Origin of the sequence: Microbacterium sp. RD1 (assembly GCF_052220165.1) — a bacterium.
Classification (GTDB): domain Bacteria; phylum Actinomycetota; class Actinomycetes; order Actinomycetales; family Microbacteriaceae; genus Microbacterium.
In genome coordinates, this window is sequence record NZ_JBQPOL010000001.1 from 1,566,212 (window position 1) to 1,678,160 (window position 111,949).

Annotated in this window: 112 protein-coding genes, 2 tRNA genes and 1 other RNA gene (2 of these 115 cut by a window edge); 68 read left to right on the top strand and 47 right to left on the bottom strand. The window is 71.2% G+C overall.

What is annotated here, in order from left to right; translation table 11 throughout:
* Positions 1-550, top strand: the 3' portion of a protein-coding gene (locus ACTU3I_RS07610) for a carbohydrate ABC transporter permease (RefSeq protein ID WP_442925056.1). 422 nt of this gene lie to the left of the window's left edge; 550 of the gene's 972 nt are visible here — the last part of the coding sequence; its start codon lies off the left edge, out of view; its stop codon occupies positions 548-550.
* Positions 551-611: 61 nt separating this feature from the next.
* Here the strand turns inward: ACTU3I_RS07610 and ACTU3I_RS07615 are convergent, their stop codons facing one another.
* A complete protein-coding gene (locus ACTU3I_RS07615) occupies positions 612-1,262 on the bottom strand; it encodes a DUF305 domain-containing protein (protein WP_442925057.1) in 651 nt (216 codons plus the stop codon).
* A gap of 4 nt (positions 1,263-1,266) precedes the next feature.
* On the bottom strand, positions 1,267-1,983 hold the full coding sequence (locus ACTU3I_RS07620; RefSeq protein ID WP_442925058.1) for a DUF3105 domain-containing protein: 717 nt from the start codon (positions 1,981-1,983) through the stop codon (positions 1,267-1,269).
* A 241-nt stretch (positions 1,984-2,224) separates the two neighbouring features.
* On the opposite strand from ACTU3I_RS07620, the gene ACTU3I_RS07625 reads away from it, so the two are divergent.
* Positions 2,225-3,562 carry a multidrug effflux MFS transporter gene (locus ACTU3I_RS07625; protein ID WP_442925059.1) on the top strand — a complete coding sequence of 446 codons (1,338 nt, stop codon included), beginning with the start codon at positions 2,225-2,227 and terminating at the stop codon, positions 3,560-3,562.
* A 1-nt stretch (position 3,563) separates the two neighbouring features.
* Here ACTU3I_RS07625 and ACTU3I_RS07630 read toward each other — a convergent pair whose 3' ends face one another.
* The gene (locus ACTU3I_RS07630; protein WP_442925060.1) at positions 3,564-4,058 is read right to left on the bottom strand and encodes a nitroreductase family deazaflavin-dependent oxidoreductase; all 495 of its coding nucleotides are present in this window, start codon (positions 4,056-4,058) and stop codon (positions 3,564-3,566) included.
* Between the two features lie 108 nt (positions 4,059-4,166).
* Here ACTU3I_RS07630 and ACTU3I_RS07635 point away from each other — a divergent pair, with 108 nt between their 5' ends.
* The 5 genes from ACTU3I_RS07635 (at position 4,167) to ACTU3I_RS07655 (ending at position 9,157) form a co-directional block, all read left to right on the top strand.
* Positions 4,167-4,856, top strand: a complete 690-nt coding sequence (locus ACTU3I_RS07635) for a phosphatase PAP2 family protein (RefSeq protein WP_442925061.1) — start codon at positions 4,167-4,169, stop codon at positions 4,854-4,856.
* Positions 4,853-6,649: a helicase HerA-like domain-containing protein gene (locus ACTU3I_RS07640; protein ID WP_442925062.1), complete on the top strand. Its 1,797-nt coding sequence runs from the start codon at positions 4,853-4,855 to the stop codon at positions 6,647-6,649. Before ACTU3I_RS07635 ends, ACTU3I_RS07640 begins: the two co-directional genes overlap by 4 nt.
* Before the next feature lie 61 nt (positions 6,650-6,710).
* Complete coding sequence (locus ACTU3I_RS07645) at positions 6,711-8,237, top strand: SDR family oxidoreductase (protein WP_442925063.1); 1,527 nt, start codon at positions 6,711-6,713, stop codon at positions 8,235-8,237.
* 9 nt (positions 8,238-8,246) lie between these two features.
* The gene (locus tag ACTU3I_RS07650) at positions 8,247-8,732 is read left to right on the top strand and encodes a MogA/MoaB family molybdenum cofactor biosynthesis protein (RefSeq protein WP_442925064.1); all 486 of its coding nucleotides are present in this window, start codon (positions 8,247-8,249) and stop codon (positions 8,730-8,732) included.
* Entirely contained in the window at positions 8,729-9,157 is a 429-nt protein-coding gene (locus tag ACTU3I_RS07655) for a molybdenum cofactor biosynthesis protein MoaE (protein ID WP_442925065.1), read from the top strand. Before ACTU3I_RS07650 ends, ACTU3I_RS07655 begins: the two co-directional genes overlap by 4 nt.
* A gap of 85 nt (positions 9,158-9,242) precedes the next feature.
* On the opposite strand, the gene ACTU3I_RS07660 is transcribed toward ACTU3I_RS07655, so the two are convergent.
* The 4 genes from ACTU3I_RS07660 to ACTU3I_RS07675 are packed head-to-tail and all read right to left on the bottom strand — an operon-like array spanning position 9,243 to position 11,960.
* The gene (locus ACTU3I_RS07660; protein WP_442925066.1) at positions 9,243-9,476 is read right to left on the bottom strand and encodes a MoaD/ThiS family protein; all 234 of its coding nucleotides are present in this window, start codon (positions 9,474-9,476) and stop codon (positions 9,243-9,245) included.
* Positions 9,473-9,958 (bottom strand): cyclic pyranopterin monophosphate synthase MoaC, encoded by a 486-nt coding sequence (gene moaC / locus ACTU3I_RS07665; protein WP_442925067.1) that lies wholly within the window; start codon positions 9,956-9,958, stop codon positions 9,473-9,475. The genes ACTU3I_RS07660 and moaC overlap by 4 nt, the downstream gene beginning before the upstream one ends.
* Positions 9,955-11,187 carry a molybdopterin molybdotransferase MoeA gene (locus ACTU3I_RS07670; RefSeq protein WP_442925068.1) on the bottom strand — a complete coding sequence of 411 codons (1,233 nt, stop codon included), beginning with the start codon at positions 11,185-11,187 and terminating at the stop codon, positions 9,955-9,957. Before ACTU3I_RS07670 ends, moaC begins: the two co-directional genes overlap by 4 nt.
* Positions 11,184-11,960 carry a HesA/MoeB/ThiF family protein gene (locus ACTU3I_RS07675; RefSeq protein ID WP_442925069.1) on the bottom strand — a complete coding sequence of 259 codons (777 nt, stop codon included), beginning with the start codon at positions 11,958-11,960 and terminating at the stop codon, positions 11,184-11,186. Before ACTU3I_RS07675 ends, ACTU3I_RS07670 begins: the two co-directional genes overlap by 4 nt.
* A 93-nt stretch (positions 11,961-12,053) precedes the next feature.
* Between ACTU3I_RS07675 and ACTU3I_RS07680 the strand changes: the two genes are divergently transcribed.
* Genes ACTU3I_RS07680 through ACTU3I_RS07700 form a run of 5 tightly spaced genes read left to right on the top strand, consistent with a single transcriptional unit; the run spans position 12,054 to position 15,664 of the window.
* A complete protein-coding gene (locus tag ACTU3I_RS07680; protein WP_442925070.1) occupies positions 12,054-12,443 on the top strand; it encodes a TOBE domain-containing protein in 390 nt (129 codons plus the stop codon).
* A gap of 1 nt (position 12,444) precedes the next feature.
* Positions 12,445-13,224: a molybdate ABC transporter substrate-binding protein gene (gene modA / locus ACTU3I_RS07685; RefSeq protein WP_442925071.1), complete on the top strand. Its 780-nt coding sequence runs from the start codon at positions 12,445-12,447 to the stop codon at positions 13,222-13,224.
* Positions 13,221-14,003, top strand: coding sequence for a molybdate ABC transporter permease subunit (modB, locus tag ACTU3I_RS07690; RefSeq protein WP_442925072.1), 783 nt, complete (start codon positions 13,221-13,223; stop codon positions 14,001-14,003). The genes modA and modB overlap by 4 nt, the downstream gene beginning before the upstream one ends.
* The gene (locus ACTU3I_RS07695; protein WP_442925073.1) at positions 14,000-15,061 is read left to right on the top strand and encodes a sulfate/molybdate ABC transporter ATP-binding protein; all 1,062 of its coding nucleotides are present in this window, start codon (positions 14,000-14,002) and stop codon (positions 15,059-15,061) included. The genes modB and ACTU3I_RS07695 overlap by 4 nt, the downstream gene beginning before the upstream one ends.
* Positions 15,062-15,070: 9 nt before the next feature.
* Positions 15,071-15,664 carry a GNAT family N-acetyltransferase gene (locus ACTU3I_RS07700; RefSeq protein ID WP_442925074.1) on the top strand — a complete coding sequence of 198 codons (594 nt, stop codon included), beginning with the start codon at positions 15,071-15,073 and terminating at the stop codon, positions 15,662-15,664.
* Between the two features lie 75 nt (positions 15,665-15,739).
* Here the strand turns inward: ACTU3I_RS07700 and cydC are convergent, their stop codons facing one another.
* From cydC to ACTU3I_RS07720, 4 genes are read right to left on the bottom strand one after another with little or no spacing between them, the layout of a single operon-like run.
* On the bottom strand, positions 15,740-17,410 hold the full coding sequence (gene cydC, locus ACTU3I_RS07705) for a thiol reductant ABC exporter subunit CydC (RefSeq protein WP_442925310.1): 1,671 nt from the start codon (positions 17,408-17,410) through the stop codon (positions 15,740-15,742).
* 8 nt (positions 17,411-17,418) lie between these two features.
* Positions 17,419-19,128: a thiol reductant ABC exporter subunit CydD gene (cydD, locus tag ACTU3I_RS07710; protein ID WP_442925075.1), complete on the bottom strand. Its 1,710-nt coding sequence runs from the start codon at positions 19,126-19,128 to the stop codon at positions 17,419-17,421.
* Between the two features lies 1 nt (position 19,129).
* The gene (cydB, locus tag ACTU3I_RS07715; RefSeq protein ID WP_442925076.1) at positions 19,130-20,140 is read right to left on the bottom strand and encodes a cytochrome d ubiquinol oxidase subunit II; all 1,011 of its coding nucleotides are present in this window, start codon (positions 20,138-20,140) and stop codon (positions 19,130-19,132) included.
* An 8-nt stretch (positions 20,141-20,148) separates the two neighbouring features.
* Complete coding sequence (locus ACTU3I_RS07720; RefSeq protein ID WP_442925077.1) at positions 20,149-21,570, bottom strand: cytochrome ubiquinol oxidase subunit I; 1,422 nt, start codon at positions 21,568-21,570, stop codon at positions 20,149-20,151.
* Positions 21,571-21,728: 158 nt separating this feature from the next.
* Between ACTU3I_RS07720 and moaA the strand changes: the two genes are divergently transcribed.
* Together moaA and ACTU3I_RS07730 are read left to right on the top strand one after the other, a co-directional pair.
* Positions 21,729-22,787 carry a GTP 3',8-cyclase MoaA gene (gene moaA, locus ACTU3I_RS07725; RefSeq protein ID WP_442925078.1) on the top strand — a complete coding sequence of 353 codons (1,059 nt, stop codon included), beginning with the start codon at positions 21,729-21,731 and terminating at the stop codon, positions 22,785-22,787.
* A 71-nt stretch (positions 22,788-22,858) separates the two neighbouring features.
* Positions 22,859-23,422 carry a PadR family transcriptional regulator gene (locus ACTU3I_RS07730; RefSeq protein ID WP_442925079.1) on the top strand — a complete coding sequence of 188 codons (564 nt, stop codon included), beginning with the start codon at positions 22,859-22,861 and terminating at the stop codon, positions 23,420-23,422.
* Here ACTU3I_RS07730 and ACTU3I_RS07735 read toward each other — a convergent pair.
* A complete protein-coding gene (locus ACTU3I_RS07735) occupies positions 23,410-24,009 on the bottom strand; it encodes a flavodoxin family protein (RefSeq protein ID WP_442925080.1) in 600 nt (199 codons plus the stop codon). The two genes, ACTU3I_RS07730 and ACTU3I_RS07735, sit on opposite strands and share 13 nt — an antisense overlap.
* A 198-nt stretch (positions 24,010-24,207) precedes the next feature.
* Here ACTU3I_RS07735 and ACTU3I_RS07740 point away from each other — a divergent pair, with 198 nt between their 5' ends.
* On the top strand, positions 24,208-24,453 hold the full coding sequence (locus ACTU3I_RS07740) for a hypothetical protein (RefSeq protein ID WP_442925081.1): 246 nt from the start codon (positions 24,208-24,210) through the stop codon (positions 24,451-24,453).
* Between the two features lie 21 nt (positions 24,454-24,474).
* On the opposite strand, the gene ACTU3I_RS07745 is transcribed toward ACTU3I_RS07740, so the two are convergent.
* Positions 24,475-24,801: a heavy-metal-associated domain-containing protein gene (locus tag ACTU3I_RS07745; protein WP_442925082.1), complete on the bottom strand. Its 327-nt coding sequence runs from the start codon at positions 24,799-24,801 to the stop codon at positions 24,475-24,477.
* Between the two features lie 14 nt (positions 24,802-24,815).
* The gene (locus ACTU3I_RS07750) at positions 24,816-25,097 is read right to left on the bottom strand and encodes a metal-sensitive transcriptional regulator (RefSeq protein ID WP_442925083.1); all 282 of its coding nucleotides are present in this window, start codon (positions 25,095-25,097) and stop codon (positions 24,816-24,818) included.
* A 78-nt stretch (positions 25,098-25,175) separates the two neighbouring features.
* Between ACTU3I_RS07750 and ACTU3I_RS07755 the strand changes: the two genes are divergently transcribed.
* The 5 genes from ACTU3I_RS07755 to ACTU3I_RS07775 are packed head-to-tail and all read left to right on the top strand — an operon-like array spanning position 25,176 to position 30,040.
* Positions 25,176-25,676, top strand: coding sequence for a MarR family winged helix-turn-helix transcriptional regulator (locus tag ACTU3I_RS07755; protein ID WP_442925084.1), 501 nt, complete (start codon positions 25,176-25,178; stop codon positions 25,674-25,676).
* Positions 25,673-26,032, top strand: coding sequence for a hypothetical protein (locus ACTU3I_RS07760; RefSeq protein ID WP_442925085.1), 360 nt, complete (start codon positions 25,673-25,675; stop codon positions 26,030-26,032). The genes ACTU3I_RS07755 and ACTU3I_RS07760 overlap by 4 nt, the downstream gene beginning before the upstream one ends.
* Before the next feature lie 23 nt (positions 26,033-26,055).
* On the top strand, positions 26,056-26,754 hold the full coding sequence (locus tag ACTU3I_RS07765) for a DUF1345 domain-containing protein (protein ID WP_442925086.1): 699 nt from the start codon (positions 26,056-26,058) through the stop codon (positions 26,752-26,754).
* Positions 26,751-27,509, top strand: coding sequence for a hypothetical protein (locus ACTU3I_RS07770; protein ID WP_442925087.1), 759 nt, complete (start codon positions 26,751-26,753; stop codon positions 27,507-27,509). Before ACTU3I_RS07765 ends, ACTU3I_RS07770 begins: the two co-directional genes overlap by 4 nt.
* 11 nt (positions 27,510-27,520) lie before the next feature.
* Positions 27,521-30,040 (top strand): DEAD/DEAH box helicase, encoded by a 2,520-nt coding sequence (locus tag ACTU3I_RS07775; RefSeq protein WP_442925088.1) that lies wholly within the window; start codon positions 27,521-27,523, stop codon positions 30,038-30,040.
* A 114-nt stretch (positions 30,041-30,154) separates the two neighbouring features.
* On the opposite strand, the gene ACTU3I_RS07780 is transcribed toward ACTU3I_RS07775, so the two are convergent.
* Positions 30,155-30,880, bottom strand: a complete 726-nt coding sequence (locus tag ACTU3I_RS07780; RefSeq protein WP_442925089.1) for a YidC/Oxa1 family membrane protein insertase — start codon at positions 30,878-30,880, stop codon at positions 30,155-30,157.
* Between the two features lie 94 nt (positions 30,881-30,974).
* Positions 30,975-31,253 (bottom strand): DUF6412 domain-containing protein, encoded by a 279-nt coding sequence (locus ACTU3I_RS07785; protein ID WP_442925090.1) that lies wholly within the window; start codon positions 31,251-31,253, stop codon positions 30,975-30,977.
* A 53-nt stretch (positions 31,254-31,306) separates the two neighbouring features.
* Here ACTU3I_RS07785 and ACTU3I_RS07790 point away from each other — a divergent pair, with 53 nt between their 5' ends.
* Positions 31,307-31,522 carry an SCO4848 family membrane protein gene (locus ACTU3I_RS07790; protein WP_442925091.1) on the top strand — a complete coding sequence of 72 codons (216 nt, stop codon included), beginning with the start codon at positions 31,307-31,309 and terminating at the stop codon, positions 31,520-31,522.
* A gap of 105 nt (positions 31,523-31,627) precedes the next feature.
* Here the strand turns inward: ACTU3I_RS07790 and ACTU3I_RS07795 are convergent, their stop codons facing one another.
* A complete protein-coding gene (locus tag ACTU3I_RS07795; RefSeq protein WP_442925092.1) occupies positions 31,628-32,956 on the bottom strand; it encodes a DUF222 domain-containing protein in 1,329 nt (442 codons plus the stop codon).
* 354 nt (positions 32,957-33,310) lie between these two features.
* Here ACTU3I_RS07795 and ACTU3I_RS07800 point away from each other — a divergent pair, with 354 nt between their 5' ends.
* From ACTU3I_RS07800 to ACTU3I_RS07815, 4 genes are all read left to right on the top strand, one after another.
* Positions 33,311-34,684 (top strand): CoA transferase, encoded by a 1,374-nt coding sequence (locus tag ACTU3I_RS07800; protein ID WP_442925093.1) that lies wholly within the window; start codon positions 33,311-33,313, stop codon positions 34,682-34,684.
* Positions 34,672-35,574, top strand: coding sequence for an NAD(P)-dependent oxidoreductase (locus ACTU3I_RS07805; RefSeq protein WP_442925094.1), 903 nt, complete (start codon positions 34,672-34,674; stop codon positions 35,572-35,574). The genes ACTU3I_RS07800 and ACTU3I_RS07805 overlap by 13 nt, the downstream gene beginning before the upstream one ends.
* A 51-nt stretch (positions 35,575-35,625) precedes the next feature.
* A complete protein-coding gene (gene gnd, locus ACTU3I_RS07810; RefSeq protein WP_442925095.1) occupies positions 35,626-36,687 on the top strand; it encodes a phosphogluconate dehydrogenase (NAD(+)-dependent, decarboxylating) in 1,062 nt (353 codons plus the stop codon).
* A 75-nt stretch (positions 36,688-36,762) separates the two neighbouring features.
* The gene (locus ACTU3I_RS07815) at positions 36,763-37,257 is read left to right on the top strand and encodes a bifunctional nuclease family protein (protein ID WP_442925096.1); all 495 of its coding nucleotides are present in this window, start codon (positions 36,763-36,765) and stop codon (positions 37,255-37,257) included.
* Between the two features lie 21 nt (positions 37,258-37,278).
* Here ACTU3I_RS07815 and ACTU3I_RS07820 read toward each other — a convergent pair whose 3' ends face one another.
* From ACTU3I_RS07820 to ACTU3I_RS07860, 9 genes are all read right to left on the bottom strand, one after another.
* Positions 37,279-38,307, bottom strand: coding sequence for an LLM class flavin-dependent oxidoreductase (locus ACTU3I_RS07820; RefSeq protein ID WP_442925097.1), 1,029 nt, complete (start codon positions 38,305-38,307; stop codon positions 37,279-37,281).
* A 66-nt stretch (positions 38,308-38,373) separates the two neighbouring features.
* A complete protein-coding gene (locus tag ACTU3I_RS07825) occupies positions 38,374-38,559 on the bottom strand; it encodes a hypothetical protein (RefSeq protein WP_442925098.1) in 186 nt (61 codons plus the stop codon).
* A 78-nt stretch (positions 38,560-38,637) separates the two neighbouring features.
* On the bottom strand, positions 38,638-40,065 hold the full coding sequence (locus ACTU3I_RS07830; protein ID WP_442925099.1) for an NAD-dependent succinate-semialdehyde dehydrogenase: 1,428 nt from the start codon (positions 40,063-40,065) through the stop codon (positions 38,638-38,640).
* Positions 40,066-40,073: 8 nt separating this feature from the next.
* Positions 40,074-41,297 carry an iron-containing alcohol dehydrogenase gene (locus ACTU3I_RS07835; RefSeq protein ID WP_442925100.1) on the bottom strand — a complete coding sequence of 408 codons (1,224 nt, stop codon included), beginning with the start codon at positions 41,295-41,297 and terminating at the stop codon, positions 40,074-40,076.
* Positions 41,294-42,067: an SDR family NAD(P)-dependent oxidoreductase gene (locus ACTU3I_RS07840; protein WP_442925101.1), complete on the bottom strand. Its 774-nt coding sequence runs from the start codon at positions 42,065-42,067 to the stop codon at positions 41,294-41,296. Before ACTU3I_RS07840 ends, ACTU3I_RS07835 begins: the two co-directional genes overlap by 4 nt.
* The gene (locus tag ACTU3I_RS07845; protein WP_442925102.1) at positions 42,054-42,863 is read right to left on the bottom strand and encodes an HpcH/HpaI aldolase family protein; all 810 of its coding nucleotides are present in this window, start codon (positions 42,861-42,863) and stop codon (positions 42,054-42,056) included. Before ACTU3I_RS07845 ends, ACTU3I_RS07840 begins: the two co-directional genes overlap by 14 nt.
* Positions 42,844-43,755, bottom strand: coding sequence for a hypothetical protein (locus tag ACTU3I_RS07850; protein WP_442925103.1), 912 nt, complete (start codon positions 43,753-43,755; stop codon positions 42,844-42,846). Before ACTU3I_RS07850 ends, ACTU3I_RS07845 begins: the two co-directional genes overlap by 20 nt.
* The gene (locus ACTU3I_RS07855; RefSeq protein WP_442925104.1) at positions 43,752-44,684 is read right to left on the bottom strand and encodes a 3-keto-5-aminohexanoate cleavage protein; all 933 of its coding nucleotides are present in this window, start codon (positions 44,682-44,684) and stop codon (positions 43,752-43,754) included. The genes ACTU3I_RS07850 and ACTU3I_RS07855 overlap by 4 nt, the downstream gene beginning before the upstream one ends.
* Positions 44,681-45,607 carry a DUF6282 family protein gene (locus tag ACTU3I_RS07860; protein ID WP_442925105.1) on the bottom strand — a complete coding sequence of 309 codons (927 nt, stop codon included), beginning with the start codon at positions 45,605-45,607 and terminating at the stop codon, positions 44,681-44,683. Before ACTU3I_RS07860 ends, ACTU3I_RS07855 begins: the two co-directional genes overlap by 4 nt.
* A gap of 202 nt (positions 45,608-45,809) precedes the next feature.
* Between ACTU3I_RS07860 and ACTU3I_RS07865 the strand changes: the two genes are divergently transcribed.
* The 8 genes from ACTU3I_RS07865 (at position 45,810) to ACTU3I_RS07900 (ending at position 54,026) form a co-directional block, all read left to right on the top strand.
* A complete protein-coding gene (locus ACTU3I_RS07865) occupies positions 45,810-46,580 on the top strand; it encodes an IclR family transcriptional regulator (RefSeq protein WP_442925106.1) in 771 nt (256 codons plus the stop codon).
* A gap of 5 nt (positions 46,581-46,585) precedes the next feature.
* Positions 46,586-47,479, top strand: coding sequence for an ABC transporter permease (locus tag ACTU3I_RS07870; protein ID WP_442925107.1), 894 nt, complete (start codon positions 46,586-46,588; stop codon positions 47,477-47,479).
* Entirely contained in the window at positions 47,476-48,342 is an 867-nt protein-coding gene (locus ACTU3I_RS07875; protein ID WP_442925108.1) for an ABC transporter permease, read from the top strand. Before ACTU3I_RS07870 ends, ACTU3I_RS07875 begins: the two co-directional genes overlap by 4 nt.
* A gap of 9 nt (positions 48,343-48,351) precedes the next feature.
* Entirely contained in the window at positions 48,352-49,485 is a 1,134-nt protein-coding gene (locus ACTU3I_RS07880) for an ABC transporter ATP-binding protein (protein ID WP_442925109.1), read from the top strand.
* A gap of 160 nt (positions 49,486-49,645) precedes the next feature.
* The gene (locus ACTU3I_RS07885) at positions 49,646-50,731 is read left to right on the top strand and encodes an extracellular solute-binding protein (RefSeq protein ID WP_442925110.1); all 1,086 of its coding nucleotides are present in this window, start codon (positions 49,646-49,648) and stop codon (positions 50,729-50,731) included.
* Positions 50,732-50,790: 59 nt separating this feature from the next.
* Positions 50,791-51,564, top strand: a complete 774-nt coding sequence (locus tag ACTU3I_RS07890) for an IclR family transcriptional regulator (RefSeq protein ID WP_442925111.1) — start codon at positions 50,791-50,793, stop codon at positions 51,562-51,564.
* Positions 51,542-52,528: a cyclase family protein gene (locus tag ACTU3I_RS07895; protein ID WP_442925112.1), complete on the top strand. Its 987-nt coding sequence runs from the start codon at positions 51,542-51,544 to the stop codon at positions 52,526-52,528. Before ACTU3I_RS07890 ends, ACTU3I_RS07895 begins: the two co-directional genes overlap by 23 nt.
* A gap of 322 nt (positions 52,529-52,850) precedes the next feature.
* On the top strand, positions 52,851-54,026 hold the full coding sequence (locus ACTU3I_RS07900; RefSeq protein ID WP_442925113.1) for an alcohol dehydrogenase catalytic domain-containing protein: 1,176 nt from the start codon (positions 52,851-52,853) through the stop codon (positions 54,024-54,026).
* On the opposite strand, the gene ACTU3I_RS07905 is transcribed toward ACTU3I_RS07900, so the two are convergent.
* The 3 genes from ACTU3I_RS07905 to ACTU3I_RS07915 are packed head-to-tail and all read right to left on the bottom strand — an operon-like array spanning position 54,001 to position 56,230.
* Positions 54,001-54,990 carry a glycosyltransferase gene (locus tag ACTU3I_RS07905; protein WP_442925114.1) on the bottom strand — a complete coding sequence of 330 codons (990 nt, stop codon included), beginning with the start codon at positions 54,988-54,990 and terminating at the stop codon, positions 54,001-54,003. The two genes, ACTU3I_RS07900 and ACTU3I_RS07905, sit on opposite strands and share 26 nt — an antisense overlap.
* The gene (locus ACTU3I_RS07910) at positions 54,987-55,187 is read right to left on the bottom strand and encodes a CDGSH iron-sulfur domain-containing protein (RefSeq protein WP_442925115.1); all 201 of its coding nucleotides are present in this window, start codon (positions 55,185-55,187) and stop codon (positions 54,987-54,989) included. The genes ACTU3I_RS07905 and ACTU3I_RS07910 overlap by 4 nt, the downstream gene beginning before the upstream one ends.
* On the bottom strand, positions 55,184-56,230 hold the full coding sequence (locus ACTU3I_RS07915; RefSeq protein ID WP_442925116.1) for an iron-containing redox enzyme family protein: 1,047 nt from the start codon (positions 56,228-56,230) through the stop codon (positions 55,184-55,186). The genes ACTU3I_RS07910 and ACTU3I_RS07915 overlap by 4 nt, the downstream gene beginning before the upstream one ends.
* A 238-nt stretch (positions 56,231-56,468) precedes the next feature.
* Between ACTU3I_RS07915 and ACTU3I_RS07920 the strand changes: the two genes are divergently transcribed.
* Together ACTU3I_RS07920 and ACTU3I_RS07925 are read left to right on the top strand one after the other, a co-directional pair.
* Positions 56,469-57,350, top strand: coding sequence for a manganese catalase family protein (locus ACTU3I_RS07920; protein ID WP_442925117.1), 882 nt, complete (start codon positions 56,469-56,471; stop codon positions 57,348-57,350).
* Positions 57,347-57,871, top strand: coding sequence for a DUF2231 domain-containing protein (locus ACTU3I_RS07925; protein WP_442925118.1), 525 nt, complete (start codon positions 57,347-57,349; stop codon positions 57,869-57,871). The genes ACTU3I_RS07920 and ACTU3I_RS07925 overlap by 4 nt, the downstream gene beginning before the upstream one ends.
* On the opposite strand, the gene ACTU3I_RS07930 is transcribed toward ACTU3I_RS07925, so the two are convergent.
* Positions 57,872-58,828: an SDR family NAD(P)-dependent oxidoreductase gene (locus tag ACTU3I_RS07930; RefSeq protein ID WP_442925119.1), complete on the bottom strand. Its 957-nt coding sequence runs from the start codon at positions 58,826-58,828 to the stop codon at positions 57,872-57,874. It lies immediately after the preceding gene.
* A 130-nt stretch (positions 58,829-58,958) separates the two neighbouring features.
* On the opposite strand from ACTU3I_RS07930, the gene ACTU3I_RS07935 reads away from it, so the two are divergent.
* A complete protein-coding gene (locus tag ACTU3I_RS07935) occupies positions 58,959-59,717 on the top strand; it encodes an MBL fold metallo-hydrolase (protein WP_442925120.1) in 759 nt (252 codons plus the stop codon).
* A gap of 5 nt (positions 59,718-59,722) precedes the next feature.
* Here ACTU3I_RS07935 and ACTU3I_RS07940 read toward each other — a convergent pair whose 3' ends face one another.
* Complete coding sequence (locus ACTU3I_RS07940) at positions 59,723-60,433, bottom strand: VIT1/CCC1 transporter family protein (RefSeq protein ID WP_442925121.1); 711 nt, start codon at positions 60,431-60,433, stop codon at positions 59,723-59,725.
* Positions 60,434-60,507: 74 nt separating this feature from the next.
* Between ACTU3I_RS07940 and ACTU3I_RS07945 the strand changes: the two genes are divergently transcribed.
* A complete protein-coding gene (locus ACTU3I_RS07945) occupies positions 60,508-61,527 on the top strand; it encodes an arsenic resistance protein (protein WP_442925122.1) in 1,020 nt (339 codons plus the stop codon).
* On the opposite strand, the gene chrA is transcribed toward ACTU3I_RS07945, so the two are convergent.
* Positions 61,445-62,638, bottom strand: a complete 1,194-nt coding sequence (chrA, locus tag ACTU3I_RS07950) for a chromate efflux transporter (protein ID WP_442925123.1) — start codon at positions 62,636-62,638, stop codon at positions 61,445-61,447. The two genes, ACTU3I_RS07945 and chrA, sit on opposite strands and share 83 nt — an antisense overlap.
* A 157-nt stretch (positions 62,639-62,795) precedes the next feature.
* Between chrA and ACTU3I_RS07955 the strand changes: the two genes are divergently transcribed.
* From ACTU3I_RS07955 to ACTU3I_RS07975, 5 genes are all read left to right on the top strand, one after another.
* Positions 62,796-64,313, top strand: coding sequence for a serine/threonine-protein kinase (locus tag ACTU3I_RS07955; RefSeq protein ID WP_442925124.1), 1,518 nt, complete (start codon positions 62,796-62,798; stop codon positions 64,311-64,313).
* A gap of 96 nt (positions 64,314-64,409) precedes the next feature.
* Positions 64,410-64,760: a hypothetical protein gene (locus ACTU3I_RS07960; protein ID WP_442925125.1), complete on the top strand. Its 351-nt coding sequence runs from the start codon at positions 64,410-64,412 to the stop codon at positions 64,758-64,760.
* 99 nt (positions 64,761-64,859) lie between these two features.
* The gene (locus tag ACTU3I_RS07965) at positions 64,860-65,171 is read left to right on the top strand and encodes a hypothetical protein (RefSeq protein ID WP_442925126.1); all 312 of its coding nucleotides are present in this window, start codon (positions 64,860-64,862) and stop codon (positions 65,169-65,171) included.
* A gap of 281 nt (positions 65,172-65,452) precedes the next feature.
* Positions 65,453-65,656 carry a cold-shock protein gene (locus ACTU3I_RS07970; protein ID WP_442925127.1) on the top strand — a complete coding sequence of 68 codons (204 nt, stop codon included), beginning with the start codon at positions 65,453-65,455 and terminating at the stop codon, positions 65,654-65,656.
* Positions 65,657-65,836: 180 nt separating this feature from the next.
* On the top strand, positions 65,837-66,952 hold the full coding sequence (locus ACTU3I_RS07975; protein ID WP_442925128.1) for a fatty acid desaturase family protein: 1,116 nt from the start codon (positions 65,837-65,839) through the stop codon (positions 66,950-66,952).
* 61 nt (positions 66,953-67,013) lie between these two features.
* Here ACTU3I_RS07975 and ACTU3I_RS07980 read toward each other — a convergent pair whose 3' ends face one another.
* From ACTU3I_RS07980 to ACTU3I_RS08005, 6 genes are all read right to left on the bottom strand, one after another.
* Positions 67,014-67,226 carry a hypothetical protein gene (locus tag ACTU3I_RS07980; RefSeq protein WP_442925129.1) on the bottom strand — a complete coding sequence of 71 codons (213 nt, stop codon included), beginning with the start codon at positions 67,224-67,226 and terminating at the stop codon, positions 67,014-67,016.
* Positions 67,227-67,273: 47 nt separating this feature from the next.
* The gene (locus ACTU3I_RS07985; protein ID WP_442925130.1) at positions 67,274-68,200 is read right to left on the bottom strand and encodes a helix-turn-helix domain-containing protein; all 927 of its coding nucleotides are present in this window, start codon (positions 68,198-68,200) and stop codon (positions 67,274-67,276) included.
* Positions 68,201-68,337: 137 nt separating this feature from the next.
* Positions 68,338-68,422 (bottom strand) — tRNA-Ser (locus ACTU3I_RS07990).
* A gap of 70 nt (positions 68,423-68,492) precedes the next feature.
* On the bottom strand, positions 68,493-70,802 hold the full coding sequence (locus tag ACTU3I_RS07995; RefSeq protein ID WP_442925131.1) for a transglutaminase family protein: 2,310 nt from the start codon (positions 70,800-70,802) through the stop codon (positions 68,493-68,495).
* Positions 70,792-72,033: a DUF58 domain-containing protein gene (locus tag ACTU3I_RS08000; RefSeq protein ID WP_442925132.1), complete on the bottom strand. Its 1,242-nt coding sequence runs from the start codon at positions 72,031-72,033 to the stop codon at positions 70,792-70,794. The genes ACTU3I_RS07995 and ACTU3I_RS08000 overlap by 11 nt, the downstream gene beginning before the upstream one ends.
* Before the next feature lie 6 nt (positions 72,034-72,039).
* Positions 72,040-73,056, bottom strand: coding sequence for an AAA family ATPase (locus ACTU3I_RS08005; protein ID WP_442925133.1), 1,017 nt, complete (start codon positions 73,054-73,056; stop codon positions 72,040-72,042).
* Positions 73,057-73,189: 133 nt separating this feature from the next.
* Between ACTU3I_RS08005 and ffs the strand changes: the two genes are divergently transcribed.
* An RNA gene (ffs, locus tag ACTU3I_RS08010) (signal recognition particle sRNA small type) lies at positions 73,190-73,286 on the top strand.
* Between the two features lie 17 nt (positions 73,287-73,303).
* Here ffs and ACTU3I_RS08015 read toward each other — a convergent pair.
* The gene (locus ACTU3I_RS08015; protein ID WP_442925134.1) at positions 73,304-73,981 is read right to left on the bottom strand and encodes an NUDIX domain-containing protein; all 678 of its coding nucleotides are present in this window, start codon (positions 73,979-73,981) and stop codon (positions 73,304-73,306) included.
* A gap of 22 nt (positions 73,982-74,003) precedes the next feature.
* Between ACTU3I_RS08015 and pta the strand changes: the two genes are divergently transcribed.
* The 7 genes from pta (at position 74,004) to ACTU3I_RS08050 (ending at position 84,508) form a co-directional block, all read left to right on the top strand.
* On the top strand, positions 74,004-76,160 hold the full coding sequence (pta, locus tag ACTU3I_RS08020; RefSeq protein WP_442925135.1) for a phosphate acetyltransferase: 2,157 nt from the start codon (positions 74,004-74,006) through the stop codon (positions 76,158-76,160).
* Positions 76,157-77,395, top strand: coding sequence for an acetate/propionate family kinase (locus ACTU3I_RS08025; protein ID WP_442925136.1), 1,239 nt, complete (start codon positions 76,157-76,159; stop codon positions 77,393-77,395). The genes pta and ACTU3I_RS08025 overlap by 4 nt, the downstream gene beginning before the upstream one ends.
* Before the next feature lie 38 nt (positions 77,396-77,433).
* The gene (locus tag ACTU3I_RS08030) at positions 77,434-78,177 is read left to right on the top strand and encodes an HAD family hydrolase (protein ID WP_442925137.1); all 744 of its coding nucleotides are present in this window, start codon (positions 77,434-77,436) and stop codon (positions 78,175-78,177) included.
* A 43-nt stretch (positions 78,178-78,220) separates the two neighbouring features.
* Positions 78,221-80,767, top strand: coding sequence for a glycoside hydrolase family 65 protein (locus ACTU3I_RS08035; protein ID WP_442925138.1), 2,547 nt, complete (start codon positions 78,221-78,223; stop codon positions 80,765-80,767).
* An 82-nt stretch (positions 80,768-80,849) separates the two neighbouring features.
* Positions 80,850-82,979 (top strand): DNA polymerase III subunit gamma and tau, encoded by a 2,130-nt coding sequence (locus tag ACTU3I_RS08040; RefSeq protein WP_442925139.1) that lies wholly within the window; start codon positions 80,850-80,852, stop codon positions 82,977-82,979.
* 3 nt (positions 82,980-82,982) lie between these two features.
* Positions 82,983-83,576 carry a recombination mediator RecR gene (gene recR, locus ACTU3I_RS08045; protein WP_442925140.1) on the top strand — a complete coding sequence of 198 codons (594 nt, stop codon included), beginning with the start codon at positions 82,983-82,985 and terminating at the stop codon, positions 83,574-83,576.
* Positions 83,573-84,508: a DMT family transporter gene (locus ACTU3I_RS08050; protein WP_442925141.1), complete on the top strand. Its 936-nt coding sequence runs from the start codon at positions 83,573-83,575 to the stop codon at positions 84,506-84,508. Before recR ends, ACTU3I_RS08050 begins: the two co-directional genes overlap by 4 nt.
* Here the strand turns inward: ACTU3I_RS08050 and ACTU3I_RS08055 are convergent, their stop codons facing one another.
* A complete protein-coding gene (locus ACTU3I_RS08055) occupies positions 84,509-85,000 on the bottom strand; it encodes a hypothetical protein (RefSeq protein ID WP_442925142.1) in 492 nt (163 codons plus the stop codon).
* 150 nt (positions 85,001-85,150) lie between these two features.
* Here ACTU3I_RS08055 and ACTU3I_RS08060 point away from each other — a divergent pair, with 150 nt between their 5' ends.
* From ACTU3I_RS08060 to galE, 5 genes are all read left to right on the top strand, one after another.
* Entirely contained in the window at positions 85,151-86,437 is a 1,287-nt protein-coding gene (locus ACTU3I_RS08060) for an aspartate kinase (protein ID WP_442925143.1), read from the top strand.
* Positions 86,438-86,650: 213 nt separating this feature from the next.
* A complete protein-coding gene (locus ACTU3I_RS08065) occupies positions 86,651-87,721 on the top strand; it encodes an aspartate-semialdehyde dehydrogenase (protein ID WP_442925144.1) in 1,071 nt (356 codons plus the stop codon).
* A gap of 83 nt (positions 87,722-87,804) precedes the next feature.
* On the top strand, positions 87,805-89,280 hold the full coding sequence (locus tag ACTU3I_RS08070) for a malate:quinone oxidoreductase (RefSeq protein WP_442925145.1): 1,476 nt from the start codon (positions 87,805-87,807) through the stop codon (positions 89,278-89,280).
* Positions 89,281-89,286: 6 nt separating this feature from the next.
* Entirely contained in the window at positions 89,287-89,892 is a 606-nt protein-coding gene (locus ACTU3I_RS08075; protein WP_442925146.1) for a thymidine kinase, read from the top strand.
* Between the two features lie 71 nt (positions 89,893-89,963).
* On the top strand, positions 89,964-90,986 hold the full coding sequence (gene galE / locus ACTU3I_RS08080) for a UDP-glucose 4-epimerase GalE (protein WP_442925147.1): 1,023 nt from the start codon (positions 89,964-89,966) through the stop codon (positions 90,984-90,986).
* Between the two features lies 1 nt (position 90,987).
* Here galE and ACTU3I_RS08085 read toward each other — a convergent pair whose 3' ends face one another.
* Positions 90,988-91,830 carry a DUF1295 domain-containing protein gene (locus ACTU3I_RS08085; RefSeq protein ID WP_442925148.1) on the bottom strand — a complete coding sequence of 281 codons (843 nt, stop codon included), beginning with the start codon at positions 91,828-91,830 and terminating at the stop codon, positions 90,988-90,990.
* Positions 91,831-91,899: 69 nt separating this feature from the next.
* On the opposite strand from ACTU3I_RS08085, the gene ACTU3I_RS08090 reads away from it, so the two are divergent.
* Both ACTU3I_RS08090 and ACTU3I_RS08095 read left to right on the top strand, forming a co-directional pair.
* Positions 91,900-92,634 carry a FadR/GntR family transcriptional regulator gene (locus ACTU3I_RS08090; protein WP_442925149.1) on the top strand — a complete coding sequence of 245 codons (735 nt, stop codon included), beginning with the start codon at positions 91,900-91,902 and terminating at the stop codon, positions 92,632-92,634.
* Positions 92,628-93,887, top strand: coding sequence for an alpha-hydroxy acid oxidase (locus ACTU3I_RS08095; RefSeq protein WP_442925150.1), 1,260 nt, complete (start codon positions 92,628-92,630; stop codon positions 93,885-93,887). Before ACTU3I_RS08090 ends, ACTU3I_RS08095 begins: the two co-directional genes overlap by 7 nt.
* A 10-nt stretch (positions 93,888-93,897) precedes the next feature.
* Here ACTU3I_RS08095 and ACTU3I_RS08100 read toward each other — a convergent pair whose 3' ends face one another.
* The 5 genes from ACTU3I_RS08100 to ACTU3I_RS08120 all read right to left on the bottom strand — a co-directional run bounded on the left by ACTU3I_RS08100 (position 93,898) and on the right by ACTU3I_RS08120 (position 100,173).
* Positions 93,898-94,668 (bottom strand): HAD-IIB family hydrolase, encoded by a 771-nt coding sequence (locus tag ACTU3I_RS08100; RefSeq protein ID WP_442925151.1) that lies wholly within the window; start codon positions 94,666-94,668, stop codon positions 93,898-93,900.
* A 126-nt stretch (positions 94,669-94,794) separates the two neighbouring features.
* Positions 94,795-94,868 (bottom strand) — tRNA-Pro (locus ACTU3I_RS08105).
* A 51-nt stretch (positions 94,869-94,919) separates the two neighbouring features.
* Entirely contained in the window at positions 94,920-96,392 is a 1,473-nt protein-coding gene (locus tag ACTU3I_RS08110) for a hypothetical protein (RefSeq protein ID WP_442925152.1), read from the bottom strand.
* A gap of 127 nt (positions 96,393-96,519) precedes the next feature.
* Positions 96,520-97,446 carry a metallophosphoesterase gene (locus ACTU3I_RS08115; protein ID WP_442925153.1) on the bottom strand — a complete coding sequence of 309 codons (927 nt, stop codon included), beginning with the start codon at positions 97,444-97,446 and terminating at the stop codon, positions 96,520-96,522.
* Positions 97,447-100,173, bottom strand: a complete 2,727-nt coding sequence (locus ACTU3I_RS08120; RefSeq protein WP_442925154.1) for a transglycosylase domain-containing protein — start codon at positions 100,171-100,173, stop codon at positions 97,447-97,449.
* A gap of 95 nt (positions 100,174-100,268) precedes the next feature.
* On the opposite strand from ACTU3I_RS08120, the gene ACTU3I_RS08125 reads away from it, so the two are divergent.
* A complete protein-coding gene (locus ACTU3I_RS08125) occupies positions 100,269-100,487 on the top strand; it encodes a DUF4177 domain-containing protein (RefSeq protein WP_442925155.1) in 219 nt (72 codons plus the stop codon).
* Positions 100,484-100,951, top strand: coding sequence for a RidA family protein (locus ACTU3I_RS08130; protein WP_442925156.1), 468 nt, complete (start codon positions 100,484-100,486; stop codon positions 100,949-100,951). The genes ACTU3I_RS08125 and ACTU3I_RS08130 overlap by 4 nt, the downstream gene beginning before the upstream one ends.
* Positions 100,952-100,991: 40 nt before the next feature.
* Here ACTU3I_RS08130 and acs read toward each other — a convergent pair whose 3' ends face one another.
* Positions 100,992-102,962 carry an acetate--CoA ligase gene (gene acs, locus ACTU3I_RS08135; RefSeq protein ID WP_442925157.1) on the bottom strand — a complete coding sequence of 657 codons (1,971 nt, stop codon included), beginning with the start codon at positions 102,960-102,962 and terminating at the stop codon, positions 100,992-100,994.
* A 376-nt stretch (positions 102,963-103,338) separates the two neighbouring features.
* Here acs and ACTU3I_RS08140 point away from each other — a divergent pair, with 376 nt between their 5' ends.
* The 9 genes from ACTU3I_RS08140 to ACTU3I_RS08180 form a co-directional block, all read left to right on the top strand.
* On the top strand, positions 103,339-104,346 hold the full coding sequence (locus ACTU3I_RS08140) for a TadA family conjugal transfer-associated ATPase (protein ID WP_442925158.1): 1,008 nt from the start codon (positions 103,339-103,341) through the stop codon (positions 104,344-104,346).
* Positions 104,343-105,224 (top strand): type II secretion system F family protein, encoded by an 882-nt coding sequence (locus ACTU3I_RS08145; protein WP_442925159.1) that lies wholly within the window; start codon positions 104,343-104,345, stop codon positions 105,222-105,224. Before ACTU3I_RS08140 ends, ACTU3I_RS08145 begins: the two co-directional genes overlap by 4 nt.
* 58 nt (positions 105,225-105,282) lie before the next feature.
* Complete coding sequence (locus ACTU3I_RS08150; RefSeq protein WP_442925160.1) at positions 105,283-105,513, top strand: DUF4244 domain-containing protein; 231 nt, start codon at positions 105,283-105,285, stop codon at positions 105,511-105,513.
* Positions 105,514-105,548: 35 nt separating this feature from the next.
* A complete protein-coding gene (locus ACTU3I_RS08155) occupies positions 105,549-105,848 on the top strand; it encodes a TadE family type IV pilus minor pilin (RefSeq protein WP_442925161.1) in 300 nt (99 codons plus the stop codon).
* Complete coding sequence (locus ACTU3I_RS08160; RefSeq protein WP_442925162.1) at positions 105,848-106,180, top strand: helicase; 333 nt, start codon at positions 105,848-105,850, stop codon at positions 106,178-106,180. The genes ACTU3I_RS08155 and ACTU3I_RS08160 overlap by 1 nt, the downstream gene beginning before the upstream one ends.
* Before the next feature lie 61 nt (positions 106,181-106,241).
* Positions 106,242-109,004, top strand: coding sequence for a type I DNA topoisomerase (gene topA / locus ACTU3I_RS08165; protein ID WP_442925163.1), 2,763 nt, complete (start codon positions 106,242-106,244; stop codon positions 109,002-109,004).
* Complete coding sequence (gene tmk, locus ACTU3I_RS08170) at positions 109,001-109,633, top strand: dTMP kinase (protein ID WP_442925164.1); 633 nt, start codon at positions 109,001-109,003, stop codon at positions 109,631-109,633. Before topA ends, tmk begins: the two co-directional genes overlap by 4 nt.
* A gap of 121 nt (positions 109,634-109,754) precedes the next feature.
* Entirely contained in the window at positions 109,755-110,921 is a 1,167-nt protein-coding gene (locus ACTU3I_RS08175; RefSeq protein ID WP_442925165.1) for a DNA polymerase III subunit delta', read from the top strand.
* Positions 110,918-111,949, top strand: partial view of an alpha/beta hydrolase gene (locus ACTU3I_RS08180; protein WP_442925166.1) — the 5' portion only. It continues 492 nt past the right edge of the window; the window shows 1,032 of its 1,524 coding nt (coding positions 1-1,032); it begins with the start codon at positions 110,918-110,920; its stop codon lies off the right edge, out of view. The genes ACTU3I_RS08175 and ACTU3I_RS08180 overlap by 4 nt, the downstream gene beginning before the upstream one ends.

Consider the following 111,949-nt stretch of genomic DNA (forward strand, 5'->3'; position numbering starts at 1 on the left):
GAACATCCTCTTCGTCGGCGTGTTCGCTCTGCAGATCGTGCCGATCCAGATGGCGCTCATCCCGCTCCTGCAGCTCTTCTCCGGCGGCAAGGTGTTCGGGGTCGACGTGATCGTCGGCATCGGGCAGGCCGGATACGCCCAGGTGTGGATCGCGCACACGATCTTCGCCCTTCCGCTGGTGATCTTCCTGCTGCACAACTTCATGTCGGAGATCCCGCGAGACGTGGTCGAAGCCGCCCGCGTCGACGGTGCCGGGCACGGGCAGATCTTCTTCCGCATCATGCTGCCGCTGACGATGCCCGCCATCGCGTCGGTGGCCATCTTCCAGTTCCTGTGGGTGTGGAACGACCTGCTCGTCGCCCTCATCTTCGCGGACGGCAAGGTCGCGCCGATCACCAAGCTGCTGGCGGAGATGACCGGCAGCCGCGGTCAGGACTGGTACCTGCTGACGGCCGGCGCGTTCATCGCGATCATCGTGCCGCTGGCGGTGTTCCTGGCGCTGCAGCGCTTCTTCGTCCGCGGACTTCTGGCCGGGTCGACCAAGGGCTGACGCGCCCGGACATCGTCGGGCGGGGCATCCGGATGCGGGTGCCCCGCCCGTTCGCGTGCGCTCAGCTGCACCCCAGGCGGGCGGACGATGCCGTCATGGCGTCGATCTCGGCGCTCTGGTTCGCGATCATGCTCTTCGCGACCGCGACGACCCGCGGGACGGACCCCCGCTCGATGATCGCCTCCGCCATGGGGATCGCCCCGCGGTGGTGGCGGGTCATGAGCTCGAGGAACAGGCAGTCCGCCTCGGTGCCGTCCGCCCGGGCGAGGCGATCGAGCTCGGCCGGCGTGGCCATGCCCATCTCGGCGAGCATCTCGTCCTCCGTCGCCGTCGCGTCGTGACCGTGCTCGGGCGCGTCGGCCATCCAGGACATCAACGGACCGCCGCGCTGCGGCAGGCCCCACTCCACGAGCCAGCCGAACATCTCGCCGCGCTGACCGGCCTGCGTCGTGGCGATGTCGTACGCGAGCGTGCGGACGGTGTCGTCCTCGGTGGTGCGGTAGATCTCCATCGCCATCTCGATGGCCTGCGTGTGGTGCACCTGCATGTCACGGGCGAACCCGGCGTCGGCGGATGCCGAAGTCGGCGTGGCCGGCACGGCGGTGGCGCCGAAGGCGCTGAACCGGCCGATCGCGAAGGCGACGGCCGCCGCCGCCACGACGGCGACCAGGACGAGGAGCCACGCGCGCGGTGCGACGCGCTGCGCGCTCATGGGGTCACTGCTTGCCCGGTCCGTCGATGGCGCCCGAGCATGCGGCGTTGGGCTCGGGGGCGTCCTGGCTGCGCCAGAACTCCTCGAAGAACTCCGGGATGCGCTCGTCGTCGACCGCATCGAGCTTGAGCTGATGGTTCCACGCGCTCAGCACCACGGGGGAGTCGAGCCCCTCGTACGGCGAGAGGATGACGTACGAGGAGGGGAGGAAGGAGCGGAGCGTCGCGAGCTCGTCATCCGACACCGCCGCCGGGTCGTAGGTGACCCACACGGCGCCGTGCTCGAGCGCGTGCACGGCGTTCTCGTTCGCCTGCGGCTCGGTGTAGATGCCGCAGTTGAGCCACACCGCGTTGTGCGGTCCGCCGGCGGGCGGAGACTGGGGGTAATCGACCGGGCCCTCCACGTGCGAGGTGCCGTTCTCGAACGTCTCCACCCCGTCGATCTCGGCGCCGGTGCTGTCGAGCGCACCGTAACTCGGCGGACCCTTCGGCGCGAAGACGAAGGAGGCCACCACCACGGCGATGACCGCGACCGCCGCGACCCCGCCCACGACCCACCACACGATCTTGCCGCGCCGCCGCTTCGCCAACTGCCGCTGGTACTCCGCCAGCTTCTCCTGACGCTTCTGCTCGCGCTGCTGCTTGACGGTCTGGTTGATCTGCGCCTGCGTCGCCGGGTTGCCGCTGGATCGGCGGTCGGCGGGGCCGGAGGAAGGGGTCATGTGCGCGGAGGTTTCGGTGCGGGGAAGGTGGGCATGTCGGGCGGATGCGACCTGACCAGCCTATTCGGACGAATGCGTCCGCGCCTGGGAGGGTCCCGATTTCCGTCCGGTGCGACGGTGGCGGCTGCCGGGAGCTATCATCGGAGGGGGCCTCGAATCGATTCGGGACTTCCCCACCTCCCTCTCCCCCCGACCCGGCACACCCGCCGGGTCTTTTGCTGCTTCCTCGAACGAAGGCTCCGTGCTCGACACCGCTGAACTCCGCACCGCAGGCGCGCCCGCGCCGCGAACGACCTCGCCGACCGGCGCCATCCGCGTGCTCGGGAGCAATCCGACCACCGCCCCCGTCGTGCTGCACCCGGGTGATTCGCTCACGGCGGGTCGCCGCGTGGTCTACATCATCCTGCTCGGTGCGCTGACGGCTCTCGGCCCCTTCACGATCGACCTGTACCTCCCGGCCTTCCCGGTACTGGAGAGCGACTTCCACACGACAGCGGCCGCCATCCAGCTGACCCTCACCGGCACCATGGCCGGCTTCGCGCTCGGCCAGCTGATCGTCGGTCCGCTGAGCGACAAGGTGGGCCGGCGCATCCCCCTTCTCGCCGTCACGGCGCTCCACGTCATCGCGAGCACGGCCGCGGCCCTCGCTCCGACCCTCGACCTGCTCGGGGTCGCGCGCGTCTTGATGGGTGCCGGCGCGGCCGCCGGCGGTGTGGTCGCGGCCGCGATCGTGCGCGACCTCTTCGGCGGGCGGCGGCTCGTCGTGATGCTCTCGCGTCTGGCCCTGGTGTCGGGCGTCGCCCCGGTGCTCGCCCCGCTCGTGGGGTCGGCGCTCCTTCTCGTCGTGCCGTGGCGCGGCATCTTCGTCGTCCTCGCCCTGTACGGCGCGGTGATGCTGGTCTCCGCGATCGTGCTCGTGCCCGAGACGCTTCCGCGCGAGCGGCGGCGCGAGCAGGGATCGACCACAGTGTGGCAGCGGTATGCGAGCGTCTTCCGCGACCGCGTCTTCCTCGGGGTGCTCGTCATCGGCGGGATGACCTTCAGCGGGCTGTTCTCCTACCTGTCGGCGTCGTCCTTCCTCTTTCAAGGCTCCTACGGCCTCGACGCGCAGCAGTACGGACTGCTGTTCGCGGTCAACTCCGTGGGCGTCGTCGTCGGGGTGCAGGCGGCGTCCCGGCTCGCCGCGCGATTCGGCCCGCAGTGGGTGCTGGCCGGCTCCACCACCGTCCTGGTTCTCGCGGCGATCGCCATCATCGGCACCGACCAGCTCGGCCTCGGGATGTGGGGGACCATCGTGCCCCTGTTCGTCTTCATGACCGCCTGCGGCTTCACCTTCCCCTGCGTCCAGGTGCTCGCACTCGACCGTCACGGCAAGGCGGCCGGCACCGCCCAGTCGGTCATCGGAGCCACGAACTTCGGCGTCGCCGGCGTGATCTCGCCGGTCGTCGGCTGGGTTTCGGGCAGCACCGGCATCACCGCCACCACGATGGCGCTGGTGATGGTCGGCTGCTCGGTGCTGGGCGTCGTCGCCCTGTGGGCGCTCGTCCGGCCGCGCTCCGTGGGGCTCCTCGCCCCCTGAGTCAGCCGCCGCGGCGCACCGGTTGCAGGCGGAACAGCCGCACCACGCGCCCCGACTCCCTCTCATAGCCCCGGTAGCCGGGCCACTGCCGCTCGATGCGGGCCCACACCGCATCGCGTTCGTCATCGCCGATCAGCGTCGCGTGCACCGGGATCCGGCGGCCGCGGACGGTGATCTCGGCGTCGGGGGAGGCGAGGAGGTTCGCCGTCCATGCCGGGTGCCGGTCGCCGGCGAAGTTCGAGCCCGCCACGATCGCGCGCCCCGAGCCGTCCGGCGTGTACATCAGCGCTGCATCCCGCGGTTCTCCCGACCGGGCACCGACGGTGTGGAGCACCAGCGAGGGTACGAGGAGCGCGCTCAGCTGCACGCGACCGCGCGTCGACCGCGCGAGAGCCCGCTCGACCGGCGGCAGGAGGCGGGGCCCGTACCGCCGGAAGGCGCGCGTACGGCTGAGCGGGGCGACGACGGCACGCACGACATCCACGACACGGGTCATCTCGCCATTGTGCCGACCTCCCGCCGGCGACGCGACCCGCCGGTGCCATGTCAGCCCGTCGATCGCAAGCCACCGGCGCGGATCCCCCGGGTCGGTCAGACTTGCCTCATGGAGTCCCACCTCGTCCGATCATGGCGCGTGCAGCTTCTCACCGGCCTCGTGCTCCTGGCGCTCGCGTGCGCACTCGGCGCCTGGGTCCTCGCTCGCGGCAACGACCCCTTCGCGATCGACGCGTGGTGGAACGGCCTCCTCCCGCACACCGAGACAGACTCCGTGCTGTTCGACTTCTCCCTGGTCATGAACAGCGTCGGCGGAACGTGGGTCGCCATCTACGTGATCCCCCTCGGCGGGGCGCTCGCGCTCGTCCTCCTGCGGCGACCGTGGGCGGCGGTGTACTTCGTGGCCGCCTCCGCCCTCAGCGCGGCGGCCGTGCAGGTCCTCAAGCACGCGTTCGGCCGAGCGCGGCCGGATGAGATCCTCATCGTCAGCGACTACGGGTCGTTCCCCTCCGGACACACCGCGAACGCGGCGACGATCGCCGTCATCGCCGCGCTGCTGTTCCCCCGCGTCTGGGTCGTGATCGTCGGCGCGGTGTGGATCGTGCTGATGGCGTTCAGCCGCACCTACCTGCACGCGCACTGGCTGAGCGACACCCTCGGCGGAGCGCTGGCGGGAGCCGGCGTCGCCTTCACCCTCGCCGCGGTGTTCTCCGCCCTGCTGGCGCAGGATCGCGTGCGCATCCAGGCGCGTCGGCAGGGCGCGCGCGAGGCGTCGCTGGCCGACGAGAACCCGTCGTGACCGATCGCGCCGCCGAGCTCGCGCGACTGCGCGCCGAGGCCGATCTCGCCGAGGCGGAGCTGCGCGCTGCTCGTGCACGCGCGGCGCTCGCCGCCGCGGAGGCAGCATCCGGTGCCCCCGGCCCTCCGCCCCCGGATGCCGCCGCGCTCGTCCCGGCCGCAGGCCCCTTGGACGCGGCAGAAGTGGCCGCCGTCCGTGCCGGCTACGCCGTGGCGGACGAGGCGCTTGAGATCGGCGCCCTCGTCAACGGGGACGTCGACGCAGCCACGCCGGTGCGCATCCCGTTCGCGATGACGAACCGCCACGGGTTGGTCGCCGGTGCCACCGGGACCGGGAAGACCCGCACACTCCAGCTGCTCGCCGAGCAGCTGTCTGCGCACGGCGTCGCCGTCTTCGCCGCCGACATCAAGGGCGACCTGTCCGGGATGGCGACGCCCGGGGAGGGGAGCGACGCCCTCCTCGCGCGCACGTCCGCGATCGGGCAGGACTGGTCACCCCGCGCCTTCCCCGCCGAGTACTTCGCTCTCGGCGGCAGGGGGTCGGGCATCCCGGTGCGAGCGACCGTGTCGGGCTTCGGGCCACTCCTTCTCAGTCGGGTGCTGGGTCTGAATGCCACCCAGGAGTCGAGCTTGACCCTGGTGTTCCACTACGCCGACCGCAATGGGCTCGCTCTCGTCGACCTGTCGGATCTGCGGTCGGTCCTCACCTTCCTCGTCAGCGACGAGGGCAAGGGCGAGCTCAAGGACCTCGGAGGGCTCTCCGCGGCGACGGTCGGCGTCATCCTTCGGGAGCTGATCGGGTTCGCCGATGCCGGCGCCGATGTGTTCTTCGGGGAGCCGGAGTTCGACGTCGCCGAGTTCGTGCGCACCGCGCCCGACGGGTCGGGGATGATCAGTTTGCTCGAAGTGCCCGGCGTGGCCGACCGGCCCGAACTGTTCTCGACCTTTCTGATGTACCTCCTCGCGGAGTTGTTCGAGCTCCTCCCGGAGGTGGGAGACCTCGAGCGTCCGAAGCTGGTGTTCTTCTTCGACGAGGCGCACCTGCTCTTCCGCGGCGCGTCGAAGGACTTCGTGGCCGCGATCGTGCAGACGGTCCGCCTCATCCGGTCGAAGGGCGTCGGCGTGTTCTTCGTCACGCAGACGCCGAAGGACGTCCCCGCCGATGTGCTGGCGCAGCTGGGTTCGCGCATCCAGCATGCGCTCAGGGCATACACACCCGACGACGCTGCGGCGCTGCGTGCGAGCGTGCGCACCTTCCCGTCGTCGGGGTACGACCTCGAGCGCGTGCTGCAAGAGCTCGGCACCGGCGAGGCGATCGTCACGGTGCTGAGCGAGCGGGGCGCGCCGACGCCGGTGGCCTGGACCCGCCTGCGCGCACCCGCGGGATCCATGTCGCCGACACCGCGCGAGCGCATCGACGCGACGGTCGCCGCCTCCCCCCTGATGGCGAGGTACGGCACTCCCGTCGATCGGGAGTCGGCGCGAGAGATCCTGACGGCCCGGATGAACGCCGCGCAGGAGGCGTTCGAGGCTGAGCAAGCGGCGCGCGAGAAGGCCGAGGCCGAGGCCGAGTACGCCCGGCAGAAGGCGGCGATCGACAAGGCCGCCGCGGCGGCGGAGAAGAAGGCCCGCGCGGAGGAGGAGCGGCTGCGGCGCTCCACATCCCGCGTCACGCGCACCCGGTCGCGGCGGTCGGAGGCGAGTCCGCTCGAAGAGATCCTCTCGGCCCCGGCGACGCAGACGATCCTGCGCGGTGTCATCCGCGGCATGTTCGGGACCGCGCGACGGCGCTGAAGCAGAGCGCTCCGCCGTCAAGCCCTGGGTCGGAACGCCCCGGCGCCGTAGCGTCGAGCGGGTGACGGATGTGAGCGCGCCCTCGGGCGACGAAGCGGCGCTGCGCGCGCGACCCCGGGCCGACGGGTCGGCGCCGCGCGCCCTCGTCATCGGCGCGACCGGGTACCTCGGCGGCCGGCTCGTGCCGCGCCTCCTCCGCGCGGGCTACCGCGTGCGCGTGCTCGCGCGCAGCCCCGAACGCGCGAAGTCGTTCGCGTGGGGCGCGGAGGTGGAGGTCGTCGGCGGCGACGCGTCCGACGCCCAGGCCGTGGCATCCGCGGTCGCGGACGTCGACGTGCTGTACTACCTCGTGCATTCGATGTCGGCCGGTCCCGCGTTCGAGGAGGCGGACCGCACCGCCGCCCGCACCGTCGCTGCGGCGGCATCACGGGCGGGAGTGTCGCGCATCGTGTACCTCGGCGGCCTGCACCCCGACGACGCGCCGCTGTCGCCGCATCTGCGCTCTCGCGTGGAGGTGGGACGGATCCTCCTCGACAGCGGCGTTCCGACCCTCGTGCTGCAGGCAGGCGTCGTCATCGGGTCGGGATCGGCCTCGTTCGAGATGGTGCGCCACCTCACCGAGGTGCTGCCGTACATGCCGGCGCCGCGGTGGGTGCGCAACCGCATCCAGCCGATCGCCGTCCGCGACGTGCTCTACTACCTCCTCGGTGCGGCGCACGTCCCCGCCTCCGCGAACCGCACGGTCGACATCGGCGGGCCCGACGTGCTCCGCTACGGGCAGATGATGAACGGATACGCCGTCGAGGCGGGTCTGCGACAGCGCGCGATCGCCGCCCTGCCGGTGCTCACCCCGCGACTCGCCTCGCACTGGGTGAACCTCGTGACCCCGATACCCCGCGCGATCGCGCGGCCGCTCGTGGAGTCGCTCCAGAACGACTGCGTCGTCAAGGACGGCGACATCGACGCGCTCATCCCGCCGCCGGCGGGCGGGCTGACGCCCTATCGACGCGCCGTCGCCCTGGCCCTCGGCCGCGTGCGGGATGACGACGTGGAGACGAGCTGGCGGGATGCCGAGGTCTCGGCGGTGCCGAGCGACCCGCTTCCCAGCGACCCCGACTGGTCGGGGCGGACAGTGTTCGTCGATGCGAGGACGGCGTTCACAGCCGCATCGCCCGAGCGACTGTGGGACGTCGTCGAAGGGATCGGCGGCGAGAACGGGTGGTACTCCTCGCCGGTGCTGTGGGCGGTGCGCGGGTGGATGGACCGCCTCGTCGGCGGTGTGGGGCTCGCGCGCGGACGCCGCAGCCGCCGCCGCGTCGCCGTGGGAGACGCCTTGGATTTCTGGCGCGTCGAGGCTCTCGAGCCGGGGCGGCTCCTGCGGCTGCGCGCCGAGATGAAGGTGCCCGGGCTCGCGTGGCTCGAGCTGCGCGTCACCCCCGACGACGGCGGTGCGCGGTACGACCAGCGTGCCGTCTTCTTTCCCCGAGGCCTGGCGGGGCGGCTGTACTGGCTCGCCGTCCTCCCCTTCCACGGCTTCATCTTCCGGGGCATGGCCAACCGCATCACGGCGGCCGCGCGCGCCTCGTAGGCTGGGCGGATGCGACGAAACGCCCGGGTGATCACGGTGTCGGACCGGTCGGCGGCGGGTGAGCGCGAGGACCGCGGCGGGCCGCTGGCCGTGCGGCTGCTGCGCGAGGCGGGGTGGGACTGCGCCGAACCCGACGTGGTCCCGGACGGCGCCGACAGCGTCGAGGTGGCCCTCCGCGGCGCCATCGCCGCGGGTGCCGCCCTGGTCGTGACGACGGGCGGGACCGGGGTCTCCCCGCGCGACCTGACCCCCGAGGGCACGGCGCGCGTGCTGACGCGCGATGTTCCGGGGGTGGCGGAGGAGCTCCGGCGGCGGGGAGCGGACGATACCCCGCTCGCGGCGTTGTCCCGCGGCCGCGCGGGCGTCGTCGATCCTGGCGGCGTGTTCGTCGTGAACCTTCCCGGCTCGCCGCGCGCGGTGGAGGGCGGCATCGCGTTCGTCGTCTCGGTGGCCGCGCACGTCGTCGACCAGCTCGCGGGCGGAGACCACGCGTGAGCGTCGTGCGCCGCGCCGCGATCTCCGCCGAGCCGCTCGACGTGGCGGCGCACCTCGCTGCCGTGGACGATCCCGCCCTCGGCGCGAGCACGGTCTTTCTCGGACGGGTGCGTGACAACGATCCGGATGCATCCGGCGAGGTGGTGGCGCTGGAGTACAGTGCTCACCCCGACGCGGAGGCGACGCTCGCGGGCCTCGCCGCCCGGGCCGCGACCGGCACCGACGCGGTCGTCGCGGTCAGCCATCGCGTCGGGCGGCTGGGAGTGGGAGAGGCCGCCGTCGTCATCGCCGTGGCATCCGGCCACCGCGCAGCGGCATTCGACGTCTGCCGCGCCCTCATCGAGGCGATCAAGGTCGACCTGCCGGTGTGGAAGCGCCAGGTCGAGGCCGACGGGACGACGGCGTGGAAGGGCCTCGGCGGCTAGCCACCCCCGCGCGCCACGAGACCGCATCCGCGCCACCAGGCTGCGTCCCTCGACGGCAGTCTCGGAGCGGAGGTGGAGTCTCGCTTCAGCCGCCCGCGAAGGGTGGCAGCACGTCGACGACGGCGCCGTCGGGAAGGGCGACGTCGGAGTCTGCTCGGGCTCCGTCGACGAGCACGGCGCAGCGCGGAAGGATGTCGCCGAGGGCCGGATGCTCCGCGGTCAGGGCCGCACGAAGCGCCACGAGCGAAGCCTCGCCGCGCTCCTCGGCGTCGGTGCCGGCGCGCTCGGCCGCTGCGGCGAAGTAGCGGATGCGGATCACGGGAGGTCGGGCTCCCCGGGCCTGGTCCACTCGCCCGATCTTCCGCCCGACTTCGCGACGATGCGGACGTCCTCGATCACGGTGCCACGGTCCATCCCCTTGACCATGTCGACGACCGCGAGGGCTGCGACCGAGACGGCGGTGAGGGCTTCCATCTCCACCCCGGTGCGGTCGGCGGTGCCCACCCGCGCCTCGATCTCGACACCCTCCGCGGTGATCTCGAGCTCGACAGCGGCAGAGTGCACGCCGATGACGTGGGCCAGCGGCAGAAGCGACGACGCCGACTTGGCGGCCTGGATGCCGGCGATCCGGGCGACCGCGAGCACGTCGCCCTTCGGCGCGGTGCCGCTGCGCAGGGCCGCGACGACCTCGGCGGAGCACCGCACGAACCCGCGCGCGGTCGCGAAGCGCACGGTCGGCTGCTTGCCGGTGACGTCGACCATGTGCGCACGCCCGGCGGCGTCGAGGTGGGGGAAGCTCATGTCACCAGCATGACATCGACCGCGTCGCCGGCGCTCACGGCCTCGACCTCGGCGGGGACGACCGCGAACGCCTCCGCCCGTGCCAGGCCGCCGGCCAGGTGCGATCCCGACCCGCCCGTCGTCGCCGGGCGCACGGTGCCGGCCTCGAGGTCCACGACGGCCGGGAGGTACTGTCGGCGCCCCGGCGGCGTCCGCCATCCGGCGGCGGCGGTGAGCCGTGCGCGGCGGCGGAAGAGAGAGGAGCGGCCCTGCAGGGCCAGAAGTGCCGGGCGCACGAACACCTCGAACGACACCGCCACGCTCACGGGGTTGCCCGGAAGGCCGAAGACGAGCGTGCCCGACGGCAGCACGCCGAAGGCCTGGGGCTTTCCCGGTTGCATCGCGACCGGGACGAACTCGATGTGACCGCCGCCCTCGAAGGCGCCGCGCACGGGCTCGTACGCTCCCGCGCTCACGCCCCCCGTGAAGACGACGACATCCGCGCCGGCGGCAACGGCGTCCGTCACCGCGAGGGTCACCGCCTCGGCCTCGTCGATCACGCGGGCCGTGAAGACGATCTCGCTCTCGGCGCCCGCCACGAGCGCGCGAAGGAGCGGGCCGTTGGAGTCGGGGATGCGCCCCCGGGCGGGGGGCGTCCCGGCGTCGACGAGCTCGCTGCCGGTGGAGACCACGGCCAGACGGGGACGCCGCGCCACCTCGACCTCCGCCACGCCCGCCGCGATCGCGCCGGCGATCTGGAAGGCGCCCAGCCGCACGCCCGCCGCGATCACCACGTCGCCGGCGCGGAGATCGGAGCCGCGGCGACGGATGTGCGCGCCCACCGACGGCGGCCGGAGCACCTGCACCTCGCCGAGCGAATCGGCCAGACCTCCGGCCGTCTGCTCGAAGGGCACGACGGCGTCCGCGGCGGCGGGGACGGGGGAGCCGGTCATGATCCGCGCCGCTTCACCGGCACCGAGCGACGGGTCGGCGTCGGTCCCGGCCGGAAGGTCTGCCACGACGCGGAGGACTGCCGGATGCGCCGCATCCGCGTCGGTCGTGTCAGCGGTGCGCACGGCGAACCCGTCCATCGCCGAGTTGTCGAAGAGGGGAAGGTCGTGGGCTGCGCAGACAGGGGTCGACAGAGTGCGCCCCGCGGCGCGCTCGATCGGAAGCGTCTCGGCGGGGAGCATCCGTACGGCCGAGAGGACAATTCGCAGCTGCTCCTCGACCGACCGGGGGGCGCTCACGCGTGCGCCCCGATCGCCGGCCGGATCGGGATCTCGGTCACCCGTGCGCGCAGGGCGTCGACGGCGGCCAGGCGGCCCAGCAGCGGATCACCCGCACCCGTCACGAGCTTGACGGCCTCGGTCGCCATCATCCCGCCCACCTGGACGCACAGTGCTCCGAGGACGCCCACCTGCTCGCACGTGGGCGGATCGCCCTCTGTGCCCTCGGGGAACAGGTCGCCGAGGCGGATCGCCGGCGCGCCGCCGGGCGGGTCCGACCAGAACACCGTCACCTGGCCGTGCCACTCCTGCACGGCGCCCCACACCAGCGGAATCCCCGCCGCCTCCGCCGCCGCGGCGACGTGCCGCCGGGTCTGGAAGGTATCGCTGCCGTCGACGACGACGTGCACGCCCGCCAGCAGCTCGCTCGCATTGGCGGCGGTGAGGCGCACGGAGTGGGCGAGGATGCGTACCGCGGGGGCGAGGTCGGCGGCGGCCCGCACCACCGAGGCGGTCTTCGGCGCCCCGATGTCGGCCACGCGGTGAAGGATCTGGCGCTGCAGATTCGTCAGTTCCACGACGTCGTCATCGACGACGACGATCTCTCCGACACCCGCCGCCGTCAGCGCCAGGATCGCGGGTGAGCCGAGGCCACCGGCCCCGATCACGGCGACGCGCGCAGCGGCCAACCGGCGCTGCCCCTCTTCCCCGATGCCGGCCAGGACCGCGGAGCGGGCGGTGCGGACGAGCTCCTCGGGGGCGAGGGCGTCGATCGGATCGACCAGCGGCTTCATCCTCCCAGGCTACGGCTCCGACGCATGAGCGAGTCGCCCCGCATGTGCGGATTAATACGGAACGATCTCCCGTGGATGCGGTAATCTGCGTCGGTGAACAGCTTCCGCATCGCGCAGGCGGCGCGCCTTCTCGGGGTCAGTGACGACACGGTGCGGCGGTGGGTCGACGCGGGCACCCTCCCGGCAGCCGGGAGCCCCGCGGAGATCCCCGGAGAGGCGCTCGCCGCCCACGCCGCCTCCTCCGCCGGCGACGCGGGAGACCCCACCGACGTCCTCTCCAGCGCTCGTAACCGCTTCGTCGGCATCGTCACCCGCGTCCAGGTGGATGGCGTCATGGCCCAGGTCGATCTGCAGAGCGGCCCGCACCGCGTGGTGTCGCTGTTGTCGGCCGAAGCGGTCCGTGAGCTGGGACTGGAGGTCGGTTCTCTCGCCGTCGCCTCGATCAAGGCCACCAACGTCGTCCTCGAGACGCCGAGGGACTGATATGCACCGCACCGCTCGCCGACCGCTCGCGGCCGCCCTCCTCGCCGGCATCCTCGCGGTGGCGGGGTGCGCGACAGCGGCACCGGCGACGGCACCGTCGCCCTCCGGGACTGCCGGCGCCCTCGACGGGACGCTCTCGGTCTACGCCGCGGCCTCCTTGGCAGCCGCCTTCGACGAGATCGCCGTCGCGTTCGAGGAGGCTCATCCCGCCGTCGATGTGACGGCCGTGTACGACGGGTCCGCGACGCTGGCGATCCAGATCGGCGAGGGTGCCCCGGCTGACGTGTTCGCCTCGGCCGACGAGGCGACCATGGCCAAGATCGGCGATGCGGCCCTCGGCCCGGAGCTGTTCGCCACCAACACGCTCGTGATCGCCGTGCCGGCCGGCAATCCCGCCGGAATCGACTCCCTCGCCGACCTCCCCGCCGCGACGGTCGTCCTGTGCGCACCGGAGGTCCCGTGCGGAGCAGCATCCGCGGTGCTCCTGGCGAGGGCGGGCGTGGCGGTGGAGGCGGCCAGCCTCGAGCAGAACGTGACGGCCGTGCGGACGAAGGTCGCCGCCGGCGTGGCCGACGCCGGTCTCGTCTACGCCACGGATGTGCGCGGCGTAGACGAGGTCGAGGCGATCGTGCCCGCCCGGGCCGACGAGGTCGTGAACGCATACCCGATCACGGCGCTCGAACGGGCCCGCAATCCCGCGGCGGCCGCCGCCTTCGTGGCGTTCGTCCTGTCGCCGGCGGGGCAGGGCATCCTCGCGGAATCCGGATTCGGGCGGCCGTGAGCTCGCGCGCGGGTTACGCGCCCGGATGGCTCGCCGTCCCGGCCATGCTGGCCGTGGCCTTCCTCACCCTCCCGCTCCTCGCTCTCGTCTCACGAGTGTCGTGGGGGACGCTGTGGGCCGACGTCACCGCCCCGGCGGCCGTCTCCGCCCTCCTGCTGTCCGTGCAGACCGGCATCGCGGCCACGATGATCTGCATCGCGGTCGGTGTGCCGCTGGCCGTGCTCATCGCGCGCGCCGACGGACGCCTCGCCGCGATCCTCCGCGCGATCGTGACAGTGCCGCTGGTCCTTCCGCCGATGGTCGGCGGCGTCGCGCTCCTCTACCTGTTCGGCCGGACGGGGTGGCTGGCGGCATCCGGTCTGCCGTTCACCACCGCCGCTGTCGTGGTGGCGCAGACCTTCGTCGCGCTTCCCTTCCTCGTGCTCGCCGTCGAGGGCGCGGTGCGTACCTCCGGAGTCGACTTCGAGCGCACCGCCGCGGCGCTCGGCGCCGGCCGATGGACGATCTTCCGCCGCGTCACGCTGCCCCTCGCCGCCCCGGGCCTCGTCGCCGGCGTCGTCCTGTGCTTCGCGCGCGCGATCGGTGAGTTCGGCGCGACGGCGCTGTTCGCCGGCAACGCCCCCGGTGTGACGCAGACGATGCCACTGGCGATCTACACCGCCTTTAACGGCGCCGGCGTCACGCCGGGAACGGCCGTCGCGCTCTCGCTGCTGCTTCTCCTCACCGCCGTCGCGGTGCTTCTCCTCGTGCGCGGCTGGCGGCCCGGGAGCGCGCGGTGAGCGGTCTCTCCGCCCGCATCCGGGTGCCGCGCGAGCACTTCGACGTGTCGCTCTCGCTTGAGGTCGCCGCGGGGGAGACCGTGGCGATCATGGGCCCGAGCGGTGCGGGGAAGTCGACGGTGCTCAATGCCCTCGCGGGGCTCGTGCCGCTCGGGGAGGGAGAGATCCGCGTCGGCGATCGCGTGGTCGAGCGCGCGCCCGTTCGAGGGCGCCTGCGCGTGCCGCCGATGCGCCGCGGCGTCGTGCTCCTCGGACAGGATGCCCGTCTCTTCCCGCATCTGAACGCGCGCGACAACGTCGCGTTCGGCCCGCGGGCGACGGGAACCCCGCGCGCGCAGGCAGCGGCCGACGCCGACGTGTGGCTGGCGCGCGTCGGGCTCGACGGCGCGGGAGGCCGGCGTCCCGCCGAGCTGTCGGGCGGTGAACAGCAACGGGTCGCGGTGGCACGGGCGCTCGCCGCCTCGCCGCGGGCCGTGCTGCTCGACGAACCGCTCGTCGCGCTCGACCCGGTGACGGCGGCGGAGATCCGGGCGATGCTCCGTGAGCAGCTGAGCGGGGTTACCACCGTCGCCGTCACCCACGACGCCGTGGACGCGGCCGCCCTCGCCGATCGGCTTCTCGTGCTCGAGGCCGGGTCGGTCACCCAGAGCGGGCTCGTCCGGACGGTGCTCGCCGAACCGGCGACCCCGTTCGTGGCGGCGCTGGCCGGGCTCAACCGGGTGGACGGGGAGGCGGGAGCGGGCCGGTGGGTGCGCGGCGACGTGCGGCTGCGGTCGGCGGACGCGGCCTCGCACGCGCGGGCGGACGGCTCCGGCCGGCCGCTGGCCGCCGTGTTCCGCCCGGCCGCCGTCCGCCTCGTGCCCACGGATGCGGTCGAGAACGCGTGGACGACGACGGTCGACCGTCTGGAGTCCACTCCCACGGGCGTGCGGATGCACGCGCAATGGTGCGCGGTCGACCTCGATGCGGCATCCGCGACGGCGCTCGCTCCGGGCACCTCGGTGCGGCTTTCGGTCGCCCCCGCCGACGTGCGGTTCCTGCCCTGCCCGGCTGGCTAGGATTCCGGGATGCGGATGCGGCCCTATCGACCCGGCGACGAGCGCGCGCTCGCCGAGGTGTGCCTGCGCACCGCCGATGCGGGCGGCGACGCGACGGGGGTGCTCGATGACGACGGTCTCTGGGCGGAGATCTTCGTGCTGCCGTACGTGGCGCGGCATCCGGAATTCGCGTTCGTCGTGGCCGATGACGACGACCGGGTCGTCGGGTATCTCGTCGCGACCCCCGACACGCGGGCGTTCGAACGGTGGTTCCGCGAGGAGTGGTGGCCCCGGTTCGCCGCTCGGTGGCCGGAGCCGACCGGCGACCGCACGCGTCAGGACGGCATCCTCCGCTATGCCTACGCCCGCGGGCCCGGTGCCGAGCCCTACGGCGACGAGTTTCCCGCGCACCTCCACATCGATCTGCTTCCCGAGGCGCAGGGGCGCGGGTGGGGGCGCCGGCTCATCGACGCGCTCATCGAGGCGCTCCGGGAGGCCGGGGTCTCCGGCCTCCACCTGGTCGCAACGGCCGACAACACCGGCGCGCTGGCGTTCTATCGCCGTCTCGGGTTCGCCGCGCTGCCCTCACCCGCCGGCGTGCAGGCGTTCGGCCGCGCCGTCTGACTCGCCGAGTGCGCATCGCCCGGCCGGGAGTGCATCGAATTCGATGCCGGTGCGCCGAGACGATCCGCTCTCGCGTCAGGCGACGAGGCTCCCACCGGCCAGACGCACGGTGCGGTCGACGAGGGGGGCCGGCACGTCGACGTGCGAGATGAGCACGACCGCCTGGTCCGGACGCACGGCGCCCAGGAGGTCCTGCAGCAGGGCGGCGGAGGCCTCGGGGTCGACCCCGGCGGTCGGCTCGTCGAGCACGAGCACCGGGAAGCCGCGCAGCAGCGCACGGGCCAGGGCGATCCGCTGCGCCTGTCCACCGCTGACGAGCGCGCCGCGGTCGCCGACACGAGCGTCGAGCCCACCGCGCTCGCGCACCCAGGCGCCGAGGCCCACGCGCTCCAGGGTTGCCTCGAGCTCGACGTCGGTCGCGGTGTCGCGGGCGAACAGCAGGTTCTGCCGCACCGACTCGTCGAAGAGGAAGGGCACCTGCTCGCACAATCCGACGGTGCGGCGGAGGTCCTCGCCGGCGAGGTCCCGCGCTTCCACGCCCCCGATCGTGTACGACCCGGTGTAGTCGAGGAACCGGACGAGCGTGTGCGCGAGAGTCGTCTTGCCCGCACCGCTCGGTCCCGTCACCCGCACGCGCTCGCCCGGCCGCACGTGCAGGTCGACGCCGCTGAGTCGCCCGGTGTCGGTGCCGGCGGGCGAGAGCGCGGGCCACGTGGCGCCCAGACCGCGCAGCTCGATACCGGAGCCCAGGGCGGGGGCACGGCCGGTCGCGGCGGGCTCGCCGGAGGGCAGCGCCGCGGGGATCCGATCGGGAACCGTGTCGGCGATACGCGCCGCCGCGGCGCGCACCTGCCGCCAGGAGGCGAGGGCGAGGGGCACGGGGCCGAAGACCTCGAACACCGCCATCGGGAGGAGCACCACGATCGCGAGCCCCGGGCCGCTCAGCGTGCCGCTGGCCACCTGCGGCGCGGCGACGACGAGGGAGAGGAGCGATGCGAGTCCGGCCAGGAGCGAGACGGCAGCCGCCGTCGCCCCCTGCGCGACCCCGCGGCGGACGACGGCCCGGCGGAGCTCTTCATCGGCCGTGCGCACGCGCGCGTGCGCTGCATCCGCCGCGTCGAACGCGGTCAGCACGTCGAGGGAGACGAGCAGGTCGTAAACCGCATCGGCGAGCCGGGCCCGCAGCGGCGCGACGGCGCGCTCGGCGCGGGCCCCCGCCGCCCATCCGACACCGACCGACAGCGCGAACGCTGCCGCCAGGCACGCGAGCAGCATGAGGGCCGCGGGCCACGACACGAACGCGGCGAAAGCGACGCTCGCGAGTGCGGCGACGACGGCGACGGCGAGCGGCTGCACGACACGCAGCGGCAGGTGCTGCAGCTCTCCGACGTCGTCGATGAGGCTCGACAGCATCGCCCCATGGCGGGCGGTGCCGAGCCCATCGGGCGCAAGGGGCACGAGATCGCGCACGAGGCCGGCGCGCACCTCCGCGAGCTGTGTGAGTGCCGCCCGATGACCGGTCAGTCGCTCGAGATAGCGGAAGACGCCGCGTCCCAGGGCGAACGCTCGCACCGCCACCACGGCAGCGGACAGGTACATCAGGAGCGGCTGCTCGGCGGCGCGGGTGATGAGCCAGGCGCTCGCCGCGAGAAGGGCGATGGCGCTCACGGCGGTCCCCGCTCCCGCGAGCACGGCCGGGAAGAAGCGCCGCGCCGGCGGCTGGGCCGAGCGCAGCACCCGCTGCATCCGCGTGTTCACGTCCTCACCCCGTTCCTCTTGCGTGAATCGGCTGCCATTTCGCGCGGCGAGGCAGCCGATTCACGCAAGTGAGTGGTGGTGTCGGCGATCGATGCCGCCGACTCCCGGTGCGATACGAGCAGCACGCCGGTCCCGGTATCAGCAAGATGACGGATGCGGTGCCACAGCGCCGCTTCGGTGTCGGCATCCAGCGCACTCGAGGGCTCGTCGAGCACGAGGACGCCCGCCCGGCCGGTCCCGAGCCGGTACAGCGCCCGGGCGATCGCCACCCGCTGCGCCTGCCCGCCGGACAGGCCCGATCCGCCGACCCCGAGTTCGCGCGCCGGGTCGATGTCGGGCGCCTGTGCCTCGGCGAGGCACGCGCGCACGCGCGCGAGGTCGGGCGCATTGTCGCCGAGCGCGACGTTCGCGGCAACGGAGCCTGAGACGAGCCCGGGCCGTTGGCCGGCCCACGCGACCGCGCCGCGCGCGTGCGGGACGGCGACCCCGTCGACCAGCACCTCGCCGTCGAACTCGGCGAACCCCATGAGCGCGGCGACGATGCTGGACTTGCCCGCTCCGCTCGGGCCGCGCAGCCACGTGATCCGCCCGCGCTCGATGGTCAGATCCACCGGCGGCAGCAGGCGGTCGCCGCGCTGCACGCGCAGCCGCCGAGCCTCCAGTCGCCGGGCCCTTCCGCCGCCGCGGGCCGCCGTCGTGCCGGAGCGCTCGGAGGCGCCGACGGATGCGGTGCCGAAGGATGCCGCGGCGTCGAGGACGTCGAAGATGTCGGCCGTCGCGGCGACACCCTCGGCTGCGGCGTGGAACTGCGCCCCCACCTGCCGCAACGGCAGATACGCCTCGGGAGCCAGGAGCAGCACGAACAGGCCGACGAGCAGGTCCATCTCGCCGGCGAGCAGCCGGAAGCCGATCGTCACCGCGAGGATCGCCACCGAGATGGACGCGAGGAATTCCAGCGCGAATCCCGACAGGAACGACACCCGCAGCACCGCCATCGTCTCGCGCGCGTAGCGGCGCGTCACGCCGCCGATCGCGTCGGCCGCCCGGTGCTCCCTCCCGAACGCCTTCAGGGTGCCCAGACCTGCGACGGTGTCGGCGAAGCGTGCGGCGAGGGAGCCCAGTGTGTCGTACTGCCGGCGCTGGGCCGCGCGCGTGGCAAGGCCGATGAGGACCATGAACACGGGGATGAGGGGAATCGTCAGCAGCACGATCAGGCCCGACAGCGGATCGGCGAGGAACATCGCGCCGAGAAGGATCGGCGTGACGATCCCGGTCGCGACGAGTTGCGGCAGGTAGCGGGCGAAGTAGGCGTCGAGGCTCTCCAGGCCATGCCCGGCGGTCACCGACAGTGCCGCCGCGTTCCGGCTGCTCAGCCACCCCGGCCCGAGTCGCCGCACCGCGCTCACGAGAGCATCCCGCAGTTGCAGCGCCGCCGCCGCGCCGCCCCGGGCGCTGACGTGCTCCGAGGCGACGGCCAGGAGCGAGCGCAGCACCACCAGGCCGGCGCCGGCGCCGAGGAGCGGCCAGAGGTCGTCGGCGGGCGCACCCGCCACGGCTCGCACGAGCGTCGTGGTGAGGACCAGGGCGAAGGCGACGACGACGCCGGTCTGGGCGAGGACGATCGCAGCCGTGACGGCGAGGAACCCGCGCGATGCCCGCGCGTACGTGAGGAGCCGCGGATCGACCGGGCCGGTGCGTCGAGTCATGTCAGTGCGTGAGCGCGGCCTGCTCGATGCGCGCGCGTGTGACCCGCTTGCGGAACACCCAGTAGGTCCAGCCCTGGTAGACGATCGCGAGCGGGAGGAAGATCAGCGCCGCCCAGCTCATGATCGTCAGCGTGTAGTCGCTGCTGGAGGCGTTCTCGATCGTCAGGCTGTGAGCGGCATCCGTCGTGGACGGCATCACGTTCGGGAAGAGCGCGCACCAGAGCATCAGCACCGCCGCCAGGATCGTTCCGGCGCCGAAGCCGAACGCCCACCCCTCGCGGTCGCGGAGGTTCGCCACGAGAGATGAGAGGAGGAGGACCGCGGCGAGTGCGCCGAGCGCCACCACGGGGAGGGACAGATGAGCGAGCACCGTCCATGCGACGAACACCGACGCCACCGCGACGGTGGCGACGCCGGCGCGGGTGGCGAGCCGGCGCGCGTCGTCGTGCACGCGGCCGTCGGTCTTGAGCGCGACGAAGTAGACCCCGTGTACGAAGAACAGCAGCAGCGTCGTGAGGCCGCCGAGCAGTCCGTAGGGGTTGAGCAGCGTCAGAAACGAGCCGGTGAACTCATGGTCGCCGTCCAGCGGCACGCCCTGCACGATGTTCGCCACCGCGACGCCCCAGAGGAACGCCGGCAGCGCCGAGCCGATCACGATCATGCGGTCGAAGGCGCGCTTCCACCGCAGCGACTCGCGCTGATGGCGGTACTCGAACGACACCCCGCGGGCGATGAGGGCGAGGAGGATCAGCAAGAGCGGCAGGTAGAACCCGCTGAACATCGTCGCGTACCACTCGGGGAACGCCGCGAACAAGCAGGCTCCGGCGACGATCACCCAGGTCTCGTTGAGGTCCCACACCGGTCCGATGGTGTTGATGATCTGACGGCGGGAGACGTCGTCGCGCCCCAGGAAGGGGAGGGACATACCCACGCCGAAGTCGAATCCGTCGAGCACGAAGTAGCCGACGAAGAGCACTCCGACGATCCAGAACCAGAGATAGGCGAGGTCCATGTCCGCTCCTAGTAGACCGTTGTGGGAGTGTTCTCGAGGGCGTCGGGTTCGTCCGCCGCATCCGGATCGGGAAGGGGATCGGGGCCCTTCTGCCCGTAGGTGATCAGGAGACGGATCTCGACGATCGCGAGCGTGGCGTAGATGGCCGTGAAGGCCAGCAGCGAGATGAGCACGTTCCAGCCGGGAACGCTCGGGGATACCCCGTCTTCGGTGAGCATGAGCCCGAAGACGATCCAGGGCTGGCGCCCCATCTCGGTGAAGACCCATCCGACGAGGCTGCCGAGGAGGGGGAGGGGCGCGGTCCACACCAGCACGCGCCACATCCAGGGGCGCATCACGAAGCGCGACTTCGTGCGGGTGAGCCAGAGGCCCGCGACCGAGAGTGCCGCTGCCGCGCCGCCCAGCGCCATCATCCAGCGGAACGCCCAGTACGTGATCCAGATGACGGGGGTGTAATCGCCGGGGCCGAACTGCTCGGTGTACAGCGCCTGCAGGTCGTTGATGCCCTCCACGCAGCCGTCGAGCGAGTGGGTCGACAGCACCGACAGCAGATACGGCACGCGCAGCGACCAGATCTCCTCCGATCCGTCGGGTGTGCCGATGGAGAAGAGCGAGAACGACGCGTCGGCACCGCAGGAGGTGTTGTACATCGCCTCGGCCGCTGCCATCTTCATCGGCTGCGTCGCGACCATCTGCAGGCTCAGCTGGTCGCCGGAGACCGCGACGCCGGCGAAGGAGATCACGAGGAACCACATGCCGAAACGCAGCGCGGGACGCATCGTCTCGACGTTGCGGGCACGGGCGAGATGCCACGCGGCGATCGCGATCACGACAGCCGCAGCGAACATCCACGCCGAGGTCAGCGTGTGAGGGAACGCGGCCAGCACGACGCGGTTCGTCAGCAGCGCCCAGAAGTCGACGAGTTCCGCACGAGAGCCGTCGGCGGCCATCTCGAACCCCACCGGGTTCTGCATGAACGCGTTGGCGGCGAGGATGAAGTACGCCGAGAGGGTGGAGCCGATCACGACCATCCAGATGGTGCCCAGGTGCACGAGGCGGGGCAGTCGGTCCCATCCGAAGATCCACAGTCCGATGAACGTCGCCTCGAGGAAGAAGGCGAGCAGCCCCTCGAAGGCGAGCGGTGCGCCGAAGACGTCGCCGACGAACCGGGAGTACGCCGACCAGTTCATCCCGAACTGGAACTCCTGCACGATGCCGGTCACGACGCCCATGGCGAAGTTGATGAGGAAGATCCTGCCGAAGAAGCGCGTGAGGTGCAGCCACTTGACGTTCGCGGTGCGATACCAGACGGTCTGGAAGATCGCGACGACCAGCGACATGCCCAGCGTCAGCGGGACGAACAGATAGTGGTACAGCGTCGTGAGGCCGAACTGCCAGCGTGCCAGCAGAAGCGGATCGAGCAGCTCCACGGGTACCTCCGGATGCGGGAATCATCTGTGGTCTGACCACACGGTAACACCGCCGGATCGGCGCTGCGGCACCGATCTCTCGTCATCGAAACACCGGGGACGGAGCCGTAGGTCGGCGGGACCCCGTAGCCTCGGAGGATGCGATGCGGGAACTCAGGATGACGGCCGTTCCGGTCGCGCTCGGCCTGCCGGTTCGGCGGGACGCCGCGCCCGCCGACGGTCTCGTCGACACCCACGGCCGCGTTCACCGCGACCTGCGGATCTCGCTGACCGATCGCTGCTCGCTGCGGTGCACGTACTGCATGCCCGAGCAGGGCAACGAGTGGCTGGCGCGCACGAGCATCCTCACCGTCGACGAGATCGTCGATGTCGCGCTCGTGGCCGCGAGCCTGGGCGTGACGACGTTCCGACTCACCGGCGGCGAACCCCTTCTGCGCCCGGACCTCCCCGAGATCGTGCGCCGCCTGTCGTCGATCGAGGGCGCCGAGGGCCGCGTGCAGGTGGCTCTGACGACGAACGGGATCCGCCTCCCCGAGATGCTGCCGGCGCTCGTGGATGCGGGACTGACCCGCATGAACATCAGCATCGACACCATCCGGCGCGACCGCTTCGCCGCGCTCACCCGCAGGGACCGCCTCGACGACGTGCTCGCGGGGATCGCCGCGGCCGCGGCATCCGGTCTTCGCCCCCTCAAGCTCAACGCCGTCGCGATGCGCGGGGTCAACGACGACGAGCTCGTCGACCTCGTCGATTTCGCCGTCGGCGTGGGCGCGCAGATGCGGTTCATCGAGCAGATGCCCCTGGACGCGGGCCACACCTGGGACCGCGCGACGATGGTTCCACGGGAGGAGATCCTCGCCGCCCTGCGCACCCGGTGGGACCTCACTCCCCTCCCGGGTCGCGGCGGCGCGCCGGCCGAGACGTGGCTCCTCGACGGGGGTCCGGCCCGCGTCGGGGTCATCGCCTCGGTCACGGCGCCGTTCTGCGGCGCGTGCGACCGGTTGCGTCTGACGGCGGACGGGCAACTGCGCAACTGCCTCTTCTCGATCGCCGAGTACGACCTGGTGCCGACGCTCCGCGGGGCGAGCGAGGAGGGACGGGCGGAGGCGATCGCGGCGCAGCTGGCGGCGTGCGTCCGCGGCAAGCTCCCCGGCCATGCGATCGACGACCCCGGCTTCCTTCAGCCGCCGCGGGGGATGAACGCGATCGGCGGCTGACGTCCGCCCGCCGTCCGCCGAGGCGCACCCCTATACTGCGTAGATACATACTCGATATGCCGAGGAGAGTCATGACGGTGCGCAGCGGCCTGTTGGCGATCCTCGATCAGGGTCGCTGCTACGGCTACCAGCTGCGCACGGAGTACGCCCGTCGCACCGGGCAATCGCTCAACGTCGGTCAGATCTACACCACCCTCGACCGCCTCGAGCGCGACGGGCTCGTGGCCAAGCAGGGGACGGATGACCGCGGTCACACCTCGTGGGGCATCACCCCCGAGGGGCGACGCGAGGCGCAGCTGTGGCTCTCGGAAGCCGACGCCCCGGTCGGCCGGAACGAGCGGGCCGTGAAGATCGCGCTCGCGAGCACCCTTCCCGGCGTGGACACGTCAGCCCTCATCGCCGCGGAGCGAGCTGCCGCGACGGCGCGACTGAGCGCCCTGGAGGACGAGGACCGACCGGAAGACGTGCCGAGCGCCGTGCTCCGTGAGGCCGAGCGCGCCCGGCTGGTGGGCGAGATCGCCTGGCTCGACGCCGTGGGCGATCTGGTCCGCGCCGACGGTCCTCCCGCGGCCTTCGCCCTCTCCGATGAGCGACCCAGGCGGGGGCGCCCGGCTCGCGCGGGTCAGACGGGGTAGTTCGCCCCGGACAGGAGGGCCGCCAGGTGCGCGGCGTTGGCGGCGACCGTGGCCGTCGTCTCCGCCGTGCTTCCGGGAGTCTCGGGAAGGTCCTGATAGTCGACCGAACCCATCGCCTCGCCGTTCCAATAGGTCACGCCCTGCGCGGGGATCGTGTAACCCACGTCGTTGAGCGCCTGGAACAGGTCGGCGGCGATCTTGTGCGCGCCGTCCTCGTTCCCGACCACGGCGACCACGGCCACCTTGCCGAAGAGGATCGGCCGGCCCTCGGGGTCGGTCTCGCTCAACTCGGCATCGAGCCGCTCGAGAACCCGGGAGGCCACCGATGACGGATGACCCATCCACGTCGGCGTGCCGAGCACCAGGATGTCGGCGGCGAGCACCTTCTCACGGATCGGCGGCCACTCGTCACCGGCGCCCATGTCCTTCTCGACGCCGGGCCGCACATCGACGTCCACGACCCGCACCAGCTCCGACTCCACTCCGAGCCCGTCGAGCTCCGACAGCACCTCACGCAGGAGCTTCTCGGTGCTGGAGGGGGCAGGCCCCGGCTTGAGGGTGCAATTGAGTGCGAGCGCGCGGACCATGGCGTTCCTTTCGTCGAAGCGGGATGCCTGCGAACCTACGACGGCGAGGGTTTCGGTGTACGGCCTTGACAAGGTGGTGCCGAACCGCCCCTCGATCCACGCGCGAACGCCTACCGTGGCGGCCGCGATCCGTCAACCCCGAATTTCGAAAACGAGGCGACAGGGCACTCTGTGGAGAAAGGCAGAAGGAGTCGCCGCATGGTGATGGAAGCACGTCACATCGAGTCGACTCCGCTCGCCGCCCCTCAGCCCTGGACCCGGGTCGACCTCGATCTGTACGAGATCGCGTGGGACGGCGAGGTCGCCGGGTACGTCGAAGTCGTCGGTCATGTGTTCGTGGCGCTCGCCGGCACCCGGTACGACCGCGCCGTCGAGGTGCAGCAGGCGCTCACCTTTCCCGACGCCGTCGGCGCGTTGCGTCGCTTCGCCGTCGTGGCGGCCTGAGAGCCGGGCCCGGCTCCGGGCTCAGCCGACGAGGGAGTAACCGGCCTCGGTGACGGCCGCGCGGAGTTCGTCGTCGGAGGCGTCGCCGTCGACGCGCACGCGCGACGTCCCGCCGGCCACCAGCTCGACACGCACCGCCGTGACGCCGTCGAGGGCGGAGATCTCCTCTGTGACCGCGCGGACGCAGTGATCGCACGTCATGCCCACGACGCCGATCTCCCGGCCGGATGCCGCGCGACCGGCGGCGTCCCCGTACGCCGCGTCCGTCGGGGCGGCGCACGCGCACGAGTCGCCGCCGCATCCGTCCGCCGGTGCGGCAAGTCCGAGGTTGAGCTTGTGAACGGCCATGCGTTCTCCCGTTGTCAGGAACGGACGAGGCGGGCGATCGCCTCGTTCGCTTCGCGGATCTTCTCTTCGGCGACAGGCCCGCCTTCGGCGGTCGCCTCGGCCACGCAGTGGCTGAGGTGATCGCTCAGCAGCGAGAGGGCGACGTTCTCGAGCGCCTTCGTCGCGGCGGACACCTGCGTGAGGATGTCGATGCAGTACTTGTCCTCCTCCACCATGCGCGCGATGCCGCGCACCTGGCCCTCCGCGCGCCGGAGGCGCTTGAGAAGGTCGTCCTTGCTGCCCTCGTACCCGTGCACGCGGCAATGATACCCCCGGGGAGTATGTCCGGCGCCGTGTCGCTCCCGCGACCCGGCGCGACGCGTTACGGTCGGATCATGGTGTCCGACGATCGCGACGACGAGGTCGATCTGCTCATCGACGCGTGGTCGGAGCGTCTTCCCGATGTCGATCTCACTCCGCTGGACGTCATGTCGCGCCTGCGGCGGGCGGCACGGCGGCTCACCAAGCTCCGCGCGGCGTCATTCGCCAGCGCCGGTCTCGCGGCGTGGGAGTTCGACGTCCTCGCCGCCCTTCGCCGTGCCGACGAGCCGCACGAGATGAGTCCCGCGCAGCTGATCGAGGCCACGATGATCGGCTCGGCGGCGATGACCAATCGGCTGGAGAAGCTCACCGCGCGAGGATTCATCGAGCGGCGCCCCCACGAGTACGACCGGCGGAGCATCCTGGTGCGGCTGACGCCGGAGGGGGCGGAGCGCGTGGATGCCGCCATGACAGAGCTCGCCCGCCGCGAGGGGGAGGAGCTGCAGGTGCTCAGTCGTGCCGATCAAGCGGCGCTCTCGCGCATCCTGCGCCTGCTCGTCGACGACCCGTCGTGAGCGCGGCACGGCCGATCCCTGCCGGTGCGGCCCGCCGATTGTGCCTGAGCCGGAGATCGGGGGAGATCTGCACACGCGAGGCCGGCCATCCGGGTCTTCATTCCCGGCGCGACACCGGCCTCATGTGGAGCGAACGCGGGGCCGACCCGCCGCGCTGCCCCGGAAGCGGAGCGCCCGGATCTCCCGCCGAGCCGCTTCCCGACGGATTCCCCGGCGGGCGCGCCCTGTGCCCGGTCTGCGACGGTTTCGTCCCGCTCCGCGACGGCACGCTCATCGAACACGACTCCTGGCGGGGCGACGCCACGCGGGAGGAGGCGGATCGACGGCGCGAGTGGTTCAACACCCACGGATGGTGAGAATCCGCGCGTAGGCTCGCATCGTGACCGGTGTGCGATCCGTCTTCCCCCGCGGGCGTCGCCGCCGTCTGGCCGTGGGCGGATTCATCGTCAGCCTCGCCGCCCAGGTCGTGCTCGTCGTCGTCGGGATCGGCTTCATCCTGACACCCGCGATCAAGCCGGCCCTGGTGCTCCTCGTGGTGTGGTGCATCATCGGGACGCTCTACGTGATCACCGTGTGGACGCTGCTGACGGCAGCCGCCCGCTGGGCCGAGACCGACGAACCTCCCCTCGTGCTCGAGCTGAGCCGACCGACGCGTGTCATCTCGGTGACGTCGACGGCGCTCGTCAGCCTCGTCGGTGTCGCCGCGGCGGTCCAGCACATCTTCTTCCTCGATCCGTTCGCTGATCACGACAGCTTCCTGCTCAATGCCGCCGGGATCTGGGCGATGGTGCTGGCGTGGATGCTGTTGCACTGGGGGTTCTCGCAGCTGTATCTGCAGGACTTCTACCGCGACGGCGACCGGCCCCTGCGTTTCCCCGGCACCGACTCTCCCGGCTTCCTGGAGTTCGCCTACTTCGCCTACACCGTGGCCGTGAGCCTCGCCGTCTCGGACGTCCAGGTGGTCGATCGGCGCATGCGGGGGCGGGTGCTCGGGCACGCGGTGCTGTCGTTCTTCTTCAACGGACTCATCATCGTGACGGCGCTGGGCGCGATCGCCGAAGCGGGGGGACGGCGGTGACCTCGCGCGAATCGGAGCTGCGTTCCCTCCGGGCCCGCGCATACGGCCCCGACGCCGACATCCATACCGACCCCGCCGCGCTCGCCCGGCTGGCGGAGCTGGAGGATGCGCTGCGCCCCGCGCCGTCGCCTCCGACCGACCCGCCGGCCCTCGCGAGCACGCCGACGGCAGGGCCGCCCGCATCCCCGCCGGCCGCGAACGAGGCCGCGCCGACGGAATCGGGGACGCCTCCGCCGGCGGGCTCCCCGGCCCCTGCACCGACGAAGCCGCCCCGCGGGCGCCGGCGCCTGGCGATCGCGTGGGCGGTGTCGCTGGTGGCCGCGCTCGTGATCGGCGCGGTCGCCGCGTCGACGACCGTCCGGCTCGTCTCGCGGGATGCCGGCGCGGCCCAGGTCGCCGCACTGGAGCTGTCGGAGCCGACGGCGTGGCCCGGATTCCTCGGTCCTCAGGCCGATGACGCACGCGTGTCGCAGGACTTCTTCGGAATGACCGCCGTCACGACCACGGAGGGCTCGTGGTTCGGCGGCGAGGATCCGTGCCTGGTCGTGATGCCCACCGAGCAGTTCGAGTCGGACTCGGACTCCTTCAGCGGACCGCAGTACTTCGGCTGCGGCGCCGGAGCGTTCGCCGCGACCGTCCAGTTCACCGTGGACACCGAGCAGCCGCTGCCGCTGCGGTCGCGCTTCGCGGTTGGGTCGTCGCTGCAGTTCGTCTTCGACGGCGACCGCGTGGGAGTGTTCTCCGACGCAGGGTGAGAGGGTGGAGTGTGCCCCCGACCCTGCTCGATCTCATCCCGTCCGGCTCGGATGACGACGCCGTCTACACCGGCTTCGTGGCGTGGGCCGAGGAGCGCGGCGTCACGCTGTACCCGGCGCAGGACGAGGCCGTCATCGAGCTCGTCTCCGGCTCTCACGTGATCCTGTCCACGCCGACGGGGACCGGCAAGTCCCTCGTCGCCGTCGCCGCGCACGCGGCGTGCCTTGCTCGCGGCGGACGCACCTATTACACCGCGCCGATCAAGGCTCTCGTGAGTGAGAAGTTCTTCGCGCTCGTGGAGATCTTCGGCGCCGGGAACGTCGGCATGGTCACCGGCGACTCCTCCGTCAACCCGGATGCTCCCATCGTGTGCTGTACGGCGGAGATCCTCGCGAACCTGGCGCTGCGCCAGGGCGCCGACGCCCGGGTCGACTCCGTCGTGATGGACGAGTTCCACTACTACGGCGACCCCGATCGCGGCTGGGCGTGGCAGGTGCCGCTTCTCCTCCTCCCGCGCGCGCAGTTCCTGTTGATGTCGGCGACCCTCGGCGATGTCGCGTCGATCGCCGACGACCTGACCCGCCGGACGGGACGGCCGACCGCACGGGTGACGGGGGTCGAGCGCCCCGTCCCGCTGCACTTCTCCTACGCGCGGCGGCCCGTGCACGAGGTGCTCGAGCTTCTGGTGCGCGACGGCGAGACGCCGGTGTACATCGTGCACTTCTCCCAGGCCGCGGCGCTGGAGCGCGCGCAGGCGCTCGCGAGCGTCAAGCTCATCACGCGCGAGCAGCGAGACGCGATCGCGGAGGCGATCGGCGGATTCCGCTTCACGACCGGGTTCGGCAAGACCCTCTCCCGGCTGGTCCGATCGGGGATCGGCGTGCACCACGCCGGGATGCTCCCGCGATACCGGCGTCTGGTCGAGACGCTCGCCCAGCGCGGGCTCCTCCGGGTGGTGTGCGGGACCGACACGCTCGGCGTCGGCATCAACGTCCCCATCCGCACGGTGGTGATCACCGCGCTGTCGAAGTTCGACGGCACGAAGATGCGGCAGTTGACCGCGCGCGAGTTCCAGCAGGTCGCCGGCCGGGCGGGGCGCGCGGGATTCGACCCGTACGGCAACGTCATCGTCATGGCGCCGGAGTGGGAGATCGAGAACGCCGTCGCGCTCGCCAAGGCCGGTGACGACGCGGCCAAGCGCAAGAAGATCGTGCGGAAGAAGGCGCCGAGCGGGGTCGTGAACTGGGGGGAGGGGTCGTTCCAGCGACTCGTGGATGCGACGCCCGAACCCCTCGTACCGCAGCTGCAGCTGACCGCGGCCATGATGATCAACGTCCTCGCGCGCGGCGGCGACGCGTTCGCGCACATCCGCTCGCTCGTCTTCGACAACCACGAGCCCCGAGCGCGGCAGTTCGCGCTGGCACGGCGGGCGATCGCGATCTTCCGGACGCTGCGCGACGCCGGAATCGTGCAGGTCGTCGCGGATGAGGCCGGCGTCATCCGCGTGCGCCTGACCGTGGATCTGCAGCCGAACTTCGCCCTCAACCAGCCGCTGTCGCCGTTCGCCCTCGCCGCGATCGAACTCCTGGACCCTTCCGATGCGCCGCGGGCAGCGGGCACCGGGCACTATGCGCTGGACGTCGTGAGCGTCATCGAGGCGACTCTCGACGACCCGCGCGCGATCTTGTCGCAGCAGGAATACGCCGCGCGCGGCGAGGCCGTCGCCGCCATGAAGCAGGACGGCCTCGACTACGACGAGCGCATGGCCGCTCTCGAGGACATCACCTACCCGAAGCCGCTCGCCGAGCTGCTCGCCCAGGCCTTCGAGGTGTTCGCGTCGAGCCAGCCCTGGGTGCGCGACTTCGAGCTGTCGCCCAAGTCGGTGGTCCGCGACATGTTCGAGCGGGCGCTGTCGTTCGGGGAGTTCGTCTCCCTCTACGCGCTGACCCGCAGCGAAGGCCTCGTCTTGCGCTACCTGTCCGACGCGTACCGCGCGATCCGGCAGACCGTTCCCGCCGATGCCCAGACGCCCGACCTCGCCGATGTGATCGCCTGGCTCGGTGAGCTCGTGCGGCAGGTCGATTCGAGCCTGGTCGACGAATGGGAGGCGCTGATCGCCCCCGCTGACGCGCCCGATGCGCCCGTCGTCCCGCCTGCGCCGCCGTCGGTGCTCACCAACCGGCGGGCGTTCGGGGTGCTCGTGCGCAACGAGCTGTTCCGCCGCGTGCAGCTCGCCGCGCTGCAGCGCGACGACGAGCTCGAGGCCCTCGATCCCGACGTCGACTGGCCCGCGGCGCTCGATGCCTACTTCGCCGAGCACGATCAGATCCTCACCGGCGGACCGGCCCGTTCGGCGGCGCTCGTCTCGATCGACGAGGCCGACACCGCATCCGGGTTCTGGCGCGTGGAGCAGACCCTCGACGACCCGGCCGGCGATCACGACTGGCGCATCCGCGGCGTGGTCGACCTCCCCGCATCCGAGGAGGCAGGCTCCGCCGTCGTGCGCATCGCCGAGGTCATCCGCCTGTAGCCCGGGGTCGTCTGCCCGTGGCCCGGTGCCCTGCCCCGGGTTCGGGGCGCTCGATGTGGTTCGGGGCGCTCGTCGGTCGCCCCGAACCACATTCGGCGCCCCAAGGTGGCGCGGTCACTCCGGGATCACCCGTCGGAGGAGGAGGCGCTGACCGAGGGTCCACGCCACGGTCACGAGCAGGTACAGGCCGGCGGCCAGCGGCACGAACGCCGCGACGGCCGCGGTCACGAACTGCGCGACACCGAGCATGCGCACCGCGAACGCCGGGGCCGACGTCGCCGGGTCGGGGCGGAACGCCCGTCGCGTCAGCTCGCCCACGACCGCGATGGCGAGGATCAGGCCGCCGAACACGAGCGCGGTGGCGAGGCCGGCGGTGCCCGTCAGCACCGTGGTGACCAGGGCGGATCCGAGCGGCACGCCCCACAGGGTGTCGGTCAGCAGCGCGTTGGCATGACCGGCGATGACCGGGTGGAGGAAGACCGCGTAGAGGAGGCCCACGAGAGGTGCTTGCGCGAGCACGGGAAGGCAGCCGGCGAACGGCGAGGCGTTCTCGTCGCGATAAAGCCTCATGGTCTCGCGCTGGAGCCGCTCGCGATCGGTGCGGTGCTTCTTCTGCAGCTCGGCGAGGCGAGGGGCGAGGCGGGCGCGGACGCGCTCGGCGCGCGCTTGTGCGACGCCGACGGGGATCAGCGCCATGCGGACGAGGAGCGTGACGACGACGATCGCGGCGGCGGATGCGGCGGATCCGGCCACGGGAGCGAGGACGCCGGACAGCGCAGTGAGGCCGCCGTAGGCGAGGTCGAGGAGGAGGGCGAGCGGGGGAAGGTCGAATAGATTCATGGTTCTCCGTTCTGCGGGAGCGATCAGGGCATGATCGGCCGCGAACGGACGCCTTCGCACCGCCGTCGGTGCGACGGGTGCGGGTCGGCGGGGGCTACGCGGCCGGAGCCGCGATGCCCGGTGCCCTCGGGCGCGGGTGGCCCGAGGCATCCGGATCGCTCTGCGCGAGAGGAGAGGAGAGGTCGATGGCACGACGCGGATGCGCGCCGGACCGACGGGGTGCGACACCCGTCGCCAGCGCGACGGCGACGGCCGCCGCGACAGCGACGGCGAGGATTACCAGCGCCAGACCCAGCGCGCCGGATTCGGCGGCGGCGGTCAGTCCGACGGCGAAGAGGAGCACGTGCAGCGGAGAGAGCAGCGCCTCGATCACGCGTCACCTCCTCTCGGTCGGAACCACCGTAACAGCCCGCCTAGGCTCGGACCGTGGAGACCCTTCTCGCCGTCCTGTTGCTGGTCAACGCCGCATTCAACGTCGTCGTGTGGCCGCGCTTCTTCGGGCGCATCGCGAAAGACCCGCGCGCCCGCGACGCCGCCGGAAAGCCCACGCGCTTTCTCATCGTGCATGCGGTGCTCATCGGCCTCGCGCTCGTGCTCGCACTCGTGTCGGCGGTGGCCGGGGTGTGGGCGCTCATCGCCTGACGACGCTCGCCCGCGTCGCTCCCGGTCGCTGAGCGAGCCCGGAGGGCGAGACGAAGCGTGCGGCGCGCACCCCCGGTCGCTGAGCGAGCGGAGCGAGACGAAGCGTCAGAAGGGTGGGGGTTCGTTGTCGGGCACGAAGACCACGCGACGGGGTGGTTCGTCGATGTAGGCGTGGCCTAACGGACTTCGGAACTCGAGGACCCCGTCGCGGTGTTGGGTGACGGTCCACGTGGTTTCGGTCTTGAGGGTGTGGTGGCGGACGCAGAGATGCGCCAGGTTGGCGCCGGTCGTCTCGCCCCCGTCGTGGTGTTCGTGATTGTGGTCGATCTGACATCGGTGGGCGGGCTGGCGGCATCCAAATCCGCGGCAATGCCGGTCGCGAGCGCGGAGGAACCGCGCCTGCGACGCGGCGGGCGTGTACCTGTCGACCGCGATCACGACCCCGGTGAGCGGGTGGGTGAACACGCGGTCCCATCCGGGCGCGTTCCCCGCGAGGCGACGGGCGGCGTCGGCGTCGACGGGGATCCGGCCGTTGAGCATCGCTCCCTTGTCGGTGGCTCCGGTGAGCAGGGGTGCCGGGATGGTGACCTGCACGTGTCCTGCGATCCGGTCCAACGCGCCATCTCCGATGGGATCGACCGTCGGCGGGGCACACAGCAGCATGTCGGCGACGAGGTCCGCGCTGATCTGAGCGGTCGTGCGCACGTCGTCCACGACCGTGTCGTCGGTGGTCGAAGCCGCGTCGCGGGCCTCCTGGTTGCGACGAGCTCGTTCGGCGTTCGCGGCATTCCGGATGGTCTTCGCCATCTGCCGGACCCGGTCCCTGATCCCGTAGGCCAGCGTCGACGGCAATCTCACCTGCAGCAGCGACATTCCGTCGTCCAGGTCCACGATGTTCACAGATCGGGCGAGCCGGGCCCCCGCGTGGCGCTCTTCCATCGAAACCGGACTCACCACCTCCGCGAGCTCGCGGGCGTAGGACTCGGTGCGCCCGGGTGTCTCCTTCACCGCAAAATCGAGGACGGTCTCTTCCCAGGCGGCGCGGACGTCGTCATTGTGCAGGGCGATCCCGGTCTTGAGGATCACCGCGGTGTGCGTGAGCGAGATCCGACCCTCTTCGAGCACGTCGACGGTGCGGGCGAACCGGGTCACGAGCGTGTAGGCGTCATCGAGCTCCCGCTGCGCGGTGCGGTCGGGCACGTGTGCGGCGAACGCGATCTCCGCCGCGATCGACCGCACGGGCATCTCCCGGATCGCCGACCCTGACTCCTTCATCTGCGCCAACGCCTCGGTCATCAACGCGCCCATGTGCCGGACCCTGCTGGCCTGCGCCTTCGCGATGACCACATCATCGGACAGCAACCCGGCCAGCGACGCACGCATCCGCGTCGCCTGCTCCGGGTCCACCTGGCCCGGGATCGGGAACCTGTCCATACCCCGAAACTACCCAGGGCCACCGACATCGAGCGTGCCCATCCGGAACACCGGAAAGAACCTGTGGACTGGTCTTTTCCCGGGAAGGCTGGGGAGGAACAGTCACCCCCTGTGGGCGCTTCGTCTCGTCGCTGCGCTCCTCGCTCAGCGACCGGTTCGACACCTCCCGCGCGCTTCGTCTCGTCGCTGGGCTCCTCGCTCAGCGGCCGGTCCCGGCGCCGTCCCGGTCGCTGAGCGAGCGGAGCGAGACGAAGCGTCACGGCCCGGGGGATTCTCGCTGCCAATTCGCGCGCGGAAGCGGACAGATGAGCGCTTCGGCCGCGCCGGCTGACGCGGAGGGTGTGGAATGGGCCGATGGGCAAGCTCGGGCGGTTCGGAACCACCGCGGCACGCGATCTCGGGGTGGATCCGGGAGAGGTCGATGTCGAGATCGTCGCGGGCGAGCGTCTTCCGTGGCGCTCACGCCTCCCCGTCGGAGAGCTCGCGATCGACAGTGTCGCGCTCGCCTCCGCGGCTTTGAACCGGGTCAGCACTGCGCGCAGCGCCGCGCCGCGATCTCCGGTCGTCGTCGACGCGGCGCGCGTGGCGGCGTCTTTCGGAAGCGAGCGCGTCCTGCGGATCGGCGGCGTCGCGCCGTCGGTCTGGGCGCCCCTTTCGGGCTTCTGGCCGGCGCGGGACGGATGGGTGCGGACGCACGCGAACTATCCCCACCACGCCGACCGGCTCCGCATGATCGTTGGGCTCGGTCCGGATGCCGACGCCGAGGCCGCGGCCGCGGCGATCGCCGACCGCGACCCGGACGAGCTGGAACGCACGGCGATCGCGGCGGGGGCGATCGTCGCCGCCGTTCGCACCCCGCGCCAGTGGGTGGAGGATCCGCAGGCCGCCATCTTGAACGGCCTCCCTCTCGTCTCCCTGGTCCGCAGCGGAAACGCCCCGGCGCGCGCGTGGGCGGGGGAGGCGGACCTGCCGCTCGGCGGCATCCGCGTGCTCGACCTCACGCGGGTGATCGCGGGGCCGGTCGCCACCCGAGATCTCGCGCTGGCCGGAGCCGATGTGCTGCGCGTGGACTCCCCGCGCCTTCCCGAGCCGTCGTGGCAGATGCGCGACACGGGCCAGCACAAGCGCGCGACCCTGCTTGATCTCGAAGCCCCGGGCGATCGCGAGCGATTCGCGCAGCTGCTGGCAGAAGCCGACGTCGTCGTGACGGGCTACCGTCCCGGCGCGCTGGCGCGCTACGGCCTCGCCCCAGCGGATCTCGCGCGAACGCACCCGGGCCTGGTCGTGGCGACGCTCAGCGCGTGGGGCACCGCCGGCCCGTGGGGGTCGCGCCGTGGGTTCGACAGCATCGTGCAGGCGACGATCGGCATCGCCCAGCGGGAATCGGCGGGCGGTGAACGCCCCGGCGCCCTCCCGGTGCAGGCCCTCGACCACGCCTCCGGGCACCTGCTGGCGGCCGCGGTCGCCACCGCGCTGCTGCGTCAGCGCACGGAAGGCGGCTCGTGGCACGCGTCGGTCGCGCTCGCGAGGACCGGCATGACGCTTCTGACGACTCCGGGCGAGACGGTGCCGGGGGCAGACCCCGGCGACCTGCCGTCGCAGACGCGGGGCGATGCGTCGGACGCGCTCACCTGCGCGCCGCCGGTGCTCGGCTTCGCGGGCGCACCGCCCGCCTACTCCGGCCCGGTCGCCGACTGGGGCTCCGACGAGCCGGTGTGGCGCACGTGACGGGGCCGGTCGGATTCCTCGGCCTCGGCGTGATGGGGCAGCCGATGGCGCGCAACCTGGTGCGCGCGGGGGTTCCGCTCGTGGTGTGGAACCGCACGCGCGAGCGCACCGAGGCGCTGCGTCGGGAGGGCGCCGAGGCGGCGGAGCATCCGGCGGAGGTCTTCGCGCGCTGTGCCGTGGTCATCCTGATGCTCGCGGATGAGGCGGCTGTCGACGCGGTGCTGGAGCAGCTGCCCGCCGGAGCCCTGCGGGAGCGCACGGTCGTCTTCATGGGGACCATCGCTCCCCGGGCCTCGCGAGCGATCGCCCGGCGCGTCGAACGAGCGGGCGGCCGCTACGTCGAGGCGCCGGTCTCGGGTTCGCGGGTGCCCGCCGAGAACGCCACGCTCGTGGGGATGCTCGCGGGCGAGGATGCCGCGTGCGACGAGGTGGAGCCGCTGCTGCAGCCGCTGTGCTCTCAGGTCTTCCGCTGCGGTGCGGTGCCGGCGGCGCTGGAGATGAAGCTCGCGGTGAACGTCACCCTCATCACTCTCGTGACGGGCCTCGCGGAGTCGTTCCATTTCGCGGAGCGGGCCGGGATCGACGCGGCGCTCCTGCGCGACGTGCTCGCTGCCAGCCCCATGGCGTCGCCGGTCGCACGGATCAAGGCCGACAAGCTCGTCGCCGAGGACTGGAGCGTGCAGGCGGCGATTCCCGACGTGGGGAAGAACGCGCGTCTGATCGCCGACGCCGCACGCGACGGCGGCACCGCCACGCCGCTGATCGACGTGTGCGTCGCGCTCTACGACGAGACGAGCGGGCTGGGCCACGCGGATGCGGATATGGCGGCGGTCATCGCGGCCCTCCGTGCGCGCACGAAATCCGCCGCGGAACCCCCTCCCCGCACCTAGACTCGCGGAGGGGAGCCGCCCGGCTTCGATGACCCTCTGAGGAGGCAGCACATGCAACTGGCCATGGTGGGACTCGGACGGATGGGTGCGAACATCGTGCGTCGCCTCATGAAGGACGGGCACGAGTGCGTCGTCTACGACGTGAACCCCGACTCCGTCGCGACCCTGGCCGGGGAGGGCGCCGTCGGCTCCACCGACTTCGCCGACATGGCAGCGAAGATGTCGACGCCGCGCGCGATCTGGCTCATGATCCCCGCCGGCCTCACGGGTCAGGTCGTCGAGCAGATCGCCGCCGTGCTGGAGCCGGGCGACATCATCATCGACGGCGGCAACTCGAACTACCGCGACGACGTGCGGCGCGCGGCGGCGCTGAAGGACCGCGGCATCCACTACGTCGACATCGGCACGAGCGGCGGAGTCTTCGGGCTCGACCGCGGCTACTGCCTCATGGTCGGCGGCCCCGACGCCGCTTTCGATCACATCGAGCCCGTGCTGAAGACCATCGCCCCTGGGCCCGGCGACATTCCGCGCACTCCGGGACGCACGGGCGATTACGCACCCGAAGAGCAGGGGTATCTGCACTGCGGACCGTCGGGCTCGGGGCACTTCGTGAAGATGGTGCACAACGGCATCGAGTACGGCATCATGGCCGCGCTCGCCGAGGGATTGAACATCCTCCACAACGCGGATGCCGGCACCCGCGAGACGACCCACTCTGCCGAGGTCGCGCCGCTGGAGGAGCCCGAGTTCTACCAGTTCGACATCTCCACGCCCCAGGTCGCCGAGCTGTGGCGGCGCGGATCGGTCATCTCGTCGTGGCTCCTCGACCTCACCGCTGCTGCGCTCGAGGAGAACCCCACGCTCGACGGCCTCGCCGGCCGGGTGTCCGACTCGGGAGAGGGTCGCTGGACGGTCAAGGCGGCCGTGGACGTCGGCGTTCCCGCGCCGGTTCTGGCGGCATCCCTCTTCGAGCGGTTCGCCTCCCGCGGCGAGGACCACTTCGCCAATCAGGTGCTGTCGGCGATGCGCCTGCAGTTCGGAGGGCACCAGGAGCTCCCCGCGGGCGACGTGCTCGAAGCCGGCGGGGCGAAGTCCGACAGCCACGGGTCGTGACCCGGCGCCACCCCGGTGACGAACGGCATCGCCCGACGTAGGCTGTCGTGCATCCCGCGGGCGGAAGGGGACACCATGGTGCAAGTACGCGTGGCCGGCGTCGCCCTCGACGCGGCGCAGCAGCACGTCATCCTGCTCAAGCCCGTCGACGCCGCCGCAGCATCCGGAACGATCCTTCCGGTGTGGATCGGCGCCCAGGAGGCCACGTCGATCCTCGTGGCCGTGGAGGGCGTGACGCCGCCTCGGCCCCTTGCTCACGACCTGATGGCGCGATTGGTGGAGGCGCTGGAGGGCGCGGTCGAGCGGGTGGAGGTCACGCGCGTCGAGGACGGCACGTTCTTCGCCGAGGTGACGCTGTTCACCCCGCACGGCCTCCGCGTGATCGACGCGCGGCCGTCGGACGCTATCGCCCTCGCCTCGCGGATGGGAGCGCCCATCTGGGTCGCCGATCGCGTGCTCGCCGAGGCCGGTGTGCCCGACGACGTCACGGAGGAAGCTGACGAGTCCGAGAAGCTCGACGAGTTCCGCCGGTTCCTCGACGACGTCGAGCCCGACGACTTCCAGCCCTGATCGCGCCTGCACCCTCGGCGATCAGGACGTCGTGGGCTCCCACCCGAGCGCCGGGGCGACATGGCGGGCGAAGGCCTCGATGAGGCGGAGGTTCCATGCCGCGCCGAGCTGGCTCGGGATCGTGAGCATGAGCGTGTCGGCGCTGCGGATCGCCGCGTCGTCCAGCAGCTGCTCGACGAGCACGTCGGGCTCGGCGGCGTAGGTACGGCCGAACGTGGACCGCACGCCGTCGATGATGCCGACCTGATCGGCGTCCTGGCCGCCGCGCAGCAGCATCGCGTCCTGCTCGGAGGTGATGGGGAAGATGCTGCGGCTCACCGACACCCGCGGCTCCCCGACGTGCCCGGCCGCATGCCAGGCGGCGCGGAACGCGTCGATCTGCCGCGCCTGCAGCTCGTCGAAGGGGATGCCGAGGTCTTCGCTCACGAGCGTCGACGACATCAGGTTGAGGCCGAGCCGGCCGGTCCACTCGGCGGTGGCGATGGTGCCGGCGCCCCACCACACGCGCGAACGGAGCCCGGGGGAGTGCGGCTCGACCCGCTGCGCCCCCGTGCCGGAGCCGAAGGGGCTCATCGGATCGGGCTCGGCGAGGCCCTCGCCCTCGATGGCGCGCAGGAAGAGGTCGAAGTGCTCGCGGGCGATGTCGGCGCCGCGGGGGTCCTGGCTCCCGGTGTAGCCGAACGCCTCGTATCCGCGAACGACGGTCTCGGGTGAGCCGCGGCTCACTCCGAGCGCGAGCCTCCCCCCGCTGAGGAGATCGACGGCGGCGGCCTCCTCGGCGAGGTACAGCGGATTCTCGTACCGCATGTCGATGACGCCCGTGCCGAGTTCGATGCGCCTCGTGCGCGCCGCGATGGCCGCCAGGAGGGGCAGAGGGGAGGACTGCTGCCGCGCGAAGTGGTGCACCCGGAAGTACACGCCGTTGACGCCCAGCTCGTCCAGGCCCTCGGCGAGCTCCACCGCCTGCAGCATCGAGTCGGCCGCGGTCAGCTGCCGGCCGCCGCCGAGGGGGCCGTAGTGACCGAAAGACAGGGTGCCGAATCGCCGCATACCCGCCTCAACCCCCGGTCATCCGGATGCATTCCCGCGCATACACATCCGCCAGCGGCGGTCGGCCTACTGCGCGGCCGTCGGGTCGTCGTGCTCGGTCTCGTCGTCGACGCCGGATGCGGCGTGCTCGGCGATCGCGTCATCGTCCGCCTGCACGGGAGCGAGGTCGGCGAGGTCTTCGCGGTCCTGGTTGGGCTGGCCGGTCTCACCGGTGACGTCTTCGGAGTCGGAAAGCGGGGCGGTGTCGGACATGGGTCTCCTCTCGGGGCGGATGCGATTCCCATCCGACCGCGCGGGAGCACGCGGCGGGACGGGGTTGACACCGACCGCTCACGCCGACAGGGCGATGTACTTCTCCTCGAGGTACTCGTGGATGCCCTCGAAGCCGCCCTCGCGTCCCAGTCCGCTCTGCTTCACGCCGCCGAACGGCGCGGCCGGGTCGCTGACCACGCCGCGGTTGACGGCGACCATGCCCGACTCCAGGCGTCGCGCCACGGCCACGGCCTCCCGCTCGGGCCCGAACACGTAGGCCATGAGTCCGAAGATCGTGTCGTTGGCCATCCGTACCGCGTCATCGACGTCGGTGTAGCGCACGACGGCGGTGACGGGCCCGAAGATCTCCACGGCGTTGATGGACGAGCCGTGCGCGACGCCGGTGAGGAGGGTGGGCGGGTAGAACGCGCCAGTCTCACTGCGCGTACCGCCGCGCACGAGCGTCGCACCCTCCGCGACGGCGCCGTCGACGAGGTCGGCGACCTTGTCGCGCTCGCCGACCGACACGAGCGCCCCGAGCGTGTTGTCCCGGTCCAGCCCGCTCCCGGTACGGATTCCCGCGAGCGCCTCATCCATCCGCGCGACGAAGGCGTCGTGGAGGGACTCGTGCACGTAGAAGCGGTTCGCCGCGGTGCAGGCCGATCCGCCGTTGCGCATCTTGGCCACCAGCGCGCCGTCGACGGCGGTGTCGAGGTCGGCGCCGGGGAGCACGATCACCGGTGCGTTCCCGCCGAGTTCCATCGACGCGCTCACGACGCTGTCGGCGCTGGCGTGCAGGAGGTCGCGGCCCACCTCCGTCGAGCCCGTGAACGAGAGCTTGCGCACTTCGGGGCGGTCGAGCATCGTCTTCACGAGCGGACCGGTGGGCACCGGGGTGACGAGGTTCACGACACCGTCGGGCACTCCCACGCGCTGGAGCACCTCGACGATGTACGCCGCGGTCAGCGGCGTCTCGCGCGCGGGCTTGAGGATGGTGGTGCATCCGGCCGCCAGCGCCGGAGCGAGCTTGCGCGTGGCCATGGCCGCGGGGAAGTTCCACGGCGTGATCAGCAGAGACACCCCGATCGGCTGACGGTCCACGACGATGCGCTTGTCGCCGGCCGGCGAGAGGCGGTAGTCGCCGCCGATGCGTACAGCCTCCTCGGCGAACCAGCGGAAGAACTCCGTCGCGTACGCCGCTTCGCCCGCGGCATCCGCCCATGCCTTGCCGTTCTCACGGACGATCGTCTCGGTGAGAGTATCCGCCTCCGCCCGCAGCGTCTCGAAGGCCGCGCGCAGGAGCTCGGATCGTTCGCGCGGCGCGGTCGCCGCCCACGCCTCCTGCGCCGCCGCGGCGGCGTCGACGGCGTCGGCGCAGTCCTGCTCGGTCGCCGCCGCGAAGCGCGCGAGGACCGATCCGTCAGCGGGATCGAGAACGTCGAAGCGCTCACCGGATGCACCGGCCCGCCAACGGCCGTCGATGAAGAGGTCGGAGAAGAAGGTCATGGGAGTCCCTATGCGTCCAGGGCGCCGGTGTCGGCGCGATCGAGGATGTCCAGAAGAAGCGCCCGGTCGGCGCGCACGGGAGACATCGTGACGAGCCGCGCCGACTGCAGCGCCCGCTCCGCGATGTCGCCGTGCTGGTCCCGGGTCACACCGATCTCGGCGAGCGTCGCCGGCACGCCGATGCGCGCGTTCAACCCGGCGATCGCGTGCACCACCGCGGCAGCGTCGTCGTCGGTGCTGAGCGATGATCCCAGGAGTGCGATGCGTGCGGAGGCGGCGGGGTCCTGCCGCAGCCGGTCCAGCACGAACGGGAGCAGGAGACCGGTGCCGAGGCCGTGCGGCGTGTGGGTGAGGGCTCCGATCGGATACTGCAGCGCATGGGAGAGGTGGGTGCCGGTCGGACCGAACGCGATCCCCGCCTGCAGGGATCCGAGCGCGGTCTGCAGGCGCGCTTCCCGATCGCCGGGGGAGTGCACGGCGACGGGAAGCCACGTGGACAGGCGTGCAGCCGCCTCGCGCGCCATCGCCTCCGCGAGGGCGTTGCGTCCCGTGAACAGCGGCAGCTCCCCGCCGAACTCGAGCGGGATCGCCGCTGCCGTGAACGACTCGACGGCGTGGACGAGCGCGTCGATCCCGGAGAACGCGGTGACGGAGGCTGGGGCGCCCATGCCGAGCTCCGGGTCGACGAGCGCGGCAGCGGGGATGAGGAAGGGGCTGGAGATCCCCACCTTCATCGCCCGCTCCGGGTCGGAGACCACGGCGACCGGCGTCACCTCCGACCCCGTCCCGGCCGTCGTCGGCATCGCCACGATCGGGGTCACGGGACCGGGAACGAGATTCTCGCCGTAGAACCGCGAGAGCGCGCCGGGATGGGCGATCGCCAGCGCGACGACCTTGGCCGCGTCCAGCACGCTCCCGCCGCCGAGGGCGAGGATGCTGTCGGCTCCGGCGTCGGCGGCCACCGATGCCGCCGCTTCGAGCGAGGCGAGCGGGAGCTCGGGGGCGATCTCGGTGTAGATCGTCGCCTCCAATCCGGCGCCGGCGAGATCGGCGAGGATCCCGTCGAACAGCGCGGTGCCGACGAGGAACGGATCGGCGAGGACCAGCACACGGGTGCCGAAGGAGGCGAGCAGGCGGGGCGCCTGCGCGCGGACGCCGAACCCGACGTGCACGCGGGCGGGCAACCGGAGGGTGCCGATGGCCCCGTCGCCCCCGGGGAGCGGAATCGTCATGCCACGAAACCGCCGTCGACGGGCAGGATGGCGCCGCTGATGTGCCCGGCGCGGTCGCTCAGCAGCCACGCCACAGCGTTCGCGACGTCGGCTCCGCGCCCGGCCCTGCGCAGCGGTGTGGCGGCGATCCGCGCCTCGACGCCGCCCGGGATGGCCTCCCGCGTGCGGTCGAGCATCGGGGATTCCGTCGGCCCCGGGGCCACGACGTTCACCCGGATGCCGGCGGGACCGACGTCGTGCGCGGCTGTCCGGGTGAGCCCGATGACCGCGTGCTTGGTCGCCTGGTACGCCCCCATGCCGCTGCTGCCGCGGAGCCCGCCGATGCTGCTGACGTTGACGATCGCTCCGGCCCCCCGCGGGCGCATCGCGCGGATCTCCTCCCGCAGGCACAACCACGTTCCCTTGACGTTGACGTCCAGGATGCGATCGAAGTCCTCCTCGGACACATCCTCGAGAAGTCCGGCCTGCGTCATCGCGGCGTTGTTGAACGCACCGTCCAGTCGCCCGTGGCGCTCCAGCGCGGCCTGCACCATGCGCGAGACGTCCTCCGCGGAGGCGATGTCGCCGGTGACGGCGGAGACCTCCGCGCCCGTCTCGCGGAGCTCCGCGGAAAGATCGTCCAGCGGTTCGCGGCGACGCGCCGCGAGCACGAGCGTGGCGCCCTCGGCGGCGAAGACGCGCGCAGCGTCGGTGCCGATCCCCCCGCTGGCGCCGACCAGCAGCACGACCTTGTCCGCGAGAAGCCCCGCGGTTGCCTCAGTGTTCGTCATCGAAACCCACCGTCCTGCCTGCCGTGACGGCGGCGCGCGCGGCCGCCCCCAGCAGACTCGCATCATTGCTCATCATCGTGAAGGTGAACCCCAGCGCGACGGCCGAGCGCACCGCATCCGCCGTCGCCCCACCGGCGTTGCCGACCGGGGTTCCCGTCGGGGCGATACGGGCGACCGCCTCGCGGATCAGCTCCGTCACGCGCGGGTCGCCGTCGGCCAGTCCCTCGCTCATCGCGAGGTCCGCCGCGCCGACGAGCACGGTGTCGACGCCCTCGGTCGCAGCGATCTCCCCGGCGTTGCGCACCGCCTCGGCGCTTTCGAGCTGGGCGATGAGGACGACCTCCTCCTGCCCGAAGCGGACGTATTCCTCACGCGGGAGGGCGCCCCACGCACCCGCCCGACTCGTGCCGCCGACACCGCGCGTTCCCACCGGCGGGAAGCGCATCATGCGCACCACTCGAGCGGCCTGGTCTGCCGTGTCGACGTGGGGCACCATGATCCCTTCCGCGCCGGCGTCGAGCACCCGCTGGATGAGGCCGGCGTCGGCTGCCGGAATGCGCACGATGGGCGCGACCCCCGACAGCCGCGCGACGCCGATCTGCGCATACATCGTCTGCAGGTCCAGGGGAGAGTGCTCCAGATCGATCACGACGAAGTCGAAGCCGGCGAGCGCGGCGAGCTCCACGCTCTCCACGGCGGGGAGCTTGACCCATGTCCCGATCGCCGGACCCGACGTGCGCTGCAGCGCCGCGCGGAACAGGCTCCGCCGCCGCGGGTCAGCGGGCGGGGTAGTCATCGGCGTTCAGCACCCATCCCGACTCGGAGAAATCCACGCGCGGCGGCGCGAAGATGTCGATCAACTGCTGGTGCGCGCCGACGCCCTGCGTCGTGTGCACCGTCGGCGGGGGGATGACGCAGATCGACGGGGTGCCGATCTCGCGGTGTTCGTCCTCTCGCCACTGCGTGGCATCCGGGCCCCAGGGGTAGCGGATGTGATGCACGAACCGGCCCTTCACCCCGAGGGAGATCTGCTCGAAGTCGTCGTGATGATGCGGGGAGAGCTTGCGCTCGTCGCGTGGCTGAGGCTCCTCGGCGAGGAAGTTGACCATCACCGTCGTCGTGCGGAAGATCCGGCCGAACCGGCCCTCGGCGATCGGGGTGTCCGCGAGACGGTACACGCGCAGGCGGAACCCGCCCACCGGGTCGGGCCAGGGCTCCAGGGGCGCCGCACGCAGGTCGGGCTCGGCATACGCCGGGGCATTGAGGGCGGCGGAGCGCAGGTCGTCGGCCACCGTGGAGAACAGGCGGATGACAACGCCGTCGCTCTCCGCACGGACGACGCTGTCGCCCGGGGGGACGACGATGAGCGCCTCTTCGGAGACCCCGGCCGTCTCGGTGCCCGCGCGGACGGTCACGGCCGCGCTGTCGGAGTACTGCAGCACGGTGTACTCATCGGGCTGACCCGTGCGGGCGAATTCGTCCCCGGCGCGCGCGTCGGTGTAGGCGATCACGAGGTTGGCCGCGCGCGCGATCCACGTGCGGCTGCCACGCGCGCTCGTGTCCGTCGGCTCGTGCGAGAGGAACTCGATCCACTGCGACGGCTTGATCGGCGTGCGGGGGTCCACCGTCCGCACCGGGGCGGCGGCGGCCAGGGTGGAGCGGATGTCGTCCGCGGCATACGTGCTCATGCGTTGCTTCCTGTCTTTCGTCCGCGAAGCGCCAGGATCGCGCGCGCGTCATCCGGGGTGGCGATCTCCTTGCCGAGGTCTTCGACGACGGCACGGATCTTCGTCACCTGCTGGGCGTTGGATTCCGCGAGCGTGCCCTTCGAGATCCACAGACTGTCTTCCAGCCCTACGCGCACGTGGCCGCCCAGCCACGCGCTGTGCGTTGCGAACTGCAGCTGGTCGCGCCCGGCGGCGAACGCGGAGAACGAATAGTCCGCGCCGAAGAGCTTGTCCGCGATGCGGACCATATGCTCGAGGTTGGCGTGGTCGGCGCCGATCCCGCCCAGGATGCCGAACACGCCCTGGATCATCAGCGGCGGCTCGGCGAGGCCCTTGTCGACGAAGTACGCCAGCGAATACAGGTGCCCGATGTCGTAGCACTCGTACTCGAATCGTGTCCCGCGCTCGCCGAGGTCGCGCAGCGTCCTCTCGATGCGGTCGAAGGTGTTGATGAAGGGGTGGGCGTACGTGTTCTGGACGTAGGGCTTCTCCCAGTCGTGCCGCCAATCGGTGACCTTGTCGGCGATCCCCGAGTAGACGAAGTTCATCGACCCCATGTTCATCGACGCCAACTCGGGCTCGAAGGTCACGGCCGCGGCCAGGCGCTCGTCCATCGTCATCTGCGACGAGCCGCCCGTGGTGATGTTGATCACGGCGTCGGTCTCGGCCATGATGCGCGGGACGATCTCGGCGAAGATCTCCGGTTCGAAGGCCGGGCGTCCGTCGGGATGCCGGGCGTGCAGGTGGACGATCGCCGATCCCGCTTCGACCGCTTCGATCGCCGCCGTGACGATCTCGTTCGGGGTGATGGGAAGGTGCGGGCTCTGGGACGGCACGTTCACCGACCCGGTGACGGCTGTCGTGATGATGACCTTCTCGGCTCGCCTCACTTGTTCGACTCCTCGAGACCCAGCAGGTAGGCGGTGTTGTGGCAGATCATCTGACGCATGTCCTTCTCGGAGATGCCGTGATCGAGCAGCTGCTGCACGATGTAGATGTAGCCGTCCACCGGGAGGGGGTTGCCCTTCTGTCCGAGGTCGGAGTCGATGACGGTGCGCTCGGGCCCGATCTTGCGGATCCAGTCCACCAGCTGCGTGATCGGCCACCGCGGGGCGGGAACGCCGGGGTGGTACATCGCCAGCTCGTGCTCGACGAACGCGCCGTATCCGAGCAGCTCCTCGATGACGTTGTCGGGCGTGTTCACGATGAAGTCGGGGTGGTGAAGCAGCATCCGGCGCACGCCGTTGCGATGTGCGGTCTGGATGAACGCCCGGAGCGAATCGCCGTCGAGGTGCCCGCCGGTGAGGAGGACGTCGGCCTCCGCGACGAGCTTCGTGACCAGCTCGGTCTCGGCCGAGACGTCCCCGGACTCGTCGAAGACGCTCTCGGCGTGCTCGTACAGCTCGCCACCGGGGCTCGGGAAGCCGTCGTCGTGCGTGTGCGCGGCGATGTGCTGTGCCGCTGACACCGTCGGCCCCCACACGCAGCGACCCCCCATGTTGATCGCCAGCGCCACCGCTGAAGGGTTCACGCCGCCGACCTCGGTGTTCAGCGCCACGCCGCCGTAGACGGGCGTGGGGGCGTCGGCGAGCAGCTTCTGCATCGCCAGGACGTCCATCGCCGTGTTGTGGTGGTGGCTCTTCACGAGGATGGCCCGCATTCCGATGCGCGCGCCGTCATAGGAGGCGTCGACGTGGTCCATCCGGCGAGGGAACGGCGAGGGGCCGGAGTGGCAGTGCAGGTCGACGGTGCCGTCCAGGACCTTTCGCAGCGCGGGGGAGGGGGTGAGTGCATCCTCAGCGATGAACGTCACGATAGGAGTCCTTTGTTCGGAATGTGCAATGTCCGTTCAGAATATGGACTTCCGAGTCGTCTGTCCAGTCGACCGTCGGAGCGCTGTGGTCGCGCCGTGTTCGGATTCTGAAAATGCAGATTGCATTATGAACGCGATATTGCTTTACTGAGCACGGCTCCCGGCGACTGCTGCCGGGTGCGATCCTCGAGGAGGCGGACGCGTGAGCGTGGATGATGTGGTCGGTACCGAGCCGGCTGAGACGCGCCTCGACGTCGATCGCGGCGGCATCCAGTCGATCGACCGGGCCGCCAACGTCCTCGCGCTCCTGGACCAGCACACGATGACCCTGACGCCCGCGATCGTCGCCGAGCGCCTCGGCCTCAATCGCACCACCGCGCACCGCTATCTGCAGTCACTGCAGGGCGCGGGATTCTTGAGCGCGTCCTACGGGCCGGGTCCGCTGCTCGACCAGCTTTCGGCCCTGGTCTCCGTGCGCCAGCAGATCCTCGGGCTGGCGCCGGCGATCCTGCGGCGCCTGGCGGATCAGACGAAGCTCACCTGCGTGCTGAGCTTCCTGGGCCGCTCCGGCGCCGTCGTCACCCTCGTCGAAGAGGCGAGCGAAGGGGCAGTGGTCCTCACTGTGCGTGTCGGAACCGTCCTGGAGCCTCGCGCCGCGCAGACTCGCGTGCTGTTGGCCTTTTCCTCCGACCCCCAGGCCGTCACCCGCATGCACGCATCCCTGTCGCCGTCCCGCACGCGCGAGGAGGAGCTCGCCCTGGCGCACGCGCGGCGGGATCGCATCGCGTGGGCCGACCTCGGCCAGGTCGGCCTGTCCTCGGTCGCCGTGCCGATCTTCGGCCGTCACGACGTCGAAGCGGCCATGGCGATGCTGGGCACCACCGCGATGCTCGAACCCGGCGACTCCCGCGCTGAGCGCGTGCGGGCCCTGCAGTCGGCGGCCACCACCCTGTCCTCTCTCCTGGCGAAGTGAGCACCATGACGACAACCGCGATAGACACTCCTGACGCGCCGGCGCGCCGGCGGCGCCTCGACCCCGGCTGGCTCCTGCTGATCCCGGCGCTCGGGCTGCTGGCGGTCGTGCTGCTCTACCCGCTCATCCAGAGCATCGTGCGCAGCTTCGGCAGCGCCGAAGGCTTCACGCTCGAGCACTACGCGAACCTGTTCACCGACGGCGTCACGATCACGATCCTGATGCGGACGGCACTGACGGCGGTGGTGGTGACGGTGGTCGCGTTCCTCCTCGGGTATCCGTACGCGTACCTGATGACGCGGGTCGGCCCGCGAACGCGGGGAATCCTCCTCGTGATCGTGCTCATCCCGTTCTGGACGTCGGTCATGGCGCGCAACTTCGCCTGGATCGTGATCCTGCAGCGCGACGGCCCGGTGTACCAGTTCTTCTCGTTCTTCGGATTGGACGTGGTGCTCTACGGCGACGTGGGCGGAGTGATCGTGGCGATGAGCCAGGTGCTCCTGCCGTTCATGGTGCTGCCGCTGTTCAGTGCCCTCAGCGGCATCGACCGCCGTCTGCTGCTGGCCGCGCGCGGGCTGGGCTCGCATCCGCTGGTCGCCTTCTGGAAGATCTACTGGCCGCTGTCGCGGGGCGGGGTCGTCTCCGGCCTCATCCTCGTGTTCACGCTGAGCCTCGGGTTCTACGTCACCCCGGCACTCCTCGGCTCCCCGCAGCAGTCGCTCGTCGCGCAGTTGCTGGCGCAGCGCACCACGCAACTGCTCGATTTCGCCGGTGCCGGCGCGCTCGGGATGCTCGTGCTCGTCGTGACCATCGCGCTCGTCGCCTGGGCCAACCGCCTCGGCGGGACCATCTCGGCCCTGGGGGTCGTCGCCACCACTCGGACGGGGGAGCGTTCATGACCGCCACGACAACGCCGTCGATCGACGACCGGACCGGCTCGCTGGGGGTGCCCGCCCCTCGACGACGCCGTCGCGACCGCGGCGTCGACCCGATCCCGTGGTGGCTCGTCGCGGTCGGCGCGATCGTCGCGCTCTACTTCATCCTCCCGACCCTCTTCGTCATCCCGATGAGCTTCAGCGAGGCCACGACGTTCCAGTTCCCGCCGCGCGGGTTCTCGTTCCATCTCTACGAGAACTTCTTCACCAACCCGGCGTGGCTGACGTCGCTGGGCAACTCCTTCCTCGTCGGCATCCTGGCCGCGATCCTGGCGACGGTGGTCGGCACCGCCGCCGCACTCGGTCTGCACCGTCTCAGCGGACGGCTCGCCGGCTTCGCGCGGACGCTCCTGATGATCTCGCTCGTCTCGCCCGCGATCGTCATCGCGGTGGCGATCTACATCACCTTCCTGCAGTGGCGACTCACGGGGAGCCTCGTCGGCTACGTCCTCGCGCACGCCGCCATCGGTATGCCCTTCGTCCTCGTCGCCGTGACGAGCGCCCTGGGAGGACTCGACCCGAAACTGTCCCTGGCCTCCGCGTCCCTGGGTGCGCCGCCGTTGCGGACTTTCCTGCGCATCACGATGCCGCTCATCAGCCGAGGCATCTTCACCGGGGCGATCTTCGCCTTCGTGACCTCGTTCGACGAGGTGGTCATCGCCCTGTTCCTCCGATCGCCGACATTCCAGACGCTCCCGGTGCAGATGTACAACAGCGTCACCGTCGAGATCGACCCCACCATCGCCGCGTCATCGAGCCTCGTCGTCGTGGCCGTCACCGCCGTCTTCCTGCTGCCGCTCGTCGTGCGGCGCAAGAAGAAGAGTTAGGAGATCCCCGTGTCCACCTCCACCGTTGCCTCCCCGCAGTCGCCGGCGTCGGCGCCGACGCAGGGAACCCAGATCCGACTACGCGGCGTCACGAAAGACTACGGTCTGGCCGCCCCCGCCGTCGACGACGTCACCCTCACGATCGAGCCCGGAGAGTTCATGACGCTCCTCGGACCGAGCGGTTCGGGTAAGACCACGACGCTGAACCTCATCGCCGGGTTCGAGACCCTCACGGCAGGAACCATCGCGTTCAACGGAGCCGATGTCGGCATCCTCCCGCCGCACAAGCGCAATCTCGGGATGCTCTTCCAGAACTATGCGCTGTTCCCGCACATGACCGTCGCGCAGAACATCGCCTACCCGCTGCGCGAACGCCGGATGCCTCGGGCAGAGATCGAGCGCAAGGTCGCGGATGTGCTCGAGCTGGTGCAGCTGCAGGGCAGAGACGGCCACTACCCCCGTCAACTGTCGGGCGGCCAGCAGCAGCGCGTCGCCCTCGCGCGGGCGATCGTCTTCCACCCGAGCGCACTGCTCCTCGACGAGCCGCTGGGAGCCCTCGACCGCAACCTCCGGGCCGCGCTGCAGCTGGAGATCCGGCGCATCCATCGCGAGGTGGGATCGACGTTCGTCTTCGTGACGCACGACCAGGAGGAGGCCATGAACCTCTCCGATCGCATCGCCCTGTTCAACACCGGCCGCATCGAGCAGCTGGGGACGCCCGAACAGCTGTACCACGCCCCCGAGACGCTCTTCACGGCGCGCTTCCTGGGCGACTCGAATGTTTTCGCCATCGACGGCCCGGGTACGGGCTCGACCCTGGCGTGGGAAGGCGCGGTGTGGCGGGTCGATCCTCGGACCGTCTCCCCGCATCCGGGAGTCGCGCAGAGATGCGCCGTGGTGGTCAGGCCGGAGGACCTGCACCTCGCGCCGTCGACGGCCGATGTGCCGCCGGATGCCAACTCCCTCCCGGCCCGTGTGCGCGACATCGAGTACATGGGCTCGTACCGCACCGTGGTCCTGGCGTACGGCTCGGCGGGCACCCCCGGCCGCGTGCGGGTCGAGGCGTTCGACGCCGGCTTCGCCATCGACGACCAGGTGGTGGCGTGGTGGCGGCCCGAGAGGCAGCGCGTCGTGGCCGCGTGACGTTCGCATTGTGGGACGGCGAGCCCACAATGTGCCGATCAGGTAACGATCACCGTCCATCGACACTCGGACGAACTCTGCGACCTAATGTTCACATGACGAAGTCACAGATTACATCACGAACAGTTCTCACAACTCACACCCGAGAAAAGGAAGAGAAATGACCAAGACGAAGATGTCTCTGGCGGTCCTCGCGGCGCTGGCCACGACGGTCGCCCTGTCCGCCTGCGCGGGAGGCGGCGCGAGCGCGCCCGAGGAGTCCGGCGACGGCGACCAGGCGGCCTCGGTCACCCTGACGTACGTCGGCTACGGCGGCGACGGACAGGCGGCGCAGATCGAGGCGTGGCAGAAGCCGTACACCGCAGCGAACCCGAATGTGACCTTCATCAACACCTCGCCGCCGGACGTCGCCCAGGTGAAGGCCCAGGTCGAAAGCGGCGCCATCCAGTGGGACGTCATGGCGATCGCCCCCTACGCGGCCGAGCAGAACTGCGACACCCTCTTCGAGCCTCTCGAGTTCGACGACCTCGACGAGACGGATCTCGTCGAGGGCGCGGTGGGCGAGTGCTACATCGGCAACTGGATCAACACGACCCCGTTCGCGTACCGCACCGACGCCTTCCCCGAGGGCAAGGGCCCCAAGACGATCGAGGACTTCTTCGACCTCGAGAAGTTCCCCGGCCAGCGCGGCATCGTCACCAACCTGCAGAACGGCATCCTCGAGTACCCGCTGCTTGCTGACGGCGTCGCGCCCGACGAGCTGTACCCGCTGGATGTCGACCGGGCGCTGGACAAGCTCGACGAGATCCGCGACAACACGCTGTTCGCCCCGAACGTCGGCGCCCTCCAGCAGGCCGTCGCCTCCAACCAGGTCGACATGTTCTTCCTGCCCGACTCGCGGCTTGTCCCCCTGATGAAGGACGGCACCGACATCACGATCGTGTGGGACGGCGCAGTGGCCTCGATCAACGGGTTCGCTGTGCCGAAGGGGTCGACGAAGCTCGAGGCCGCGGAGGCCTTCATGGCGTCGGTCACCGCACCCGAGCAGGTCGCAAAGATCACCGAGCTCCTGGGCGTGGCGCCGATCAACCTGGCCTCCGAGCCGAAGCTCGACGAGTACACCGAGAAGCTGGATGTCTTCAACCCCGAGGTGAACCCGGGCGAGACCGTCATTCAGGACATCGACTGGTACGCCGAGAACTTCAACGAGGTCACCACACAGGTCACCAACTGGCTGGCGGGATGACGATGACCCTCCTGGACGCGCCGCCCTGCCCGGTTCCTCATGTGAACTACCATTCGGGCATGGCGAACACCGAGCAGGGCGACGCGTCCACCTCCGACATCCAGGCCGTCGCCCGCGTCGGTCAGATCTGCGCCCTCTTCGGCCCCGGAACCGTGGAGCTGTCGGCCGCGGACGTGGCCGAGCTGACGAGCCTGAACCGCACGACCGCCTACCGGTACTGCTCGTCGATGGTGGCGGCCGGCATCCTCCAGCGGGGCGAGCGGCGCGGAACCTTCGCCCTCGGTCGCCTGATGCTGGAGCTCGGCATCCACGCACTCGGGCGTCAGCGTGTGCTGGAGGTGGCGCCCCCTCACCTGCGGGAGCTGCGCACCCAGGCGCGGATGACGGCGATCCTGAGCCTGTGGGGAGCAGCCGGGCCGGTCGTCGCCCTGGTCGAAGACGATGTCAGCCGCGCGGTCGTCGTGACCGTGCGCGCCGGCACGCGTCTGGACACCACCGCGGCGCAGACCCACGTCTTCCTGGCCTACGCGGGGGCGGACGTGTTCGAGGAGGCCGCATCCGGCCTCAGTGCCGCGGAGAACGAGCGGCTTCGAGCGGATGTCGCGCGCGTGCGCGAGCACGGCTACAGCGTGCTCCCGCAGTCCGGTGGCCTCGTGGCCGCGGCCGCGCCGGTCTTCGATGACGAGGGCATCCGGGCATCCGTCGCCCTGCTGGGCGCGCAGCCGCGCGAGTACTTCGCGGAAGGGTCGGAGCCCTTGCGCCTGCTCCGCGAGACGGCGGACGCGATCGGACGAGAACTGGGAGGCGGCCGTGGGCGGACATCCGGACTATGACGCCCTTCTGCGAGCGGATCCGCCCGGCTCCAGCTGGGACGTGTTCGGGCGCACGGACGAACGGGGGACGATCAACTTCCTCACGCCCGAGCGGGTGGCAGCGGCGGCGCACGCGGTGCGGACGGGGTCGCGGTTCAACCTCGACTATCCAGTGAACGCCTTCGAGCCCTACCCCACCGGGACGCGGCCGGCCACGCAGCACCACGTCTTCGCCAACAACGAGTTCCACCGCGACGACTGGCTGGACTCCTTCTATCTCCAGTCGACGTCGCAACTCGATTCGCTCCGGCACATCGGTCATCCGGAGCACGGGTTCTACAACGGCCTGCCGGCCGCGGAGAACACCGACGATTCCACGGCCCTCGGCATCCACACCTGGGCGGAGTCGGGGATCGCGGGGAGGGGTGTGCTGCTGGACGTGCCGGCGCATTTCGCCCGCACCGGTCGCGACTACGACGTCGAGACGACAGTGGTCCTCGACGTCGAGGACCTCGACGCGATGGCGCAGGCGCAGGGTGTCACGTGGCTCGGCGGCGACATGCTGCTGCTGCGCACCGGGTGGGCGGAGAACTACGTCGCGAAGACGCCCGAGGAGCGCGTGGAGTTCAACACCCGCAACCGCTCGCCGGGCCTGGCACAGCGCGAGCGGATCCTGCGCTGGTTGTGGGACCGCGAGATCGCGCTCGTGGCGAGTGACACCCCCGCGGTGGAAGCCGACCCCGTCGTGGAGTCCGACTTCCGTGTGCCGGGGGAGCGCGCGCCCGAGCGCGGCGTCAATCACAGCGGGATGCTCCATCGTCCGCTCATCGCGCTGCTGGGCATGGCGATGGGCGAACTGTGGAAGCTCGACGAGCTCGCCGCCGCCTCCGCCGCCGACGGACGCTACGACTTTTTCCTGACGTGCAAGCCGCTCAACATCCCTGGTGGGGTGGGGTCACCCCCGAACGCCCTCGCCATCCGCTGACGTGGCCGGCACGAGGAGGGGTCGGGGTGCCCCAGGGTGCGCGCGGCGTCCACAGGCCAGTTCGGATGGTGAAGGAGTTCGCGACCGAGCGCGACCAGGTCGGCGACTCCATGACAGGTGTCGGGCGTCAGCCTGCTGGCGTACGATCTGGCGGCGTCCGTCCGCGCGGGCGACCGCCCGAAGGATCGGCTCATCGCCTGCTGCATCTCGGCGCCGTGGGTACGCCCGCCCCGGACCCCTGTCAATCCCCGCGCCGTAAGAACCGGATCGCGACAGGCTCGACCGGCGGAAGCGATGCGCGCTCCGCGGGACGGAGCGGACGATGAAGGCGTTGACGTGGCAGGGCAAGCGGTCGGTGGACGTGCGGGAGGTGGCCGATCCGACGGTGCAGCTGCCGACCGACGCGATCGTCCGCATCACGTCGACGGCGATCTGCGGGTCGGACCTGCATCTGTATGAACTCTTCGGGCCGTTCCTGGACCCGGGCGACATCCTGGGGCACGAGGCGATGGGAGTCGTCGAAGAGGTGGGCGACGGCGTGTCGACGCTTCGTCCGGGCGACCGCGTCGTCGTGCCGTTCAACATCGCGTGCGGGCACTGCTTCATGTGCCGGCACGGCTTGCAGTCGCAGTGCGAGACCACGCAGGTGACCGAGTACGGCTCCGGCGCATCGCTCTTCGGCTATACGAAGCTCTACGGGCAGGTTCCGGGCGGGCAGGCGGGCATGCTGCGGGTGCCGCTCGCGGACTACAACACAATTCTCGTGGGAAAGGACCTCCCGGAAGATCGCTACCTCTTCCTCAGCGACATCCTCCCCACCGCGTGGCAGGGTGTGCAGTACGCCAACCTGCAGGAGAACGGCACTCTGGTCGTCCTGGGACTCGGCCCCGTCGGGCAGTTCGCCGCCCGCATCGGGGTGCACCTGGGTCACCGGGTGATCGGGATCGACCCCGTGCCCGAGCGACGTGAGCTCGCGGCGCGTTTCGGCGTCGAGGCGTGGGAGGACGAAGACACCCTCGCGCGGGTGCGCGACGTGACGGAGGGCCGCGGCGCCGACGCAGTCCTGGATGCGGTGGGGCTCGAGGCGCACGGCAACCCGGGGGTGCAGTTCGCGCATCAGGCGATCGGGCTCCTCCCCGACGCTGTCGCGAAGCCGCTCATGGAGAACGCCGGCATCGACCGGCTGGCTGCCCTCCACTCCGCCATCGACCTCGTGCGCCGCGGCGGCACCGTGTCGATCAGCGGCGTCTACGCCGGCGATGCCGACGTCCTCCCGATGAAGACGATGTTCGACAAGCAACTGTCGCTGCGGATGGGCCAGTGCAACGTCAAACGGTGGATCGACGACCTGCTTCCCCTGGTGGAGGACCCGTCCGATCCGCTCGGGACGGAGCAGCTCGTCACCCATCGGGCTCCGCTGGAGGACGCTCCCGGCCTCTACGAGAAGTTCCAGAAGAAGCAGGACGGGTGCATCAAGGTCGTTCTCGAACCCCGCTGAGGCCGGGCCGGCACCGCCCGTGCCGTGCGCGCAGAGTGCGCATGGGCGTGGCTGCGCGTGCGATGCGGCGACCCCCGTACCGTACCCCGCCGCGGATGCGGAGGACGAGGGCTGCCCACACCGTGACGCTGCGCTCGGCCACCCACGCGGGCGCCCAGAGAGCGCTCGTCGGGGGGAAGACCGCGCGACCCCCCGCGCGGCGCCTTCCGATCTCCGCGAGCGCGACGGCGCCGGCGAGGACGATCGGGACGGATCGGCGGCGGAATGTCGCGACGACGAGCGGCAGGAGCGACGCCTCGACAGCGAGGCGCACCGGCTGAGCAAAGTCGTCGTACGCCTGTCGCACGCGCTGCGACAGGAAGTGCCGCGCGCTGGGCGGACGGCGCGCGATGAGGATGTCGCGGCGGATCGCCACGCGCGCGCCGGCGGCGCGGAGGGTCCGCTCCATCTCGAGGTTCTCGAAGAGGACGTCGGCGTCATACCCGCCGGTGCGCTCCAGCGCCGATCGGCGGACTCCGTATGTGCCGGGATAGTCCGCCGCGAGCGCGCGATTGAGCAGCATCCGGCCGGTGTCCCATCGCGCATGCCAGGGGAGGGGGACGAAATGATTCTGTGGCCTGACCATGTCGGCATCCGTCAGGGCGTCCACGACCGCGCGCAGGGAGGCCTCGTCGTACCGCACGTCGTCGTCGGCGAGAATGACGCGCTCGTGCCGCGCGATGGCCAGACCGGTGAGGACGCCGCGCACCTTGCCGTTCGCGCCCGCGGTGACGGCGACCGGCACGTGACGCACGAAGCGCCCCCATGCCCGCGCGTGGGCGTTGAAGCGTGCGAGTGACGATCCGTCGACGATCGTCACGTCGACCCAGGTCGACAGCTGCGCGAGGTATTCGGTGACGTCGGCGAGGGCGGCGTCATCGCTCCATTTCAGCGGCAGGATGTACTCCGCCTCGATCGCGGTCACTCCTCGGTGCGGAATCCCGCGGGCTTGTGGGTGCCGTCGCAGAAGGGCTTGATGGCAGACAACCCGCAACGGCAGAGAGCCACCGTACGGCGCCGCCGAGGGATCGGCGCCCCGTCGGCGTCGAGCAGTTCGACGTCGCCGCGCACGAGGAGTGGACCGTCGGCGTAGGCCGTGATGGTGACCGGCGGGCCGTTCACGGGCGCGCTCCTTCTCGCAGCGACGTCTCGCCGCGCGACCAGCAGTCGAGCATATGGGAGCCCACCCGCCCATCCACGACGAGGCATGCGGCCGCGCCGAAGACGATGTCCGGGAGGAGATCGGGGCGGTCCTCCGCGAGACTTCCGGCCAGGTCCCTTCCTGCGATCTGCTCGTGCACCGCATCCGCCTCGACGTGCTCGTCGAAGTACTCCGTCACGTCCTCGCTGTATCCCAGCCGGCGAAGACCGTCGGCGTAAAACTTGTTCGGTATAGAGGACGTCATCTCGAACGCGGCGAGGTGCCCGACGATAGCGCCGAGCAGGCGACGATTCATGCCGAACATCGACATGGTGTTCAGCGACGCCAGCGTGACGGCCGGCACGGCGTCGACATAGGCACCGTACGAGTCATCGAGTCCGGCACCGCGCATCGCGGCAGCGAAGATCGTCGCGTGCATCCGCTCGGGCCGGCCGCCGCCGTACTCGTCGGACTGGATCTCCACGAGGGCCGCCTTGGCCCGTCCACGCAGCCGCGGGATCGCCCAGGAGTGCGGATCTGCCTCGCGGAGCGTGTAGACGGAGCGTTGGATGAAGAACTCCCGCGCCTCGCCTGCGCTCGCCTTGCGGGCCATATACCGCGACAGACTCGGACCGCTGTCGGCGGATGTGAGCGCGAAGAGTGCGCGGGCGACCGCATCGGCCGTGGGTTCGGGAAGCGGGGGCAGCGGCACGGTGGACCGCAGTTCGTCCTCGAACGCCGTCTCCAGCACGCGCCGCACCTCGACGAGCTCGGGGTCCCATTCGAGGTCGGCGGAGAATCCGTCTATCGAGCCGTACGCCGAGGCATACAGGGCGAACAGGGCGAGCTGGACGTCGTCGTCGTCGCTGACCGCGGCGGTCGCCGCGACGGCGGCGGCGGCGAGGTCGGCGAGCTCCGAGGGGGCGGCGGCGAGGGTGAGGCGGCGCAGCACGGCGTCGCTCAGGGGCCCGCGGGGCGAGAAGGGCACGCCGACGGCGGAGGGGACCAGATCGAGCACGGTCACGGAGGGCTCCGTTCTTCCTGGGGAGATACCTGCACTCTCCCGCACGAGCGGAGGTCGGCCGGTGCCCTTGACAAGCACAGCGGCGGGCGTCCGCCCCGCGGGCTCTCGCGCGGATTGTGCACCCGTCGCGTCCGCAGGACAACCCCCGTGGCGGATCGGCCCCGACACGCCTTGGGTGGGACGCACGCGCCACCCCGGTCGACCGACCATCCCCCCGACGGCGCGAAGGAGAGATGCGATGTTCTTCCATCGGCAGGAGCTGCAGCACAAAGCGAGCCCGGACAAGCCCGACGCGGTCTACGCCCGCAAGCTCCAGGAGGTGCTCGGCGGGCAGTACGGCGAGATCACCGTCGCCCTGCAGTACCAGTTCCAGGCGTGGAATATGCACATCCCCGGAAAGTACCGCGACCTCGTGTTCGGGATCGGTGCCGAGGAGATGGGGCACGTGGAGATGCTCGCGGTCATGATCGCGCAGCTGCTGGAGAAGTCGCCGCTGGGCATCACCGACGAGGCGGTCCAGAGCGACCCCACCGTGGCCGCGGTCGTCGGCGGTACCGACATCCAGCACGGGATCGTCGCCGGCGCCGGGGCGCGGGCGGTGGACAGCATGGGCAATCCCTGGCAGGGAAGCTACATCACCGCCAGCGGCAACCTCCTGGCCGACTTCACCGCCAATGCGAACGCGGAGATGCAGGGGCGCGTGCAGGTCGCGCGGCTGTACCACATGACCGACGACCACGGCGTGCGCGACCTGCTGGCCTTCCTGTTGGCTCGCGACACGATGCACCAGAACCAGTGGCTCGCCGCCGCCGCGGAGCTGCAGGAGGAGGGTGTCGAGTCGCTCCCGGTGCCGAGCAACTTCCCCCTCGAGAAGGAGGACCGCGACGTGTCGTACCAGTACATCAACTTCTCGGACGGACAGGCGGCCGCGGAGGGACGCTGGGCGGCGGGACCCACGCCCGACGGCAAGGGCGAATTCACCTACGTACCCGAGCCGCAGTCCCAGGTGCCCCTGCCGCCTCCCACGCACCCCGACGTGCGCTTCTACGGCACCACCGAGCTGCCGAACACGGTGGAGAAGCTGGCCGGCCGGGCCCAGGACGCCCTGAAGAAGGAATGAGCGCCTCTCCGGGCACCGGGCTGCCGGCGATGCGGAGTGCGAAGGTGCCGCGCACTCCGCTCGCCGGTCCGTACGGCCATCCCTTCCACCCCATCGCGGTGACGATTCCGATCGGCGCGTGGACAGCGTCGATCGTCTTCGACGTCCTCGGACTGGCGTCCGAGGACGCGGAACCGTCTGCGGTGGGAGCCCGTGTCTTGATCGTGATCGGCCTTATCGGCGCGGTCGTGGCCGCTTTCTGGGGACTGCTGGATCTGTCCCGCATCGCCCCGCAAACCCCGGCTCGCCGGACCGGGCTCATCCACCTCGCCCTCAACACCGCGGCCGCGCTGCTGTTCGCCGTCGGTGCTGTCGTGCGATTCGCCGACGATGACCACATCCCGGGAGGTGCCGTCGTCCTCAGCGTCATCGCGTTGGCGGTGCTGGGAGCATCCGGATGGCTCGGCGGAAAGCTGTCGTACCGCTGGGGCGTGCGCGTGGCCGATGAGGCGACGCAACGAGAAGGATTCGAGCGCTCCTGATCAGTGCCGGCGTCGCGGACGGAGGAGCACGAACGCGGCGCCGGCACCGATCATGGCGGCGGACGCGCGGGCCCGCCGCGAGCGCCATCCGCCCGTGCGTGCACCCGCATCCGCGTGCGGGACCACGAGGACGCCGGGAGTCGGCGCGGTGGGGGGCCGTCGTAGGCCGAGCGTCTGCACCAGAACCGAGATGACGCGGTCGTACACCCGCGGAGCCGCGGCGGAGAGCACCGTCATGGCCGATTGCAGCGTACCGACCTGCACGCTGTGCCGTCCGCGACCGGATGACGCGCGCATGATCGCCCGCGCCACCCGATCCGGGGAGGACACCGGCGGCAGGGGATGGGGCGTGAGCCGCGTGAAGTTGGCGGCGCGCTGGTAGATCTCGGTGTCGATGGTCGCGGGCAGCACGATGCGCACGTCGATTCCCGGACTGTCCAGGAGCTCCTGGCGAAGTGCCCGAGCGAACCCGCGCAGGGCGTACTTGCTGGCCACGTAGGCCGACGCATAGGGCGCGGTGAGGCGGGAGAACAGCGACCCGATGAGAACGATGCGCCCCGTGCCCTGCGAACGCAGCTGCGGGAGCACCGCGCGGACGGCGTCGACGTGAGCGAGCAGGTTCGTCTCGATCACGCGCCGGAAGACGTCGGTGGGAAGCTGCTCGACCGACCCGTACGCGAAGACCCCCGCCGCGCCCACCCAGACGTCGATGCGGCCGAACCGGTCGATCGCGGCGCGGACGAGGCGAGCGACGTCGGCCGGCTCGGTCAAGTCGGCCGTCACCGTGACGACCTCGGCGCCGTGGCGTCGGCATTCCGCGGCGGCCGCCTCGAGCGCCTGCGAGCCTCGCGCGGCGAGAACGAGCCGTGCCCCGCGACGCGCGAACGCGATCGCGGTGGCGCGGCCGATGCCGCGGGAGCCGCCGGGGATGACCACGACGCGATCGGGGAGGCGCATGACCCCAGCCAAGAGGCCGCATCCGTCGGCGGGCAGCGGGTTGACAGCGGCGCGCCTCGGCGGATACCAGGCGCGTCCTGGCGGCACAACCCCGTCGGAGGGTCACCCGGCCGGCCGCAGGGTGTGCTCCATGGCTCGTAACCCAGACGGCGTGTTCCCCGTTGCGGAGGGTGTTCTGCGCATCACCCGCGCCGCGGTGAACTGCTATCTCGTCCGTTCGACGGATGGGCCCGTGCTCGTCGATGCCGGGCTCCCGCGCTCGTGGCCCCTGCTGACCGCAGCACTCCAGTCGTGGGGCCTCTCCGCCGACGACCTCGTGTCGGTGTACCTCACGCACGGCCATTTCGATCACGTCGGGATGTGCGAGCGGCTGTGGCGGGATCATCACATCCCGCTCCACATCCATGAGAAGGATGTGGAGCTCGCGGCGCATCCCTATTCCTACGATCACGAACGGCCGCGCCTGGCCTACCCGTTCCGGCATCCCCGTGCGCTGGGGCCCCTCGGCCGCATGGTCGCGGCCGGAGCTCTCGCGGTGCACGGCGTGCGCGCGCACGGGGACGTGCGGCCCGGCCCGGGTGCGGTCCTGCTCGGCGGGCTCGTTCCGGTGGCCTCACCCGGTCACACCTACGGTCACTGCGGGTTTGTGCTCCCCGGACAGGGCGTGCTCTTCAGCGGCGACGCGCTGGTGACCTACGACCCCTACACCGGCGCCACCGGGCCACGCATCGTGGCACGCGCCGCGACGGCGGATGCGGCGACCGCCCTGGCCGCGCTGGGAAACCTCGCCGCCACAGGGGCCCGGATCGTCGCGCCGGGGCACGGGGACCCGTTCACCGCGGGTGCGCGACGCGCGGTGAGGTCGGCTGTCGAGGCCGGCGTCGCCTGAGGCCGTCAGGCGACGAGCCCGGAGCTGTCCAGCAGCGCACCGAGGGCGAAGGTCGCCGCCAGCGCCAACGCGCCTCCGACCACCACGCGCAGCGTGCCGCGCGTGACACGACTGCCGCCGATGCGGGCGCCGACCGCGCCGGTGAGCGCGAGGGCTGCGAGGACGACGAGGAACGTGACGGGGATCCGGATGCCGGCGGGAAGCAGAATCGTCAGGAACGGGAGGATCCCGCCCACGAGGAACGCCGCTGCCGAAGCCGCTGCCGCCCGCCACGGGCTGACGAGGTCGTCGGGGTCGATGTGGAGCTCGGCCGACAAGTGGGCCCGCAGCGCGTCCCGTGCGGTGAGCTCCTCTGCGACGCGACGCGCCGTATCGGCGGTGAGCCCCTGTGCCCGATATAGACCGGCCAGCTCTTCGAGTTCGGCCTCGGGCATCGTCTGCAGTTCGTGGCGCTCCTTCGCGATCAGCGCGCGCTCGCTGTCGCTCTGGCTGCTGACCGAGACGTACTCCCCGAGCGCCATCGAGAACGCGCCGCCGATGAGCGCCGCCAGCGCTGCCGGCACGATCGCGGCCGTCTCGGTCGTCGCCGCGGCCACGCCCACGGCGATGGCGGCGACGGAGACGATGCCGTCGTTGGCTCCGAGCACCCCCGCGCGCAGCCAGTTCAGCTTTCCCGCGATGCCCGCGCCGTGCGGTTCGTCTCCATGCGCGCTCATGCCTCCACGCTACGGCGGGCTACGTCGGGGTCGGCGGATTCGCGCGGCGCGGACCGGTGCTCCAGGATGAGCGCATGCAGGGCGCAGCGCAATGGCTGGAACGACACCAGGTAGTGCTGTGCGTCCTCGCCGTCGCCGGGGCGGTCGTGCTGGGGATGTGGGCGCCGGGCGCGGCGGTTCCGCTCGAGCACGTCATCACGCCGGCGCTCGCGGCCCTCCTCTACGTCACGTTCCTCGGCGTGCCGATGTCGCGAGTCTGGCGAGGTCTCACCGACGCGCGGTTCTTCGTCACACTCCTCGTGGTCAACTTCGTGTGCGTCCCCCTCGTCGCTTTCGGCCTCAGTCGGCTCGTGGCATCCGATCGCGGCGTCCTCATCGGCGTCCTGCTCGTGCTCCTGACCCCCTGCGTGGACTACGTGGTGGTCTTCGCGGGACTGGCGGGCGGCTCTCGCGAGCGCCTGCTCGCCGCCACCCCCGTCCTCCTTCTCCTGCAGCTGGCGCTCCTCCCGGTCTACCTGTGGCTCTTCGCAGGCGCTCAGGCCGCCGGTGCGATCGAGGCGGCCCCCTTCGTGCGCGCCCTCGTCGTGCTGATCGTGATCCCCGCGCTGCTGGCCGGCCTGACCCAGCGCGCCGCACGGCGCTGGCGGCCGGCGCGGATGCTGCAGGGCGCATCCGCCGCCGCGATGGTGCCCCTGCTTCTCACGACCCTCGTCGCCGTCACGGCCTCGCAGGTCGGCGGAGGCCTCGCCGGCCTGGACATGCTCGCGACGGTCGTGCCGCTGTTCGCGGTGTTCGTGATCGCCGCCGCCTTCGTCGGAATCGCGGGCGCACGCATCGCGGGGCTGGATGCGCGCCGCGGGATCGCCGTCACCTTCAGCGCGACGACGCGGAACTCGCTCGTCGTGCTTCCATTCGCTCTCGCACTACCGGCGGCCTACGCGGTCGCGCCGCTCGTCGTCGTCACCCAGACGATCGTGGAGCTGGTGGCGATGGTGGTTCTGGTGCCTCTCTTCAGATCGGCAGGAGGGCGATCGCTGCTCCGCCGGCTGCTCCCACCAGCACCACGACCCACGGCGGAAGACGCCACGCCGTGAGCAGGACGAAGCACACCAGCGCGAGGCAGAAGGACGGGACCCCCGTCACCGCGGTGGTGAACACGGGGGTGTAAAGAGCCGCGGCCAGGATGCCGACGACCGCCGCATTGGCGCCGCGCAGCAGGGGCTCGGCCCAGCGGTGCCCGCGCATCCGGTTCCAGAACGGCATCACTCCGACGAGCAACAGGAACCCGGGAAGGAAGACGGCGAGCGTGGCGATCAGCGCGCCGACGACACCGCCCGGCCCGACATCGGCCAGGGCGCCCAGGTACGCGGCGAAGGTGAACAGCGGACCTGGCACGGCCTGCACCGCTGCGTAGCCGGTGAGGAATTCCGGGGGTGAGACCCAACCCGGGCCCACGACCGCGGCCTCCAGGAGCGGGAGCACGACGTGGCCGCCGCCGAAGACCAGGGCCCCCGCCCGGGAGAACGCCTCGAACAGCGCGACGGCGCCGTGGGAGGTGACCGCCGTCAGGACCGGAGGAACGACAAGTACTGCCGCGAACAGCGCGAGCGCGGCGATCCCGGCAGCGGGGGAGACGGGAAAGCGCAGCGTGGAGGACGCAGCCGACGGGGGTACTCCGCGGCACACCAGCGCGCCCGCGGCCGCCCCCAGCGCGATCGCGAGCACCTGACCGGCCGTCCCGCCCACCCCGAGCGCGAGCACAGCGGCACCGAGCGCGATAGTGGCCCGGCGCGCATCCGGCGTCAGCGTGCGCGCCATCCCCCAGACGGCCTGGGCGACGATCGCCACGGCGACGATGGTGAGCCCGTGCACGATGCCGGACGCTCCGGGACCGTCGAGCAGATCCGCACCCGCGGCGAGGGCGACCATCAGCGCGGCGGACGGCAGGGTGAAGGCGACGAAGGCAGCGAGGGCGCCCGCCGCGCCGGCGCGGAGCATCCCGATGGCGAACCCCACCTGGCTCGAAGCGGGACCGGGCAGGAACTGGCCGAGAGCGACGAGGTCGGCGTAGTGCTCCTCACTCAGCCAGCGGCGCCGAGTGACGATCTCGTCGCGGAAGTAGCCGAGGTGCGCGATGGGTCCGCCGAAGGAGGTGACGCCCAGCTTGGCGAACACCACCAGCACCTCACCCGCTGAGCCGCGCACCCGAGAACCTCAGCACGGCCGCGGAAACACCGGGTGAACGGCAGACATGCCTCCGAGTGTGCCACCGTCGCCGCCCCGCCGCTGCTTGCAGACCGGGACCACGGCGTCAAGCGTCCCCGGGAAGGCCGTCACCAGCGGTACCGTCGCACCACATCCCATGCCCTCCGTGCCCGCGGAGAGGGAGGACCCCGTGAACGCCCACCCCGATGACGCGCCCACCGACGCGCTGCTCGACGGCCGGTACCGGCTGCGCGACTGCGTCGGTCAGGGCGGCATGGCGCGTGTCTTCCGCGCGGACGACCTGACGCTCGAGCGGACCGTGGCCGTGAAGCTGTTGCGGCCGGGGGCCGATCCGGCCGTCAGCCCCACACGCGTGCGCACCGAGATGACGGTGCTGGCCGGCCTCAACCATCCGTCGCTCGTCACGCTCTACGATGCCAACGTCGCGCCGGGGGGAGCGGACTACCTCGTCATGGAGTTCGTCGACGGCCCGAGCCTGTCGGAGCGGCTCGCGGCCGGGACCGTGTCATCCCGAGAGCTGGCGGGGCTCGTCGGCGAACTCGCCGAGGCACTGCACGTCGTGCATGCATCCGGCGTCGTGCACCGGGACGTCAAGCCATCCAACGTACTCCTGGCCCCGACGAATCTCCCCGGGCGGCAGTACCGCGCCAAGCTCGCCGACTTCGGCGTCGCTTACCTGATCGACAGCACGCGTCTGACGACGCCCGGAACCGTCATCGGCACCGGCGCGTACCTCGCCCCCGAGCAGGTGCGCGGCGAACCGGTGACCCCGGCCGTGGACGTCTACGCCCTGGGCCTCCTTCTGCTCGAGGCGCTCACCGGCCAGCGCGCCTTCCCGCATGCGACGGGGATCGGTGCGGTCCTCGCCCGGCTCAACGCCGCGCCCGCCATCCCCTCGTGGGTCGGGGCGGAGTGGACCCGGCTGGTGCAGCGGATGACGTCCACCGACCCGGCCGACCGCCCGAGCGCGTGGGAGGTCGCCACCGCTGTCGTTCGACTGCCAGAGGTCACCCGACCTGACGGAGAGTCCTCGAAAGTCGGGGAGCCAGAGGCCACTCAGCCCCTGCCGCCGCTTCCGGCGCTCTCAGCGTCTGCCGCCGCGTCGTTCTCCGTCGCATCCGTCCCGGGACCCGCGGCCTCCCACGCCGTCCGTCGGCGGAGTCGTCGGCGGCGGCCGCTTCGATCGTGGCTCGTCCTCGGATCGGCTGCCGTGGCGGCGGTGGTGATCCTCTCCGTCGGCCTGTGGGCCCTCGGGGCGGCCGGAGGCGCACCGCTTCCCGGCACCGTACCCGCCGTCAGCGAGCCGTCGGAGGCTCCGCAGGAGGAGGTGCCGACCGAGCAGCCGGTCGTCGACGCCCCTGTCGTGCCCGTCGTCGAACAGCCCGTCGAGCAGCCCGTCGAGCAGCCCGTCGAGCCGGTCGTCGAGCAGCCCGTCGACCACGTCCCCTCCGGCCCGGATGGGCAGCGCGGAAGCGCCGGCGATGGTGAGAAGGCCGAGCCTGAGGCGCAGAAGGCCGCGGAGAAGGCGGCTCGGGAGCAGGCGAAGGCCGCGGAGAAGGCCCAGCGCGACGCGGAGAAGGCGCAGCGCGCCGCCGAGAAGGCGGAATCGGGCGCGCCCGGCGGGGGATCCGGCCCCGCTGGCGGCGCGCCCTGATCGAGGGAGTCGTGGTACCCGCGAGGGCCCGGATTCCTTGATAGTGTCCCCTCGCGGCCGGTGATGTGCGGCCGCTACCCCGACGAGGAGAACGGCATGCCCTATCGGACCAAGGCGGTTCTGGAGGACTGGCTACAGGAGTTCCCCGCGTACGGCAGCGAACTGCTCGGCCATGTGGCGCTGCAGGACGGCAGTGACGGCAGCGACACCGGACTGGTGATCGTGCGCCTGCAGAACGCGCCGACCGGAGTCTTCATGCAGCCCGTCGGACGAGGCGATCCGCGCTGGGAGGTCACCTTCGAGGCCCGCCTCGAGGATCTGTCGATGGATGCCGACCGGGTGGCCGCGCTGGCCCGCGAACTCGAGCTGGCCTCTCGGCTGTGCCGTCACTTCGAGGCGAAGTCCCGCGAGCACGACCGCGAGGTGGCGGCGGCTGAGACCCCCTGACGGAAGCGCCGCGACGATGGGTGTCAAGACCTACCGCCGCGCACGGCGGACCGCCAGGATGGAGCGCGTTCGACATTCGCATCGGCTGACGGGAACCGCATGTTCGACATCTTCGTCACGGGCGCGAGAGTGGCCACGAGCGACGAGGTCGCCGAGGCGCTGCTGGAGTATCTGCGGGTGCTCTCCGAGCAGGACCGCACCGAGCTCGTCTCCTTCCCGGCGCTCCTGGATGGTCAGCCGGGCCAAGCGTGGGTGACGCTGGGCAAGGGCGTCCCGCTCCTCGCTGTCAAGAGCGAGCCCGAACTCGGCCTGTCGCTGGAGGGCGAGGAGTTCGCGGCCTGGAGCATCCGGCGACGCGCAGCGGCAGCGGCCGCGCGGGTCTCCGATCTCGACTGGAACGACGTGCCCTGACACGAAAGGTCCGCGCAGCTCTTCGCGCTGCGCGAGTTCTGCGTTAGGGTGGACAACGCGGTCAATCTGACCAGCCTCCAGATCCGGCTCCGGATCGCCCGATTGAATCGAATCTTCTTCATCACCTCCCAGTTCAGCCCCTCGCGTCGCCTCTCCGTTTCTGCGGTGTTGTGGCGACGCCCCCCTCTGCCGGGCGATACCGCCCGCCTCCGACTCCGCGGCATTTCCGGCGCGGTCAATCGGGTCGCTGTCGCGGCCCAGCCTTACGAAAGAGAGATCCGATGACATTCGGAACGGTGAAGTGGTTCAACGCGGAGAAGGGCTACGGCTTCATCGCGCCCGAGGACGGCACGCCCGACGTGTTCGCGCACTACAGCGCGATCGACGGCGGCGGCTTCCGTTCGCTGGAAGAGAACCAGCGCGTGGAGTTCGACGTCGAGAGCGGCCCCAAGGGCCCCCAGGCCTCGCGCATCCGCGCCGTGTGATACCCCGGATGCGGCGGGTGTCAGCCCGCCGCATCCGTCCGGGGCCTGTGCAGTGGCTGTACATCGGTGGCGTATCCGTTTTGCGGCATGTGAACCGCGTAGGGTCGTCCTCGAGGCACCCCCCGCCCCGCTCACGCCAGCTTCGACTCCCGAGTCTCGCTGCAGAACATCAGGAGTCGCATGACAGCCACCGTCGCACCTATCGAGGCCACGCTGGGGCGCGTACGCCAGACCTACGCCAGCGAGAAGAGCTTTCCTCCGGTAGCTCGGGCCTACACACAGGTGTCGCAGGTGGCCAAGGAGATGGGTCTGCTTCGACGCGCCCCGCTCTTCTACGCGGCCGTGGCCGGCGCCATCCTGGTGGGCTTCGGCGGTGCGATCACCGGGTTCATCCTGCTGGGCGACAGCTGGTTCCAGCTGCTGATCGCCGGGGCGCTCGGCATCCTCTTCACGCAGGTCGCCTTCCTCGCGCATGAAGCCGCCCACCGTCAGATCCTGGCGTCCGGACCCGCGAACGACCGGCTGTCCCGGATCATCGGACCCGGACTGGTCGGCATGAGCTACTCGTGGTGGAACTCCAAGCACAGTCGTCACCACGCCAACCCCAACCGCGTGGGCAAAGACCCCGACATCGAGATCGACACGATCTCCTTCGTCGAAGATGACGCGGCGAAAGCGCGGGGCCTGGTTCGATTCATCACGCAGCATCAGGGGTGGTTCTTCTTCCCGCTCCTCACCCTCGAGGGCCTGAACCTCCACTTCCTCAGCATCAAGCACCTCGTGACCACGCGCGGTCCTCTTCCCGGCCGTTGGATGGAGCTCTCGCTCATCCTCCTGCGCCTGGCCGTCGTGATCGTGCCGGTCTTCCTCTTCCTGCCGCTGGGTATGGCCTTCGCCTTCATCGGCGTGCAGCTGGCGGTGTTCGGTGTCTACATGGGAGCGTCCTTCGCCCCCAACCACAAGGGCATGCCGATCATCGCCCCCGACGCCCGCATCGACTTCTTCACCAAGCAGGTGCGCACCTCCCGCAACGTTCGCGGGGGATGGTGGGCGACCGCCCTCATGGGCGGCCTGAACTACCAGGTCGAGCACCACCTCTTCCCGAGCATGGCGCGCCCCTACCTCTCCCGCGCTCGCGACATCGTCCGTGACGCCTGCGAGACGCTGGACGTGCCGTACACCGAGACGTCGCTGTTGCGTTCCTACGGCATCGTGATCTCGTACCTCAATCGCGTCGGCCTCGCCGCGCGCGACCCGTTCGACTGCCCGACCCGTGGCCAGCTGCGCGGCATCTGAGAAGACTCCGCGGACGTAGAAAGCCCCTCTCGCTTCGGCGAGAGGGGCTTTTCGTGCGGAATCAGAGGGGGCGAACCGACGAGATCGAGATCGGTTTGCTGGCGGGACCGTGCGTCGATGCGGCGGCGGTCTCGGCGTCATCGAGCGAGGCGGAGTTCTCGGCCTCGTCGGCGGGGTGGGGGGGAAGTGCGGTGAGGTGTCCGGGGCGGGGGCGGACGGAAGCCCGTCGGGAGGGGGAGGCGGGGTTGGGGGGTCGCGCGGCAGAGGTGCTCATGACCCCACCGTAGGCCGTTCACATGTGAGCGTCCACAGGCAGTCGTATCAGCGCTCGAGAACCTGGCCCGGGGTCGTGCCGAAGACGGCGGCATGCCTGTCGGCGAAGTGGCGGGGCCATCCGAACCCCCACCGCAGGGCGACCTCCGCGATCGTGTCGCCTCGCGACGGGTCTGCCCGGGACAGGTCGTCGTGGGCCCCTTGCAGACGGACGCGCAGGAGGTAGTCGTCCATCGACCGGTGCCGTGGGTCCCGCGCACGGAAGGCGCGATCGACGTCTCGTGCGCAGGCACGGGCCGCCACCGCGACGTCCTCCGCCGTGATCGGAAGGGCGGCGCTGTCGTCGATGAACTGGCGAGCGCGCCGGTGGATGGCGCTCAACTCGCCGCGGGTGAGCGAACGCTCCCGACGCTCGCCGCCCGGCGCGAAGACCTCGAGGGCGGTCGCGGCCAGCGCCGTGTAGGTGCGCGCTCGGATCAGGTCGGATTCGAGATGTCCGAGGTTCGCCTCCGTCATCGCCACGAGAGCCGCCGTGCGCCACCGCAGTGCGGCATCCGCGTCGCGAGCTTGGGTGCGCAGTGACAACTCCCGCGCGTCGTCGGCGCACAGCGCCCGGAGAGACGTTTCCAGGGACGCAACCTCCAGGTTCACCACGTGCACGTCCGCATCGGTGATGCACGATGCCGCGCGCACTCCGGGTCCGCAGGCCATCGGGGTCTGGGTGGCGTCTCCGGAGTGCCGGCCCACGTCCCACCGGTACGACCCGGTGCCCGACGAGATGACCACCATCGGCACCTCACCGGCGAACGAGAATCGTCCGTCCAGCCGCATCCGCAGCAGTGCGAATCGATCCTCGCTGGCGCTCCACTGCTCGAAGGAGATGCGCGTCGCCGACATCGAGACGGTCCCGAACTGCTCGCGGATGCGGTCTTCGGCGAACTCGGGCACCGCGGCATGGAACGTCTCGATCCGCATGCCACCTCCCGCCGCCTCCGTTGGCGTGATCCGACCATACCGCCGTCTTCGCGGCGCGTGAGACTGCGCGCGCGCCACGAGACTGCATCCGGCGCACGTAGTTTCGTGGCGGCGGTGCAGTCTCGTGCGAAAATCGGCGGAGGATAGGGGATTCGAACCCCTGAGAGCTTTCACTCAACACGCTTTCCAAGCGTGCGCCATAGGCCACTAGGCGAATCCTCCAGCAGCCCCGGAGGGCCGCCGACCATCCTACCCGGTCGCTCGGAGCGCTCGAGTCCGCGTCGACGGAGGATCAGTGCGCCGGCGCGGGCTCGGGCGGATGCGCGTACGCCGACCCCGGCCGGATGACGATCGAGCGCGGCGCCACGAGCGCCAGCGCGCGCCGCCATCGCGGCGCCGCGGCCCGCAGTCCCGCCCGCACATCGACGACGGCCGTCGCGAGCTCCGCGCCATCGGGGTGCCAGAGTCGCCCGGCGTAGCTCGAATGCTCGATCGCCGTCACGAGGATCGCGACGGCCGCGGCGGGAGCACCGTGCGACGACGCCAGCCGCGCGCCGAACGCGCGGGGCGACTCCGCCGCGGGAACGGGGACGCCCAGATCGATGGCGACCTCCTGCACGGTGAGCCAGGCCGACGCGGCGTCGCCGCCCCGGGCGTCTGCGAGAAGCCGCCGGCGTCGCACCTCTCCGAGCACGGCGGGGGTCACGAGCAGGAGGAGGGTCAGGAATCCGATGGCGACTCCCGGCGCCGGGTTGGCGGATGCCTCCGAGCCGGCGCCGCCTCCTGCATCCACGTTCTCGTCCGGGCGCAGTCCCGCCGGCGGCGTCGCCGTCGGGGCTGCCGCCTCGGGTGCGCTCTGCTGCGGCGCCCGGTCGGCGGGACTGCCGGCGCCGGGAACGAAGGCGGCCGAGAACGTCGTCGGCACCCCGAGGCTGTTGGTGGGTTCGAAGGGGATCCATCCGAGGCCCTCGAAGTGCACCTCCGGCCACGCGTGCAGCTGGCTGCTGGAGACGGTGTAGAGCGTCTGCCCCTGAGTGGTCGTGCTCGTGTTCGCTCCGGGGAGATATCCCACCACGATGCGGGTCGGCATGCCGAGAGAGCGCGCCATGAGCGCGAAGGCCGACGCGAAATGCACGCAGTAGCCCTCACGCTCCTCGAGGAACTGTGCCACGGCTTCTGCGCCGCTGCCGTCGAAGCCGTCGTCGACGGGGGCTTCCAGGGAGTAGGAGAACGCCGAGCTGCGAAACCACGACTGCAGGGCCTGGAGCGCGTCGTAGTCGTTGGTCGCGGATGCGGTGATCTCGCGCGCGGTCGTGCCGATCACGTCGGGCATGCCCTCCGGAAGGGCGAATGTCACATCGCGTACCTCCCCGCCGGCGTTGCGCGCGCGGATCTGCTCGAGCGTCGGTCGCGGCACGTGCGTGACCACCTCGTAGACCTGACCCTGCGTCGAGCCGGTGCGGGTGACGACGGTGCGGTTCTGAGCGAGCGTCCCCCACGCCCCGTCCAGGCCGGCGATGGAGGTGGCCGGATAGGGGACCGGGAGCCAGGGCGAGTTCAGATCGGTGATCTCCACCGTGGTGCGATACTCCCCGACCTCGACGTCGCCGTCCACCGCCAGCTCGGGGAAACCCGCGCCTTCTTCGAGGGGAAGCGTCCGCCCGTCGTCGGGCTCCCAGACCGCGCCGTCGAACCGCGACAGGGTCACGGCGCGCAGATAGGGCGGGTTCGCGGCCGTGGAGCGCAGCGACAGCACCTCGACCTCTCGCGGCTGTCGGAGGTCGTCGCCGAGCTCGAGCGTGGGATCGATCGTGGCGCCCACGCCGACGCCCGTCCCGCCCGCCCGTGCCCCGGGCGCCGGGAGCAGCGGACCGGCTACGAGGGCGACGATCACGGCGATCGCCCCGATGCCCACGGCCGTCGCGGTGGCGCCGCTCTGACGCGAACGCTCGGTTCCCTCCACGCGGGCGTGCGACTGCCGCTGACGGGCGCGTGTGTCCACGCGCATCAGGAAGAGGATGGCGCTTCCCAGGAGCACGAACGCGGGCAGATCGACCTCCCCGGGAACGGCGATGCTGGGGATCAGCGACACCGCGATCAGCCCCACGGCCGCCAGCAGCGGCATCCGGGCGGTCAGCACGACGTGGTCCAGAGCGATGGCCACCAGCCCGACAGCGGCCACGAGAAGGAAGGCGAGCGGCACGGCCGCCTCCAGCGGCGCCGCACCCAGCACGATCTCCTCCACCCCCGCGGAGACGTACACCGGCACGAGGGCGAGACTCTCGGGGCTCGGGATGATCCACACGAACGCGGTGCCGCTGCCGAACAGGGCAGTGAGTCCGACCACCCAGGTCGCCGCCTCCAGGAGGGCGACCGCGACGCCGGGCAGGCGGAACCAGCGCGCGGCGAAGCCGGTGCCGAGCACCGCGGCGGCGAGGAGGATCGAGGCGGGGAGCCATCCGGCGGGCTCGATGACGCGCAGGATCGGCAGCACCGCCGCCACGATCGCGACGAACACGCCGATGGCCAGCGTGAGGTCGGTGCGCCGCCGGCCCACGATGCGCTCGGGGCCGCGCCGGGCGGTCCACGGGTCAGCGGACACGGGCGCCCCCTCGGTCGATCGCGCTCTCCCACGCTCGGGCCAGGTCGCCGGACGGCGCGACGGATGCCGCGGAGAAGCCGAAGCCGCGTACGCGGTCGATCGCGTCGGACGCGCTGCCGATGCCGAGGACGATCGGCAGCGCAGAGTGATGCACGAGGGGCGCCAGCGCCGACGCGTCGGCCGCGGCGAGACGGCCGGTGATCACCACCACGGGGCCGGTGAGCACCCCGGCGAACAGCCCCGCCGTGCGGAGGAGGTCATCGCCTCTGCGCGTGGTCAGTGTCGCGAACTGCGCCGCGAGCGCCTCCACCTCGTACACCTCGCCCCCGGAGATCGGCTCGGACAGGCTCGTGCCGTCGGAGTCGATGACCGTCACGGTGTAGCCCTCGCGCACGAGGCGGAGCGCCGCGGAGACGGCCAGGCACACCCCTGCCTCGAAGGCGGGATCGGTTCCCGGGGCCAGGAGCGCGTCCGGACCCCATCTCAGCGCGCCGCGATCCAGCACGACTGTCGCCTCGGGGCTGGCCTCCTGTTCCTCCTGACGCACCATGAGCGCGTCGCGGTGCGCGGTGGCGCGCCAGTGGATGCGGCGCATCGAGTCGCCCGGTGCATACGGCCGCGCGACGAGGTTGTCGGCGCCCTGTCCGAGCTGCGCGGTCGCTGACTGCAGCATCCCGCCCGCCTCGCCGGGCGCGCCCGGGAGCGCCGCCAGGTCGACGAGGGCCGGCGCCACGGTGACGCGCGTGCGCTCGCCGAGGGAGAATCTGCGCCGTGCCAGCCCGAACGGGTCGGTGGCGGTGATCACGAGCGGACCCAGCGGGTGCACGCCGCGGAGCCCCGCCTCGATCGAGTAGGTCAATTCGACGGTGCTCTCGCCGCGGAAGCCCGAACCGATCGCGGGGAACACGCCGTGCGCCCGCCCGGAGAACGCTGCCGGGAGGGCATCGTCCCAGCGCCCCGGAGCGGTGGGAAGCGCCGAGCGCAGACCGACACGCACCCGCACGGTGCTCTCGCGGCCGACGGATGCGACGTCGGGGGTGAGCGAACGGCTGACGGCCTCGGTGTGGCGGGCGGCGAACAGCGAGATGACGCTGACGACGACCACCGCCGCCAGGAGCACGCCGAAATAGATCAGCTCGGCGACCCCGGCCTCGTGCGCGAGGAAGAACGCGAGCACCGCCAGGACCGCGGCCGCGGTGCCGCGGGCGGTCAGCGGCCACAGGCGTCTCATGCCGGCCTAGGCCCGGGCGGCGAGGGGGACCCGCACGGATGCCGCGATCCTGTCCAGCGCGGCTGCGATGACCTCCACCGATGCGCGGCCGCCGGCTGCGGCGCGGCTGGGAATGAGACGGTGGGCGAAGACGGGCGACAGCAGAGCGGTGACGTCGTCGGGGATGACGAAGGCGCGTCCGTCCAGCGCCGCCCAGACCTTCGCCGCACGTACCAGCTGGAGCGTGGCTCGCGGGCTCGCGCCCAGGCGCAGATCGGCGTGCGCGCGTGTCGCCTGGGACAGCGCGACGGCGTAGTCCTCGATGGCGGGGGAGACGTGCACCGCTCGCGCCCAGGCGATGAGCTCGCTCACTCGGGCTGCCGTCACGACGGGCCGGAGAGCCTCCAGCGGATTGACGCTGTCGCGCTGGCGCAGCATGAGCGCTTCGCTGCGTGCATCCGGGTAGCCCATCGAGATGCGCACCATGAACCTGTCGCGCTGCGCCTCGGGCAGGGCGTAGGTGCCCTCCATCTCGAGCGGGTTCTGCGTCGCGACCACGAGGAAGGGACTCGGGAGCACGTGCGTGCGGCCGTCGACGGTGACCTGCCGCTCCTCCATCGCCTCCAAGAGCGCGGACTGCGTCTTAGGAGAGGAACGGTTGATCTCGTCGGCGATCACCACCGAGGCGAAGATGGCGCCCGGCTTGAACTCGAACTCACGGCTGACGGGGTTGAACACCGAGACCCCGGTGACGTCGCCCGGGAGCAGATCAGGAGTGAACTGGATGCGACGCACGCTCGCATCCACGGAGGCGGCGAGGGCGCGCGCCAGCATCGTCTTGCCGACGCCGGGGACGTCCTCGATGAGCAGATGCCCCTCGGCCAGGAGCGTCACCAGCGCGAAGCGCACGGCCTCCGGCTTTCCGTCGATGACCCGGGAGATCGAGTCCACGATCTCGCCGGTGATCTCGCCGAACTGCTCGGCGGTCAGTGCCGGGGAGGCCGGCGGCACGGAGAGGGAAGCGGGTATCGCGGTCTCGTTCATGCGTGCCCTCGGGTTCGGGGATGGGGCGCCGTCGCCCGTCGTTACCCGATCGTAACCCGCCGAGAGCTCACCGGGGCTGAGAGGTGGCCCTGCGCCCGCGTTGGCGGGCAGCGGCGTCGGCGGATAGAGTAGGGGCGGCTCTCCGCGTGGCGGCATCCAGGCCAACTCCCCCAGGACGGAAACGTAGCAAGGGTAACCAGGCTCTGCTGGGTGCGCGGAGAGTCTTTTCTTTGCCTCGCCGCGGGACTCACCGCGCGGCGAAGGGCCCCTCGAGAACCGCCCACTGCAGCAGCAGGATGGTCTTGGCGTCCTGGATGCGCCCGTCCCTCACCCGGGCGAGCGCATCGTGGATGTCGAGCTCGACGATCTCGATCTCCTCTCCCTCTTCCTCGAGGCCGCCGCGATCGCCGCTGCGGGATGCTGCGTCGTAGGGCGCGGCGTAGAAGTGGAGTCGTTCGGTGACCGATCCGGGGCTCATGTAGACGTCGAAGACGTGCTGCACGTCACCGACGGCGACGCCGGTCTCCTCGTGCGCCTCGCGGCGCATGGCCGTCTCCGGGTCGTCGTCATCCAGCAGCCCCGCCGCGGTCTCCAGCAGCATCCCGTCGGGGTGATCGTTCACGTACACCGGGTAGCGGAACTGCCGGGTCAGCAGCACCGTGCGGGCCGCCTGGTCGTAGAGGAGCACGGTGGCGCCGTTGCCCCGGTCGTACGTCTCCCGCTGCTGGGTCTGCCACACGCCGTCGTCACCGAGGTATTCGAGGGTGGTCCGGCGCAGGACGTGCCAGGCGGAGGCGACCAGCTCCACGTCTTTCACCCGCACGCGGGGGTTTCGGTCGAGGTCTGCACCGGTGCGGTCGAGGCCGGTGCGGCCGCGTGCGTCGGGGATGTCGGCGCCGGGCGTGCCGGGGGAGGTTGGGCTCACGCAAGCAGCCTAGGGTGGTCCCGTGGCGCAGAGCATCTACATCACCTCCGCCGAAGGCCACTCCGGCAAGTCGACCGTGGCGCTCGGGGTGCTCGACGCGCTCAGTCGTGCCACGCCGCGCGTGGGGGTGTTCCGCCCCATCTCGCGTTCCACCGCCGAGCGCGACTACGTGCTGGAGATGCTGCTCGATCACGACGGCGTCGATCTGGATTACGACGACTGCATCGGCGTGACGTACGACGATGTGCGCGCCGATCCGGATGCGGCGCTCGGGCGGATCGTCGAGCGCTACAAGGCCGTCGAAGCGCAGTGCGACGCGGTCGTGATCCTCGGCAGCGACTACACCGACGTCTCGAGCCCTGCCGAACTCGGCTACAACGCCCGCATCGCCGCGAACCTCGGCGCCCCCGTGCTGCTGGTGCTGGGCGCTCGACGCCATCAGGGCCAGAGCGAGCAGCTGGGCATGGGCGAACCGCGCACCGCCGCCGAGGTGGGGCAGCTGGCGGCCCTCTCCCTCGTGGAGCTCGCGCACGAGCGGGCCCAGCTGTTCGCCGTCGTCGTGAACCGCGCCGACCCCGACGGCCTCGCGGACATCATCGCCGAGACCTCTCGCATCGTCGCCGCGGAGCGCCCGCTCGCCACGGGGCGCACGGTGCCGGTGTGGGCGCTCCCCGAGGACCGGTTCCTCGTGGCCCCGTCGGTGCGAGGCGTGATGCGCTCGGTGGACGGACGGCTGATCAAGGGGGATCCGGAGCTGCTGCGCCGCGAGGTGCTGGGGGTCGTGATCGCCGGTATGTCGATGGTCCACGTCCTGCCGCGGCTCATCGAATCGGCGGTCGTGGTGATCGCTGCCGATCGGGCCGACGTGCTCCTGGCGGCACTGGTGGCCAACGCATCCGGGACCTTCCCGTCGCTCGCCGGCGTGGTCCTCAACGGAGGGTTCGAGCTGCCGGAGTCGGTGGACCGCCTCATCGACGGACTCGGGTCGTCGCTGCCGATCATCGCCACAGACCTCGGCACCTACGACACGGCCGTGCGCGTCATGAACACGCGAGGCCGCCTGGCCGCCGACTCGCAGCGCCGGTACGACACCGCGCTGGCGATGTTCGAGCGTCACGTCGACACGGCCGAGCTGACCCGCGCCCTGGGTGTCGTGCACACGAGCGTCGTGACGCCGCTCATGTTCGAATACGGCCTGGTCGAACGGGCGCGAAGCGACCGGCGCCACATCGTCCTTCCGGAGGGCGACGACGACCGGGTGCTGCGGGCCGCGGCGACGGTCCTCGCCCGGAGGATCGCCGACCTGACGATCCTCGGCGACGAGAGCGACGTGCGCGGCCGCGCCGTCGAGCTCGGCATCGACCTGAGCGCGGCCCGGATCGTCAGCCCGTTCGACCCGGATCTGGTCGACCGTTTCGCGCGGGAGTACGAGCGGCTCCGCGCGCACAAGGGCATGACGTATGCGCGCGCGGCCGACAGCGTCACCGACGTGTCGTACTTCGGCACGCTCATGGTGCACCTCGGCCTCGCCGACGGAATGGTGTCGGGCGCCGCGCACACCACCGCCCACACGATCCGCCCGGCGTTCGAGATCATCAAGACCCGTCGCGGCGTCTCCGTCGTCTCGAGCGTCTTCCTGATGGCACTCGCCGACCGCGTCCTCGTCTACGGCGATTGCGCCGTCATCCCCGACCCCACGAGCCCCCAGCTCGCCGACATCGCGGTGTCGTCGGCGGCGACGGCGGCGCAGTTCGGCATCGAGCCGCGCGTGGCGATGCTGTCGTATTCGACGGGGGAGTCCGGTTCGGGCGCCGACGTGGAGAAGGTGCGCCAGGCGACCGCGCTCGTGCGGGAGCGGGCGCCACAGCTCCTCGTCGAAGGGCCCATCCAGTACGACGCGGCCGCCGATGCCGCCGTGGCGAAGACGAAGCTGCCGCAGTCCGACGTGGCCGGGCGGGCGACGGTGTTCATCTTCCCCGACCTCAACACCGGCAACAACACCTACAAGGCCGTGCAGCGCTCGGCCGGCGCCGTCGCGATCGGCCCCGTCCTGCAGGGGCTCAACCGGCCGATCAACGATCTCTCGCGCGGCGCGACCGTCGACGACATCGTGAACACGATCGCCATCACGGCCATCCAGGCCCAGGGTGCGGTCGAGCTTGCGGAGGAAAGCGCATGAGCGTCGTGCTCGTGATCAACTCCGGCTCGTCCTCGCTCAAGTACCAGCTCCTCGACGTCGCCACCGAGCAGGTCCTCGCCTCGGGCCTCCTCGAGCGGATCGGGCAGAAGACCGGCGTCGCCACCCACACCGTCACCGCGGCTGCGCTCACCTCGGGAGGCGACGCGCCCGCGCTCACCGTGACGGATGCCACGTACGAGATCGAACGCGCGATCCCCGATCACACCGCAGGTCTGCGGGTGATGCTCGACGCCTTTGCCGCGCACGGCCCCTCGCTGCAGGAGACTCCGCCGGTGGCCGTCGGACACCGTGTCGTGCACGGCGGCGCGCGGTTCTACGAGCCGACCCTCGTCACCCCGCTCGTCGAGATCAACATCGACGAGCTCGCCGTGCTCGCGCCGCTGCACAACCCGGCGAACCTCGCGGGCATCCGCGCGGCTCGGGCGGCGTTCCCCGACGTGCCCCACGTCGCCGTGTTCGACACCGCGTTCCACCAGACCCTCGCCCCCGCCGCCTACACCTACGCCATCGATGCGCGCCTGGCCGCGGACCACCGCATCCGCCGCTACGGCTTCCACGGCACCAGCCATCAGTTCGTCAGCGCCGCCGCCGCCCGTCACCTCGGCCGCGACCTCACGGAGCTGAAGCAGATCGTCTTCCACCTCGGCAACGGCGCCTCCGTCGCCGCCATCGACGGCGGTCGCTCCGTGGAGACCTCGATGGGACTGACACCCCTCGAGGGGCTTGTCATGGGGACGCGCTCGGGCGACCTCGACCCGGCGGTGCTGCTTCATCTCGCGCGTCGCGCCGACCTGTCGATCTCCGACCTCGACGACCTGCTCAACAAGCGCTCGGGGCTGGTGGGGCTGGCCGGTGTCAGCGACATGCGCGACATCCGTGCGGGCGTCGAAGCGGGGGACCCCGCGATCACGCTCGCGTGGGACGTGTACATCCACCGCCTCCGCTCGTACGCCGGCGCCTATCTCGCTCAACTGGGGGGCGCGGACGTGATCGTCTTCACGGCGGGCGTGGGGGAGAACGTGCCGGCCGTGCGCGCCGAGGCGCTGTCGACCCTCGCGTTCGCCGGAGTGGAGGTCGACCCCGAGCGCAACGCCGCCCGCGAGCGCGGCATCCGCGTGATCTCGACGGATGCCTCCGCCGTGGCCGTGCTCGTCGTCCCGACCGACGAGGAGCTCGAGATCGCCCGCCAGACGCTCGCCGTCGCACGGGGCTGAGTCCGAGCATCCGCCCACCGGCCAACTACGCTGGAGGCGTGCCCGAGGCGACTCCCGATCCCGTCCTGCCCGATCTGACCGCGTACGACGCCGTCCTGTTCGACCTCGACGGCGTGCTGACCCCGACCGCCGAGGTGCACATGCGGGCGTGGCGGACGATGTTCGAGCAGCTGTTCGCGCAATGGGGCATCTCACCGGCCTACAGCGATCGCGACTACTTCGAGTACCTCGACGGCAAGAAGCGCTACGACGGCGTCGCGAGCCTGCTGCGCAGCCGCGACATCGAGCTGGCGTGGGGCGACCCGGCGGACGACCCGGCGGCCGACACGGTGTGCGGTATCGGCAATCGCAAGAACGTCGTGTTCGCCGGCATCCTGCGCACCGAGGGCATCGCCCCCTACCGGGGATCACTGCGCCTGGTCGAGAAGCTCCAGGCGGCGGCCGTGCCGATCGCGGTCGTCTCGAGCTCGAAGAACGCCGAAGAGGTCCTCCAGGCCGCGGGCATCCGCGACCGGTTCCCCGTCGTGATGGACGGCGTCGTCGCCGAGCGCGAGCACCTCCGCTCCAAGCCCGCCCCAGATGTCTTCGTCGAGGCGGCGCGCATGCTGGGCGTGAAACCGGCACGTTCCGTCGCGTTCGAGGATGCGCTCAGCGGTGTGCAATCCGCCGCGGCCGGGGGCTTCGCCGTCGTCGTCGGAGTCGACCGCGGAGCCGGTGCGGAGCACCTGCGCCAGGCCGGCGCGACCGTCGTCGTCGACGACCTCGCCGCCTTCGTAGACTGACCTTCCGAAGCACCCGAAACCGCCCTCACCCGGAAGGCACCCCATGATCGATCGCGGTCGTTTCCCCGTCGACGAGTGGCGACTCGTCGAGACCGAGGGCTCGCTCGATGACGCCGGCGTGACCGAGACGCTGTTCTCGGTCGGCAACGGCTATCTCGGGCTGCGCGGAAACCACCCCGAGGGTCGTTTCGCGCAGGAGCAGGGCACGTTCATCAACGGCTTCCACGAGATCTTCCCGATCCACCACGCCGAGCAGGCCTACGGCTTCGCCGAGGTGGGGCAGACGATCATCAACGCCCCGGATGCCAAGGTCTTGCGGGTGTACGTCGACGATGAGCCGTTGTCCTTCGACGTCGCCGACATCCGGGAGTACGAGCGCGTGCTCGACATGCGCGAGGGCGTGCTGCGCCGTCGTATCGTCTGGGTGACGCCGTCGGGCAAGCACGTCGAGATCGAGGACGAGCGTCTGGTGTCGTTCGAGGAGAGGCATCTCGCCGTCATCCGCCTCTCCGTGACGGTGCTCAACGCCGATGCCCCCGTCTCGATCAGCTCGCAGCTCATCAACCGCCAAGACGGCGAAGGCATCTACGGCGGGTCGCCGATGGGCGCGCGCGGCTCGGCGGCGGGGTTCGATCCGCGCAAGACCGACAAGCTCGCCGAGCGGGTGCTGCAACCGCAGGAGTACTGGCAGGACGGCGAGCGCTCCGCGCTGAGCTACCGCGTCACCGAGTCGGGCATGACGATCGCCGTCATCGCCGACCATCTCGTCGAGACCGACAACGCCTACACGTCGCGCCACCTCATCGAGCCCGACATCGCCAAGAACGTCTTCCGGGTGCAGGCGCGGGCGGGGGTCCCGACGACGATCACGAAGTTCGTCAGCTACCACACCTCGCGCGGCGTCCCCACGGGCGAGCTCATCGACCGTGCCCGCCGCGGGCTCGACCGTGCCGAGTCGATCGGCGTCGAGCAGATCCTCGCCTCCCAGCGCGCATGGCTCGACGCGTTCTGGGAGCGGTCGGACGTGCGGATCGAGGGTCACCCCGACCTGCAGCAGGCCACGCGCTGGTGTCTGTTCCAGCTCGCGCAGGCCGCCGCCCGAGCCGATGGGCAGGGTGTCCCCGCCAAGGGGGTGACGGGCTCCGGCTACTCGGGCCACTACTTCTGGGACACCGAGATCTACGTCCTCCCGTTCCTGGCGTACACGACGCCGCTGTGGGCGCGTAACGCGTTGCGGATGCGCTACCTGATGCTGCCCGCGGCGCGCAAGCGCGCGCACCAGCTGAACGAGGCGGGGGCGCTCTTCCCTTGGCGCACCATCAACGGTGAGGAGGCCTCGGCGTACTATGCGGCCGGGACCGCGCAGTACCACATCAACGCCGACGTCAGCTTCGCGGTGGCGAAGTACGTCCGCGCGACCGGGGACGTCGACTTCCTCGACTCCGAGGGTGTCGACATCGCTGTCGACACCGCGCGGCTGTGGGCCACCCTCGGCTTCTGGCGCTCGGGCGACGGCGTCATCGACGGCGACAACGAGGTCTTCCACATCCACGGTGTGACCGGACCCGACGAGTACACGACGGTCGTCAACGACAACCTCTTCACGAACGTCATGGCGCGGTTCAACCTGCGGTTCGCGGCGCGCACGGTGCGCGAGATGGAGGAGGCCGACCCCGGCGCCTACGAGCGCATGGTCGAGCGGATGAACCTCGATCCGTCGGAGCCGGAGATGTGGGAGCGCGCCGCCGAGGCGATGCACATCCCCTACAGCGAGGCGCTGGGCATCCACCCCCAGGACGCGGTGTTCCTCGAGAAGGAGATCTGGGACCTCGAGCACACGCCCGCCGATCAGCGGCCGCTGCTGCTGCACTTCCATCCGCTGGTCATCTACCGCTACCAGGTGCTCAAGCAGGCCGACGTGGTGCTCGCCCTGTTCCTGCAGGGCAACCATTTCACCGCCGAGGAGAAGCTCGCCGACTTCGAGTACTACGACCCGCTCACCACGGGCGACTCCACGCTGTCGGCTGTCGTCCAGGCGATCCTCGCGGCCGAGGTCGGCTATCAGGACCTCGCACTGGAGTACTTCCGGAACTCCCTGTTCGTCGACCTGGGCGATCTGCATGACAACGCCGCCGACGGCGTGCACGTCGCATCCGCCGGCGGGGTGTGGACGGCGCTCGTGTCGGGGTTCGGCGGCATGCGCGACCACTTCGGCGAGCTGACGTTCGACCCGCGCCTGCCCGCGGACTGGCCATCGCTGTCGTACACGCTCCAGTGGCACGGCACGCGGCTGTCGATCACGCTCCGCCGGGACGTGCTTGTCGTGGAGGCCGGCGAGGGCGACCCCGTCAACTTCTCCGTGCGCGGCGTCCCGTACTCCGTCCAGGGCGGGAGCCGCGTGGAGGCGCCGCTGCTCGGGCAGGGTCCGGTCATGGCCGGGAAGCCCTCGCTGCGGCAGTTCGCGGATGCGCGCCGGGAGGACGGCACCTTCCTGTCGGCTTCGGTTCCCACCACGACGGCGGCGATCCCGATCGTCGAGGACGACCTCACCGGCACCGGCATGCCGGCCCCGGTGTCCGTCGACACGTGAGCCCGGGGGAGCGGCGGCGGCCGGGGCGGAGCACTCCTCGCCGCCCCGCACACGTGTCGGCGGTACGCCGTAGGCTGTTCGGGTGACGACAGCCCTGTACCGCCGATACCGCCCCGAGGCGTTCGGCGAGATGATCGGGCAGTCCCAGGTCACCGACCCGCTCATGACGGCGCTGCGCAGCGACCGTGTGGGTCACGCCTACCTGTTCTCGGGTCCGCGCGGATGCGGCAAGACCACGTCCGCGCGCATCCTCGCGAGATGCCTGAACTGCGCCGCGGGCCCCACCGACACCCCGTGCGGCACGTGCGACAGCTGCGTCGAGCTCGGCCGCGGCGGGGGAGGGTCGCTCGACGTCGTCGAGATCGACGCCGCGAGCCACAACGGCGTCGACGATGCCCGCGACCTCCGCGAGCGTGCGATCTTCGCCCCGGCGCGCGATCGCTTCAAGATCTTCATCCTCGACGAGGCGCACATGGTCACGCAGCAGGGCTTCAATGCGCTGCTGAAGCTCGTCGAGGAGCCGCCCGACCACGTGAAGTTCATCTTCGCCACCACCGAGCCCGAGAAGGTGCTCGGCACCATCCGGTCGCGCACCCACCACTACCCGTTCCGTCTCGTGCCGCCCGCCGCGATGCTCGAGTACGTCCAGGAGCTGTGCGCCACCGAGGGCGTCACGGTCGAGCCCGGCGTGCTGCCCCTCGTGGTGCGGGCGGGGGGCGGGTCGCCTCGCGACACCCTGTCGCTGCTCGACCAGCTGATCGCGGGCTCCGAGGCGGTTGCGGAGACCGCCGGAGGCTCGACGGGGACCGTGACGGTGCGGTACGAGCGTGCCGTGTCACTTCTCGGGTACACGCACGCCGAGCTCCTGGACGAGGTGGTCGACGCGTTCGGCCAGGGTGACGCGGCAGCGGCGTTCTCGGCCGTGGATCGCGTGGTGCAGACCGGTCAGGATCCGCGGCGATTCGTCGACGACCTTCTCGAGCGGCTGCGCGATCTCATCGTGATCGCCGCCACCGGGCAGGGGGCGTCGGCGGTGCTGCGGGGGGTCCCCGCCGACGAGCTCGAGCGCATGGCGCGGCAGGCTTCCGTGTTCGGGGCAGCGCGACTGTCGCGCACCGCCGACCTCGTGATCGCGGCGCTCGACGAGATGACCGGAGCGACGTCGCCGAGACTGCAGCTCGAGCTGCTCGTGGCACGCGTGCTGGCCCGTGCCATCGGCCCCGCCGCGGAGCCCGCCCCGGCCCCGGCGGCGTCCGCTTCGCCTTCCGCCCCGGTCGCTGAGCCAGCGCAGCCCGCCACTCCGGTCGCTGAGCGAGCGCAGCCCGCCACTCCGGTCGCTGAGCGAGCGCAGCCCGCCGCCCCGGTACCGGCCTCCGCCCCGGTCGCTGAGCCAGCGCAGACCTCCGCCCCGGTCGCTGAGCGAGCGCAGCGAGACGAAGCGCCCGCCCCGGAGCCGGCCTTCGCCCCGCCGGCGCCCGCGGGTCCGCTCTCCACGCAGCGGATGCGCGACGCCTGGCCGGAGGTGCTCGCCCGCCTCGAGACCCTCAGCCGCACCTCGTGGCTCGTCGCCTCCGGCGCGCGCGTGATCGACCTCGACGACGACGTGCTGACCCTGTCGTTCGCGAGCGCCAACGACCTCGCGGCTTTCAAGAAGCGCTCGGCCGGCGCCGGCCCGAGCGAGGATCTTCGTCAGGCCATCCTCGGGATCCTCGCCATCCGCGTGAAGTTCCTCGCCAAGCATGACGGTGACGGCCCCGGGCCCGGCCCCGGTGACGCCCCCGCCGCCCCGCCTCCCGCGCCCGAGCGCCGCCCCGCGACGGCGGCCTCCGCGGCCCCGGTGACCGAGTGGGCGGTCGCTCCGATCCCGGTCGCCGCCGACGAGCCTTCACCCGCGGGTCCGCCCGCGGCGCTCGCGCAGTTCGCCGTGGACGACGAGCCGGAAGACGCCGCATCAGCCGGTGCCCGCACGGCCACCCTCGCCCCCGTACGCGAGGGCGAGATCCTCCCCGATGCACCGCCCGCACCCGAGGACGACGCCGACGAGCCCGACCCCGACGAACCCCGGGACCTCCCCGTGCCGCCCACTGTCGCGCCGCCGATCGTCCCCCCGCGCAGCGGCGTGCAGCGCTACGGCGAGGCCGTCGTGCGGCAGGTGCTCGGCGCGACGTTCGTGCGCGAGGAGCCGCACCAGTCGCCGACGAGGTTCAACTGAGCCATGTACGACGGCATCGTTCAAGACCTCATCGACGAGTTCGGGCGGCTCCCCGGCATCGGCCCGAAATCGGCGCAGCGCATCGCGTTCCACATCCTGCAGACCCCCTCGTTCGACGTGTCGCGGATGGCGCAGATCCTCTCGGAGATCCGCGAGAAGGTGCGGTTCTGCGAGGTCTGCGGCAACGTGTCGGAGCAGGAGCGCTGCTCGATCTGCCGAGATCCTCGGCGAAACGACACCCTCATCTGCGTCGTCGAAGACGCCAAGGACGTCGCCGCGATCGAGCGGACGCGCGAGTTCCGCGGCCTGTACCACGTGCTCGGCGGCGCGATCAGCCCGATCGCGGGCGTCGGACCCGATGACCTCCGGATCACCCAGCTGATGCAGCGTCTGGCCGACGGCACGGTGCAGGAGGTCATCCTCGCGACGAACCCGAACCTCGAGGGCGAGGCGACGGCCACCTACCTCAGCCGGCTGCTCCATACCCTCGAGATCCGGGTGACGCGTCTCGCGTCCGGTCTCCCCGTCGGCGGCGACCTCGAGTACGCCGACGAGGTGACGCTGGGCCGCGCCTTCGAGGGCCGACGCACCCTGTGAGCGCCCTCGCGACACGGTTCACGCCCCGCGCCTGGCTGCTCTTCGCGACCATGTGCCTGCTGTGGGGCATGCCGTACCTGTTCATCAAGGAGGCGGTGGAGTCGCTGTCGCCCCCCGCGGTCGTCTGCATCCGCACCCTGGGCGCGGCGCTGCTGCTGCTGCCGTTCGCGTTGCGGGCGGGGGTCGTCCGGCCGGCGCTGCGCGCGTGGCGGTGGGTGCTCGTCTTCGGACTGCTCGAGATGGCCGGCCCGTTCCTTCTCCTCGGCCACGCCGAACAGACCCTGCCGTCGGGCCTGACGGGACTGCTGGTCGCGACAGTCCCGCTCTTCGCGGCGATCATCGGTTTCGTCGGCGGCGATCGCGGTGCCCTGAGCCCGGTCCGCATCGTCGGACTGGCCGTGGGATTCATCGGAGTGGCCGCGGTCGTAGCCGGTCCGGGGCTCGCGGCCGGGGGCGGGGTGCCGGTGCTGCTGGCCAGCGGCGAGGTGCTCCTGGTGGCCGTGCTCTACGCCATCGCGCCCTTCGTCGTGGCCACCAAGCTCCGCGGCGTCCCCTCGCTCGGTTCGATCACGATGTCGCTGCTGTTCATCGGTGTCGGGTACCTGCCGTTCGCCTTCCTCACCCAGCACGAGACGCCGACCCTCCCGAGCCTGCTGTCCGTGGCGGCGCTCACGGTCTTCTGCACCGCCGTGGCGTTCCTGGCGTTCTTCGCGCTCATCGCCGAGGTCGGGCCCGCCCGGGCGCCACTGTTCACGTACGTCAATCCGCTCGTGGCGATCGCGCTGGGTGCGCTCGTGCTCGCCGAACCGCTGCACGCGGGCCTGATCGTCGGCCTGCCGCTGGTGATCGCCGGATGCTGGCTCGCCGCGACCGGCGGGAGCGTGCGCATCCGTCGCCGCCCCGGCGAGCCGCCGCCGGTGGCGCCCGGCTGATCAGCGGAGCACTTCGACCAGCACGATCCACGACACCACGAGCGCCGTGATGACGGCGACGACGGAGCCGACGGCGAACACGACCAGTCCCGCGCCGGCCGCACCGCCCAGCAGGAGAGCCGCGCCGACCACGTACGTCGCCGCGGGGAGGAAGCTGACGGCGCTGCGGAGCCCCTTGAACCGGTTGGCGGGTCGCCGGTTCTGGTACACGCGTCGCGCCGCCACCGCGGCGAACATCGTCGCCATGAGCGCCAGGACGAGCACGGCGATCCCGTAGGCCGCGACCGGGATGCGGGGGATCAGCCCGATCGCCGACCCCGACAGGGCGAGGATCAGCGCGGCGATGGCGGCGCCCAGCCGAGCGGTGAGCGAGGCCTCCTTCACGATGTCGGCGATGTTCACGCTCGCCGCGACGATCACGAGGCCGGCGAGGGCCGCCGTGGCACCGACCATCGCGACGTTGAATTCCGACCATCCCTCGAGCGCTTCCATGGCCGGATGCTATCGGTGAGGGAGGGTGCCCCGCGCGCACCGCATGGCGGATGCGGAATGCGCCCTTCTCTAGAATGGGAGCCGGGCGCAGCATCCGCCCGTCTCTGCCCCCGGCGCACCGCCGGGCGACGCATCCCGGGAGATCCACACGTGGCGCTGATCGTCCAGAAGTACGGCGGTTCGTCGGTCGCCGACGCCGCGAGCATCAAGCGCGTCGCCAAGCGCATCGTCGACACCCGACGCGCGGGGCACGACGTGGTCGTCGCCGTGAGCGCCATGGGCGACACCACCGATGAGCTGCTCGACCTCGCCGGTCAGGTCGCCCCGATCCCGGCGCCCCGGGAGCTCGACATGCTGCTTTCCAGCGGTGAGCGCATCTCGATGGCGCTCCTGGCCATGGCGATCCACTCCATGGGCTTCGAGGCCCGTTCGTTCACCGGCAGCCAGGCCGGCATGATCACCGACGCCACCCATGGCGCCGCGCGCATCGTCGATGTGACCCCCATCCGCCTCCGTGAGGCGCTGGACGAGGGCGCGATCGTCATCGTCGCGGGCTTCCAGGGGTTCAACCGCGACACCCGCGACATCACGACGCTCGGCCGCGGCGGCTCCGACACGACAGCCGTCGCCCTCGCCGCGGCGCTCGAGGCCGACGTGTGCGAGATCTACAGCGACGTCGACGGCATCTTCACCGCCGACCCCCGGGTCGTCCCGAACGCCCGCAAGCTCGACCGGATCTCCAGCGAAGAGATGCTCGAGCTCGCCGCGAACGGCGCCAAGGTCCTCTACATCCGGGCGGTCGAGTACGCCCGTCGCCACGGCGTGCTCATCCACGCCCGTTCCACGTTCAGCTCGAGCGAGGGCACGTGGGTGCTCGATCGCTCCCGCACGTCCAGCCTCATCCCCGAGGGAGTCCAGATGGAAGAGCCCATCGTCGCCGGCGTCGCCACCGACCTGAGTCAGGCGAAGATCACCGTCATCGGCGTGCCCGACGTGCCCGGCAAGGCGGCCGAGATCTTCAAGATCGTCGCGAAGTCCGGCGCCAATGTCGACATGATCGTGCAGAACGTGTCGGCTGCGGCCACCAGCCGCACCGACATCTCCTTCACGCTCCCCAAGACGGATGCTCCGACGGCCCTGAAGGCGCTGGCCGCCGACCAGCGCGAGGTGGGCTTCGAGAGCCTCGTGCACGACGATCAGATCGGCAAGCTCTCCGTCGTCGGCGCCGGAATGCGCACGCACTCGGGCGTCTCGGCGACGCTCTTCGAGGCGCTGAGCGTCGCGGGCATCAACATCGAGATGATCTCGACGTCGGAGATCCGCATCTCGGTGGTGCTGCGCGGCGACGACCTCGCCTCTGCTGCCCGCGTCGTGCACTCCGCCTACGGCTTGGATGGCGAGGTCGAGGCAACGGTCTACGCCGGCACCGGCCGCTGACCGCTGCATTCCTGCCACTTCTCGAGCCCGGCCCCTGACCGTACTCAGGCACAGCGGAAGCTCTCACGCTGCAGATCCGTGGAATTCCGGGGTCTGGCTTCCGCCCTCGCCCTGTCCTGCCTGAGTACGTGCAGGGGGAGTGGGATGCGGCGGCGCGCTAATCTGAAGCGAGACGCCGCTCGGCGCCGGCCACCAGCACCCGAGGACACCCCCATGACCCGCATCTCCGATTCCGGAATCTCCGTCGCCGTCGTCGGCGCCACCGGCCAGGTCGGCTCGGTGATGCGCGAGATCCTCGTGGAGCGCTCGTTCCCGATCCGCGAGGTCCGCTTCTTCGCGACGGCCCGCTCGGCGGGTACCTCGATCGAGTTCGCCGGCCACGACGTGATCGTCGAGGACGTCGCGACCGCCGACCCGTCGGGAATCGACGTCGCGCTGTTCTCCGCCGGCGCCACCGGCAGTCGCGCGCACGCCCCGCGCTTCGCCGAGGCCGGCGCGCTCGTCATCGACAACTCCAGCGCCTGGCGCATGGACCCCGACGTGCCCCTGGTGGTCAGCGAGGTCAACCCGCACGCGATCGACGAGGCCCGCAAGGGTATCGTGGCGAACCCCAACTGCACGACGATGGCGGCGATGCCGGTGCTGAAGGTGCTGGATGCCGAGGCCGGCCTCGAGCGCCTGATCGTCAGCACGTACCAGGCGGTCAGCGGTTCGGGTCTCGCCGGTGCGCAAGAGCTGCTCGGCCAGGTCGAGGGCGTGCTGGCGCAGGGCGATGTCGAGCGCCTCGTCCGCGACGGCTCCGCGCTCGATTTCCCCGAGCCGGAGAAGTACGTCGCGCCGATCGCGTTCGACGTGATCCCGTTCGCCGGCAATCTCGTCGACGACGGCCTCAACGAGACCGACGAGGAGAAGAAGCTCCGCAACGAGAGTCGCAAGATCCTCGAGCTGCCCGATCTCCGCGTCGCGGGCACGTGCGTGCGCGTGCCGGTCTTCACCGGCCACTCGCTGAGCATCAACGTGGAATTCGCGCGGGATCTCACGCCCGAGCGCGCGCGAGAGATCCTCGCCACCGCGCCCGGGGTGAAGCTGGAGGAGGTGCCGACGCCCCTTCAGGCAGCCGGTACCGACCCGAGCTATGTCGGCCGCATCCGCGCCGACCAGTCCGCTCCGGAGGGCAAGGGTCTCGCGCTGTTCATCAGCAACGACAACCTCCGCAAGGGCGCGGCGCTCAACGCCGTGCAGATCGCCGAGATCGTCGCGGCACGCCTCGGAGCAAACGCCTGATCAGCACCTGAACTCTCTCGATGTCGAGCGGATCCGATCTCTTGATGTCGAGAGAGCCGGATGCTGCCGCCTAGAATCGTCTGGTGACCGATAACGTCGACGTCCTGCTCATCGGCGGCGGGATCATGAGCGCCACCTTGGGGACGCTGCTGAGGGATCTGCAGCCCGATTGGAAGATCGCGGTGTTCGAGCGTCTGGGCGAGGTCGCTCAGGAGAGCTCCAACGCGTGGAACAACGCCGGCACGGGCCATGCTGCGCTGTGCGAGTTGAACTACATGCCGCAGGCGCCCGATGGGAGCGTCGACCCGGCGAAGGCCGTCGCGATCAACGAGCAGTTCCAGCAGAGCCGCCAGTTCTGGTCGAACCTCGTGGAGGAGGGCGTCCTCAACGCCCCGGAGACCTTCATCAACTCCACGCCGCACATGACGTTCGTGCGCGGCGAGAAGGATGTCACGTACCTCCGCAAGCGCTACGAGGCGCTGAAGGACCAGCCGCTGTTCGCCGGAATCGAGTTCAGCGAAGACTCCCGCGTCATCCACCAGTGGGCGCCCTTGCTGATGAAGAAGCGGCTGAAGACGGATCAGCCGTTCGCGGCCACGCGCGTGCCCTCCGGCACCGATGTCGATTTCGGCTCGCTCACGCGTCAGCTCTTCGACCACCTCCAGAACTCCGGCGTCGACGTCGTCACCAACCGCGAGGTGCGCAGTCTGAAGCGCCAGAAGGACGGCACGTGGGAGGTCGGGTTCCGCCACACCATCGGCCACACTCCCGGCCGCGTCCGCGCGCGCTTCGTCTTCGTCGGCGCGGGCGGCTGGGCACTGAAACTGCTGCAGCGCTCGGGAATCCCGGAGATCAAGGGGTACGGCGTGTTCCCCGTCGGCGGCCAGTGGCTGAAGACGTCCAACCCCGCGATCGTGGCGCAGCACAAGGCGAAGGTGTACTCGCAGGCGTCCGTGGGCGCCCCGCCCATGTCGGTGCCTCACCTGGACACCCGTGTCGTCGACGGTGAGACCTCCCTGCTGTTCGGTCCGTTCGCGACCTTCAGCCCGAAGTTCCTCAAGAACGGTTCCCCGCTCGACCTCGTCACCCAGGTGCGCCCGCACAACCTGATCCCGATGCTGAAGGTCGCCATCGACAACCCCGGCCTCATCAAGTATCTGGTGTCGGAGCTGCTGAAGAACCACGCGAAGAAGGTCGACAGCCTTCGCGAGTTCATGCCCACCGCCGAGGCGGAGGATTGGGAACTGCTCAACGCCGGTCAGCGCGCTCAGGTCATGAAGCGCGACCCGAAGAAGGGCGGCGTGCTGCAGTTCGGCACCGAGGTCGTCAGCGCCGCGGACGGCTCGATCGCGGGCCTGCTCGGAGCATCCCCGGGCGCCTCCACCGCCGTGTCGATCATGCTCGGGCTGCTGAAGACCTGCTTCCCCGACCGGATGCCCGAGTGGGAGCCGCGGCTGAAGGCCCTGATCCCGACGTACGGCGAGACGCTCAACCCGCGTCCCGAGATCGCTCGCGAGGTCACCTCGGAGACCGCGCAGGTTCTGGCCCTCACCGCCTGAGTCGTCATGGCCAAGCTGTACTTCCGCTACGGCGCGATGAACTCGGGGAAGTCCACGGGGCTCCTTCAAGCGGCCTACAACTATGAAGAGCGCGGCCAGCGCGTGCTGCTGACCAAACCCGAGATCGACACCAAGGGCGCCGACCAGATCGCATCTCGGCTCGGCGTCACGCGCACCGTCGACTTCCTGATCGCGCCGGATGCTGACGCCCGTGCCGCGTTCCACATGGCGGCGGGGGCACGGGAGGTCGCGTGCCTGCTCGTCGATGAGGCGCAGTTCCTCTCCCCGGCCCAGGTAGACGATCTCCTGCGCGTCGCCGTGCTCGATGACATCCCCGTGATCGCCTACGGGATCCGCACCGACTTCCGCACCGAGGCCTTCCCCGGCTCCGGCCGCCTGCTGGAGCTGTCCCACAGCCTCGAAGAGCTGAAGACGATCTGCCGGTGCGGACGCAAGGCGATCTTCAACGCCCGCCTCATCGACGGCCGCTTCGTCTTCGACGGCGATCAGGTGGCGATCGACGAGGGCCCGACGACCGGGGTGGTGACGTACGAGTCGATGTGCGCCGCGTGCTACCTGCGGGAATCCGGCGGGCGCCTCGACGGCCGCTGACCTCTCCCTCCCGGCTGCTCAGCGACGCGCACGGCGCGAGACGGCGCCACGACGACGGCTACGCTGAAAGCATGCGAGTCCTCCTTGCCGGCGGCGCCGGATACATCGGCGCGCACACCGCCGTCGCCCTGCTGGACGCCGGGCACGACGTGGTGTTGCTGGACGATCTTTCCGGAACGAGCGCCGTCGCCGCCGACCGGGTGGCGCAGATCACCGGCAAGCCCGCTCCGCTGGTGACTGGCGACGCCGCCGATCGCGCCGTGGTCGAATCGGTGTTCGCCGACCACGGGCCGTTCGACGCCATCATCCACCTCGCCGCCTTCAAGGCGGTGGGCGAGTCGACGCGGATCCCGCTGGAGTACTACCGCAACAACCTCGACACGACGTTCGCGCTGGTCGAGGTCGGAGTGCGCCACGGCATCCGCTCCTTCGTGTTCTCCAGCACCGGCACCGTCTACTCGGATCCGGCCGACCTGCCCTTCACCGAGGAGTCGACCACGAGCGTCGATCTCTCCAACGCGTACAGCAAGTCCAAGCGCATGAACGAGGTCGTGCTCGCCGACGTCGCTCGAGTGAACCCCGACCTGAACGTCACGGTGCTCCGCTACTTCAACCCCGTCGGCGCTCACCCCAGCGGGCTCATCGGCGAAGACCCGGCCGGCATCCCCAACAACCTGATGCCCTTCGTCTCGCGCGTCGCCATCGGGGCGCTCGATGAGATCGGGATCTTCGGCGACGACTACGACACGCCCGATGGCACGGGGCTGCGCGATTACATCCACGTCGTCGACCTCGCGGAGGGGCACGTCGTCGCCCTGGAGCAGGCCCAGCCGGGCGCTGCGGTGTTCAACCTGGGCACCGGCCGTCCGGTGAGCGTCCTGGAGCTCATCGCCTCCTTCGAGAAGGCGGTCGGCCGAGCGCTTCCGTCCCGCGTCCTGCCCCGCCGGCCGGGCGATGTCGCCGCGACGTATTGCGATCCGTCGAAGGCAGCCGACGTGCTCGGCTGGCGGACGCGCCTCACGATCGACGACGCGAGCCGTGACTACTGGAACTGGCAGAGCACGAACCCGCAGGGGTACGCCACCGCCCGGTGACCTACGGGTGGGCCGCGACCGGCGCCTTGCGCCGCGGCCACGGGACGAGCATCGACGTGGTGCGCTGATAGTCGGCGTAAGCCGGATACTTCGAGGCCGTGATGGACTCGGTGAAGATCGTCGAGCCGATGAACAGTGCGGTGAGCAAGGCCGGCCCGACGATCGTCCCGTTCAGTATCCCGCCCCACACCCCCGCGCCGCCCGCGAGGGCTGCCGCGGCTCCCAGCAGATAGAAGACCCACCACTGCGCCTGCTCGAAGAAGAAGTTCGGGTGCCGGCTGGTGCGCCACAGGCCCTGGGTCGCGAACCCCGGCTCGAGGGTGCCGCCGGCGCGCTTCTTCGCCTGATGGAAACGCCACTGCTGCTGATCGGCGACGTACTCGCCGATCAGGAAGAGCGCGAACACGACGGCGAGGGCGGCGTCCCAGCCCGTGAAGGGCGACGGATGCTGCCACGCGATCAGGGCGGGCAGCGTGATGAACACGAGCAGAGCGTTCTGATACAGCACGATGAAGAGCAGGTTGAACACCTGGAACTGCGCCGGCGTCATGCGGGCGCGCAGGATCGCCCACCGGTAGTCCTCCATGCCGGTGTACCCGCCCTTGCGGGCGAAGTTGAAGGTGAGGCGCGCGCCCCATGCCGTGACGAGCACCGCCATCACGAGCAGGCGGGTCGCGTTCTCACCCGCGATGAGCGCGGCGGCGGCGAAGACCCAGACGTACAGGACCGGGACGACGGACCAGATGCGATCGACCCAGGAGGTGTCCTTCGTGATCAGCGACAGCACCCAGCAGGCGGCGCACGTCACCGCGGCGAGGATCAAGACGAGTGTCAACGGTTCCACGGCATCAGGGTAGACCCGCTTGTGTGGTCTGACCTCGCGCCGTATTGTGGTCTGACCACAGGAGGTCACATGGACGGACAGGCGACGCCGCGCGCGTGGGAGCTGGTGCTCGCCCGCGTCGAGGCCGACCTGCGCGCCGGCCGGCTCGCCCCGGGCGACCGGCTCGCCCCCGAACGCGAGCTCGCGGCCCAGCTGGGCGTCGGTCGATCAAGCGTCCGCGAGGCGCTGCGCGTGCTGGAAGTGCTGGGCCTGCTGCGCACCGCGACGGGGTCGGGCCCGACGTCCGGGGCGATGATCGTCGCCGCGCCACGCGGCGGCCTGTCCGCCCTTCTGCGCCTGCAGGTCGCCGCGACTGGATTCCCGGTGGCCGACGTCGTGCGTACCCGCATCGCCCTCGAGACCGCCGCCGTCGAAGTCCTCGCCGGCGCTCCCGACCGCGACACCGCATCCGCTCGCGCCGTCCTCGACGCGATGGACGCCGAGGGTCTTTCGGTCGAGGAGTTCCTGGCCCTCGACGCTCAGCTGCATCTCGCTCTCACGGAGGCGTCGGGAAACGTCGTCGCCGCCGCGATGATGGAGGGCATGCGCACGGCCATCGAGTCGTACGTGGTGGCGGGCGCCCAGGCGATGGACGACTGGACGGCGACGGCGGCGCGGCTGCGCGTCGAGCATCGTCGCATCGTCGAGGCCGTGGAGGCCGGCGACGGGGAGACAGCTCACCGTCTCGTGCGAGACCACATCGCCCGGTACTACGCCGACGCAGGCCTCGCTCACCCCCGCAACGGAGAGGACACCGCATGGTGAACCGTCAGCTGCCCCGGCCCGCCGAGATCTTCGAGCTGATGAGGTTCAAGGCGCCGGATCTGCACCCGAAGCGGCGGCGCCTCAGCTCCGCGCTCACCATCTCGGACCTGCGGAGGATCGCCGCTCGCCGGACCCCGAAGGCGGCCTTCGACTACACCGACGGCGCCGCGGAGGGCGAGCTCTCGCTCGCCCGCGCCCGTCAGGCCTTCGAGGACATCGAGTTCCACCCGCGGATCCTCCGTCCGGCCGACCGCGTCGACACGTCGACGACGATCCTCGGTGGTCCGAGCGAGCTTCCCTTCGGCATCGCCCCGACCGGATTCACCCGCCTCATGCAGACGGAGGGTGAGACGGCGGGCGCGTCCGCCGCCGCGGCCGCGGGGATCCCGTTCACGCTCTCGACGCTCGGCACGACGTCGATCGAAGGGGTGAAGGCGGCCAATCCGCGCGGGCGCAACTGGTTTCAGCTCTACGTCATGCGCGACCGCGACATCTCCTACGATCTCGTCCGTCGGGCGGGCGAGGCCGGTTTCGACACCCTCATGTTCACGGTGGACACCCCGATCGCGGGTGCACGGCTGCGCGACAAACGCAACGGGTTCTCCATTCCGCCGCAGCTGACCCTGGGCACGATCGTCGATGCCCTGCCGCGGCCGTGGTGGTGGATCGACTTCCTCACGACGCCGAAGCTGGAGTTCGCCTCGCTCACCGACACCGGGGGCACGGTGGGGGACCTGCTCAACGCCGCGATGGACCCGACGATCAGCTTCGACGACCTCGACGTGATCCGCGACATGTGGCCGGGGAAGATCGTCATCAAGGGGGTGCAGAGCGTTCCGGATGCGGTGCGCCTGGTGGATGCCGGAGTGGACGGCATCGTGCTGTCCAACCACGGTGGGCGCCAGCTCGACCGTGCGCCCATCCCGTTCCATCTGCTCCCGCACGTGGTGCGGGAGGTGGGCGCCGACGCCACGATCATGATCGACACGGGCATCATGAACGGCGCCGACATCGTCGCCTCCGTCGCGCTGGGCGCGAAGTTCACGCTGATCGGCCGCGCCTATCTGTACGGGCTGATGGCCGGTGGGCGGGCGGGAGTCGATCGCGCGATCGAGATCCTGCGGACCGAGATCGAGCGCACGATGGCCCTCCTCGGGGTCTCGTCGCTGACCGACCTCGAGCCGTCGCATGTCACGCAGCTCACGCGGCTCGTGCCCGTGGGGGAGCGCTCGGCGCAGCCGGTGTCGTCCTGACGCGAACGGGTCAGCGGACGGGGAGCGAGGGAAGGAGCTCGTCGAGGAATTCGGCGGTGTCGGGCCAGCCCTCGACCGCGTGGCAGGGCACGCCGAGGGCGAGAACGGGGTAGTCGTTGCCGTCGGGATCGAGCCGGTCGCCGACGAACAGCATGTCGCCGAGCGGGATGCCGGTGACCTCGGCGAGCTGCGTCATGCCGTAGGCCTTGTCGATCCCGCGGTGGGTGATGTCCACCGAGGTCGACCCGCCCGAGCGGACTTCGAGGTCGGGCAGGCGCGCCGCGACCGCTTCGCGGAGGGCGTTCTTCTTCGCCCCACGGGGATCCCACGCCGTCTTGGCATCGAGCGGGGCCTTCTGCCCGAGTGCGGAGAAGGTGATCTGCGAGCCGCGGTCTTCGAGGATCGGACCCCACGTCTCGCTCTCCCACAAACCGAGACGCCGCGCCTCCTCCTCGACGGCGGCGAGGGCGCGTGACTTCTCGTCGTCGGTGAGGGAGTGCGCGTAGATCGTCTCGAGGCCGTCGGGGCCGAGTCGGTAGTACTGGGTGCCGCACGTGGGCATCAGATGCACGTGCGAAAGCGTCTCGACGGATGCCCCGGGAAGGCGCTCGACGACCTGCGTACGGAACTGCGCGAGCTGACCACCGGAGATGATCGCCACCTCGACGCGCTCCGCGAGCGCGATCAGCAGGGCGCCGATGCGCGGGTCGATGGCGGTCTTGGAGGGTGCGAGCGTGTCGTCGAGGTCGAACGCGACGAGGCGGGGCGCGGGTTCGGGCACGATGCTCCTTCTCGGGCGGAGCCTCCATCGTATGGGCGGACGGGACGTCTCGACGGGGCTCGCACGCGTGCGGGTGGGCGGAAGACCAAGGGCCGGCCCTCGCGGGTCGGCCCTTCGTCGTTCCGGTCGGGGTGACAGGATTTGAACCTGCGGCCTCTTCGTCCCGAACGAAGCGCGCTACCAAGCTGCGCCACACCCCGGAAACAACCCTCCGAGTCTAACCCGAACCCGATCCCGCTTCGAACCATGCCTCAGCCGCCATGGCGGGCGCGGCGTCGAGCAGACAGGTGCGCGAGCAGCGCGCCACCGGCCGCCATGGCGGCGAGCCCGCCCGCAGCCAGACGCGGACCCGCGTCGTCCCACAGCCCGGTGGCGGCGAGGGCGCGGGGTGTGTCAGCGGGTGCCGGCGGCGGCGTGGGGACGTGCACGATCTGCGACGGGGTGGCGAACTCCTCCGCCCAGCGGTAGTCCCGCTCGAGGTGGACGGTGACCTCGGGGGCCTGCGCGGCGGCCGCGATCTCCCACACCGCGGTGTAGTAGCCAGGGCCGGGGATCTCCCACTCCGACGTGACCCGATAGGTGCCTGCACCGCGCGCGGGGTCGGCGATCAGGGCGAGATCGCCCACCGGCACGGCATCCGCCGGCACGTCGGGCCCGACCGGCGCGGCATCCGTGCGGTACACCACCGCCGTCGCGCGAACCGGCACGAACGATCCGTCGCCGAACCGCGGCCACGCGCCCTCCACCGCGCTGAGCGTCACATCGTCGACGAACGGGCCGGATGCTGCCTCCGGGGAGGCGACCTGCGTGGTGAGTCCCGGTGAGAAGACGACCGGGCGCGGTGCCGAGTCGGCCGCCTCGATCTCGTAGCTCACCCCACCGCCGGGTCCGGCGGTGCTCTGGTGTCCGGCGGTGGTGAAGTACCGAACGGCGGGCGCGATCGCCGCCGACACCACGCCATGGGCCCGGACGGTGAACGGTGCGCCGGTCTCGTCCGGAGGGATGGCCGTGATCTCCCACGTCGAACCCGGGGCGACGTGCTCGCGCGTGGCCGACCCGGAATCGGTGAAGACGGCGTTCTGGAGCGTCAGGACGGCGGTCGTGCCGGCGCCGCCGTCCATCCGCACGGTACCCCGACGCGGATCGTCCTCGTCCCTCGTGAGGTACAGCGAGGCATCCATGGCGGGGACGGGCACGTCCACGGCCTCGGCGTAGAGCGCCTCCGCACGCTGCTGGACGGCGGCCGAGTGCTCCGGCGCGAGTCGCGAGAAGATCCAGTCGATCATCCCCGACAGCGAGTCGCCGGTGTGGCCGAAGGCGTGCACCGTGGCCTCGCGATCGGCGATCGCCTTCACCGCCCAGCCGACGCTGGCGGCCTCGACCGGGTCGTCGGTCTGCCCGTGAGTGGTCACGAGATGGTTGATGGCGACGAGCTGCTGGGGAGAGAGCCCGCCGGCGTCCCCGCGCACGCCGTTGTCCACGCTCGAATCCGTCGGCACGAGGGAGCCCGGCAGGATGCAGTAGGTGTGCATTCCGCCGGCGATCATCGAGCCGTGCCAGCCCAGGGCGGAGCGGGGTGCCCACGAACCGAACCCGGCGCCCTGCGACGCGGCGGATGCGGGGGACGCCCACAGCACCAGGGGAGCGAGCACCGCGAACAGGCTCAGGACGAGGGTCCAGAGGCCGAGCTGTCGTCGGACGGGGGAGGCGGGCACGGGGGTCATCGCGATCCTTTCGGCGGGGTGTCCGTCGATCGTGCGATGGCGCGTGGCGCGAGGGAGCCGGCAGGAGCGCGATTGTGGAGAGGGCGCCCGGGAGGGCGGCTGGGGAGGAGAGGTGGCGGCCCGACGCTCAGCGCGGGAGGAGCGTGAGAAGCGTGACCTCGGGGCGGCACGCGAAGCGCACCGGCGCGTAGATCGAGTGACCGAGGCCGGCGCTGACGTTCAGCGGCACAGCGCGCCCCCCGACCTCCCACGTGCTCAAGCCGCGTGCCTGCTCGAGGGGAATGTCGCAGTTGGCCACCAGCGCCTTCGCGCTCCCCGGGATCCGCACCTGACCACCGTGGGTGTGGCCGGCGAGGATGAGGTCCGCCCCGTCATCGACGAATGCGTCCAGCACGCGCCGGTAGGGGGCGTGCGTGACCCCGATCGTCACGTCCCCGGCGGTCACCGCCCCCAGAGCCGCCCGCGCCGCGGCGAGGTCGTCGCCGTCGCGGTGCGCGTCATCCACACCGAAGGCGCGGATGCGGACCCCCGCGGCGGTGACGAGCGTCGCCGTGTTGTCGACATCCGCCCACCCCAGCTCATCGCCGAGGTAGCGGTCGAGGGCGTCCACATCGAGCTTCTGCGCGCGATGGTCGCGTCGGGAGGGCCCGGCGAAGTACAGCACGGGATTGCGCGGGGAGGGGGCCTGCTTGTCGTTGGAGCCGTGCACGAAGACCCCGGGGATGCCGGCGAAGGGCGCGAAGGCGCGCCGGATGCCGTCGAGCCCCTCGGCGTGACCGAGGTTGTCGCCGGTGTTCACGATGAAGTCGGGACGAAGGTCGGCGAGGCCCGCGATCCACCGCTGCTTGCGGCGCTGCCACGGCGCCATGTGCGCGTCGGAGAGGTGCAGCACCCGCACGGGGGTGGCATCCTCCGGAAGGATCCGCAGAGCGCTGTAACGGACGGTGAACAGGTAGCGCTCGATGCCCACACCCCATACCGCCGTGGCGGCGCCGACCGCCCCCACGGTCCCGAGGGCCGTGAGGGCGATACGAGTGATCGGTCCCGCCGCCACTCAGCAGTTCTTCGCGCTGTAGCTCACGGTGATGCCCGCTGCACGGGAGACCACCGATCCGGCTGCCGGGCTGGTGCCGGTCGCCGTCGCCGGGCCCTCGGGCCCGCCGGGCGTACACGCCTCCAAGAGATTGGTGAATCCCGCGCTGAGCAGCGTCGATCTGGCAGCGTTCTGCGGCATGCCGGCGACATCCGGGATCGGAGCCGCCTGGCCGTTGCTGGGGCTGATCGTCACGGGAGTGCCGCCGGGCGCGGAACCCGCCGGGCTCTGCGCGGCGACGATGTCGGTCGCCTGGTCGGAATCGACCGGCGGACCCACGATGACCTCCCACCCCGCGTTCTCCAGAGTCGCCGTCGCCTGCTCGATCGTCTGTCCGACGACGTTGGGCACTTCCTTGGTGACCCGGCGCGTGAGGTTGTTGTCCGGGGCGGGGAACGACCGCTCTCCGCCGTAGATGTCGTTCGCGACCGACTGCACGGCCCTGGCGATCGGATAGCGGATGTTGGACAGCTGGATGCCGCGGTAGCTGTTGCGGAACGGGTTCAGCGCCCCGTCGGCGTTGCCCGCCCAGACCGCCGTGGCCACCTTGGTGCTGGACTCGACCATCCAGGTCTGGGTCAGTTCGTGCGAGCCCGTCTTGCCGAGGACCGCGACGCCGTCGCGCGGGTTCGCTCCGCTACCGGTTCCGCCGTTCATGACCCCCTGCAGGGCGTACGCCGCGGTGGCGGCGACCTCCGGCGTGAGGGCCGGAGTGCAGGTGCGTTCCGGCTTGGGCAGCTCGTTGCCGTCCGCATCGGTGACGTGGTCGATGACCTGCGGCTCGCACTGGATGCCGCCGCTGGCGACCGTCGCGAACGCCCCGGCCATCGCCATCGGCGAGACGGCGTCGGGGCCGATGATCTGTGCGGGGCCGTTGATCGCGAGCGGCTCGGCGGTGTCGTTGAGGGGGCTGGTGCGAACCGTCGCACCCTCTTCGTTCACCTTCGAGTTGGCGTACACGCCCATCCGGGCGGCCACCTTCCCGATGTCGCACAGGTCGAGCTCGGCGGCCATCGCGACGAAGCCGGAGTTCAGCGATGCCGACGTGAACGACATGGGTGTGCCGACGCCGCCGTTGCCGCCGCCGAAGTTGTTCGCCTTCCATGTCGAGTTGAAGACGTCGCCGATACAGCTGTTGGTGAACTTCTTGATGATCCGCGACCGGCCGTCGACGGACTCGTTGACCGAGTGTCCCTTTTCGAGCCAGTCGACAAGGGTGAAGATCTTGAACGTCGATCCGGCCGAGAAGCCGTTCGATGCACCGAAGACGGGGTCGCCCGCGTACACGATGGAGGTGTATGCCGGATCGGCGATGGCGAGGTCGCGGTCTTCGGTGAACTTGGTGTTCTGCGCGATGGCCAGCACCTTGCCCGTTCCGGCCTCGACGCTCACCGAGGTGGCGCCGTAGCGCGTGTTCGGCATCGTCACGGGGGCGTACTGGGCGATCGCGGTCTCGGCAGCCAGCTGCACGCGGCGGTCCATCGTGAGGTACACCCGCAGGCCGCCGCGCTTGAGGGCGCGCTCACGGTCGGCGTCGGTCTCGCCGAAGGCCTTGTCGTTGCGGATGACCGACACGGCGTACTGGCAGAAGTAGGCGGCGGCGCCGGTGGACTCGCATCCGGTCTGCGGCTGCTGGATGTTGGGGGTGATCGGCTCGATCACCGCGGCGTCGTACTGCTCCTGGGTGATCTTGCCGTCTTCGAGAAGGCGTCCGAGCACGTAGAGCTGCCGCCCCTTGGTGACGTTGTAGGCGTCGCCGGCGGCGACGTACTGCTCCTCGGTGATCTCGCCCGCCTCGAGCTTGCGGTTGAGCGCGGGGAGGATGTCACGGTTCTCGACCACGCCGTTCGCCGCGCCGTTGTCCTCGCGCTCGGGCTGGTCAATGCGATAGATGTTCGGGTTCTGCACGACACCGGCGAGCGTGGCGGCCTGGGCCACGGACAGCTGCGACGCCGGAACGCCGAAATAGCGCTTTGCGGCCGCGTCGACGCTGTAGGTGATGCCGCCGAAGTTCGCGATGTTCAGGTAGGCGAGCAGGATGTCGTTCTTGGAGTACTCGTTCTCGAGCTGGATGGCGTAGCGCATCTCCTGCAGCTTGCGCTCGTAGCCCTCGACGCCCGAGGACTGCGTCGCCTCGAGGAAGCACTGCTGCTTGGCCTCGTCGAGCGTGACCTTGGTCGTGCCGTCTTCGTTCTTCTCCTCGGTCGCGTTGGCTTCGCACCGCTGGATGAGGACGTTCTTGACGTACTGCTGACTGATCGACGAGCCGCCCTGGGTCACACCACCGGCGGCGTTGCTGAGGAGCGCGCGGGTCGTGCCGATGAGGTCGACGCCGCCGTGCTGGTAGAACCGGGGGTCCTCCGACGAGAGGACAGCGTCGTACATGACGGGCGCGACCTGGTCGAACGTGACGACGGAGCGGTTCTGCTCGAAGAACTGCGTGAACAGCTCCCACTCGCCGTTGTCGGGGTTCTGCGTGAACAGCTCGGTCGGCTGCATGACCTCGTCGATCTCGAGGTAGCTCGGCATGTTGTCGAAGATGGAGATGGCGCTCGAGGCGGCAGCCCCCGAAACGGCGATCGCCGGGGTCACGGTGGCGGTGATGAGAACACCGGCGACCGCGCTCAAACCGACGAGGCCGGCGAGGCCTCCGAGCACGCCGGACGTCGTCCGTTTCTGATCGGGCATAGGGTGATGCTAAGCCAAGTACCTGGGCGAAGCCTTGATAGGCATGCGTGGAACGGGCCTTCGACTCCTTCGCCAACCGACCTTCCGGAGCTGCGATGACCACGTGGGAATACCTCACGGCACCCCTTCTCGTCCACAACACCGCCGCGATCCTCAACAACTGGGGCAAGCAGGGCTGGGAGCTCGTGCAGGTCGTGACCGGCCCTGAGGGCGGCCTGGTCGGCTACTTCAAGCGCCCGAGCGGCGGGGGAGCGGAGAACGCGGGCCTCGGCCCCGCCGCGCAGGCCTCCCAGCAGTTCGGAGAGCAGGCATGAGCGCCGCCGACAGGCTCGCCGAGCTGGGCATCGATCTTCCCGCCGTCTCGGCTCCCGCCGGAGCGTACGTGCCCGCGAAGGTCTACGGCGACCTCGTCTTCACGGCCGGCCAGCTCCCCTTCGTGTCGGGCGTGCTGCCGGCCACCGGCAAGGTCGGCGACGGGCACGGGCTCGTTCCCCCGACCGACGCGTACGAGTATGCGCGGCTGTGCGCCCTCAACGCGATCGCCGCGGCGGCGGATGCGGCGGGCGGGCTCGAGCGGATCACCGGCGTTCTGAAGGTCACCGGATTCGTCGCATCCGTGCCGCAGTTCACCGGTCAGCCGGGGGTCATCAACGGCGCCAGCGAGCTGCTCGGCGAGGTCTTCGGCGACGCCGGGCGTCACGCCCGCTCGGCCGTGGGCGTGCCCGTGCTGCCGCTGGACAGCCCCGTCGAGGTCGAGGTCATCTTCACCCTCGCCTGACCGCCCTGCCCGTGGGGAGGGCGAGCGACCGGGGTCTCGGCTACTTGACCTGCTTGCTGATGACGCTCATCACCGCCGTGTCGGCGAGGGTCGTCGTGTCGCCGACCTCGCGGCCCTCGGCGACATCGCGCAGCAGGCGCCGCATGATCTTGCCGGAGCGGGTCTTGGGCAGTTCGCCCACGATGTAGATGTCCCGGGGGCGCGCGATCGGCCCGATCTGCTCGCCGACCCACTTGCGCAACGTGTCGGCGAGCCCCTCGGGGGAGTGCGCTTTGAGGAAGCTCTCCTTGACGATCACGAACGCCACGACCGCCTGCCCGGTCGTCTCGTCGGATGCTCCGACCACCGCCGACTCGGCGACGGCCTCGTTGCCCACGAGCGCTGACTCGATCTCGGCCGTGGAGAGGCGGTGGCCCGACACGTTCATGACGTCGTCGACGCGTCCGAGGAGCCACACGTCGCCGTCGTCGTCGAGGCGCGCGCCGTCGCCGGCGAAGTAGAAGCCCTGATCGGCGAACTTGTCCCAGTACGTCTCCTTGAACCGCTCCGGGTCGCCCCAGATGCCGCGGAGCATGCTCGGCCAGGGCTCGGTGATCACGAGCAGGCCGCCGTTGCCGTTGCCGACGTGCTCGCCGGCGTCGTCGACGACGTCGATCGCAATGCCCGGGAGCGGCACCTGCGCCGAGCCGGGCTTCGTCTCGGTGATGCCCGGCAGCGCCGAGATCATGATCGCGCCGGTCTCGGTCTGCCACCAGGTGTCGACGATCGGCGTGGACTCCCCGCCGATGATGTTGCGGTACCAGATCCACGCCTCGGGGTTGATCGGTTCACCCACGGATCCGAGCAGGCGCAGCGACGACAGGTCGAAGCGCTGCGGCACCTCGCGGCCGATCTTCATGAAGGAGCGGATCGCGGTGGGAGCGGTGTAGAAGACCGTGACGCCGTACTTCTCGATGACCTCCCACCAGCGCCCCGGGTGCGGCGTGTCGGGTGTCCCCTCGTACAGCACCTGGGTCGCGCCGTTGGCGAGAGGACCGTAGGTGACGTAGGTGTGCCCGGTGATCCAGCCGATGTCGGCCGTGCACCAGTACACGTCGGACTCCGGGTGGATGTCGTGCACGACCCGGTTCGTGAACGCGGCCTGCGCGAGGTAGCCGCCGGAGGTGTGGAGGATCCCCTTCGGCTTCCCGGTGGTGCCGGAGGTGTAGAGGATGAACAGCGGGTTCTCGGCGGGGAACGCCTGCGCCTCGTGCTCGGCGGATGCGGCGGCGACGGCCTCATGCCACCAGATGTCGCGGTCGGCATCCCAGTCCACGTCGTTGCCGCCCCGGCGCACGACCAGGACGTGCTCGACGGAGGCCTGCGGACCGGAGCCGTTGCGATCGCCCAGTGCGAGGTCGACGGCGGGCTTGAGCGGCGAGACCTTGCCCTTGCGGTAGCCGCCGTCGGCCGTGATCACGACCTTGGCTCCGGCGTCGTCGATGCGGGCGCGCAGGCTGTCGGCGGAGAACCCGCCGAAGACGACCGAGTGGATCGCGCCGATGCGAGCGACGGCGAGCATCGCCGCGACAGCCTCGGGGATCATCGGCAGGTAGATGGCCACGCGGTCGCCGTGCCCGACGCCGAGATCGGTGAGGACGTTCGCGACGCGCTTGACCTCCTCGGTGAGCTCCGCGTACGTGACGCGGCGCTCCTCGCCCGGCTCGCCCTCCCACAGCAGCGCGACACGGTCGCCGTTGCCCGCCTCGACGTGACGGTCGAGGCAGTTGTACGCCACGTTCAACTCGCCGTCGGCGAACCAGGTCGCGAACGGCGGGTTCGACCAGTCCAGGCCCTGCGTGAACGGCGTGTGCCAGTGCAGCAGCTCCCGCGCCTGATCGGCCCAGAAGCCCTCGCGGTCGGCCGCGGCGCGTTCGTACAGGTCGGCGGTGCCGACGGCGGCGGCGGCGAAGTCCTCCGACGGGGCGAACCGACGTGTCTCGGACAGGAGGTGGTCGATCTGGCTGCTCATGCGCGCTCCTTCGCGGAAACCCTGGCGGGACATGGCCGCGCGGCCGACGGGCGCGTCGCGACATCGCACAATCTAGTTCCGGCCGCAGGCGCGGACTACCTCCGATAGTTGGGTTCGGCTTAGGTCCGCCTGAGTTGCGCACTCCGGCGATGTGCGTATGGTGGATGCGCCCGGACATCGATTCGGCATCGCGACGGGTGTGGCCCCCCATACTGCCCGTCGTGCGGCGGCATCCCGTTTCCCCCCAGATGGGATGCCGCCTCCTCCGACCCTCCCTGCCGGCGATGCTCCTCCCCAAGCGCGGCGAGTGAAGCGCTGTCCACCGATCGGATGCTGCGGCGCCGCTGCATCCGGTGCTGCGCCGTAGCGTCGCCCCATGCCCGAAGCGTTCGTCGTCCGCCCCCGCGGCGCGCGACGTCCCGTGGGAGCCGACGAGCCGGCAGCAACGATCGACCACGAACCGGCGCTGGCGCCCTTCGTCCGCTTCCTCGCCGACGGCGATGTCACCGATCTCTTCGTGAACGGCGCGGGAGGGCTGTTCGTCGACCGCGGAGGGGGTCCTCGGAGGGTCCCCGAATGGCGCGCCGCCGAGTCGGATGTGCGCGATCTCGCCGTCGCCCTCATCGGCGCGGGAGGGCGCCACATCGACGACGCGACCCCGTGCGTGGACGTGCGACTCGCCGGCGGGATCCGCGTCCACGCGGTGCTGCCGCCCATCGCGCACGCCGGTACCACGCTGTCGATCCGCGTGCCCCGTCTTCTGGCCCCCGATCTCGACGCGCTGGTCGCCGGCGGTCTCACCGACGCCCGCGGCCGGGAACGTCTGGTCGGCCTCGTCGATGACCGGGTCAACGTCCTGATCACCGGCGCCGCCGGCTCGGGGAAGACCACGCTGCTGTCGGCCCTCCTGTCGCGCGCTCCGGCGACCGATCGCATCGTCACGATAGAAGACGTCGCCGAGTTGCGGCTGCGCCACCCGCACCACGTCGCGCTCGAAGCGCGGCAGCCGAATCTGGAGGGCGTCGGCGGGGTGGATCTGCCGCGGCTCGTGCGCGAGGCGCTGCGGATGCGGCCCGACCGGCTCGTCGTCGGCGAGTGCCGCGGTGCCGAGGTGCGGGACCTGCTCGCCGCCTTGAACACCGGCCACGACGGCGGCGCAGGGACGCTCCACGCGAACGGCCTTCCCGACGTCGCGGCTCGGCTCGAGGCGCTCGGAGCGCTCGCAGGCCTGGAAGACGTCGCGCTCGCGCGGCAGGTGGTCAGCGCGATCGGATGCGTCGTGCACCTCGAGCGGGGTGGCGACGGCGTGCGCCGCATCGCCGGTGTCGGCGCGCCCGTGCTCGAGCAGGGGCGCCTGCGGATCGAGGAGCGGCCGTGGCGATGAGGCGCACGCCTACGGCGACGGATGCGGCGGCCACGGCCGACACCGTGCTGCGTCTGGCGGTGCTGCTTCGCGCCGGGATCGCGCCGGCGCGCGCGTGGACCGCGCTGGATGACGCCGGCGATGCCGTCGCCGCACGCGTGCGTGCGGCGGGTGTGCGGGGAGAGGATGTCGCGGAAGCCCTCGCTGCCGAGGGCGGCGCGTGGCGGGCGGTCGCGGCGGCGTGGTCGATCGCATCGACGGTCGGGGCGCCCCTATCGGAGAGCCTCCGCGACGTCGCAGCGGCCCTCCGCGACGGCCAGGAGGCCGCCGACGAGGTGCGGGTGGCGCTCGCCGAGCCCGCCGCGACCGCCCGTCTCATGGGGTGGCTCCCGCTCGTGGCGGTGGCCCTCGGCGCGACGCTCGGATTCGACACGGTGCGGGTACTCGCCGCCACGCCCGCCGGCTGGGGGTGCATCGCCATCGGCGTCGGCCTCATGGTGGCGGCGCAGCGCTGGAGCGCCGCTCTCATCCGCCGCGCCCGCCCCGACTCCGCGATCCCGGGGATGACGGCGGAGCTGACGGCGATCGCCCTGTCCGGCGGCGCATCCGTCGCGCGTGCCCGCGAGCTCGTCTCGGTCGCCGACCCGGGGGCGGCGGATGCCGCGGTCGACGACGTCCTCGCCCTGTCCCGCTCGGCGGGGGCGCCGGCGGTGGAGCTGCTGCGCTCCTCGGCGTGGCTGGCGCGGCATCGCGCGCGCACCGAGGGGCGCCTGCGCGCGGCGCGTCTCGCCGCCCGCCTGCTGCTGCCGCTGGGCGTCTGCACGCTGCCCGCCTTCCTTCTCCTGGGCGTCGCCCCGATGCTCCTGAGCATCCTGTCCTCCGGCGTCCTGAGCCTGTGACCCCAACGCGCCCGTCGAACCCGTGCCCCCCACCGTGCCCCCGAAGAAGGGAAACACCATGACCCACCGAACGTCGCCCCGAGCCCTCTCCCGCCCGCCCCTCCGCCCCCTGACCCGCGCGCGGGCACGGCGGCTGTTCGCCGATGAGACCGGTGCGGCGACCGCCGAGTACGCGATCGCGACGATGGCTGCTGTCGCGTTCGCGGGACTGCTGGTCGTCATCATGCGCAGCGATGAGGTGCGCGGCATCCTCACCGACCTCATCCGCCGGGCCCTCACCGTCGAATGAGGAGGAGGCGTCGCGCGCTCGGGGACGCGGGAGCGGTGACGGCGGAGTTCGCCGTCGCCCTCCCCGCCGTTCTCCTCGTCGTGCTGCTGGGCCTCGGGGCGTTGGGCGCGGGCGCGCGACAGGTGCGGCTGCAAGACGCCGCGGCCGACGCCGCCCGCCTGGTCGCGCGGGGTGAGGAACCGGCGCGCGCCATGGCGCTCGTGGCCGCTGCCGGGGGCTCTGCGGCCGTCGAGGAGGGCGGTGACCTGGTGTGCGTCGTCGCCAGGGCCCCGGCCGCCCTTCCCGGGCTCCCCGAGGCGGTCGCCCGCTCGTGTGCCCTGGCCGGGGGCCTGTGATGCCCGGCACGCTGCTCGCGGCGGGCGCGCTGGCCGCCTCCGCCACCCTGGCGGTGTCGCTGTGCGCGGTGGCCGGCGCGTCCGTCCATGCTCAGCGGCTGGCCGGGGTGGCGGATGCGGCAGCCCTGGCCGCGGCCGACGCGCTCAGCGGCGCGGTGACCGGGCAGCCGTGCGCACGCGCCGCCGAGGTCGCCGCCGCGGGCGGCGCGGCGGTGTCGTCGTGCGTGCTGGACGGACTCGTCGCGACGGTCTCCGTCGCGGCGTCGTGGGGCGTCTTCCCGGCGGGCGCGGTCGCTCGCGCGGGCCCGCCGCGCAATGTCGCCGTCGAGTGAGTGCGGAGCCGCCTCCCGTTCGGCGTGTGTATGGTGTGCATCGAAGAAAGGACGCCCCCACGTGCCTCAGGCCCAGTCCGGCAAGAAAGCCTCGACCGGCAAGTCCGCGCCGTCACACGGCAAGAAGCTTGTCATCGTCGAGTCGCCGACGAAGATGCGATCGATCCAGGGATACCTCGGTGACGACTACGAGGTGCTCAGCTCGGTCGGGCACATCCGCGACCTCGCCAGCAAGAAGGAGATCCCCGCCGACAAGAAGGCGGCGTACGGCAAGTACTCCATCGACGTCGAGAACGACTTCGACCCCTTCTACGTCGTCAACGAGCGCAAGACGAAGACCGTCGCCGAACTCAAGCGCGCGCTGAAGAACGCCGACGAGGTCCTCCTCGCCACCGATGGTGACCGCGAGGGCGAGGCCATCGCGTGGCACCTTCTCGAGGTGCTCAAGCCCAAGGTCCCCGTCAAGCGCATGGTCTTCCACGAGATCACGAAGGACGCGATCCAGGACGCCGTCGAGCGCACGCGCGAACTCGACACGTCGCTCGTCGACGCGCAGGAGACCCGGCGCGTCCTCGACCGGCTGTACGGCTGGGACGTGTCCCCCGTGCTGTGGCGCAAGGTCGGCTCCGGCCGCGAGGGAACGGCGCTCAGCGCCGGGCGCGTGCAGTCCGCCGCGACGCGCCTGGTCGTCGACCGGGAACGCGAGCGCATGGCGTTCGTCTCGGCGTCGTACTGGGACGTCGAGGCCCTCGCCCGCCGGGCCGGCGACGCTTTCACCACGCGCTTGGCCCGGGTCGACGGCGCCCCGCTGGCCCGCGGCACCGACTTCGACGACCGCGGCGCGCTGAAGAAGGCGGTCGTCGCCCTCGACGAGGATCAGGCGCGCGCGCTGGCCGCAGCGATCGCCGCCGCCGGCGAAGCATCCGTCACCGCGGTCGAGGCCAAACCGGGGACGCGCAGCCCGAAACCCCCCTTCACGACCTCGACCCTCCAGCAGGAGGCCGGTCGCAAGCTCTCGATGAGCGCCAAGCACGCCATGAGCGTCGCCCAGCGGCTCTACGAGAAGGGGTACATCACCTATATGCGCACCGACTCGACGGCGTTGTCGGCGCAGGCCGTGCGCGCCGCGCGCGAGCAGGCCGTGTCGTTGTACGGCGATCGGGCGGTGCCGCCGAACCCGCGGACCTACCGCAACAACTCCAAGAACGCGCAGGAGGCCCACGAGGCCATCCGCCCGTCCGGCGAGGTCTTCCGCACGCCCGCGGCCGTGGCCGGCGGGCTCGACCGCGACGAGCAGCGCATGTACGACCTGGTCTGGAAGCGCACGGTCGCCAGCCAGATGTCCGACGCCAAGTACGAGACGACGACCGTGACTCTCAGCGTCCAGGCGGGGGAGCGGGTCGCGGAGTTCACCGCGTCCGGCACCGTCTACACGTTCAAGGGCTTCCTCGAGGCGTACGAAGAGGGCCGCGACGAGAAGCGCAGCGACGCCGACAAGGCCGACGATCAGTCGCTTCCCGCTCTCGCCGTCGGCGATGCCCTCGCCATCAGCGACGTGGAGCCCAAGGGGCATGCCACGTCCCCCAAGCCCCGCTACACCGAGGCGAGCCTCGTGAAGGCCCTCGAGGAGAAGGGGATCGGTCGGCCGTCGACCTTCGCGAGCATCATCGACGTCATCCTCGACCGCGGCTACGTGTCCAAGCGCGGGCAGGCGCTGGTGCCCAGCTGGCTGGCGTTCAGCGTCGTGCGGCTGCTGGAGGAGCACTTCGCCGATCTCGTCGACTACGACTTCACCGCCGCGCTCGAGGACGACCTCGACGCGATAGCTCGCGGCGAGCAGAAGCGGAGCGAATGGCTGCGGTCCTTCTACTTCGGCTCCGACGACCAGGTGGGGCTGCGCAACATCGTCGACAACCTCGGCGAGATCGACGCCCGTGAGCTCAACTCGACCCGCATCACCGACACGGCGACCCTTCGATTCGGCAAGTACGGCCCCTATCTCGAGGTCGCCGATCCGGCCGATCCCGAGGCCAAGCCTCGCATCGTCAACATCCCGGATGACCTCGCCCCCGACGAGCTGACGGTGGCCAAGACGCAGGAACTCATCGACGCGCCCGTCGCCGGGGACCGCGTGCTCGGCGAGAACCCCGACAACGGCAAGCTCATCGTCGTCAAGGACGGCCGCTACGGGCCCTACGTGCAGGAGGTCGAGCCCGAAGACCCCGAGAACGTCGACGAGGCGACCGGAGAAGTCGCTTCGGCACCCAAGAAGAAGGGCGCCAAGAAGGACGCCGCGCCCAAGCCGCGCACCGCGTCGCTGCTGCGGTCGATGTCGCCCGAGACGATCGATCTCGACACGGCGCTTCGCCTGCTCAGCCTGCCGCGCATCGTCGGCGCCGACCCCGAGTCGGGGGAGGAGATCACCGCGCAGAACGGCCGATTCGGGCCCTATCTGAAGAAGGGCACCGACTCCCGCTCGCTCGATTCCGAGGATCAGATCTTCGACATCACCCTGGAGCAGGCTCTCGCGAAGTACGCCGAGCCGAAGTACGGCGCCCGTCGGGCCTCCAGCGCGCTGAAGGAGTTCGACAACGATCCGACCAGCGGCAAGCCGATCCGCCTGCGTGATGGTCGCTTCGGCCCGTACGTGACGGACGGGGAGACGAACGCGACGATCCCGCGCGGCGAGGTCGCCCTGGACGTCACCTTCGAGCGGGCGGTGGAGCTTCTCGCCGACAAGCGCGCGAAGGGCCCGGCGCCGAAGAAGAAGACGACGGCGCGCCGTACGACGACGACGCGCAAGCCCGCGGCAAAGAAGTCGTGACCGCGCCCGCCGCACGCGGTGTGTTCGTCACGTTCGAGGGCGGCGACGGCGTCGGAAAGACGACGCAGGCGCGCCTCCTCGAGGAGTGGTTGTCGGGGCGGGGGCGCACGGTCGTGCGCACGCGGGAGCCCGGCGGCACCGAGGTCGGCGACCTCATCCGCGACATCGTGCTGCATCATCGGGGCGAGGTGGCCCCGCGCGCGGAGGCGTTGCTCTACGCCGCCGACCGCGCGCACCACATCGCCACGCTCGTGCGCCCGGCGCTGGAGCGCGGTGACGTCGTCATCCAGGACCGCTACCTCGACTCGTCCGTCGCCTACCAGGGCGCCGGGCGGGTGCTCGACGGCGGCCAGGTGCGCGAGCTGTCGCTGTGGGCCGCCGAGGGGCTGCTGCCGGATCTCACCGTGCTCCTCGACCTCGACCCCGCCGCCGCGCGGGCTCGTCTGGACGCGGACGACAAGCCCTTCGACCGGCTCGAAGCCGAGCGCGACGACTTCCACGCGCGCGTGCGCGCCGGGTTCCTGGCGCTCGCCGAGGCCGAGCCCGGCCGCTTCCTCGTGCTCGACGCCGCGCAGCCGGTCGACGACATCGCCGCTGCCATCCGCGACCGCGTCGCGGCCCTGCTCTGACCGCGGCGTCGAGAGTGCGTCGTCTCGCCGAACGGGCACCGCACGGGGTGCATTCTCGCCGAGACGATGCACGTTCGAGGCGGCCGCGGGAGGAGTCGGTGGCCGCGGTTAGGGTGGAGGCATGCCCGTGACCGCGACCCCGGATGCGCGCGGTGAGCACATGTGGGACGCGGTGTGGGGGCAGGACGATGCCGTCCGCACTCTCCGCGCCGCCGCCGAAGACCCGGCCGCTCTCACGCACGCGTGGCTCATCGTCGGCCCGCCCGGGTCCGGTCGTTCGACGCTCGCTCGAGCCTTCGCCGCCGCCCTCATCGCGGAGCCGGGGGATGAAGCGGCGGCCCGGCAGGTGCTCGCGGGTACGCACCCCGATCTCACGGCCCTGCGCACCGAGCAGGTCGTCATCCGCATCGATGAGGCGCGGCGACTCGTGGAGCGCGCCTACTTCGCGCCGTCGCTGGGGCGGTATCGCGTCATCGTCGTCGAAGACGCCGACCGCATGACCGAGCGCACCTCCAACGTACTCCTCAAGGCGCTGGAGGAGCCCCCCGAGCACACCATCTGGGTCCTCTGCGCGCCGAGCGACGCGGATCTGCTCCCCACCATCCGTTCGCGCGTGCGCGTCCTCCGGCTCCGCGAACCCGAGATCGCCGACGTCGCCGCCCTCATCTCGCAGCGCACCGGGGTCTCCGCCGAGATCGCCGAGCAGTCCGCCCGCCACGCGCAGCGTCACATCGGCATGGCCCAGCGCCTGGCCACCGATGCCGAGGCCCGCGCACGCCGCGCGGAGACGGTGTCGGCGGTGCTGCGCGTCCGCGGGGTCGGCGACGCCGTCGAGGTCGCCGGCGACATCGTCCGCGTGGCCACCGACGATGCCAAGGCGCTCACCGCTCAGCGCGACGCCGAAGAGCGCGCCGCGCTCCTGCGCACTCTCGGTGTCGCCGAGGGTGCGGCCGTGCCGCCGGCGGTGCGGAGCCAGCTGACGGCCCTCGAAGACGATCAGAAGCGCCGCGCCACGCGGAGCCTCCGCGACGGCATCGACCGCGTGCTCACCGATCTGCAGTCCCTCTACCGCGACGTCGTGGTGCTGCAGTTCGGACGCGGCGACTCCCTCATCAACCGGGAGTACGAGAGCGAGCTGAGAGCCGTCGCTGCGGACTGGTCGCCCGAGCGTACGCTCACCGTCCTCGACCGCATCGCGGAGACGAGAGCGAACCTCGAGCAGAACGTCGCCCCCCTCCTCGCACTGGAGAGCATGCTGCTCACCGTCGCGCTCGGGTTGACCCCGTGAGGCGGTGGCGACGGCTCGCCGCCTCGGCGCTGGTGGTCGCGCTGTCGGCGAGCCTCAGCGCGTGCTTTCTGCTTCCCACCCCGATGCCCAGTCGCACGCCCGACACGAGCGGGGTCAGTGCGGAACTGCTGCCCTATTACGCGCAGGAGCTCGACTGGGCCCGCTGCGAACAGGACCAATTCGACTGCGCCACGGTGCGCGCGCCGCGCGACTGGGCGAATCCGGATGCGGGTGACCTCGATCTCGCGATCATCCGCCAGCGCGCGACCGGCGGCGGGTCGCCGCTCGGGTCGCTCCTGAGCAACCCGGGCGGACCGGGTGTGAGCGGATACGACCTCGTGCGCGACGCCGCCTCGGCCGTCATCTCGCCAGAGGTGGCCGAGCGCTACGACGTCGTCGGCTTCGATCCGCGCGGGGTCGCTCGATCGGCGCCGATCACCTGTCTCGACGCGGAAAGCATGGACCGCTTCCTCTACGACATCCCGCCGGGGACCCGCGGCTCCCCCGAGTGGGAGGAGGCGCTGACCGTGCAGGCGGAGACGTTCGCCGACGCGTGCGAGGCGAACAGCGACGGGATGCTCCCGTACATCAGCACCGACAACGCCGCGCGCGACATGGATCTCCTGCGCGCGGTGCTCGGCGACAGCCACCTCAACTACATCGGCTACTCCTGGGGCACCGCGCTGGGTGCGCGGTACGCGCAGCTGTTTCCCGAACGAGTCGGTCGCGTGGTGCTGGACGGCGCCATCGACCCCGCCGTCCCCGGGTCGGTCGTCGGCGCGGAACAGGCCGTCGGGTTCGAGCGCACGCTCCGGTCGTTCTTCGCCGACTGCGCGGCACAGGAGGACTGCCCCTACGCGGGCGATGTCGACCAGATGCTCGCGGATCTGAACGCTCTGCTGGCCCGCGTCGACCGTCGTCCGATCGCCGGTGCCGACGGGCGCCGGCTCGGGGCGGACACGCTGCTGACGGGGATCATCCAGACGCTGTACTCGCCCGCCACGTGGTCGTGGCTGAGAAGCGGTCTG

Coding starts and splice junctions, on each gene's coding strand:
- ACTU3I_RS07615 (WP_442925057.1), bottom strand. CDS start 1,262: ATGAGCGCGCAGCGCGTCGCACCGCGCGCGTGGCTCCTCGTCCTGGTC.
- ACTU3I_RS07620 (WP_442925058.1), bottom strand. CDS start 1,983: ATGACCCCTTCCTCCGGCCCCGCCGACCGCCGATCCAGCGGCAACCCG.
- ACTU3I_RS07630 (WP_442925060.1), bottom strand. CDS start 4,058: ATGACCCGTGTCGTGGATGTCGTGCGTGCCGTCGTCGCCCCGCTCAGC.
- ACTU3I_RS07635 (WP_442925061.1), top strand. CDS start 4,167: ATGGAGTCCCACCTCGTCCGATCATGGCGCGTGCAGCTTCTCACCGGC.
- ACTU3I_RS07650 (WP_442925064.1), top strand. CDS start 8,247: ATGCGACGAAACGCCCGGGTGATCACGGTGTCGGACCGGTCGGCGGCG.
- moaC (WP_442925067.1), bottom strand. CDS start 9,958: ATGAGCTTCCCCCACCTCGACGCCGCCGGGCGTGCGCACATGGTCGAC.
- ACTU3I_RS07675 (WP_442925069.1), bottom strand. CDS start 11,960: ATGAAGCCGCTGGTCGATCCGATCGACGCCCTCGCCCCCGAGGAGCTC.
- modA (WP_442925071.1), top strand. CDS start 12,445: ATGCACCGCACCGCTCGCCGACCGCTCGCGGCCGCCCTCCTCGCCGGC.
- ACTU3I_RS07700 (WP_442925074.1), top strand. CDS start 15,071: ATGCGGATGCGGCCCTATCGACCCGGCGACGAGCGCGCGCTCGCCGAG.
- cydC (WP_442925310.1), bottom strand. CDS start 17,410: ATGCAGCGGGTGCTGCGCTCGGCCCAGCCGCCGGCGCGGCGCTTCTTC.
- cydD (WP_442925075.1), bottom strand. CDS start 19,128: ATGACTCGACGCACCGGCCCGGTCGATCCGCGGCTCCTCACGTACGCG.
- cydB (WP_442925076.1), bottom strand. CDS start 20,140: ATGGACCTCGCCTATCTCTGGTTCTGGATCGTCGGAGTGCTCTTCGTC.
- moaA (WP_442925078.1), top strand. CDS start 21,729: ATGACGGCCGTTCCGGTCGCGCTCGGCCTGCCGGTTCGGCGGGACGCC.
- ACTU3I_RS07730 (WP_442925079.1), top strand. CDS start 22,859: ATGACGGTGCGCAGCGGCCTGTTGGCGATCCTCGATCAGGGTCGCTGC.
- ACTU3I_RS07735 (WP_442925080.1), bottom strand. CDS start 24,009: ATGGTCCGCGCGCTCGCACTCAATTGCACCCTCAAGCCGGGGCCTGCC.
- ACTU3I_RS07740 (WP_442925081.1), top strand. CDS start 24,208: ATGGTGATGGAAGCACGTCACATCGAGTCGACTCCGCTCGCCGCCCCT.
- ACTU3I_RS07745 (WP_442925082.1), bottom strand. CDS start 24,801: ATGGCCGTTCACAAGCTCAACCTCGGACTTGCCGCACCGGCGGACGGA.
- ACTU3I_RS07755 (WP_442925084.1), top strand. CDS start 25,176: ATGGTGTCCGACGATCGCGACGACGAGGTCGATCTGCTCATCGACGCG.
- ACTU3I_RS07780 (WP_442925089.1), bottom strand. CDS start 30,880: ATGAATCTATTCGACCTTCCCCCGCTCGCCCTCCTCCTCGACCTCGCC.
- ACTU3I_RS07795 (WP_442925092.1), bottom strand. CDS start 32,956: ATGGACAGGTTCCCGATCCCGGGCCAGGTGGACCCGGAGCAGGCGACG.
- ACTU3I_RS07800 (WP_442925093.1), top strand. CDS start 33,311: ATGGGCAAGCTCGGGCGGTTCGGAACCACCGCGGCACGCGATCTCGGG.
- gnd (WP_442925095.1), top strand. CDS start 35,626: ATGCAACTGGCCATGGTGGGACTCGGACGGATGGGTGCGAACATCGTG.
- ACTU3I_RS07815 (WP_442925096.1), top strand. CDS start 36,763: ATGGTGCAAGTACGCGTGGCCGGCGTCGCCCTCGACGCGGCGCAGCAG.
- ACTU3I_RS07820 (WP_442925097.1), bottom strand. CDS start 38,307: ATGCGGCGATTCGGCACCCTGTCTTTCGGTCACTACGGCCCCCTCGGC.
- ACTU3I_RS07825 (WP_442925098.1), bottom strand. CDS start 38,559: ATGTCCGACACCGCCCCGCTTTCCGACTCCGAAGACGTCACCGGTGAG.
- ACTU3I_RS07830 (WP_442925099.1), bottom strand. CDS start 40,065: ATGACCTTCTTCTCCGACCTCTTCATCGACGGCCGTTGGCGGGCCGGT.
- ACTU3I_RS07835 (WP_442925100.1), bottom strand. CDS start 41,297: ATGACGATTCCGCTCCCCGGGGGCGACGGGGCCATCGGCACCCTCCGG.
- ACTU3I_RS07840 (WP_442925101.1), bottom strand. CDS start 42,067: ATGACGAACACTGAGGCAACCGCGGGGCTTCTCGCGGACAAGGTCGTG.
- ACTU3I_RS07845 (WP_442925102.1), bottom strand. CDS start 42,863: ATGACTACCCCGCCCGCTGACCCGCGGCGGCGGAGCCTGTTCCGCGCG.
- ACTU3I_RS07850 (WP_442925103.1), bottom strand. CDS start 43,755: ATGAGCACGTATGCCGCGGACGACATCCGCTCCACCCTGGCCGCCGCC.
- ACTU3I_RS07870 (WP_442925107.1), top strand. CDS start 46,586: ATGACGACAACCGCGATAGACACTCCTGACGCGCCGGCGCGCCGGCGG.
- ACTU3I_RS07875 (WP_442925108.1), top strand. CDS start 47,476: ATGACCGCCACGACAACGCCGTCGATCGACGACCGGACCGGCTCGCTG.
- ACTU3I_RS07885 (WP_442925110.1), top strand. CDS start 49,646: ATGACCAAGACGAAGATGTCTCTGGCGGTCCTCGCGGCGCTGGCCACG.
- ACTU3I_RS07890 (WP_442925111.1), top strand. CDS start 50,791: ATGGCGAACACCGAGCAGGGCGACGCGTCCACCTCCGACATCCAGGCC.
- ACTU3I_RS07900 (WP_442925113.1), top strand. CDS start 52,851: ATGAAGGCGTTGACGTGGCAGGGCAAGCGGTCGGTGGACGTGCGGGAG.
- ACTU3I_RS07920 (WP_442925117.1), top strand. CDS start 56,469: ATGTTCTTCCATCGGCAGGAGCTGCAGCACAAAGCGAGCCCGGACAAG.
- ACTU3I_RS07925 (WP_442925118.1), top strand. CDS start 57,347: ATGAGCGCCTCTCCGGGCACCGGGCTGCCGGCGATGCGGAGTGCGAAG.
- ACTU3I_RS07930 (WP_442925119.1), bottom strand. CDS start 58,828: ATGCGCCTCCCCGATCGCGTCGTGGTCATCCCCGGCGGCTCCCGCGGC.
- ACTU3I_RS07935 (WP_442925120.1), top strand. CDS start 58,959: ATGGCTCGTAACCCAGACGGCGTGTTCCCCGTTGCGGAGGGTGTTCTG.
- ACTU3I_RS07940 (WP_442925121.1), bottom strand. CDS start 60,433: ATGAGCGCGCATGGAGACGAACCGCACGGCGCGGGCATCGCGGGAAAG.
- ACTU3I_RS07945 (WP_442925122.1), top strand. CDS start 60,508: ATGCAGGGCGCAGCGCAATGGCTGGAACGACACCAGGTAGTGCTGTGC.
- ACTU3I_RS07955 (WP_442925124.1), top strand. CDS start 62,796: ATGCCCTCCGTGCCCGCGGAGAGGGAGGACCCCGTGAACGCCCACCCC.
- ACTU3I_RS07960 (WP_442925125.1), top strand. CDS start 64,410: ATGCCCTATCGGACCAAGGCGGTTCTGGAGGACTGGCTACAGGAGTTC.
- ACTU3I_RS07965 (WP_442925126.1), top strand. CDS start 64,860: ATGTTCGACATCTTCGTCACGGGCGCGAGAGTGGCCACGAGCGACGAG.
- ACTU3I_RS07970 (WP_442925127.1), top strand. CDS start 65,453: ATGACATTCGGAACGGTGAAGTGGTTCAACGCGGAGAAGGGCTACGGC.
- ACTU3I_RS07975 (WP_442925128.1), top strand. CDS start 65,837: ATGACAGCCACCGTCGCACCTATCGAGGCCACGCTGGGGCGCGTACGC.
- ACTU3I_RS07980 (WP_442925129.1), bottom strand. CDS start 67,226: ATGAGCACCTCTGCCGCGCGACCCCCCAACCCCGCCTCCCCCTCCCGA.
- ACTU3I_RS07985 (WP_442925130.1), bottom strand. CDS start 68,200: ATGCGGATCGAGACGTTCCATGCCGCGGTGCCCGAGTTCGCCGAAGAC.
- ACTU3I_RS08000 (WP_442925132.1), bottom strand. CDS start 72,033: ATGAGACGCCTGTGGCCGCTGACCGCCCGCGGCACCGCGGCCGCGGTC.
- ACTU3I_RS08005 (WP_442925133.1), bottom strand. CDS start 73,056: ATGAACGAGACCGCGATACCCGCTTCCCTCTCCGTGCCGCCGGCCTCC.
- ACTU3I_RS08025 (WP_442925136.1), top strand. CDS start 76,157: ATGAGCGTCGTGCTCGTGATCAACTCCGGCTCGTCCTCGCTCAAGTAC.
- ACTU3I_RS08035 (WP_442925138.1), top strand. CDS start 78,221: ATGATCGATCGCGGTCGTTTCCCCGTCGACGAGTGGCGACTCGTCGAG.
- recR (WP_442925140.1), top strand. CDS start 82,983: ATGTACGACGGCATCGTTCAAGACCTCATCGACGAGTTCGGGCGGCTC.
- ACTU3I_RS08055 (WP_442925142.1), bottom strand. CDS start 85,000: ATGGAAGCGCTCGAGGGATGGTCGGAATTCAACGTCGCGATGGTCGGT.
- ACTU3I_RS08065 (WP_442925144.1), top strand. CDS start 86,651: ATGACCCGCATCTCCGATTCCGGAATCTCCGTCGCCGTCGTCGGCGCC.
- ACTU3I_RS08075 (WP_442925146.1), top strand. CDS start 89,287: ATGGCCAAGCTGTACTTCCGCTACGGCGCGATGAACTCGGGGAAGTCC.
- galE (WP_442925147.1), top strand. CDS start 89,964: ATGCGAGTCCTCCTTGCCGGCGGCGCCGGATACATCGGCGCGCACACC.
- ACTU3I_RS08090 (WP_442925149.1), top strand. CDS start 91,900: ATGGACGGACAGGCGACGCCGCGCGCGTGGGAGCTGGTGCTCGCCCGC.
- ACTU3I_RS08095 (WP_442925150.1), top strand. CDS start 92,628: ATGGTGAACCGTCAGCTGCCCCGGCCCGCCGAGATCTTCGAGCTGATG.
- ACTU3I_RS08110 (WP_442925152.1), bottom strand. CDS start 96,392: ATGACCCCCGTGCCCGCCTCCCCCGTCCGACGACAGCTCGGCCTCTGG.
- ACTU3I_RS08120 (WP_442925154.1), bottom strand. CDS start 100,173: ATGCCCGATCAGAAACGGACGACGTCCGGCGTGCTCGGAGGCCTCGCC.
- ACTU3I_RS08125 (WP_442925155.1), top strand. CDS start 100,269: ATGACCACGTGGGAATACCTCACGGCACCCCTTCTCGTCCACAACACC.
- ACTU3I_RS08130 (WP_442925156.1), top strand. CDS start 100,484: ATGAGCGCCGCCGACAGGCTCGCCGAGCTGGGCATCGATCTTCCCGCC.
- acs (WP_442925157.1), bottom strand. CDS start 102,962: ATGAGCAGCCAGATCGACCACCTCCTGTCCGAGACACGTCGGTTCGCC.
- ACTU3I_RS08140 (WP_442925158.1), top strand. CDS start 103,339: ATGCCCGAAGCGTTCGTCGTCCGCCCCCGCGGCGCGCGACGTCCCGTG.
- ACTU3I_RS08145 (WP_442925159.1), top strand. CDS start 104,343: ATGAGGCGCACGCCTACGGCGACGGATGCGGCGGCCACGGCCGACACC.
- ACTU3I_RS08150 (WP_442925160.1), top strand. CDS start 105,283: ATGACCCACCGAACGTCGCCCCGAGCCCTCTCCCGCCCGCCCCTCCGC.
- ACTU3I_RS08160 (WP_442925162.1), top strand. CDS start 105,848: ATGCCCGGCACGCTGCTCGCGGCGGGCGCGCTGGCCGCCTCCGCCACC.
- ACTU3I_RS08175 (WP_442925165.1), top strand. CDS start 109,755: ATGCCCGTGACCGCGACCCCGGATGCGCGCGGTGAGCACATGTGGGAC.